This is a genomic window from Vibrio phycocola (assembly GCF_053850235.1).
This window is the reverse complement of record NZ_JBSQDJ010000005.1, coordinates 1-115343: the sequence shown is the minus strand read 5'-3', so window position 1 is coordinate 115343 and position 115343 is coordinate 1. Positions and strand designations below refer to the sequence as shown.

Here is a 115343-nt window from a genome sequence, read left to right as displayed (position 1 = left end):
ATACTGTTTAGTCGGATCGGCTAAATCCATCAAACTAAACGTTGGGACGGGTTGACCAATCAAAACTGATTCCAGCTTTGTAGGATCATCTCCCTGAGTATTTTTTATCAACTGAATAACAAACACGACAGCAAGTAGCATGAACGCAATCAGCGGAATAAAGAGTTTTTTATTCATTGCGAGAGCCTTCTGTATTTAACTTTCTAAAACGATACCGCTTATCGGTCATAGCAATAACACCACCGATTGCCATCAAAATGGCACCAAGCCAAATCCAACGTACAAACGGTTTGTAGTAAATTCTCACCGCCCACGATTGCCCATCATCTAAACGCTCACCCATCGCAATATACAAGTCCCGTGTAACACCGACATCTATCGCTGCTTCAGTCATCATATTTTCTGCAGAAGAATAGTAACGTTTTTCCGCCGTAAGCATCGCCACCAGATCTTGAGATTGTGTTACTTTGAACTCGGCCAAATAAGTCTGATAGTTGGGTCCTTGAGCTTCTCGTACTTCAACAAACTCGAATTCATACCCTGCAACTTCATAGCTCATACCTGGCGCCAAACGAACATCTTTTTCAACACTTAAGTTTTGTACCATCGCAATGCCAATGATAGTGACGGCGATACCTAAGTGGGCCAGTACCATTGCCCAGTGACTGCGCGGTAATACTTTTAACCCAATCACTAAGCTGTGTTTATGAGTCGCGCGTTTCACGATCTCATATCCATGCATTAGGGTTATCCACAAGGCCATTGTCCAGCCAAGCCAAACCATAAAATGGAATTGAGCAGTCGCCAACCAACTCACACCAGCGGCAAGTAAAATAGAGCTGATACCCATAAATAGAATCGGACGTTTTAAATGACTTAAATTATCTCTCTTCCAACGAATTAGAGGCCCGATACCAAGCAGCACAGCAAGTGGAATCATTAACCATGTAAACATCAGATTAAAGAATGGCGCGCCAATAGAGACCGAGCCCAACCCTATCTGCTTATGTACAAGAGGCAGTAATGTACCAATAAGAACCACAACCAATGCGGCCACAATGATGAAGTTATTACTCAGTAACGCATTTTCTCTGGAGATCAGTTGATAATTACCTGCGGCTCGAATCTTTGAACCATTGATGGCAAAAAGAAGCAACGAACCACCAATAATTAGGACTAAGAAACCTAGGATAAAAATCCCACGAGCAGGATCGGATGCAAAAGCATGGACCGAAACCAAAATTCCTGAACGAACTAAAAAAGTACCTAGCAGACTTAACGAAAATGCCGATAACGCCATTAACACTGTCCACGCTTTAAAGGTGCCACGCTTCTCGGTAACCGCTAGAGAGTGAATTAATGCGGTACCCGCCAACCAAGGCATGAGTGACGCATTTTCCACCGGGTCCCAAAACCACCAGCCACCCCAACCTAATTCGTAATAGGCCCACCAAGAGCCTAGCGCAATACCTAGGGTTAAAAACACCCAAGCGGCCATAGTCCAAGGCCTTGACCACTTGGCCCAAGCAGTATCAAGGCGGCCTGCAGTTAAAGAAGCAATAGCGAATGAAAAGGCGACAGAAAACCCTACATATCCCATGTACAACATTGGAGGATGTATGACTAAACCAGGATCTTGAAGTAGTGGATTCAGATCTCGTCCATCAATTGGAAAAAATGGTAACGTCCGAGTAAATGGATTAGACGTTATGACAATAAACAGAATGAACCCTGTAATGATCACACCCATTACCGCAAGCACTCGAGCAACCGAGTCCCTTGGCATGCCACGGCTCCATATGGCAACGGCTACCGCCCAGCCTGCTTGAATAAGCACCCACAGCAATAACGAGCCTTCATGAGCTCCCCACACTGCGGTTAAGCGATAGTACCAAGGTAGCTGGCTGTTTGAGTTTGTCGCGACATAAAGAACCGAAAAATCATTTGAGTAAAATGCCCATAATAAAACGATGAATGAGCAACTTAAAAATAAAAATAAGCCGAAGGAAAGCGACCTAGCGCTATCCATCAACGATAGGTTTCCAGTACGAACGCCAATCGCTGGTAATACCGTAAGTAAAACAGAAAATGCCAACGCAATAAAAAGGGCTACGTGTCCAAGCTCTACTATCATATCTATCAATGTCCTAGGTGTTGTTAGAGCGTTTACTGCGCTATTGCTTCATGATTTGCTTTCATCGCTTCTTCGATCTCTGGAGGCATGTAGTTTTCATCATGCTTGGCAAGAACCTCGAATGCCTCAATCGTTTTACTATCGACTAATACACCTTGAGCAACGATACCTTGTCCTTCCCGAAAAAGATCTGGAAGAATGCCATCGTAAGTTACGGTGATTGAATCGCCGATATCGTTAAGATCGAAACTCACCTTTAACGAGTCACTGTCGCGTTTAACCGATCCCTCAACAACCATCCCACCGACTCTCAATCGTTGTCCAGTTGATGGTTTCTCACCATTTGGTTTCCCGTTTAAGATTTCACTGGGCGTATAAAAAAGATCGATATTCTGATTGAGAGCATACAGAGTTAAACCAACTGTCGCTCCCAAACCCAATACAATAGATAGCACGATTGCTAACCGTTTTTTACGTCTAGGATTCATAGAGTATTCTCCATTGTTTTTGCCGCTTCAATCCTAGCCTGACGCTCCAATTCTTGTTTAACTTGAGCCAAAATTTTATTTTTCTTTCTCATACTACTAATAAGTAACCATAACCCTGAAATAAACGTAATCCCAAATGAGCTCCAAACATATACGGCATAACCACCCATAGCAATAAAGTCACTCATTGAATCAAAATAGAGCATCTATGTCTCTCCATTATTGTTGATAACTAGTGCCTTGACCCAAGGTCGGTGATGTTCACTGGCAAGAATTTCGTTACGCAGTCTAATCATACTAACCAGCGCAAGAAATAACCCAAACGCGACAATATTAATCAAAAGCGGCCACAACATTGAGGATGAAATTGAAGGTTTCGCGAACTTCGTAATAGAAGCACCTTGATGAAGTGTATTCCACCACTCCACTGAAAAATGGATAATCGGTAAGTTAATCACACCAACAATCGCAAGAATACCGGATGCCTTTGCAGCAACTTTACTATCATCAAATGCGTTATATAAGGCAATAACACCAATATAAAGAAACAATAGTATCAACTCAGACGTCAAGCGCGCGTCCCAGACCCACCAAGCTCCCCACATTGGTTTACCCCAAACAGCGCCAGTCACTAACGCTATAAAAGTGAATACCGCACCAATAGGCGCAATCGCGGTCGCGGCCAGGTTCGACATTCTTACCTGCCACACTAAGCCGATAAAAGCACTAATGGCCATCGTCAAATACGCTCCCATCGACCATATTGCCGATGGAACATGGATATACATAATTCTAAAACTATCTCCCTGCTGATAATCCGCAGGTGAGAAAGCAAGCCCCCATATGGTGCCGACAAGCAACAACACGATACACGAGATCATTAAATACGGAATTAATAGTCCACAAAATCGGTACGTTGTTTCTGGTTTTGCTAAGGGGTGAAGCCACTTCCACATTTTACTTCTCTCTATTACTCAACGCTAACTCTGAGCGATAAACCAATCAATATAGGTGTCATTGTCATTGACCCCGTCAGCATTGCGGCTAATACCGCTAATTGTCCAGTGTATGATACGCCAAGTGAAGCTGACTCTATGGCTGAAGTAGCAAAAATTAGCACTGGAATATACAGCGGTAATACTAATAAACTAAGAATAACACTGCCTTTTCTCAATCCAACCGTTAATGCCACTCCAATCGCACCAATAAAACTCAGTGTCGGTGTTCCGACCAACAAGGTTAGCATTAACGCAACCCAACTATCCCATTCAACTGCCAACAAAATAGCGAGTAATGGACTGATAATGAGCAAAGGCAATGCTGTTAATATCCAGTGAGCGATGACTTTAGCCAAGACAATAACAAATAAAGGAGTTGGAGCAAGCAAAAGCTGTTCTAACGCACCATCGTTGAAGTCATCTCGAAACATTCGTTCTAGTGATAATAACGTCGATAGTAATGCCGCAACCCAAACAATCCCAGCAGCAATACGAGTTAATATCCCAGGCTCTGGCCCTAGAGCAAGGGGAAACAAGGTAACAATCAGAACAAAGAACCATAGCGGATTCAACACTTCAGATTGACGTCGATAAGCCAATAGCAACTCGCGTCGAACAATTAACACAAATGTCGTTAACATATTGGGGCTTCACCTAAGTTGATAGACTTCAACCGATTGCTTTCTCGAAACAAATCTTGGTGAGTCGTAAACACCAACATTCCTCCACGCTCGACATGTGAAGTAAATAATGATTCTAAAATTGCGACGCCTTTTTTATCGATCGCCGTTAAAGGTTCATCCAAAACCCATAATTTTTTTTCACTTAACCATAAACGAGCTAGAGCAACACGACGTTGCTGACCTGCAGAAAGATGCATCACTGGGATATCTTCACGTCCGGCCAAACCTACCTTAGCCAAAACCGTATAGATCTTCTCATCAGATTGAGTGTTATTGTGTAGCGATTGATAAAACTGTGCATTTTCCAAAGCTGTTAGTTCTCGTTTAACACCCGTTTGATGTCCAATAAACAATAATTCACTGTTGTATTCATCGCGACATCTCTTGATGGTGGACTGGTTCCAATACACATCGCCTTCGTCAGCGACACCCAACCCGGCAAGAATTCGCAATAATGTCGTTTTGCCACTGCCATTTTGCCCTTCAACTTGAATAAGTTCGCCAGGAAAAACGGAAAATGAAAGGTTGGATATTAGCGGTTTGTTTCCACGGATAACCGAGAGGTTCTTAATGTCTAGCATGATTTAATTCACTGGTCCTTCTTGGGCGCTATCTTAACACATGCGCGCCAAGGTCAAATCAGTAAGTACAATAAACCCCTCAAAATTGGCACTTCATCTACTATTTACACAAATAATGAAAATTAAATAAAAATAAGGGAACCATTTGGTTCCCTTATTTATTCTAACTGCGAGGATTTTTTCGTATCGCTGCATTTGGCTCAGGTATCCCGCTCTTTAATCTTTCTGGAAGACTACTAAGGGGCGGAACCTTTTCTTTGCCCGCTAATTTTTGCTGTAACGAATACATTAATTCAGCTTCAGCTTGAGGTAATTCACATTCACTGATCACCTCGTCGATGTCAGCTCCGAGCTTAACGAGTTTGCTTGCTCGAGAATACAGTCTCGAATCTGTATCTTCTTGTTCGAGTTCAACAAGACGCTCGTTTAACAAGACAAGAAGCTCCTGCTGGTCAGTCACTTTTTGTCCTAAACCAATAACGACAGAACGTAGTTCAAGCAATTGTTTATTGGTTTTAATTAATTGGTTGCTTACTTCTTCACGCTGCACCTTCTCGTGTTCAATTTGCTTCATCGAACTTCTTTTCACTTGTCCGATAATCACAAAAAGAACCAACACAACAACAAGGCATACACCCAATATGATCGGCGTCTCAACCGCTGCAAGATTTACCATTATAAATGAGCCATTTCGTCCCATTCTTCATCTGATAGAAGCTTATTCAAATCAACCAAGATCAATAACTTACCATCTCGATTACTTACACCTTGGATAAACTTAGCGCTTTCATCAGTACCAACACTTGGAGTCGTATCAATTTCTGAAGATTTAAGATATACAACTTCCGCTACACTATCGACTAAGATACCAATAACCTGATGCTCAGATTCAATCACAATAATACGCGTATTGTCCGTTGTTTCGCCTTGAATCAGACCAAAACGAGAGCGTGTATCAATGACCGTTACAACATTACCACGCAGATTAATGATACCTAGTACGTAATCTGGCGCACCAGGAACGGGAGCGATTTCGGTATAGCGTAGAACTTCTCGTACTTGCATTACATTAATGCCGTAGGTTTCTTCCTCAAGTTGAAATGTCACCCACTGAAGTACTTCGTCATTCGAAGACCCATCTTTTCTTAGTTCTACTTCGTTCGCTTCAAACATAACTTTTCCTCTATTAAGCCGTTTCCGACATCAATGTTCTACAATTTTTCAAGTGCGTTTACATCTTGGCCAGCATCTAACATCTGAATTAGCGCCTCGACATGAATTAATGCACACATTTTTTCTTTAACCATTCCTGCAAGCCAAGGCCGCTTTCCTGCGGTTGAACGCCATCGAACTTCATCAGTTTGAATCAGCTCTGTCCCTTTCAATGCTCCACTTGCAAGTCCCCATAAACTTTCACCTAGCATGACAATATAATCATAAGACTCTTTATAAGAATCATCGATTAACTTGTCCGGCATCACCCATTTAGCGGTATCTACGACGTCAAGTTGATTATCTTTATTTGATTGCAGCCCTAAATACCATGAAGGTCGACCAATTAAGTGACTGGTCTCTTCTAAACGATGAATACCGCCTAATTCGTCAAGTGGCACCGCAAATGTCACGCCATAAACATCAAAAAATAGAACTTGAAACGCATGTTCACGCTCAGTTGATGTCCAAGTGGCCTCATTCAAAATAACTTGGTCTTCAACTTGGTGTTCTATTTCTTCTGAAACTTCAACTGATACACTCAGCTCTTCTTCGGAGTCAATTTCTACATCCGACTCTTCCGCCAGCGCTTCGACCTCAACCACCGGCTCGTCTTCAATATCCCATTCTTGAATTTCTTCAATATCGGGTTTATCTACAATATGTAAATTCACCGTATTTTGCGTGATCAGGTCATCAACACCGCTCACGTTTGTTACTGGATCACTGCCTTCGAGGCGATCGAGTAAACGCTGAACATCGACAAGACTAGGTGCTTCAACCTCACCGACTGACCGCATAGGCAAAAGTGGCTCTGCATCCAATTGTAATTGTGGTACAACTTCCAGCGGTTGGTTAATTTTCTGTTCAGTTTGTGCCACTATTTCTTGATCTAGTTCCAATTCTTCCGCAACTTCATCAAGTAATGCAGAAAAATAGTCCTTAAGAGCTTGCTCGCTCGACAATGTTTGATTAGGACTCATCGATCGCCAACCTCTCGAGGTAAATTAATAGCTGTCGATATGCAAAAACTCCCCGACTTCCTTGAGCAAAATAAGATGCAGGTAACCGTTTCAGGCTCGCATCACGAAATTTTGTGTCAATGGGAATAGCGGAACTCCAAACTCGTGTCGCATAGTCCTTTTTAAGCTGAGTTAATGTTTGTAACGATGCCTTCGTTCTTTTGTCGTACATAGTAGGAACGATCGTCACTTTAAAAGACTTCTTACGCGACTTCTGCATAATATCTAACGTTCTTACCATTCGCTCTAAGCCCTTCATTGCTAAGAACTCGGTTTGAACTGGAATCAGTATCCGGTCACTTGCCGCCAGAGCATTCACCATCATGACTCCAAGAATCGGAGGACAATCAATCAAGACATAGTCGTATTCTTGTTTTAATTGAATTAATGTCTTTTTTAAGACTAATCCCATACCGCTTCGATTGCCCATCACTCGATCTAACGTCGCGAGAGACATATGACCTGGGAGCAAATCTAAACCTTCAATGTTACTCTTCATAATTAAAGGTTTGATATTTGGTAAAGTAAGCGATTCAAGTTGAAACAAGTCAAACAGACTGCTCGATAACCCATCACTGTCATACCCCATGTAGGTCGTTAATGATGCATGAGGGTCAGTATCGACAAGCAAAACTCTTTTCCCTTGCTGACTTAATAGGCCAGCAAGAGTGATGGTTGTAGTGGTTTTTCCGACTCCACCTTTTTGATTGGCGATACTCCAAACAATCATGAATATTCCTACCTTAGCCCTAGTTCAACCAGCATTCTTTCTGCTACGCGGTCGAGAGGTAAATCTTCCGACGATATTCCCGCTTTAGCCACAGCTTGAGGCATGCCATAGACGACGCAACTTTCTTCGTCTTGAGCCCAAATTGTAGACCCCGATGCCTGTAGCATCCGAGATCCTTCACGGCCATCTGCTCCCATTCCTGTTAAAATCATCGTGAGGGCTTTGTCTGAAAATGTTTTAGCGATTGAACCAAAAGTAACGTCAACACTTGGCTTATAGTTCATTCGTTCACCGCCATCGAAAACTTTCAACTTAGCGGATCCAGGGCGCCCTTCTACCATCATTTGTAAACCACCAGGTGCGAGATACGCCACTCCAGGACGCAATATGTCGCCATCTTGAGCTTCTTTAACTGAGATTTTACACAGAGTATTTAAACGACTGGCAAATGCATTAGTAAATGTCGCAGGCATGTGCTGTACGAGTAGAATTGGATGTGGATAATTTGCAGGTAACTGGGTCAAAATCTTCTGTAACGCAACCGGTCCACCCGTTGATGTTCCAATCGCGGTTAGTTGGTAACGCTTTCCAGAGGCTTTAAATCGCCCCGCAGCAGAACCAAATGCTTGAGGAGATGTCGTTCTCTCAAGTGGCGATGTTCTTGTCGATGTCACCGGTTTCGCTGATGCCGTCTGACGTGCTAATCCACTCCCACTTTGTGGGCTAATGGATGATGTTGTCGACTTTTTCGCAACAGGTGCGATACGACGAAGAGACGACTTTTTACGAGAAATTTCAATAACTCGTTGCTGAAGCAATGTCACCGCTTCGTCTCTATTTCGGGCAATATCCTCAAACTTTTTAGGTAAAAAGTCTAAAGCTCCGGCATCAAGTGCATCTAGTGTTGCCTTGGCTCCATCATGAGTTAATGAAGAAAACATCAAAATGGGTGTTGGATGGGTCGCCATAATTTCTTTAACAGCAGAAATACCATCAAGTACAGGCATCTCTATATCCATAGTGATCACATCAGGCTTAAGCGTTTTGGCTTTTTCTATCGCTTCTTTGCCGTTTGTTGCGACATCCATCACCTCCATACGCACGTCCGAATTAATGATTTCACTTACCCGACGCCGGAAAAAGCTTGAGTCATCAACCACTAACACTTTAATTGCCATATTTCCCTTACTCCAATTACGTCATTAAATACGAGACACAGATGCGTATCGTTTTAAAAGGTCTGCTATATCAAGAATAAGCGCAATATGACCATCACTCGTAATCGTCGCTCCTGCCATTCCTGGTGTACCTTGTAGCAATTCATCTAAAGGCTTAATAACCACTTCTTCCTGTCCAATAAGAGTATCAACAACAAAACCAACTCGTTGGCTCCCTAGTTGAACAATAACTACGTGACCATGTCCTTTTCTTGGCTCGACAATACCTTTTTGAGGTGCAAGCCAGTTTTGCAAATAAAATAACGGTATCGATTTCTCACGTACAATGATTGTCAACTGACCATCTACGATATTGGTACGGCTTAAATCTAGGTGGAATATTTCATTCACACTAGCTAAGGGAAGAGCATATGGATGATCAGCAACACCAACCATTAACGTTGGTAATATTGCTAACGTTAGTGGAACCTTAATGGAAATCTTCGTTCCTTTACCCATTTCTGAGTCGATGTCAATCGAGCCATTCAGTGTATTGATTGCCGTTTTAACAACGTCCATTCCGACGCCACGGCCTGATACTTCAGAAATCTGATCTTTACTAGAAAACCCAGGAGCAAAGATAAGATTAAAACACTCGCTATTGGTTAATCGAGCCGCCGCATCTTCATCCATAAGGCCGCGTTTCACCGCTATCGATCTAAGTTTATCTGGATCCATCCCTGCGCCATCATCGATGATGCATAGTTCAATGTGATCACCTTCTTGAGACGCAGATAAAATCACTTTACCAGTCTTAGATTTACCGGATTTAACACGGTCAGCTGGCATTTCGATACCATGGTCAACAGAGTTTCGAACCAAGTGAATCAATGGATCTGCAAGTGCTTCTACTAAGTTTTTATCGAGGTCGGTATCTTCACCGCGCATTTCCAAAACAATATCTTTATGCAGTGTACGCGCCAGATCTCGAACCACTCGAGGGAAACGACCAAACACTTTCTTGATTGGTTGCATCCGAGTTTTCATCACCGCACCTTGTAGGTCTGCCGTGACTACATCAAGGTTAGAGACCGCTTTCGACATCTCTTCATCGTTGCGATTCAACCCTAAACTAATCAGCCTGTTTCTAACGAGAACCAATTCCCCAACCATATTCATGATCACATCTAACGTTGATGTATCAACTCGTACCGTTGCCTCTGCTTGAGGTTTCTTAGCCTGAGCCGCTGTCTCTTTTTTCGAAGCGGCTGGTTTTTCAGCAGGAGCTTTTGCCGCAGCAGGTTTCGGCGCTGGTGCTTTGGGTTTCTCAACTTTAGCTTCAGGTTTTGCTGGTGCTGCTGGTGCCGACGGAGCGGCTGGTGCTTGCGCTGGCTCTGCTTGTTCTAAATTTGGACCTTTACCCGAACCATGAAGATCATCGAGTAACTTTTCGAATTCATCATCGGTAATATTATCATCGCTACTTGAAGCAGATTCTTGTGCAGTCGGCTTACTAACCGGTGGCGAGTCATCTGAGGGGCCATGACCAGAGCCATGTAATTCATCGAGTAGTTTTTCAAACTCATCATCGGTAATATCATCGGAAGCTGGAGGCGCTTCAGCGACAGCTGGTGCCTCATCATTGGCGTCATTTGGCGATTGACCTGCCCCATGTAATTCATCCAATAACTTTTCGAATTCGTCTTCTGTTATTTCATCAATAGAACCCTCATCTGCTTCATTGGAAGGAGCGAGTACCACTTCAGGTTCTGGCTCAGGCTCGGGTTCTTCGGCAACAACTGGTTCTACTTCCGGTTCAGCTTCATCTTCTGATTGTGGCTTTGAAAGACGATGAAGTTCTTTCAATAATTCAGGATCGGCTGCCACTAGCGGTTCACTTTCCTGTACTGCCTGGAACTGCTCATTGACGGTATCTAGAGAACGTAGCATCGTATCCATTAAACTGGCGTCAACATCACGTTGTCCGTTACGTAAAGTATCGAACACGTTTTCTGCACCATGACACGTTTCCACTAATTCAGTGAGCGCTAAAAACCCTGCGCCACCTTTCACAGTGTGGAATCCTCTAAATATGGCATTAAGAAGGTCTTTATCGTTCGGGTTATTCTCCAAATCCACCAACTGCTCAGATAACAGTTCTAGGAGTTCACCCGCCTCAACTAAAAAGTCCTGTAGAATTTCTTCGTCTAATTCGTAGCTCATGCAGTACCTCTAAAAACCTAAGCTTGATAACAAGTCATCAACTTCATCTTGAGAAGAGACAGCATCTTCCCGCTCATAAGCGTTAATGATTGGACCTTCTGGGCCCACTGGCTTGCTTACTTCATCTGGTTTATCTTGTAGTTTATCAGTACCAAATACTGTAAGAACGCCAATTAGTTGCTTCTCTACTTCGCCAACTAACTCAATCACGCGTTTTATAATCTGTCCTGTTAAATCTTGGAAATCTTGAGCCATTAGTATTTCAGTCAACTGCCCTTGAAGCTCCGAGCTGTTTCCTTCAATCTGACTTAATAGATCATCTATTCCATGACACAAAACTTTAAACTCACTGATATCTATTCGACCTTGCATGAGCTGATTCCACTGAGGTCTCACTTCAAGCAAGCTCCCATGCAGCTTCTCTGCGATCGGCATACAACGTTCAACGGAATCCATCGTTTTATTCGCAGCAACTTCCGTCTTAGAAATCACGTATTGCAAACGATCTTTGGCGTCTGGAATTTCATCATTCGCAATTTCATTCATCCGTTCATCTAGATGAAATTCTCTTAACGAATCATGTAATTCTCGCGTTAGTGTTCCGATTTGATTAAACATCGGGTTTTCTAACTGACGATTACAGATCTCGCTTAAAAGAGCATTTGCACTATCTTGCTCTTCTTGCTCTAAGTACTGTACGAGTTGTCTCGCTTGTTCTAATGAAATCATCCTGTCTTAGCCTTTCACATGCTATTGGATCAAATAATGAACGATATATATATCCATTCCTCATATCACATAAAGCGTCGAGTTATAATCGTTCAAAAACTTTATCGAGCTTCTCTTTAAGAGTACCCGCGGTGAATGGTTTAACGATGTAACCGTTCACGCCAGCTTGAGCAGCTTCAATAATTTGCTCACGCTTTGCTTCTGCCGTGATCATCAACACTGGTAAATGCTTTAAGTTATCATCTGCTCGGATGTTCTTGAGCAAATCGATACCTTGCATTCCTGGCATATTCCAATCCGTAACCACGAAATCAAAATCACCATTCTTAAGCATTGGTAGTGCGGTCAACCCGTCATCGGCTTCAGAGGTATTATTGAAGCCAAGATCACGAAGTAGGTTCTTTACAATTCTGCGCATCGTTGAAAAGTCATCAACAATCAGGATTTTCATGTTTTTATTCAAAATAGCCTCCACTGAGATAGAGATCAGTGACAAAAATTAATCATCTTGAGTCCAAGAACTCAATTTCGTTCTTAAACGTTGCATAGTTTGGCTCAGTATTTGACTAACACGTGATTCACTCACGCCAAGTACTTCACCAATTTCTTTTAAGTTAAGCTCTTCATCATAGTAGAGCGAAAGGACTAACGCTTCTCGCTCAGGCAGTGATTTGATTGACGTTATAAGTGCATTGCGAAAACTTTCATCGGCAACACCTTTAAACGGAGTATCATCTTCCACCATTTCGATGGGCGATATTGCATCATCGGAAACACCTAGATCTTCGATACCCACCACTCTCGAACAATTAATGTCCTTAACTACAGTATGGTACTGATCTAGAGACATTTCTAAATAATTTGCAATTTCAGTGTCGGTGGGATCACGATTTAGCTCTCCTTCTAGCACTGACGTGGCTTGAGCGATCTCACGACTGTGGCGGTGAACTGACCGTGGAACCCAATCTCCGCGGCGCATATCATCCAACATTGCACCTCGAATACGGATACCAGCATAGGTTTCAAAGCTTGCACCTTTGCTACCATCATAATTTTTTTGCGCTTCAAGCAAGCCGATCAACCCTGCTTGTATTAAATCCTCAACCTGAACACTGGCAGGCAAACGAGCCATCAAATGGTGAGCAATCCGTTTAACTAAAACGGAGTACTTTTCCAAAAATGCATTCTGACCCTGCAAATTACCGCGGTGATCATATGTGAGTGGCTTATTCACTAACTTATTCCTCCGCCGTGTCAGATCGATAAAGTAGGCGTTCAACAAAGAACTCTAAATGCCCACTTGGCGTTTTAGGTATTGGCCACATTAGTGCTTTATTAGCGAGAGAGTTTATCGCCAAAGACGCTGGTGATTTAGGGAACGCTTCGACAACGATTTTCTGTTTTTTAACGGCCTGTCTAACATTATCGTCTAGCGGTATACATGCAACCAGTTCAATAGTGACATTCAAAAAACGTTCAGTAACTAATGTTAGCTTAGCAAACAATTCTCGACCTTCCCGATAACTTCTAACCATATTCGCAACGATTTTGAAGCGCTGAACCTGATGTTCTCGACTAAGTAGCTTAATAAGCGCATAAGCATCAGTTATTGAAGTGGGTTCATCACAAACCACTATTACGACATCTTGAGCAGCTCGAGAAAAACTCACTACCATATCTGAGATACCAGCCGCGGTATCTACTAACAAGACGTCCATCTCTTCATCCAAATTGCCGAACGCGCGAATCAGTCCCACGTGTTGCGCATGAGAAAGCTCTGTCATCGACTGAGTTCCCGATGTGGCTGGGATTATTCGTATTCCAAAAGGCCCCTCTACAATGGCATCACTTAATTCGCACTCACCTGCAAGGACATGGCCTAAATTTTTCTTTGGTCGAATACCAAGCATAATGTCGACATTAGCCAACCCGAGATCAGCATCCAATACCATCACTCGTTTGCCTTGACGTGCCATGCTAATTGCCATGCCAAGTGTTACGTTAGATTTGCCAACACCACCTTTTCCGCCGGTAACCGTAATTACCTTGGTGAGAGAGGGTTTACTTAAACGGCGTAATCCGCTCGCTTGATCTTGTATCATATTGTTCGTCATATCGATTCGCCGCCTAATATCCCTCTGAGTCACTACTCCAGTAGCGAGGCTCATTTTCATCAGAGTCTTCAAGCAATTCATTTGCTTTTGCTACCATGAATTTCGGTTGTGCGAGTACAATATCTTCAGGTACTCGTTGGCCATTTGCGATATACGCCACTGGCAATGCATTCTGTACAATCACACTCACAAATTCACCAAGGCTCAGTGATTCATCTAACTTGGTCATAATGCAACCGGACAAAGGAATCCGCCGAAAGTGATCGATGGTTTCTTGTAATACTTTCCTTTGAGCTGTTGCAGGTAAAACCAAATAGCTATGAATATTCTCTCCACTATTTTGCATTAACGTATCTAATTGCTCTGACAGTCTGACATCTCGTTGTCCCATACCAGCCGTATCAACAAGCACGAGACGCCGATTTCGCAGCTGATGTATAACATCGGCTAAATCGTTGGAATCTTTAGCGACTTTTACAGGGCAACCCATAATTTTTCCATAAATTGCCAATTGTTCATGCGCTCCGATTCTAAAGGTATCTGTGGTGACTAATGCCACACTGTCAGATCCATATTCCATTGCGGCACGCGCGGCCAATTTAGCAATTGTCGTGGTTTTTCCTACTCCAGTGGGACCAAGTAACGCGACAATCCCACCTCGTTTCAAAATATCTTTTTTTGCCACAGGAATTTGGTCTGCTACGAGTCGTAACAGAGCTTTCCACGCTTTTGGCGGTGCAGTATCTTCTGGGATATAGCAAGCAAGTTGATCCGCAAGCTCTGATGAGACTCCCATCCGTTCGAGTCGCTTAATCAGCATTGCTCTTAACGGCTCTCGACGTTCAACCTCCTGCCACATCAATCCCGAAACCTGATGTTCGAGTAATCGCCGAATCGAATTAATATCTTCACGCATTAAGTTCAATTCACCGTCGCTCTCTTCATGAGAGTTAACATTCATATTAGGAGATTTAGACACCCCTCCTCGCCCACCAGCAAGCGAATTTGAAGCCGTTTCGTTTCCTCGGCGGTTTTGCGACGGTTTTCTACTGCTACCTTGATCGCTTTGGCTGCCTTTCGCTTGACGTTTTAACAATGCATCCAAAGAGTCGGCTTGCTCAGAGTTGTCCGCAGATGAATCATCCGTAGAATATTGATTGAGCAAATCTGCAAACCGTTTCGTCATTGGGGCTTCATTCTGACCACCACGACGACCTAGTTGAACCTGATCATCTGCTAGGTTGCGTGTTAACGGAGCAGATCGAGTGACAGGTGCGGGTGTTTTGTGACGCGGTTGACTGTTGTACTGCTGAGCCGATGATTTAGGTAGCGTGTTATCGCCGTCAACCGCTGCGACGATTTCGACACCACCGGCAACTTTTTTGTTAGACATGATGACGGCATCAGACCCAAGTTCTTCTTTGACTTGTAGCAACGCCGCTTTCATATCTTGAGCGAAAAAACGTTTAATTTTCAATGCTAAAATCCACCATCAATCAACTGTACTCTCAAGTTAATTTCCAACTGCTTGAACAATTCGAATCTGTTTTTCATCTGGTATCTCTTGATAAGAAAGGACTCTCAAGTTCGGTATTGTGTTCTTCACAAACTTCGCCAATGTTGAACGAAGTATTCCTGAAGTTAAGAGAACCGCGGCTTCACCTTTAAGCTCTTGATCTTGAGTTGCTTGAGTTAATGCTGATTGAAGACGTTCAGCTAAACCCGGTTCAATGCCAGCAGACTCTCCACCAGACGCCTGCATAGTCTGATGCAATATCTGTTCCAATTCTGGAATTAAAGTAATAACTGGCAGTTCAGGCTCGATACCATTGATTTCTTGAACGATAAGGCGTTTCAAGGCGATGCGTACAGCGGCAGTCAATACGTCAGGTTCTTGACTCTTTCCTGAGTATTCAGCCAGTGTTTGGACGATCGTCCGAATGTCACGAATTGGAATGGCTTCATTAAGTAAATTCTGTAGCACACGAACAACAACGCCTAAAGAAACACGATCTGGAACAAAGCCATCCACCAATTTAGGCGCTGACTTCGCTAGCATATCTAATAGGTTCTGAACCTCTTCATGGCCTATCAATTGTGAAGCATTATTGGTTAATAATTGACTGAGGTGGGTCGCAAGCACTGTTGCAGCATCGACCACGGTATAGCCTAGTGCTTGTGCTGTTTCACGCTGTTCGTCTGATATCCATACCGCTTCTAAGCCAAAAGCAGGATCGAATGTATGTTCACCCTCAATCGCACCATAAACTTGGCCTGGGTTTATCGCCAACTCTTGGTCCGCTTTAATTTCAGCTTCACCTACAGCCACACCCATTAAAGTAATGCGGTAACTATTCGGCGTGAGCTCTAAGTTGTCTCGAATGTGAACGGGTGGGATAAGAAAACCAAAATCTTGTGATAGTTTCTTCCGTACACCTTTCACACGCTCAAGTAACTCGCCGCCTTGATCTTTATCTACCAGCGGGATCAATCGATAACCCACTTCTAATCCTATAATATCAACAGGTTGAACATCATCCCATGACAGTTCTTTATTGATTGGTGCTTCTACAGCTGGTGTATCTGGAAGTTGTTTTTCTTCTTTTTCTTTACCTTGCTTACGATTAATCCAATAAGCACTTCCTCCAGCCAATGATGCTAGAAGTAAAAACGAAAAGTGAGGCATCCCTGGGACAACACCCATAACAGCCAAAATAATCGCAGTGATCATCAGAGCCTTAGGATTATCAACAAGCTGGAAAACAACTTGCTGTCCCATGTCTTCATCAGTATTTTGACGCGTCACCATAATGGCTGCGCCAATCGACAAAAGAAGAGATGGAATCTGTGCGACAAGGCCATCACCAATGGTCAATAAGGTGTATATCTCAATCGCTTCACCAAAACTCAATTCATATTGAGCCATACCAATACTCAACCCACCAATAATGTTGATGAAAAGAATCAAGATACCGGCAATCGCATCACCTTTGACGAATTTAGAAGCACCATCCATCGAACCATAAAAATCTGCTTCCTTTGTCACTTCAAAACGTCGAGTCCGAGCTTGCTCTTGGTCAATCAGCCCTGCATTTAAGTCAGCATCAATTGCCATCTGTTTACCCGGTAAGGCATCCAAGGTAAAACGCGCACTAACTTCTGATATTCTTCCCGCACCCTTGGTTACAACCATAAAGTTAATGATCATCAAGATAAGGAATACAACAAGACCAACAGCGTAGTTCCCGCCAATTACGACATTACCAAATGCTTCTATCACATTACCCGCGGCACCTGCGCCTTCGTGACCTTTTAAGAGAACAACACGGGTAGAAGCTACGTTCAATGCTAAGCGCAGTAAGGTCGCAATTAATAAAACGGTCGGAAAAGCCGCGAATTCCAATGGTCGACGAGTGTAAATCGTCACTAAAAGTACCACCATGGAAAGCGCAATATTGAAAGTGAAAGAGAGGTCGAGCAAAAAGGCAGGGATTGGCAATATAATCATTGCGAGTGTTGCCAATACCATGACTGGTGCGCCTACTGCTGGTAGGCCTCGCTGTGAAACATTGGGAAACTTATTACTGAACGGTAAAGTAAACTTCATAAACCTTTTGCCACTGTTATCTTAAAAAAGAGCTGGATTCACTCGATTAAGATATCAATATGCAATTATCGAACCATAGAAAAGTCAATTTTATGGCTCGAGGTTAAATCGGCTTACTTTATATATTTTTCAAAGAGTTATACTATGGCCGATTCTGCCACAGTAACTCACCTTGTTTTGATGCGACGTCAAATTCTACGCACGCTAGTCCAGATGTTGGAAACATTGGAGCGGATAAATCAGCGACAAATTCAGCGGTTAAATACCCAACCAACGGGAGGTGAGACACGAACATAATAGACTGTAGATTTTCTAACTCAGCCAAGGCACACACATATTCGTATACCTGTTCTGATTGTCCGTAAGGTGTAATGTCATCATATAATTCAACGGATTTTGCATCCAATAAAGGCGCTATTTGTTGCCATGTCTCTTGCGCGCGAACATAAGGACTGACGAAGACCTTATCTATTTTCGCTGGCATTTTATCTAATGACTGGGTAATTGTGGCAAGAGATTCATCTTTCCCACGCTGGGTTAATGTTCTCTCTGCATCACAGGAAGCTAAAAGCCCGGCTTCTCCATGACGCATAATATAAATTTTCATAGTAACGACCTTTTACTCTACACCCCAAGTCCAGACATTCTGTAGTTTGGTTAAAGTTTAAACGCAGCGATATTTATTATTGTGTATATACTCGATATCTTAATGGTTTTATAAGCACGAAAACACTATTTTGCTCATAAAAATAGTCCTAAGACGTTGCGAGTAATCAAATCAACGCCATACTAAATGATTAAACGACGAACGAGAACTAACATTGTGCATATAAGCCCGAATGATTCCAACAACTACCGCTACCTAACTCTATCAAATCAATTAAGAGTTTTATTGATAGAAGATTCGACGACCCAAAAATCGTCTGCAGCACTCGCGGTGAATGTTGGTCACTTCGACGATCCGATAGATCGTGAAGGACTTTCTCATTATCTGGAGCATATGCTTTTCTTAGGGACAAAAACCTACCCTAAAACCAGTGAGTTCCAAAGCTTCATAAATCAACATGGTGGGACTCACAATGCTTGGACTGGCACAGAGCATAGTTGCTTTTTCTTCGATATTAGTCCAAATGCTTTTGAACAAGGCTTAGATCGCTTTGCTCGATTCTTTTTTGAACCATTGTTTAATGAAGAAGCGCTTGATAAGGAACGCCAAGCGGTTGAGTCGGAATACAAACTTAAGTTAAATGATGATACGCGACGCTTATATCAGGTACACAAAGAGACGATCAATCCAGAGCATCCGTTTTCAAAATTCTCTGTTGGTAACTTACACACATTAAACGACAGAAATGAAAAATCGATTCGCGAAGAAATCTTGTCATTCTACCAGCAACAATATTCTGCTGATATCATGACTCTTGCGATAATTAGTGACCAATCCCTTGATGATATGGAAGCACTTGTAACGCCTTTATTTGAACAAGTGACCAACAAATCGTTACGTGGAAAAAAAATAGACATTCCATTTACGACTGAAGAGCAACGTGCGGTTTATATACAGATAGAACCGTTAAAAGAGATTCGTAAGCTCACCTTAAGCTTTCCGCTTCCGTCAATGAATCAATATTACCAAACAAAGCCCCTTTCCTATTTTGCTCATCTTATCGGTCACGAAGGTGAAGGCAGTTTATTATTGGCATTGAAAAATAAAGGTTGGATTACCGGGTTATCTGCAGGTGGTGGCGCGAGTGGGAGTAATTACCGTGAATTTAACATTAGCCTCCAACTGACCAACGACGGCCTAGAATTCATTCAAGAAATAACCCAAGCAACTCTTCAAACTATCGAGTTGATTCGTCAGCAAGGGCTTGAAGAATGGCGATATATCGAAAAGAAAACAGTCATAGAATCAGCATTTCGTTTTCAAGAAAAAGCCAGAGCGTTAGAAACGGTATCGCACCTCGTGATCAATATGCAGCACTATCATCTCGATGACACTATTTTTGGTGACTACATGATGACAGAGTATGACGAGGCGATATTAAGAGAGGTTATCGATCAATTTACGTTAGACAACTTGCGTGTAACATTAGTCGCTTTTGACGGTGAATATGACCAAAAAGCCAACTGGTACTTCACCCCTTATTCAATGAGAAAGCTGAGTGATGAAGAACGAACTCTGTTAGCGACGCCACTGGCCGATCTCGACATCCACCTACCTAAGAAAAATCCGTTTATTCAGGATGTACAAACTCCCAAAACATTAGAACAGTGTCATGATACACCACAGATACTGAAAGAGAGTGAAGGGTATCGTTTATGGCACATGCAAGATAGCCAGTTCAGGGTTCCTAAAGGGGTCATCTATATCGCAATAGACAGCCCTCATGCGGTATCGAGTTCACGAGCGATTGTTATGGTTCGTCTATGTGTTGAAATGTTTCTCGATTCACTTGTTGAGGAAACTTATCAAGCGGAAATCGCAGGTATGAGTTACAATATGTATGCTCATCAAGGTGGAGTAACTCTTTCACTCTCTGGGTTCAACGCCAAACAACTCGAACTCCTCAAGTTAATATTGCACCGGTTTACTCACCGAGAATTCAACCAACCTCGATTTGATACCATTAAAACTCAGCTAGAAAGAAGCTGGCGTAATTCGTCATTAGATCGCCCATTATCCCAACTCTTTAATGCTCTTACAGGATTGTTGCAACCGAATAATCCACCATTTACGCAACTTTTAGAGGCCCTTGAGACAGTTGAGCTTAACGACCTAAAACCTTTTGTTGATCAAATAATGACACTACTGCACATCGAAGTGTTTGTCGTAGGTGACTGGACTCAAGCAGATGCCGTTGAAATCGGTGACACGGTTTATCAAACATTATTGGCACAAGATCAACGTTATGAAGAGTCATTGCGACCTTTAATTATGCTTGGTAATCAAGGATCATTGCAGCATGAAATAAAATGCAACCAAGAAGACTCTGCCGTTGTGGTTTATCATCAGTGTGAAAACATATTGCCACGAAATATCGCACTTTATTCACTGGCGAATCATTTGATGTCAGCAACCTTTTTTAATGAGATCAGAACCAAACAACAATTGGGATATATGGTAGGAACAGGAAATTTACCACTTAACCGCCACCCAGGAATCGTTCTGTATGTCCAATCTCCTCACGCCTCTCCTACTGAGTTAATGAAGTCGATTGATGAATTTCTCAACGCATTCTATATGGTGCTACTGGAGTTAAATGAGTATCAGTGGCAAAGCAGTAAAAAAGGGTTAATTAATCAAATGTCGACACCTGATACGTCGCTTCGCAGTCGAGCTCAGCGATTATGGGTTGCCATCGGAAACAAAGATCTCGAATTTAACCAACGTCAAATAGTCGTTGAAGAGCTAGAGTCTTTAAGCCGTAGCGATATGATTCGATTTGTTGTTAATCAACTAAAACCTAGAACAGCCCATCGTCTCGTTATGCATAGCTTAGGAATCGGTCATATCGACGCAGAAACACTTGATATTGGTCGTGCTATCACTTCGTTAAGCGATCTTCAATCGATGCCAAAAGATTGTCGGCTAGGGTAAATCCGATATCACGTAAATAACGGTGATTGTTCCGACAAGATCACCGTTTTTAACGCATGAGGATGAAGTTTAATCGTTACCCCACTCCACTTAAATGCAATTGTTGGGTTTGGCAATCGTTCACCGCTTGCTTTTGGTTCTGACATTTTGACACTCACTCCCAGTTCAGAAAAGTCATCCCAACAACGGTTCAAACGAGGGAATTGTTGGCGAATAAAAGTAACAAATTCATCGAGTGATTCCGCGCGGCAAGGAACCACAAACTCCACATGTTCCCACCCCTGAATTGGGTATGTTTTCCCCTTTGCTGGGTAAGGAAGTTCTACACAATCGGTTTGCCATTTACCGACAACGATAGGCTGGTTTAATTCAACAACGACGATCGGACGTCCATTGATTTCAGCTCTAGAAATAACCTCTCCCATTTTGGCCCATTCACTCTCGGCCCTTTGTGCTTCGCAGTGTTGATTGATCCTCATTGCAACATGATCCATGTTCAATGACGCCACATCTAACCCAAGGATCTTCATAAAGCTATCAATTTTATTTGAAAACAAAGAGATACCATCAATCATCATCACAGGTGAAAACTCAAAATTAGGTTCATGGTATGTCATCTAGATCATCCTTATCAGTAAGAAACGACAGCATAGTAACAGCCAGATAGGAAAAGTAGAAAATTCCTTAACTCCGCTCTATAAGATATCGAATAAAATTGCTATTATGTGCGCCAATTTTTGAACAAGATCGAGATATAAGTCACCCAATCTGGTGAGTCCAATATGTCTCCTAACATTTCGTTAAATCGAAGGACAAACGTGTGAATATCCAAGCACTCATAAACGATAAAGTATCACAAGCCCTAGAAGCGGCGGGCGCACCAGCAGGTAGCCCAGCAGCCGTACGTCAATCTGCAAAACCACAGTTTGGTGATTACCAAGCGAATGGTGTTATGGGTGTAGCGAAAAAGCTGAAAATGAATCCACGTGAATTCGCTCAAAAAGTGTTAGATGTTCTCGATCTTGACGGCATTGCAAGTAAAACTGAAATAGCAGGCCCAGGTTTCATCAATATCTTTCTTAGTGAAGAGTTTCTCGCTAAACAAGCTGAAATTGCTCTGGCCGACTCTCGGATCGGTGTAGCGAAAGATGCACCATTAACGATTGTTGCTGACTATTCAGCGCCTAACGTTGCTAAAGAGATGCACGTAGGCCACTTACGCTCAACCATCATTGGGGACGCAGTCGTTCGTACCTTAGAGTTTCTAGGTCATAAAGTTATCCGTGCGAACCACATTGGTGACTGGGGAACTCAGTTTGGGATGCTCATCGCCAACTTAGAACGTGTCCAGCAAGCTTCTGGTGAAGTGTCTATGGAGCTTTCTGACTTAGAAGGGTTTTATCGTGAATCGAAAAAGCTCTACGATGAAGATGAGGAATTCGCACTAAAAGCTCGAAACTATGTTGTTAAACTGCAAAGCGGCGATCCTGCTTGTGCAGAGATGTGGAAAAAACTCGTCGATATTACCATGACGCAAAACCAAGGTAACTATGACCGCTTAAATGTCTCACTATCTCGCGATGATGTGATGGGCGAAAGCATGTATAACGACATGCTACCAAGCATCGTATCTGATCTGAAAGCACAGGGTTTAGCGACAGAAGATGATGGTGCTCAAGTTGTATTCTTAGATGAGTACAAGAATAAAGACGGCGATCCTATGGGCGTTATCGTACAAAAACGTGACGGTGGCTTCCTATACACCACAACTGATATCGCATGCGCTAAATACCGTTATGAAACACTTGGTGCAGATCGCGTACTCTACTTTATCGACTCACGCCAACACCAGCACTTGATGCAAGCATGGACTATCGTACGTAAAGCTGGCTATATTCCAGAAAGTGTCTCGCTAGAACATCACGCTTTCGGCATGATGCTAGGTAAAGATGGTCGTCCATTTAAAACCCGCGCGGGTGGCACGGTACGTTTAGCCGATTTACTGGATGAAGCAGAAGAACGCGCAAATGCGTTAATCGAAGCGAAAAACCCAGATCTTACAACAACTGAAAAAGCAAATATCGCCAATACTGTTGCAATGGCTGCGGTTAAATATTCTGACTTATCAAAGCACCGTACGACAGATTACGTATTTGACTGGGATAACATGCTTGCGTTTGAAGGTAATACTGCTCCGTACATGCAATATGCTTATACACGTGTGGCGTCTATTTTCCAAAAAGCATCCATCGAAATGGATAACCTGACTGGCAATATTCAAGTTAGTGAAGAGAAAGAAAAAGCGCTCATTGCAAAGCTTCTCCAATTTGAAGAAGCGGTTCAAAGTGTCGCTCGTGAAGGTCAACCACATATTATGTGTAACTATCTATTCGAGCTTGCAGGCCAATTTTCAAGTTTCTATGAAGCCTGTCCTGTTCTAAACGCTTCTGATCAATCCATTAAAGAAAGTCGTTTAAAACTCTCTGCTCTCACTGCGAAAACTATCAAACAAGGCCTTTCTCTACTTGGGATTGAAACATTAGAAAGAATGTAGATATAGAGTTGATTAAAGAACAAACAAAAGGCCGCACTTCAATTGCGGCCTTTTTCAATTACATAATCACATTCAGTGATAGTGAGTCAGGTTGATGAACCCGATAACGAACCCGCATAACATAACCATCCAAATTAGTATCAACAGTTCGCGAAATAACGCCCTTTTTTAACCATACCGATAGCATTGCGTCGACACCGTCTTCACTCATTTTAAACTGCTTAGCGAGTTGGAGGCGAGTCACTGAACCATGCTGTTCAATGTAGCTTCGCAACTCCTGCAATATCATAATAATTGTGCCTCTATCTGACGTAGTTTATTCCCGTGAGCGGTCAGCCAACGGTAGACAATCATTAACGATACCCCGATGCCAACGATCCACATCAGACTTTGCTGTGGATGTGATGTTAAATTGGTTGCTTGATAAAAAAGTGTTGCAGATAGATAGCCAAGTCCTAATGTCCAGATTCCAATGAAACGAGCAAACTTAACTCCAAATTCACGAACATAAGCTCCCATCGCAGCCACACATGGCGTATATAACAAAATAAAGATCAAATACGAAAATGCTGCGCCACCGGTAACAAATTGATCCTGAATATTCGCGAAAATTGAGACGTTCACTTCTTGCTCTTGTGCAACCGCTTCAGAGTCTGAGAGATCACCCACTTCGATACCAAATGGGTCACTAAAACTTAATCCCGTCAAGTTTTCCGGAATCGAGATAAACGCCGCTTTAATACTCTCTGTTAAATTGAATTCACCTGCATCTTCACTTGCATCGGTGTACAGCGTGTTTAACGTCCCAACCACGGCTTCTTTAGCAAAAATCCCTGTAATGATACCCACCGTTGCTGGCCAATTATCTTTTTCGACACCCATTGGCGAGAATAAAGGCGTAACCGTTTGAGCTGCTTGAGATAATACTGACTTTTGGGTCCCTTCATTACCAAACGTTCCATCAGATCCAACGGAGTTAAGCAAACTAAGGATCGTCACTACAACAACGATAGTTTTCCCTGCACCCCATATAAAGCGATTTAGTTTTTGCCAAGTTTTAATCACGACATTTTGAAGCGTTGGTAATTCGTAATCCGGCAACTCCATAACAAATGAATCACTTGAACCAGGGTATAGTGTTCGCTTTAGTACGATACCCGTAAACACTGCCGCACCGACACCCAACAGATATAAGGCAAAAACAATATTTTGACCATTGCTAGGAAAAAATGCGGCTGCAAATAGGGCATAGACAGGTAAGCGAGCACCACACGACATAAACGGCGCCATCGAAGCAGCCAGTTTACGCTCACGTTCTTGATCCAAAGTACGAGTTGCCATAATTGCAGGAACTGTACAGCCAAACCCTAAAATGAGTGGGACGAACGCTTTACCCGGTAAACCAATACGTTGCATTACTTTATCAAGCACAAATGCCGCACGAGACATATAGCCAGAACTTTCTAGGATAGTCATAAACAGATAAAGACAAGCGATTACCGGAATGAAAGTCGCAACGGTTTGAATACCGCCACCTATCCCATCAGCGAGCACTGTAACCAACCAAACAGGCAAATGCGCATCCAATACATGATGAGCCCCATCAACCAATAATGCTCCAATGGCGATGTCGAAAAAATCGATAAAAGCACTGCCAATGTTTATCGAGAACATAAACATAACGTACATGACAAAGAAGAAAAACGGCACGCCAATCCACTTGTTGAGTACAAATTGATCGAGTTTTTCTGTCACACTATTACTTAATTTTCCTTGAGTACGACGAACGCTAACACACTGCTGATGTAGGTACGTATATTTGGTATCAGCAACATGCAGGTCGATATCAATATTACAGGCATCTTGTTCTTTCTTAACTTTCAAGCGCCCAACGTCATCTAGTTGGTTTATGATTAATCGATCATTTTCAAGTGCTCGAATCGCAAGAGCTCGCGTAGTCACATTTTGCTGCTGCTCAAAAAGAGGAGAAAGAAAGTCTATAGCAGCTTCAAACTGTGGTTCATAGTTTAAAGGTAGTTCTTTTAAAACAATACCTTGGACTAGATGCTTATGTAATTTTTCTTTAAATTTAGTGACTTGGTTTTTATCGTGTGCTGATAAATCTAAAACCGGACAACCTAAAAACTTCTCTAGTAGACCAATATCAAGCGTTTGGCGAACTCGCTTGAGTGCATCCATTTTATTTAGAACCACCACCATAGGGCGTCCTAATTCACGAAGCTGCAACGTCATATATAAACTGCGCTCTAGGCAAGTCACATCAACAACGTTAATAATCAAATCTGCGGGATGAGTCAGTACGGCACGTGAAGCGATAGATTCATCAACACTATTGCTATCGTTACCACTGTCTAACGCATAAATTCCGGGTAAATCTGTCAGTAAAAATTCATCACCAGTATGAGTATAATAGCCCGTCTTCTTTTCGACAGTCACTCCAGCCCAATTACCCACTTGCTGTTTTGAGCCAGTCAATCCATTGAAAAGTGTTGTTTTACCACTATTAGGGTTACCTACGGTGAGAATATGGTACTTCATTGAATTAACTCCACCTCAATAGACGAGGCTATTTTTTCTCGTACAGCAAGAGAAACTCCTCTGACCATAACTTGTAGTGGATCTCCCATTGGGGCTCGGCGTACTAAAGTTACGGAAGTGTTGGGAAGCAAACCCATGACCATCAAGCGTTTGCGCGCTTCACTGTCTAAATTAACAAATGCCAGTATATCTGCACACTGTCCTTCTCTTAGTTCACTCAACTTCATAAACAACACCTTAAAAAACCCAAATGAGAAGAATTATTATTACTAATTGAATGATAACTGAAAATGTGAAATTCAATTTGAGATAAATCAACGTTGGCTAAAACTGCGCTACTAAAAGGTTACGTAAATTCCAACTACCACGATGAAGAAAATAAAAAACCTTCAAATGTATCGAAAATAAGACAGATAAACCCAATATACGGTGCTATATTTAAATGGCTTATCTTAATTACGTCTATATGCGTAAGCGTGTAGACATATTCTTGAGATTAGCCTGTCTACTTATATTTTTGGTCGTTGGGATAAGTTCTCACGACACGAAGCCCAATAAACTGATTACTATCATTTTAAAGGAATTCGATATTGGCGGTTTTCGCCCGTGGTATAGCCTCCCCCGCTATACCACGTAAGTTTTTCTTCTTACTAATAGCATTTACTGCTCTACAGCAAAACAACGCTCAAACTCATCGGCCAACTGTTTTAATAGTTCAAAGTAGCTACCATCTGCAACATCTACATCACTCCCTAGTGGGTCTAATGTTCCAAGCTTAGCTGATGTACCACGCATAACGGTATTGATCACTGCTGGCGAGAATTGAGGCTCTGAGAAAACACAAACCCCTTTTGTCTCTGATAACGTTCGCTTAATGTTCACCAGAGTCTTAGCACCCGGTTTTCTTTCTGGAGATACAGTAAAACGCCCAAGTTTACGAAGTTGATAATCTCGTTCAAAGTAACCATAAGCATCGTGAAAAACATAGTACGGTAACTGATTAAATGGTGACAATTGTGTATTTATAGTCTGGGCCAACGCTTCTATCGCGTTATTAAAGCGCTGTAGATTGCTGCGATATTGCTCAGCATTTTGGCCATCTAAAATGATCAACTTGTCCACAATGGCTTGGGCGGTGCCCAATGTAGCTTCTTTTCCTAACCAAAAATGCGGATCCAATGTTCCATGATTATGCCCATCATCTTCATGATCATCACCATATTGGGATAAACCTACGTGACCAAGCTGACTGACTGTTAAAACACTCTTTTCATCAACACTTTCTAGGATTTTATCCATAAAGGGTTCTAATCCACTTCCAAACCAAACAATTAAATCCGCTGAATGAATTTTCTTTATATCCGATGGACGCAACGCATAATCATGAGGAGACGTATTGTTATCAAGTAGAACTTCTGAATCAGCAACTCCTAGAGTGAGTTCATGGGTAATCATCTGAATGGGCTTAATACTACTAAGTACCGTAATCGCCCATGATGGCATCGCCAACAATAAAGCAACAACCGCTGTAATTACGCGAATTTTTACCACAATATCTTACTCCTGAATGCTAGCCTAAATAAGTGCCGAATGTTACATTATAACATTAACAATTGTAAATGAGTTCCATTCATGTCACCACTAATCGAACTGGATAGCATTTGTGTTTATTTTGGAACACGACGGGTGCTTGATAATGTTTCTTTTGCCCTTGAACGAGGAAAAATAACCACCTTGATCGGTCCAAACGGAGCGGGAAAGTCAACTTTAGTACGCGTTATTCTCGGATTACAGGCTATCGATACAGGTAACATATCGAAACTACCTAAGATACGGCTCGGATATGTCCCTCAAAAACTTAAACTCAATGATTCCTTACCATTAAATGTTTATCGATTTCTTCGGTTAGCCGGAAAATATAGCGAACAAGAAATAATGAATGCATTAAGTTTGGTTGGTGCTGAACATCTCGCTACCAGTAATATGCACACTCTTTCTGGTGGCGAAAGCCAGCGAGTCTTACTTGCCCGTGCGCTTCTCACACGGCCGGATATTCTCGTACTGGACGAACCCGCTCAAGGTGTCGATCTACAGGGCCAGATTGATTTATATGAGTTAATCAATACGCTTCGGGTCCGTTTTAATTGTGCAATATTAATGGTTTCTCACGATCTTCATTTAGTGATGGCAAAAACCGACAATGTTATTTGTTTACACCACCATATATGCTGCTCTGGTACACCTAAGCATATTAGCCAGCACCCAAACTACATTGCACTTTTTGGTCAGACAACCAAAGATAGTCTGGCATTTTATCCTCACCAACACGACCATCACCATCACGATCTATCGGGCGAACCTGTTCACGGCGATGCTGATGTTTGTGGATGCCATCACCACGGACACCATCATGATTGAGTTTTTACTCCCTTCGATATTCGCGGGTATTGGCATTGCTATCCTTTCAGGCCCACTAGGCTCATTTATCGTCTGGCGAAAAATGGCCTACTTTGGCGATACCCTTGCTCATGCTTCTTTAATGGGGTTAGCGCTAGGCTTCTTACTTGACGTTAATATTAATGCGGCACTCATCTGCAGTAGTTTAATTCTATCTGCGGCATTGGTGCTCTTTCAGCGTCAGTCTGTGCTCGCTAATGACACCTTACTTGGCATTCTAGCTCATAGTGCCCTTTCGATTGGTTTAATCGCCGTTAGCTTCCTAGACGATGTTAGAATCGACTTAATGGGATATTTGTTTGGTGACTTGCTTTCAGTTACCCCTGAAGACCTCATTTTTATCTGGCTAGGTGTTTTTGTGGTTCTTGGATTGCTAAAGTTTCTATGGCACCCGTTGCTCTCCTCAAGTGTAAGCGAAGAACTTGCGAGTGTTGAAGGTGTTAATGTTGAATTGATGAAAATGATACTCATGCTGATGATTGGAGCTGTAATTGCAATTGGGATGAAGTTTGTTGGCGCTCTCATTATGACTTCACTGCTAATTATTCCAGCTGCAACGGCACGTCGAATTTCCACATCACCGGAAACGATGGCAATCTATGCTGCTGTTATTGGCTCACTTTCCGTTTTATGTGGTCTGGGATTATCTTGGAATTTTGACACCCCGGCAGGCCCGTCGGTTGTCGTAAGTGCCTCGCTATTCTTTATCTTGAGTCAGTTAACTAAAGTTCGAGCGTAATCCAAGTTCATCGCTTTGCGTAAAACGACTTCCAATAAAAAAGTCCTCCAATCAATTGGAGGACTTTAATTTAAATAGCTTATCACTTATAAGTAAGCGACGTCATAAAGAGCAACTTACCAACCAGTGATCTCACGTAGTGCGCTACCAATATCAGCTAGGCTTTTCACTGTTTTAACACCTGCAGCTTCAAGTGCAGCAAACTTGTCATCAGCGGTACCTTTACCACCAGAGATAATCGCGCCAGCATGCCCCATACGCTTACCTGGAGGAGCTGTCACACCTGCGATATAAGATACAACTGGCTTAGTGACATTGTCTTTAATGAATGCCGCAGCTTCTTCTTCCGCTGTTCCACCGATTTCACCGATCATCACGATTGCTTCAGTTTCAGGATCTTCTTGGAACAACTTAAGAATATCGATGAAGTTAGAACCTGGAATAGGATCCCCACCGATACCAACACAAGTCGACTGTCCAAAGCCTTCGTCTGTCGTTTGCTTCACTGCTTCATAAGTTAGCGTTCCAGAACGAGAAACGATTCCCACTTTACCTTTCTTATGAATGTGACCTGGCATAATGCCGATTTTACATTCATCAGGCGTAATAACACCCGGACAGTTTGGACCAATCATACGAACACCAGATTCATCCAAACGTACTTTTACGTCTAAAAGATCAAGAGTCGGAATACCTTCTGTGATAGTAACGATTAACTTAATACCTGCATCAATCGCTTCAAGAATCGCATCTTTACAGAAAGGAGCTGGGACATAAATAACTGATGCCGTTGCACCTGTTGTTTCAACAGCGTCTCTAACAGTGTTAAATACTGGCAAGCCTAAATGAGTCTGACCGCCTTTTCCTGGCGAAACACCACCAACCATCTGCGTACCGTAATCGATAGCCTGCTCAGAGTGGAACGTACCTTGACCGCCGGTAAACCCTTGACAGATTACCTTAGTATTTTTATCAATTAATACAGACATTATTTGCCCTCCGCAGCTGCAACTACTTTTTCCGCTGCTTCTTTAAGCGAATTCGCGGCAATGATGTTTAATCCACTTTCAGCTAGCTTTTTAGAGCCAAGTGGTGCGTTATTACCTTCAAGTCGAACGACAACTGGCACTTTGACACCAACCTCTTCAACTGCACCGATAATACCGTCGGCAATAAGGTCGCAACGTACAATTCCACCGAAAATATTTACTAATACGGCTTTAACATTATCATCAGAAAGGATGATCTTGAATGCTTCGGTTACACGCTCTTTGGTTGCACCGCCACCAACATCTAAGAAGTTTGCTGGTTGACCACCATGAAGATTAACGATATCCATAGTACCCATCGCAAGACCGGCACCATTCACCATACAACCAATGCTGCCATCAAGAGCAACGTAATTTAGTTCCCATTGAGCTGCGTGTGCTTCACGTTCATCTTCTTGAGACGGATCGTGCATTTCACGTAACTTAGGCTGACGATACATTGCATTTGAATCAATATTAATCTTACCATCTAGACACAATAGGTTACCGTCACCAGTAATCACTAATGGGTTAATTTCTAGAAGCGCTAAGTCGTATTGTGCAAACATATTTGCCAAGCCCATAAAGATCTTGGTGAATTGTTTAATTTGATCGCCTTCTAAACCGAGCTTAAATGCTAGCTCGCGACCTTGATAACCTTGAGGACCGACGAGAGGATCGATAGCTGCTTTATGAATCAGCTCTGGCGTTTCTTCTGCCACTTTTTCAATCTCAACACCACCTTCTGTCGACGCCATAAAGACGATTCGACGAGAAGCACGATCAACTACAGCGCCGAGATATAGCTCGTTAGCAATACTCGATGCTTCTTCAACTAAAATTTTAGTGACTGGCTGTCCATTTGCATCTGTTTGATATGTCACTAAGTTTTTACCTAGCCACTTTTGTGCAAATGCTTTTACGCCATCTTTAGTATCGTGCAGTTCAACACCGCCCGCTTTACCACGTCCACCTGCGTGAACCTGACATTTTACTACTTTTTTCTCGGTGCTAATGCGGCCAGCCGCTTCAAACGCTTCTTGTGCTGTATCACAAGCATAGCCTTCTGGTACTGGCAATCCGAACTCAGCAAATAGCTGTTTCGCTTGATATTCATGCAAATTCATTGTGAGATTCCATTGTTTATTATTATTCCATAGAGCTCAATGCTTTCGGCATATAGCTTTACATCTGTAGGGTACTCATAAAGAGTGGCCAACTACTGCTTTCATCACCAGTTGGCTTGGAAAGACTAGACGTTGAGCAAGTCTAGTCCTTTTTCTTTTAGCCGTCTAGATATCTAAACGCTAATTACCTTATACCGTGTAATTTCTATACATCAAGCAATAGTCGAGCTGGGTCTTCAAGTAACTCTTTAATTGTTACAAGGAAACCAACCGATTCTTTACCATCGATTAAACGGTGATCATAGGACAGAGCCAGGTACATCATTGGCAATATTTCAACTTTGCCATTAACTGCCATAGGGCGGTCCTGAATCTTATGCATTCCAAGAATAGCCGCTTGTGGCGGGTTGATAATTGGTGTTGACATAAGTGACCCAAATACGCCGCCATTAGTGATGGTGAAGTTACCACCCATCAACTCATCTACGGTTAGTTTTCCATCACGTCCTTTAATTGCTAGCTCTTTGATGCCTTTTTCAATATCAGCCATACCAAGCATGTCACAATCTTTCAGTACTGGAGTAACCAACCCGCGAGGAGTAGAAACGGCCATACTAATGTCGAAATAATTGTGATACACGATATCGTCGCCATCAATTGAAGCATTCACTTCAGGGTAACGTTTAAGGGCTTCTGTCACAGCTTTAACGTAGAACGACATAAAGCCTAAACGGATATCATGACGCTTCTCAAATTGCTCTTGATACTGTTTACGAAGATCCATGATAGGTTTCATGTTCACTTCGTTAAACGTTGTTAGCATTGCAGTACTATTTTTTGCTTCCAACAAACGCTTCGCTACCGTCTTGCGCAAACGAGTCATTGGAACGCGCTTCTGACTGCGTGCCGCTGCTGGTACTTCTATTGCTGGAGCTTCACTTCCCGATGCCTTTGTAGCAGAGGCTTTAGCTGCAATGTGAGCATCAATATCTTCACGAGTGATTCGACCACCTACACCACTACCGGTCACATCTGATGGCTCGATATCGTGCTCACCTAACAAGCGACGAACAGCTGGCGTTAGCCAATCGTTAGACTCTTCGGTCAGTGATGCTTTATGGCGCTTATCTGGAGATGGTTCCGTTTTCTCAGTTGAATCTTTCGTTGGCTCACCAGCAACAGCTCCTGGTTTTAACTTCGCCAATAATTGTTTGGAAAGCACTGTTGCACCTTCCAATTCAATAATAGACTCCAACACTCCAGATTCTGGTGCAGGAACTTCAAGAACCACTTTATCGGTTTCAATATCAACCAATACTTCATCACGTTCAACAGCTTCACCTGGCTGCTTATGCCAAGTAGCAACAGTAGCATCAGCAACTGATTCGGGTAAGTCTGGAACCAGAATTTCAATTGTCATATCTGTATTTTCCTTTTACTTCTAGTTCTTAATCAAGCGTCAAAGCATCATTAATCAATGCTTTTTGTTGTTTCATGTGTACGGACATATACCCTACCGCAGGAGAGGCAGATGCTGACCGTCCAGCATATTTAAGATCTGATCCTGCAGGAATCGCAGCGCGGAAATTATGCTGGCTGCTGTACCATGCACCTTGGTTTTGCGGCTCTTCTTGACACCAAACAAAACCCTCTACATTGACATACGGAGCGATCGCGGCTTGTACTTCTTCCATCGGGAACGGATAAAGTTGCTCAATTCGCACAATAGCAACATCGGTCTGTTCATTGTTACGACGCTGTTCAAGCAAATCGTAATAGATTTTACCTGAGCAGAATACGACCCGTTTCACCTCGCTAGGCTCTAAAGTATCAACTTCAGGGATAGCGGCTTGGAACGTACCATTCATTAAATCATCTAACGATGAAACACAAAGTGGATGGCGTAGTAACGATTTAGGCGACATTACTATTAATGGACGACGCATCGGGCGTACAACTTGTCGACGTATCATGTGATAGACCTGAGCAGGAGTCGAAGGCACGACAACTTGCATATTCTGCTCTGCACACATCTGAAGATAGCGCTCTAAACGCGCAGAAGAGTGCTCAGGACCTTGACCTTCATATCCATGTGGAAGCAACATAGTCAGACCACATAAACGTCCCCACTTTTGCTCACCTGATGAAATAAACTGGTCGATAACAACTTGAGCACCATTTGCAAAATCACCAAATTGCGCTTCCCAAATAGTTAACCCACTTGGTTCAGCCGTTGCATATCCATACTCAAAAGCAAGTACCGCTTCTTCAGAAAGAACCGAATCAATCACTTGAAATGGCCCTTGATTCGCATGAAGATTGCGAAGAGGAATATAGGTACTCGCGTCAGCTTGATTATGCAATACAGAATGACGATGGAAGAACGTACCACGGCCTGAATCTTGACCAGATATGCGGATACGATGACCGTCATCAAGTAACGTGCCGTATGCCATAATTTCAGCCATACCCCAATCGACCTGTTTTTCACCTTTCACCATAAGAATACGGTCGTTGTACGCTTTTTGTACTCGACTTTGTAATTTATGGCTTTCAGGGAACTCTGTCACTTTCTTTCCAAGCTCTAAAAAGCGCTCTTCAGGAACCTTGTCATTCCATGCTTCATCCCAGTCATGGGATAAGTAAGGTGACCAATCAACAGAGTGCATTGTCATTGGACGCCATTCTTTAACGACCACTTCACCTTGATCAAGTGCATCTCGATATTCGTTGACTAATTGAGTCGCCGTATCGGTGTCAACATCATTGCGTTCAATTAGCACATCTGCGTAGAGTTTTCTCGGAGTAGGATGTTTTTTGATTTTTTTATACATCAAAGGCTGAGTCGCACTCGGCTCATCCGCTTCGTTATGTCCATGGCGGCGGTAACAAACCAAATCAATAACAACATCAGCTTTGAACGTATTACGATAATCAAGTGCTATTCGAGTGACGAAAGCAACCGCTTCTGGATCATCAGCATTGACATGAAAAATAGGTGCTTGGACCATTTTCGCAATATCAGTACAGTACATAGTCGAGCGAGTATCTCTCGGGTTAGATGTGGTAAAACCGACTTGGTTATTCACAACAATTCGAACTGTACCGCCAACCTTATAACCACGAGCCTGAGACATGTTAAAGGTTTCTGCTACTACTCCCTGACCAGCGATAGCTGAATCACCATGAACGGTAATAGGGAGCACTTTGCTTCCATCTTTATCATCTAGTCGATCTTGACGAGCACGAACCGAACCCATAACAACCGGGTTAACAATTTCCAAATGTGATGGGTTAAACGCTAACACTAAATGAACATCGCCACCCGAAGTCGCGAAGTCTGCCGAGAAGCCTTGGTGGTATTTAACATCACCGGTTCCCCATGATTCATCGTGTTTTCCAGCGAATTCATCAAACAGGTCTTGAGGTCGCTTACCTAACACGTTGACTAACATGTTCAGTCGGCCACGGTGTGCCATACCAACAACAACTTCTCTCATCCCTTGTGAACCCGCTTGACGGATCAACTCTTTTGTCATGGGAATGAGAGCATCACCACCTTCGAGAGAGAAACGTTTTGCACCTGGGAATTTAGCGCCTAAGTAGCGCTCTAACCCTTCGGCTGCGGTAAGTTCATCAAGAAAAGTAACTTTCTCTTCCTGAGTGAAAGATGGTTGGCCAACAACAGATTCTAAACGTTGTTGAATCCAACGTTTTTGTTCTGTGTCGGTCATGTGCATATACTCTGCACCGACAGAACCACAATATATCTTATTAAGAGATTCATAAATATCACTTAACAGCATGGTTTCTTTGCCTATGGCAAGTGAACCTACGTTAAATGAATCCTGCATATCTTTTTCATTAAGATTATGAAATTCTGGAGCTAACTCTGCCACTGGGGCACGTTGCCAAACCTCAAGAGGATCAAGCTTCGCTGCCTCATGACCGCGGAAACGGTATGCGTTAATCAGCTGTAATACTCTTACTTGTTTTGCATCGACATCGGGATCACTAACTTGGACATTGTAATGCTTTGTCTCTTGCGCGAGTCGACGGAAGTAGTCACGGACACGTGAATGCGGCTGATCAGCTACATTATCAGGAGCTGAAAGCCCCTCAAATACACGTTTCCACTCCTCACTTACCAGATCGGGATCACTTAAATAGAGTTCGTATATATCTTCTACATACGTTGCATTGGCGCCAGCCAAGTGTGAAGACTCGAGCCATGCCTTCATCACGCCGTTGTGCATATATTCCCTTTACTAGTAGTTTTAACACGTTGCGACTACCTAAATTAGATGCCGCGCTATCTGTTCAAAAAAAGCAGGCCTAAAGGCCTGCAAATTGTCTAAATCGAACGGTTGACCAGCATAGTTTTAATATGACCAATCGCTTTTGTTGGATTTAACCCTTTAGGACAAACACTTACACAGTTCATGATGCCATGACAACGGAAAACGCTAAATGCATCATCAAGATCAGATAGTCGTTCATCTGTTGCTGTATCTCGGCTATCAATCAACCATCGGTATGCAGCTAATAACCCTGCAGGGCCAATAAATTTATCGGGATTCCACCAAAATGAAGGACATGATGTTGTGCAACACGCACACATAATACAATCATATAACCCATCAAGATGTTCACGCTCTTCTGGTGACTGTAAATTTTCACGAGAAGGAGGTAATTCTTCATCCGCAATTAAGTATGGCTTCACTTTGGCATAATTGTCGTAAAATTGTTTCATATCGACGATCAAGTCACGAATTACAGGTAGACCTGGCAACGGACGAATTACAATCTTGTCACCACTTAATTCTGACAATGGTGTAATACAAGCCAATCCATTTTTACCATTCATGTTCAAACCATCAGAGCCACAGACTCCTTCACGGCACGAGCGTCTAAACGAAATTGATGAATCCTGCTCTTTTAAGAGGATTAAAGCATCAAGTAACATCATGTCTGAGCCTTCTTCTACCTCAAGCACATAATCCTTCATGTATGGTTTTTGGTCCACATCAGGATTATATCGGTACAAAGAGAAATTCATTTTCATAATCAGGTCCTCTCCTTAGTACGTACGAGCTTTAGGTGGGAATGCTTCACGATGCACAGGTTCCATATTTACACTTCGCTTAGACATACTTTCAGTCTCAGGATTGTAAATAGAGTGGCATAACCACTGAGCATCATCACGGTCTGGGAAATCAAAGCGAGCATGTGCTCCTCGACTTTCAGTTCGGAAGTTTGCAGCAACGGCTGTCGCATACGCTGTTTCCATAAGGTTTTCTAACTCAAGGCATTCAATACGTTGAGTATTAAACTCCGTCGACTTATCCGATAAATGCGCATTTTTCAAACGCTCACGAATAACTTTCAGCTCAGCCAAACCTTTTTCCATCGCATCACCTTCACGGAATACGGAGAAATTATTCTGCATACATTGCTGTAAGTCTTTTCGAATTTCAGTTGGGTCTTCACCGTCAGTACTGTTTTCCCAACGATTATAACGTTCTAACGAACGTTGAATATCATCTTCAGTCGCGGGCTTAGCTTCAGCTTGCTTCTTCAACGTTTCACCTAAGTGTAGTCCCGTCGCTCGACCAAATACAACTAAATCAAGTAGAGAGTTACCACCTAAACGGTTTGCGCCGTGCACCGATACTGATGCAATTTCACCACAAGCATATAAACCATGAACATCAACATCTTGACCATTAGCATCTTGCTTGATTGCCTGACCAGAAACCTGAGTTGGTACTCCGCCCATCATATAGTGACAAGTTGGAATTACAGGAATTGGTTCTTTAACAGGATCAACGTGAGCAAAAGTTCGCGACAATTCACAAATACCAGGAAGGCGAGACTCAAGAACTTCCTGACCTAAATGATCAAGCTTAAGTTTTATGTGCGGCCCCCATGGACCATCGCAACCACGACCTTCTCGAATTTCAATCATCATTGAACGAGCAACAACATCACGGCCAGCTAAGTCTTTCGCGTTTGGCGCATAACGCTCCATGAAACGTTCGCCATCTTTATTAAGAAGGTAACCACCTTCTCCACGACAACCTTCTGTTACCAGAACACCAGCACCAGCAATACCAGTTGGGTGGAATTGCCACATTTCAATATCTTGCATAGGAACGCCAGCACGAATAGCCATGCCAACACCATCACCGGTATTAATATGAGCATTGGTTGTTGAAGCGTAAATACGGCCTGCTCCGCCTGTCGCTAGAATAGTCGCCTTCGACTTGAAGTAGCAAACTTCGCCCGTCTCCATGCATAAAGCTGTTGTTCCCAGTATTGCTCCATCTTCATTTTTAACAAGATCAAGCGCATACCATTCTGAGAAAATCGTCGTTTTATGCTTAATGTTTTGTTGATAAAGAGTGTGTAACAGCGCATGACCTGTGCGGTCTGCAGCAGCTGCTGTACGGGCTGCTTGCTCACCACCAAAGTTCTTTGACTGCCCACCGAAAGGACGTTGATAAATGGTACCATTATCAAAACGCGAAAAAGGTAAGCCCATTTTTTCTAATTCAATAACAGATTCAGGTCCATTTTTACACATATACTCAATCGCATCTTGGTCACCGATATAATCGGAACCTTTGACCGTATCGTACATATGTTGCTCCCAATGATCCTCATGCGCGTTACCTAAGGCAACAGTTATACCGCCTTGAGCTGAAACTGTGTGAGAACGAGTTGGGAATACTTTAGATAACAAGGCACATGAAAGACCTTGCTCAGAAACTTGCAGTGCTGCACGCATGCCTGCGCCACCAGCACCAATAACAACGGCATCGAATTCACGAACTGGAATAGTCACTTAAGCACCCCACAAAACAAATAAGCCAGAGAAAAAGTATCCCAAAAGCACAACAATAACAAGCAGTTGCAATAAACCACGAAGTTTTGCACATTTGATATAGTCAGTAAGTACTTGCCACAAACCAATCCATCCGTGTATCAATACACTAGACAGTGCAAGCATTGTAAATACTTTAGTGAAGGTGCCACCAAAAAAGGCTGTCCAATCTGCATAACTTATATCACCAGAAAAGGCGAAAAAGCCAACCAAATACAGTGTGTATAAAGTCATAATAATCGCAGTGGCACGAATTAATATAAAATCGTGTATCCCATTACGACCGACTGAAGAAATATTCTTTACCATACTAAGATTCCTCCGAGAAGCGCTAAGACAATTGTTGCTCCAAAAGCAACTTTTGCAGTTTTAGTACCTGACTCAAAGTCTTCAAAGTAACCAAGGTCCATAATCAGGTGACGAATACCACCGACTATATGATAAGCTAACGCTATTACTATTCCCCACAATATCAATTTAACGAAAAAACTATCGACAATATTCACAGCAGATTGAAAACCTTCTGGAGAAGATAGTGAAATCGATAACAACCATAACAATATCCCTATTGCAACGAACATAATCACACCTGACACTCTGTGGAGGATCGATGCGATAGCTGTAATAGGAAAGTGGACGGTCTGCAAATCGAGATTAACAGGTCTTGACTTTCTTTCTTTCACGGGCTTGCTCACTCAGCTCTATAGAGCATTTATAGTTATAGATGAAGCTTTGGTTACCAAACGACTATTTTTAACAATTAAGTAACATAAAAAGCATAAACTAGTGATTCAGTTATCGAAAATTGTTAAAACTAATAAAGGTATAAATCAATAGAGGGTAACTCTGCTCAATTCCCTTTAAGCATCTGGGTTTCAACCAAAAAAACTCCTTGCCAATATATGGCTTGCAACATTCTAATACAATAACTGTAACAATTTTTGTTACATAGAACATATTTTTAACTTAATTCGCACTAAAAACACAATTGAGTGCACACATCCAATTAGAAACATTGACTTTACTCAACGCAGAGTTAAGAATTTAGCGCACAAACATCCGGGATGGATTAAATAATAAAATATAGGAGATTGTTATGGCCGATAAGAAAGCTACCCTTCACATTGAAGGTAAAGCTCCAATCGAACTGCCGATTATACAAGGTGCTATGGGGCCAGAAGTAGTCGATGTTCGCAAACTTGGTGCTAATGGATATTTCACCTACGACCCTGGTTTTCTAGCCACTGCTTCATGTGAATCTCAAATCACTTACATCGATGGTAACAAAGGAGTGTTGCTACATCGAGGTTATCCAATTGATCAATTAGCAAATAACGCTGATTATTTAGAAGTCTGTTACATCTTGTTGTATGGCAATGTTCCAAATCGCAAAGAATACGAGAAGTTCAAATGGACCATATCTCGTCATACGATGGTTCACGAGCAGATCGCGAGCTTCTTCCATGGTTTCCGTCGTGATGCTCACCCGATGGCAATTATGTGTGGTGTTGTTGGCGCTTTGGCTGCGTTCTATCACGACTCTTTAGATATCAATAACGATACTCACCGAGAGATCGCCGCATATCGTTTACTGTCAAAAATGCCCACTTTAGCTGCCATGTGTTACAAGTACTCAGTAGGTCAGCCATTCATTTATCCACGCAATGATTTGGATTATGCAAGCAACTTCCTACATATGATGTATGCAACACCTTGTGAAGAATACGATGTAAACCCTGTCGTTGCTCGCGCTATGGATAAAATCTTTACCCTTCATGCTGACCACGAACAAAATGCGTCAACGTCTACTGTTCGTTTAGCAGGCTCTTCGGGTGCAAACCCATTTGCTTGTATCGCTGCAGGTATTGCGTCACTTTGGGGACCAGCCCATGGTGGTGCTAATGAAGCATGTCTTCGTATGCTTGAAGAGATTGGTACTGTGGATGCAATTCCTGAGTTTGTACAACGCGCCAAAGATAAAGAAGACCCATTCCGTTTAATGGGCTTTGGTCACCGTGTATACAAAAATTATGACCCACGCGCTACCGTAATGCGTGAAGCATGTCATGAAGTACTGAACGAGTTGAACATCCAAGACCCACTATTAGATGTTGCAATGGAATTAGAACGTATTGCACTATCTGATGAGTACTTCGTTGAGAAAAAACTCTATCCAAATGTCGATTTTTACTCTGGCATTATCTTAAGAGCAATTGGTATTCCGGTATCAATGTTCACAGTAATCTTCGCAATGTCTCGTACTATCGGTTGGATTGCACATTGGAATGAAATGCATAGTGACCCAGAAAGCCGTATTGGCCGCCCTCGTCAGTTATATACTGGTGAAAAATCACGTGAATTTGTTCCTTTAGAAGAACGTGAAAAATAAGACGTAATACTCTATTCACAATACCCAAAGAGCGAGTTTAACTCGCTCTTTCTATTTCTATTACATTCTTACTAATCTGCGCTGTACCTATACCTAAAACGCTTAACGCTCCTTTTTTCACGTTAAACTGGATTGTCGATATCAATAAACGTCACATCAAAACCATGATATTGTGATAGCCATTCTCCAAGCGCTTTGACACCATAACGCTCAGTCGCATGGTGACCTGCAGCAAAATACTCAATCCCTTGCTCACGTGCACTGTATGTTGTTCGCTCCGAAATCTCCCCTGAAATATAACAATCAAGACCTCTTTGCGCGGCCATATCAATGTAATCTTGCCCTCCTCCAGTACACCATCCTACACTTTCAAGTAACTTATCACTGTTTTGAGAAGCGATATGTAAAGGCTTCCTCGCTAATACTTCCTCAAGACGTAACGCGAATTGAGACGCACTAATTGGCGTTTTAAATTGACCATACATCGCAACAGATTGTGCATGGTTCTCTAACCCACCAAGGACCTCTATATCTAATAAATCAGCTAGACGAGCGTTATTACCAAGTTCTGGATGAATATCCAACGGAAGATGATAAGCCAATAAGTTGATATCATTTTGAATCAATTGACGAATTCGTTTTCCTTTCATCCCTCTGATTGCTTCGGGTTCTCCTTTCCAGAAATAGCCATGATGAACCAATATTGCATCGGCTTCTAAGTCTATCGCTCTCTCAATTAATTCAAGTGAAGCAGTAACTCCAGTAACAATTTTATGAACCTCTACTTTACCTTCTACCTGTAACCCATTCGGGCAATAATCCTGAATGAGGTGAGGTGAGAGGTGATCATTTAGCAACGCTTCAAGTTCAATAACATTCATATCTAAGAGCCTTAAGTATAAAGTCGAGTCGATTTTAAAATCAGGCTACAATGACAGCCTTCAATCATCAAGAGCTAGTTATTATGGATCTGACTCAGTTTAGCCATTGGGTGATCAATACCAATAGTTTATTGAAGCCTACACAGGTGATCGCCAACCCTTCCCCTTTTACTCATATGTCGCCATTAAAGGAAAGTAATTATAATGGCAATCATCGTTTGGGCTTCGTTTATCAACATATATGCAGCGAACTGTTTCAATCGTCTCAACACCATGAATTACTGGCCGAGGAGATTCAAATAAATGATAACAAACGTACCTTAGGCGCCATCGACTTTATCATCAATGATCCATTCAGTGGATACCAGCATTGGGAAGTGGCGATCAAGTTTTATCTATTCCATAATGGTTACTGGTATGGTCCAAATGCTCATGATCGCTTGGACAAAAAACTCAACCATATGCTGAAGCATCAACTCAGTATGAGCCAGAATCCAAGCTTTGTTCAGCAATATCCAAACTGGCATCCTATTATGCCAAAAGTACTGCTTCAAGGCCGGTTATATATAAACCCATTTCTCGATCAAACCATTCCTACAAAATGCTTAGACTACGAATTAGAATCGAGTCAAATCAATGGGTTTTGGTGCTACCAATCTCAACTTGAGCTTGTAGAAAGCCCCCTATTTAAACTAGAAAAGCCATATTGGGCTACCGGTCATTCTATCCATCAAGAACTATATCGCCCAGTTTCAGGGCAATTTGAACATTGCCAAGACTCGCGTGGACGATTCTGGTTTGTCGTTCCAGAGCAGTGGCCAGATAACCAATAAGCAATATAAAAAAGAGAGCAACCTAATGGCTGCTCTCTTGGATTGGTATAGAAAACTGTTATAGAAAATTTTCTATAGAATGAATGATGAAACCTTACGCTAATCCAGCGTCAGCAAAGACTTGGTTAACAATCTGCTGTGCTTCAACTTCAATCTGTTTTAAATGATCATCACCACGGAAGCTTTCACAGTATATTTTGTAAACATCCTCGGTACCTGATGGTCTAGCAGCGAACCAACCGAAATCTGTGGTCACTTTCAAACCACCAATCGCTTCGCCATTACCAGGAGCATGAGTTAAACGAGCCGTGATTGGGTCGCCAGCAAGCATCTGAGCAGAGACCATCTCTGGCGACAGTTTCTTCAGCACATCTTTCTGAGGCCCATTCGCGACAGCTTGAATACGGTTGTATTTTGATTCACCGTGTTTCGCAGCGAGTTCTTCATAATAGTCCTGAGGGTTTTTTCCAGTTACGGCGGTAATTTCTGCACCTAGTAGGCACAAAAGAATCCCATCTTTATCAGTAGACCATGGTGTACCATCTTTACGAAGGAACGACGCACCAGCACTCTCTTCACCACCAAAGCCAAAACGACCAGTGAAAAGACCATCAACAAACCACTTAAACCCAACCGGTACTTCGCATAGTTCTCGACCAAGATCAGCAACAACACGATCAATTAATGCGCTCGATACAAGAGTCTTACCCACGGCTACTTCTGCTTTCCACTCACTGCGGTGACGATAAAGATAATCGATACATACCGCAAGGTAATGGTTTGGATTCATTAACCCTTTTGGAGTCACAATACCGTGACGGTCATAATCAGGATCATTGCCAAACGCAAGATCGTAATCATCCTTGAGTGCTAATAAACCCGCCATAGAATAAGGCGACGAACAATCCATTCGAATCGCGCCATCTTTATCTAACGACATAAATTGGAATGTAGGATCAATTGCTTCGTTTACTAACGTGATATCTAAGTCATAAGTTTTAGCAATTTGACGCCAGTACTCAATGCCACTTCCACCTAGAGGATCGACACCAATATGCAACTTAGCCTTTTGAATTGCTTCAATATCGATAACATTCACTAAATCGTCAACATAAGGCGTAACAAGATCGTTCTCTTGATACAATGCTGACTCTTTAGCATCTTCAAAAGACACTCGCTCTACATCGCTCATTCCACTAGCGATAATCTCATTTGCTCTGGCTTCAATTGCCTTAGTTAACGCATCTTCAGCAGGACCACCGTGAGTCGGATTATATTTAATACCACCATCTTGTGGCGGGTTGTGCGACGGCGTAATCACAATACCATCAGCAAGGTTTTCGCTTTTCTTCAGGTTGTGAGTCAAAATGGCATGAGAGACGCCTGGAGTTGGCGTATATCCATTCTCTTGTTGTGCAATGACATTGATGTTATTCGCAATTAATACTTCAATGACACTTGCAAACGCAGGTTCTGATAGAGCATGAGTATCCTTACCAACAAAAATAGGCCCTGTCACTCCATTCGCTTTACGCACTTCTGCTACAGCTTGTGCTATCGCAAGAATGTGTTGCTCATTAAAACTTGATTTATTCGATGTACCACGATGTCCCGATGTACCAAACTCGACTTTATGAGCTGCATTATTCGGTTCTGGTTTAAGTAAATAATAATTTGAAACGAGCGCAGGAATATTATTGAGATCTTCTTGTAACGCTTTTTGTCCTGCACGTGGGTGAATAGCCATAAAACATCCTTTTTAAATCAAAATTATTTATTAACATCCTCACATCAGTATTAAATTAATACGAGGCTTAAAATCCGGAGTGAGAGAACGTTCGAATTAGTTAGATTGCATTTTTAACTTTTTCAACCAACTCAGCAGGGAATTCCATTCTTACCATGACTTGTTCTACCATCTGCTGCTTACGGCTAGTATTGGTGTTAGTAATAACCCAAAATGGAGTACGAGGGATTGCTTTAGGCTTTGTTGTCGTTCCACCATCAAGCAGTGTCTGCTCGTTATCAGCAAAATAAACTCGCTTACGTCCCTTAACTTGAATTGCTTCAGAAAAGTTAACCGAATCAATATTCCATAATGTGCTTAAAACCAGCATAAAACGGTCAATCACTTTTTTCTGTGCTGCAAATTCATCTGATATAAGCAATTCACGTATCGCCTTCACAGTATCAATAGTGACTGTATCGCAAGCCGCTATATCTCCATTGTTTTCATTCTGAGACACATTGGTTTGGGTAGTGCCTGTATCTGAAGATACTGCAGATTGACCATCTATATTTAATAAGCGACGCAATATTTCCGACGCACTTTCACCAATATGACAAGTTTGGCCAGCAATATAGCGGTATAGTTCTTCATCGACCTCAATTGTTTTCATTCGCTTTTCACAATCTCTATGTTTAAACTCCTATAGATTATACCGAGATCTTTGATGATACTCCACGCTAAACCCAACAGTATTAAGAGAAAATGTCGACTTACTTAAATTATAAAATCGAAGGACAGGGTCAACCCATCGTTTTGATCCATGGCTTATTCGGAAATCTAGACAATCTAGGTTTATTGGTTCGGAATCTAAAAGAAGATCATCAAGTGATTAGTTTAGATCTTCGAAATCACGGTTTATCATTTCATGATGAAGAGCATAATTATGCTGTAATGGCTCAAGATGTTGCGAGAACTCTTAAATCCATTGGTGCTGAAAGTGCAACAATTATTGGCCACTCAATGGGTGGAAAAGTGGCGATGAAACTTACAGAAGTATCACCAAATCTTGTGTTACGCCTCATCGTTTTAGATATGGCCCCTGTCGCCTACCCGTCGAGAAGTCACGATCAAGTCTTTTCGGGTCTATTTGCTGTTATCGAGCAAAAACCCACGACACGTCAACAAGCCATGTCCATACTCGCTAAACACATAAAATTAGATGGTGTCCGCCAATTTTTAGGTAAGTCTCTCTACAAAGCAGAAACGCATTTTACTTGGCGCTTTAACGTACAAGAACTGTATCAAAACTATGAACAAATCATTGGCTGGCAGTCGCTTCCAAGTAGTGATATTCCAACCCTGTTTGTCAAAGGTGAAAACTCCGATTACATAACGTCTGAGCATCAATCAACGATTAGAGCACAGTTTCCAAATGCAAAAGCGCATATTATTGCCAATACTGGCCATTGGCTCCATGCAGAAAAGCCCGATGAAGTACTTCGAGTAATTCGAAAATTCTTAAACCAATAGTAAAAATCTTTATTTTGTAGCGAATTGTTGGTTTTTCACCAATTAACTTTGCCTAGTAACAATGGTATAGTTCGCGCAATCATTTTGGGATGAAAGACTCACTATGCTTTACGACTATATGAACCAACTAGAATCTATCGGTCTAGACATACTTTTTGCTGCAATATTTTTCTTTATCGGAATGGCAATCAAAGATGTACTAAAACAAGGTAATGTTCCTGTATTTGGACGCCGCATTGTATGGGGTGTTCTATTTTTGGGCTGTGCGGGTTTTATAGCTAAAGGCTTAATTCAACTAAGCTGGGAAGGCACTGGTTTAGGGTAAATTCATTCTACAAATCAAGACTATAAAAGGTAACAGATATATGGCAAGTGTAGGTATCTTTTTTGGCAGTGATACTGGTAATACAGAAGCTGTAGCGAAGATGATTGAAAAACAGCTAGGATCAAAACTAGTTCAAGTTCAAGATATCGCTAAAAGCAGCAAAGCAGACATTGATAACTTTGATCTTCTTTTATTTGGTATTCCTACTTGGTATTACGGTGAAGCTCAATGCGATTGGGATGACTTTTTCCCTGAGCTAGAAGCTATCGATTTCTCAGGTAAGCTTGTAGCAATGTTCGGCTGTGGTGATCAAGAAGATTATGCTGAATATTTCTGTGATGCTATGGGGACTCTCCGTGACATCGTTGAAGCTCGTGGCGCAACCATCTTAGGCTACTGGCCAGTGGAAGGGTATGAGTTTGAAGCCTCTAAAGCTTTAGTTGATGACGATAATTTCGTTGGTCTATGTATCGATGAAGACCGTCAGCCTGAACTAACAGAAGAGCGCGTAAATAAATGGGTCAAACAAATTTACGATGAAATGTGTTTAGCAGAACTCGCGGGCTAAGCGACAAACTATCGATACTATGCCTTCAACGTATTGAAGGCTTTATTATCAATAAGTTATCGATTTCAACGATACAATAACTCCCAAACACTAATCATGTAACATAACGGAATTTTTTGAAATATCCTTTTACAGTTAGTGGTTTATTATTAGCATATACTAACCTATAATGGGCGGTATATTTTCGTTGCACATCTGCAGAACATTAACAGGAAAGTCTATGTCTGATAACAATCAAGCACTTAAAGATGCAGGTCTAAAGGTTACGTTACCTCGACTTAAAATTTTAGAAGTGTTACAGCAACCAGAGTGCCAACACATCAGTGCTGAAGAGCTATATAAGAAATTAATCGATTTAGATGAAGAGATCGGACTTGCTACAGTTTATCGCGTACTCAATCAATTTGATGATGCTGGAATTGTAACTCGTCACCATTTCGAAGGTGGGAAGTCCGTATTCGAACTTTCTACACAGCACCACCATGATCATCTTGTATGCTTAGACTGCGGTGAAGTAATTGAGTTTTCTGATGATGTGATTGAACAGCGTCAAAAAGAAATCGCAGAGAAATACAATGTATCTCTGACTAACCATAGTTTATACCTATACGGTCGATGCATTGACGGGGCCTGTAAAAACGACCCTAACGCACATAAAGCTCGCTAGTTAATTTACGTTACTTAGTAATATTAAACTAAATAGAATATAAAAAACGCCAGTCACTGACTGGCGTTTTTCTGTTAGCTCAATCTAATATCGGCTTAATCATTCTACAAATTATAGATACTCATCAATAAGCAATTGAGCGATCTGGATTGCATTGATTGCAGATCCTTTACGGACATTATCAGCAACAACCCAAAAGTTTATTCCACTATGGTGGCTAATATCATTGCGGATACGCCCTACCATGACCTCATCTTTACCCGTTGCATCACGTACTGTTGTTGGAAAATCATGTCCGTTAAATACTTGAATACTTGGAGCCTGCTCTAACAACTCAGTAACTTGAGATACATCCACTGGTGTACGCGTTTCAAGGTGTACCGTCGCTGCATGACCATAAAAAACAGGTACAATGACACACGTCGGATTGACCGCAATGGAAGGATCATTAAACACTTTCTGAGTTTCTAAGACCAAGGCCATTTCTTCTCGTGTATATCCATTTTCAGTTAATTGGTCCACTTGTGGAAGGCAATTAAAAGCAATGGTCTGGCTAAAATGGTCTGACTCCGGTGGTAAACCATTTAATAGACGAGCTGTTTGCCCCGCTAATTCATCGACTCCCGCTTTTCCGGCAGCAGAAACCGACTGATAAGTGCTCACATTCACTCTTTCGACACCGAAAGCATCATGAATAGGCTTTAGCGCAACTAACAGTTGAACCGTTGTTGCAGATGGACTCGCGATAACATTTCGATTACGAAATTCTGAAATCGCTTCTGGATTAACCTCAGGGATAACAAGCGGAACATCATAGTCATAACGATAACGCTCTGTGCTGTCGATGACGATAACACCTTCGTCTGCCGCTACTGAAGCCCATTGTTCTGAAGACTCTGAGCTTTCGCAAAAGAAAGCCAAATGAACTTGCGACCAATCGAAATCCGCCACTTCTTGAATATAAAGAGACTTACCATCAACACGATATGACTTTTCTTCATTCGGTTCGCTTGCTAATAGGATTAAGTCTCCCATCGGAAATTCACGTTCCTGAAGCATATCGATAATCGCTTCACCGACAGGCTCTGACGCACCTAACAATGCAATATTAAATTCTTGGCTCATGACTTAACCTCTATTTGAAAACCGAGTTTTTCTAGTGGCGATAAATGACATTGATCATCACCCACTAAGGTAATCGCACTATATTCACGGCGATCCCAATAAGATTTACGCATCGCATCAAATGCACCTGGCTTAACGATTTCTCGTCTAAATACTGCATCATCAACTCGGACATCATAAATCATTTGAATTAAATTATAGAGTGATTGCTCATTCCACCGTCTTGATAACACCATTTTTGGCACCGGGGCAATCGGAAGCAGGTGTTTTGGGTTTGCTCGTAGCTCTTGACCTAAGAACTGACAATAACGATTAAAGATCATCGTTGTTCCACGAGCTTTTCCCTCTAGGCCATATCCGGCAATATGAGGTGTCGCAAACGCAAGCAGTGGTAGTAGCTCAAAATCCACTTCTGGTTCAAACTCAAACACATCTAGGACGGCAGTAAAACCATCTTGCTTCTGCAAACGTTGCTTTAAAGCTTGATTATCAACAATTGGGCCACGCGCGGCATTAATCAAGATTTGATCAGGTCTAAACTGATCAAGAACCGCCTGATCAATTAAATGTTTTGTGGGCCACTCACCAGAATCAACTAGCGGTGTATGAACAGTGACAACATCTGCTTGTTCTAACAATGCTTGAAGGGGTGTAAACTCTCGACTATCACCCGTGGCTTGTTTGGGAGGATCGTTGAGCAGGACTTTAATGCCGATCCCATCTAGGCATTGCGCAAGATAGCTGCCTACCTGTCCAGCACCGATGATCCCAACGGTTTTATCGAAAACCGAGAAACCCTGCTGTTGTGCCAAAATCATTAGCGAGCTGACAATGTACTCGGCAACTCCGACCTTATTACATCCCGGCGCAGCAGTAAAAAAAATGCCTTTTGAGGTCAATAGATTCTGGTCGACATGATCCATTCCAGCTGTGGCAGTACCAACAAACTTTAATTTATTGGCTTTTTCAAGCAATGCGGCATTCACTTTGGTCACCGAGCGAATCATTAATGCATCGACATCAACTAAATCATCAGCCGTTAATGTTCGGCCAGGTTTCAGTATTACTTCGCCCAATTGACTGAAAAGCGTTTCAGCATAAGGCATATTTTCATCAATTAAGATTTTCATTGGCGCGTGATATTAGCTTTAGTAAGAATAGGAAAGAGAAACAAATCGTCTTAATGAAAGTACCCGGCTACTCGAGCCGGGTACTTTGGGGCATAACCTAACACTTTAGTGACTCTAGGTCACCTAAGGTTATTAATTAAGCTTGGTATTTTTTCAAAACCAATGTCGCATTGGTTCCGCCAAAGCCAAAGCTATTCGACATAACGGTGTTTAGAGATTGCTCACGGTATTCCGTTACGATATCCAAACCAGCTGCCGCTTCATCAAGGTTTTCAATATTTACGCTTGGCGCAATGAAACCATGGTGCAACATTAGCGTAGAGTAAATAGCTTCATGAACACCAGCAGCACCTAACGCATGACCAGTCATAGCCTTAGTTGCAGAAATTGCTGGGCTGTTGCCGCCGAAAATTTCTTGAATCGCACCAAGTTCTTTCACATCGCCAACAGGAGTTGAAGTGCCGTGTGTATTTACGTAGTCGATAGAATCAACATCTTGCATTGCCATCTTCATACAACGTGCCGCACCTTCACCAGAAGGAGCTACCATATCGTAGCCATCTGATGTCGCACCATAACCTACGATTTCACCATAGATAGTCGCGCCACGAGCAAGTGCATGTTCTAGCTCTTCAACTACAACCATACCGCCACCACCAGAAATGATGAAACCATCACGGTCTGCATCGTAGGTACGCGATGCTTTTTCAGGGGTATCATTATACTTAGTCGATAATGCGCCCATTGCATCGAACATCATTGTTAATGTCCAATCAAGCTCTTCACCACCACCAGCGAAAACAATGTCTTGTTTACCTAGTTGGATCAATTCAGCCGCATGACCGATACAGTGAGCTGAAGTTGCACACGCAGAACTCATACTGTAGTTAACACCACGAATTTTAAATGGTGTCGCTAAACAAGCTGAAACCGTAGAAGACATGGTACGTGGAACCATATATGGACCGATTCTCTTAACGCCTTTATTACGCAGAGTATCAACCGCAAGTGCCTGGTTCGCTGAAGAAGCTCCGCCCGAACCAGCAACAATACCAGTACGATCGTTGGATACCATCTCTTCAGGTAGTCCTGCGTCTTTAATCGCTTCTTCCATTGATAAGTATGCATACGCAGCCGCATCACCCATAAAGCGCATTTGTTTGCGATCGATGTGCTCAGCTGGATTGATTTTCAAATCACCCCAAACCTGAGAGCGTAAACCCTGCTCTTTAAACTGTTCAGATGCAGTAATACCTGATTTACCTGCTTTTAGAGAGGCTAGCACTTCTTCGACATTGTTACCGATACTGGAAACAATACCCATACCAGTGATTACGACTCGTTTCATATAAGATCCCTATAAATCAACATTCAGCTAGATAATAACGAACAAGGATAACAAAAGTGGTCAGCTTTCCAAGAAATTCGTACAATTCGGTTACAATAATGTGTTTTTCAATAAAGATTTGCGAATTATGACCAAAATTACTCATGCTCACCTCGATTGGAACGACTCAGGAACGCCTGTCTCTGAACAATTCGACGATGTTTATTTCTCTAATGTCAATGGGCTAGAAGAGACTCGCTACGTATTTCTACGCCAAAATCAACTTCCTCAGCGTTGGCTTGAAACCGATGAAAAACGCTTTGTGATCGGTGAAACCGGATTTGGCACTGGTCTTAATTTTTTGGCCACATGGCAATGGTTTGAGCAATTTCGTCAACAGCACCCTGACGCACCACTTCAATCACTCCATTTTATAAGTTTTGAAAAATTCCCACTCAATAAGTCAGACCTAGTTAAAGCGCACCAAGCTTGGCCAGAATTGGCACACTATGCAGAGCAATTACAACAGCACTACCCTATTGCTGCTCCAGAGTGCCATCGCATCGTACTTGCCGATGGAATGGTAACGCTCGATCTCTGGTTTGGGGATATCAAAGAGTGCATGCCTAAGGTTCCAACCCCTGAAACGGGCATTATTGACGCGTGGTTTCTCGATGGATTTGCACCAAGTAAAAATCCCGATATGTGGAGCCAAGAGCTCTTCAACGGTATGGCACAACTAGCAAAGTATCAATGCAGCTGCGCTACCTTTACTGCTGCTGGGTTTGTGCGACGTGGCTTAATCGAAGCTGGTTTCGAAATGAAGAAAGTAAAGGGCTTTGGCACCAAACGAGACATGCTCGCAGGCTCAATGCAAGTTAAAACGCCTTATACCAATATTTCACCTTGCTATGCGATGCCTCCGGTTTCTAACCTTCAAGATGTGGCGATTATCGGCGGAGGTATTGCCAGTGCCAGCTTAGCGAAAGCACTCTCAGATAGAGGTATCTCTGTAACCCTTTATTGTAAAGATGCTCAACCCGCTCAAGGCGCATCAGGAAATCGTCAAGGGGCAATCTATCCACTGATCAATCATTCGCATGACGCCATTTCTCGCTTCTTTACTTCTGCTTTTATTTACTCTCGGCAATTTATTAATCACGCCGCTCAATCACTAAAGTTCGACCATGATTGGTGTGGTGTTACGCAGTTAATGTGGGATGAAAAATCAACGAGAAAGCTTCAACGATTAGGTGATGGTCAATTTCCTTCTGAGTTAGTCACACGTTTTACGTCAGGACAAACGTGCTTGTCGTTAGGTGTCCCGGTATCAAGCCCCAGTATTCACTACCCATTAGGTGGCTGGCTTTGCCCTGCACAATTAACTGAGCAGCTGATTAGTAGGTTAACCCAGAATCAAAAGCTCACCACACATTTTAACTGTGAAATTAATGAGATTACCTGGGACGATAGCGAAAAACATTGGTTATTAACATCGGGTGATCAGCGCTTCACTCATCAAACCGTTGTTATCGCTAATGGTCACTTATTCGATCAATTGTCACCAAGCAGCAAACTACCACTCGGGAAAGTAAAAGGCCAAGTTAGCCATATTCCCACCACTGATGCCCTCAAACAACTGAACAACGTGCTTTGCTATGACGGCTACATGACACCTATTAACCCCAATAATGGCCACCATTGCATTGGTGCGAGTTACGACCGGAGCCAGCTTAACAATGACTTCGATCCCGATGCTCAGCGGATAAACAAACAAAAACTGATCAACTGCGTCAACGACCAAAACTGGCCTAAAGGAGTAAATGTGGAAGATGGGTTGTCACGTCAAGGGGTCCGTTGTGTCAGTCGGGATCACCTTCCATTTGTCGGTAATATCGGTGAGTTGGACATTATTCGACATCAATATAAGGCTTCTAGCGGCTTTAAAGGGTCACCGATTGATGAAGTTCATCACTACCCTAACCTATACGCCTTCTTAGGATTAGGTTCGCGAGGACTAAGCTCTGCACCGCTACTTGGCGAATTGCTCGCATCAATAATATGTAACGATCCTTTGCCACTCCCTGTCGACATATTAGAAAAACTTCACCCAAGCCGCATGTGGGTCAGAAAGCTTCTCAAAGGAAAAGCAGTGTAAGCATTTCAATAAAAAACGAGGCGCTTAAGTAGGGCCTCGTTAATTTGATGTTTTACTAAAATTCTAGCTTATATCGAGAATATCATATCCCGACGGCACTATTTAACTTGCGCAACCAGATCGTCCCATACGCCTTGCACAATAAGTCGATCAGCCGGAGATAACTCAGAACGAGCTTCCTCCAAACTGGCAATAATCCGTTGCTTTAGCTCAGCAACATCATCAATACCTTCTTCTTCGCAGCTAGCGGCAGAAAGTGATACATGACCGCGCAAGTAACCACCTGCGAATAATTCATCATCAGATGCCGTTTCAATTCGTGCATCGATCAATTCTAGTAATTTTTCTTCAAATTCAATAATCATAAATACTCTCGTTATTTCACGATAAACAGTTCTGGCTTTAACTCAGGAGTTTGATAAAAATCTCGAAGCACGTTCGATAGACTCGCCACTCTTTCAGGGATCCCCAGCTCAAATATCTTCATCACCTCTTGATGAACAAGCTGCATAAATTGCATTCGATTAGGTTCAAATTCACCATTTAAATTGTCGCAACTCACATTAAATGGAAAACCAGCACTCACGGAAAGTATCCATTCATAAGCCTGTGGACGAATTTCCACTTTCTCGAATCGAGCTTGGGTTTCTTCGTTTCGTCCATCGGGTTCATACCAATACCCAAAATCTTCCAGCAAACGACGCTCTGGACCTGCAACGCACCAATGAGCTACCTCATGAAGCGCAGAGGCATAAAACCCTCGAGCAAAAATAATTCGATGGTAATTGCAATCTGAATCCGCTGGGCGATAGATTGGTTCATCACTGCCAAGTTCTAACCGAGTGTTATAACTAAGAGAAAACGTACGATTAAATAGAGTGATTAAGTCTTGATACTGATGTTTCATGCCATTACTCAAACAAAATAAAACCCTCGGTGGAGGGTTTTGTATAGCAACTTACGACTTGAGCGTCCAAACCAATTAAATTTTTGGTGTTTCCGTCACAACATTGTAGTTTTGACCACGATGGCGCAAGAGGTGATCCATAACCACAATGGCTAGCATCGCTTCAGCAATCGGAACAGCTCGAATCCCGACACATGGATCATGACGACCTTTAGTAATAAGCTGAGTTGCTTGCCCAGATTTATCAATGGTATCGCCTGGAACCGTAATCGATGACGTAGGCTTAAGCGCAATGTTGGCGACAATATCTTGCCCCGTTGAAATACCGCCCAAAATACCACCAGCATGATTAGACTCAAATCCTTGCGGTGACAAAGCATCACGGTGTTGGCTACCTCGTTGTTCAACGACGCCAAAACCATCGCCAATTTCAACCCCTTTTACCGCATTAATACTCATTAAAGCATGGGCAATATCGGCATCAATTCGGTCAAACACCGGCTCTCCAAGCCCAACAGGGACATTGGTCGCAACCACTTGAATTTTTGCGCCAATAGAATCGCCATCTTTTTTAAGATCACGTATTAGCTGATCAAATTGGTCAACTTTGTCGACATCTGGACAGAAAAATGCATTATTTTCGATTTCATCCCAATCGACTTTATCGATAGAGACATCACCCATTTGAGCCAAGTATGCTCTGATTTCTACGCCAAACTGATCTTTGAGATACTTTTTAGCGATCGCGCCTGCCGCCACTCGCATCGCGGTTTCACGAGCAGATGAACGACCACCACCACGATAATCTCTCACACCATATTTCTGATGGTAAGTATAATCGGCATGACCTGGACGAAATTTATCTTTGATATCTGAATAATCTTTTGAACGCTGATCGGTATTCTCAATCAATAGACCGATAGACGTACCAGTGGTTTTTCCTTCAAACACACCTGAAAGAATTTTCACTTCATCCGCTTCACGACGTTGAGTCGTATAACGGGATGTTCCGGGGCGTCGACGATCCAAATCTACCTGCAAATCAGACTCAGAAATTTCCAAATCTGGAGGACATCCATCCACCACACAGCCTAATGCAATGCCGTGACTTTCCCCGAACGTAGTGACTCGGAAGTGTTGTCCGATACTATTTCCTGCCATGAAATCCTCTACCTTAGTTCCAGCACTTCAAGTATGCCTTCAAGTTTACCCTAAAATTCTTGGCCACATAGTGGCGTTATTGGGGTGAGATGTAAAGCCTCTCACCGGACTTTTCCAATAGGATTCATCTATAAAAAAGAGAACCTATCGTCGATACAAGTTAATCCAAATACGCAGAGAAAAGCGCCGCGCATTCCACCAACTGATCTCTGGTAATCATAAATACGCCGTGACCACCATTCTCAAACTCTATCCATGTAAACGGTACGTCTGGGTATTGTTCCATCATATGAACCATCGAGTTCCCCACTTCACACACCAATATTCCTTTTTCACTGAGGTAGTTAGGCGCATTAGCTAAAATTCGGCGTACTAAATCCAATCCATCAGGCCCAGAGGCTAGTCCAATAACAGGCTCATGTTCGAACTCAACAGGCAACGAGTCCATATCTTCTTGGTCAACATAAGGAGGGTTGGTCACAATCAGGTTATAGTGATCTTGTGCAAGCGCTTTAAATCCATCGGACTGCATTGGGAATACTTGATGCTCGAGACCGTGCTCCTGAACATTGATTTCAGCCACATGCAGGGCATCAGATGAAATATCGACGGCATCGACTTCTGCATCAGGAAAGGCGTGTGCGCAAGCAATAGCAATACAGCCGCTTCCGGTACATAGATCTAGGATTCGTTGCGGTCCCTCTACTAGCCAAGGTTGGAACTCTGCTTGAATCAGTTCACCGATTGGTGATCTCGGCACCAATACTCGTTCGTCAATGAAAAACTCTAAGCCACAAAACCACGCTTTATTAGTGAGATAAGCCACGGGAGTGCGCTCATTGATACGGCGAACGACCAATTCAACGAGTTTGGCTCGTTCACTTGTCGTAAGGCGAGCGTTCATCATATGTGGTGGGGTATCAATCGGAAGGTATAGTGACGGCAAAATCAGTTGAACCGCCTCATCCCAGGCATTATCGGTTCCATGACCATAAAAAAGCTGCGCAGCGTTAAATCGACTCATTGTCCAACGAATCATGTCTTGAAGGGTAACCAGTTCGGAAACGGCCTCTTCCTCAAAAATCTTATCCAAAATTATCTCCAAAAAGCGCTACAATACGACTCATTATTTCAATCAATACGAATTCCTAAGCCATGAGCAATAAAGATAACGACTTAGACGACGATGATTTTTCTCTGTTTAAAGATGCAGTACAAGGCGTAAAAAAGTTGCGACAGGATACCATAATCCAACCGCCAAGCCGAAACATCAAACAAACCGAAAAACGTAAATTTGAGAAAGAAGCGACGAATAGTGGTTTCTACTTCTCTGATGAATTCGTCCCACTACTCAATAGCGATGGACCTACTCGTTATGCTCGCAGTGATGTGTCTAAGTTTGAATTTAAACGGTTACGCCGCGGTGTGTATGTTCCCGATGTATTTTTGGATATGCATGGAATGACGCAAAAAGAGGCCAAAAGAGAGTTGGCAGCAATGCTGGCGTACTGTGTTAAAGAAAGTGTCGCTTGTGCCTGTGTTCAACATGGTATTGGTAAACATATTCTGAAGCAAAAAGTACCTATATGGCTTGCTCAACACCCGGATGTTATGGCTTATCACCAAGCCCCTCTTGAATATGGTGGCGCGGGAGCATTATTGGTTTTACTCTCAATTCCTGAGCGTTAATTATTCAAAGTGTTAATCGTTCATCACATTAATAATTCATATCGCTCGGAATATTCATTGCTGCCTCATCAAGAACAGGGCGCTGACCGCCACGTCGACGATATTGTTTTAATTGGAATACATAAGCGAGTACTTGCGCTACCGCGACAAACAATCCATCGGGAATCTCTTGCTCTAGCTCGGTTGTATGATACAGCGCCCGAGCTAAAGGTGGAGCCGCGATAATAGCAATGTCATGTTCTCGAGCCACTTCTCGAATCTTCATTGCCATATGATCAATACCTTTAGCTACGACAATGGGGGCTTTATCTGACTCTTGTTTATAGCGCAATGCCACCGAAAAGTGCTCCGGGTTGGTGACGATAACATCGGCTTGGGGGACATCCGCCATCATTCGACGTTGCGCAGCTTCTCGTTGCAACATCCGAATGCGCCCTTTTACTTCCGGCTTACCTTCGGTTTCTTTATATTCGTCTTTGACTTCTTGCTTAGTCATTTTTAATTGATTGCTGTGTTGCCAAATCTGAAACGGGATATCAATGGCAACGACAATGAGCAATGAGCAACTGATAAGGAATATGAAATTCAGTAGAATATCGAGAGCGTGAAAAATATTTTGCGGAAAAACATCAAACGATAATTGAAACAGATCCACTTTCGAAGCATTCACCAGATACATCGCCATTCCAGCGACTAATGACACCTTCAGTATAGACTTCAGTAGTTCAACCCAACTTTGCATACCAAACATTCGCTTAAAGCCACTCAGTGGATTTAGCTTAGATGCTTTTGGCATCGCCGCTTCCGCAGAAAAACGAACACCGCCCACGCCAGCAGCTCCAATCAACGCCGCCAAGAACAAAATAATAAGAATTAGAAATAAAGGAAATATCAGATTACCCAATCCATTCAAGGTAATATCAAACAATCGGCCATGGTCATAAATCTCTGCCCGGCTCAGATTAAACATTCTAGCCATAATTGCCGCCAAAGCTTTAGCTAAACTCTCACCAAACCACATAAGCGAAACAGAACCAATGACTAAAACCGACACCGACGCAAGCTCTTTTGAACGGGCAACCTGCCCTTTCTCCCGAGCTTGCTCTTGCCTTCGGGTGGTGGCGTCTTCGGTGCGTTCTTGACCGTCTGATTCTGCCATATCAGCCTCCTAGCAACTCGTTCGAATGAGTCGGCAAATTTGCGCTTCGCCTTCAAGCCAATAAAGCTCATACTGGCTGTACAACCCACTGACAATATACCAACACAATAACAAGCCAACCATAAGTGCGAACGCGAAACCCAATGAGAATATATTTAACTGAGGCGCAGCACGAGTCATAACACCAAACGATAGGTTAACCGTAAGTAGGGCTATAATGCCGGATAGTGATAACGTTAATGCAACTTTAAAAATGGTCCCAAACCATAATGCTAATTCACGATAATCCACACTACGCAGCCCACCAGTGCCAATCGGCAAAGTCTTGAAACTAAAAACCACCATGTGAATGAGTTTTAAATGACCATCTGTTGCCAAAAAAAACATCGTCGCAAGAAACATGAAAAACTGACCAAGTACGGGGGTATTTTGACCATTCGCAGGATCGACCATCGACGCAAAACCTAAGCTCGACTGCATACCAATAATTTGCCCTAACATCACAAACGTTTGGAGAATAAACTGAGTCACGATCCCAATGCCGATTCCAATGGTCAGCTGTTCAAACGTCGTTAGATAACCTTGGATGGAAAAGAGCTCTATATCGGTCGGGACTGGAGGAATAACTGACATGACAGCGAACGTAATTACGAGAGAAAGATAGAACCTGACACGAGTAGGGACAAAACGAGCACCAGTTACCGTCATCACCATCAACATTGTTGAGATACGCGTAAACGGCCAAAAGAAGTTAGCCATCCAATCAAGTATAATGTGAGTCGGATACTCCATATCTGCCTCAGTCAGTACAGTACTTGAGGCATACGCTCAATCATAGAAAAAAAGAAGTCCATTAGCATCTGAGACATCCAATGCGCAAAGGCCATTAAAGTCAACAAGGTAACAATTAGACGAGGAAGAAAACTCAGTGTTTGTTCGTTTATCGAGGTTGCCGCTTGAAAAATTGCTACAACCAAACCGATTAGAAGACTCGGAATGATAACCGCACACACCATTATTAAAACGATCCATAAGGCATCTCGAAACAGCTCAACAAACATTTCAGGTGTCATAGATATACTCCCCTAAAGCGCAAAACTGCCCGCCAGTGTCGAAAGAATCAAATTCCACCCATCAACCAAGACAAACAACATCAATTTAAAAGGTAAGGACACGATCATTGGCGAAAGCATCATCATACCCATCGCCATCAATATCGATGCGACAACTAAATCGATAACCAAAAATGGCAAGAAAAGCATAAAGCCAATTTGGAAGGCGGTTTTTAGCTCAGAAGTGACAAATGAAGGAATTAAAATTGATAATGGAACATTATTCGGGTCATCCACTTCAACGCCTGCAATTTCCACAAAGCTCTCTAGATCTTTCATTCGTGTTTGCTTAAGCATAAAAGTTCTAATTGGCCCTTGAGCAGTATCAAATGCCTCACGAGCCGAGATTTGTTCATTTAAGTAAGGTTGAACCGACTTATCGTTTATTTCATTCAATACTGGCGACATGATAAAAAAAGTAAGGAAAAGTGAGATACCGATGATAATTTGATTTGAAGGCGTCTGCTGTAATCCCATAGCTTGACGTAAAATAGACATCACGATAATGATTCGAGTAAACGACGTCATTAAAATCACCATGGCAGGCAAGAAGCCCATCACAGTCATCAAAGCTAAAATCTGCAAATTAATGGAGTAATCTTCCCCACCATTCGGATTTGTCGTCATCGTCAAAGCAGGAATGCCTTGATTCCCCAGACCTAGCACTGTATTCGATGTCGAGGTGGTTGATTGACTAATTGCATTATCAACAACCGATACAGCCGACGTTGGATCGTCAGCGGCCATAACCATTGTCGTAAGAAGGAGCATAAGTACTAATGCTTTAGTTATGACCAGTACGTTAGCTTCAAGCCAATGCTTTCCAAACAAATTCGAATAACTCTGATTACTTATCATGGCGTTTAATCACCTGATTCAGTTGCTGGGCGAAAGAGGACTTGGGCGCATCACCTTTCTCTTTTGTCGTTGAAATAGGTGTCTCTAACTTAGAAATTAGTTGAATTGATTGCGTCGTCACACCGACTAAAAATTGCTCTTCACCGGCTTGGATTACCATAACTCTCTCTTTGGTTCCAACCGGCAACTGACGAACAACACTCAAGTCACTTTGAGCACCAAGCATTGGCAAGCGCATTTTTTTAAGCATCCAAGCCAAAAACAAAATAAAGACAATGACTAAAATCAACGCCCCAAAGCTTGCCGCAATATCAAATTGTGGCGCTGTAGACGCTGCCATCGCCGGTAGCGGTAATAGCCCTATGATCATCCATTTCATGAACGTTACCCTAGTTTTTGATTACCTGAGTTTTTTAATACGCTCAGTTTGACTAATGACATCGGTTAATCGAATACCAAACTTATCGTTGACCACGACCACTTCACCATGGGCGATAAGTGTTCCATTAACGAGAACATCCAGTGACTCTCCCGCAATACGATCAAGCTCTACGACTGAACCTTGGTTAAGTTGCAATAAATTACGAATATTGATTTTTGAGCGTCCCACTTCCATTGAAATGGTCACAGGAATATCCAAGATGGTATCTAGCTTACGCATTTCATCTTGCGAGATGGCTGGAGAGGTATCTTCCAACTCATCTAATGGCGCAGCCAAGATTTCATCGACATCGATGTCTGAGGAGGCATTAGGATCTTCACTCAGCGCTGCTGCCCATTCATCCGCTAGCTTTTGGTCTTCAGATTCAGACATAGTTATTTACCTACTTCCATTAAAAATTGTTTATTCTTCAGGTGCATCTTCATTCTCAAGATCCGTTAAGATATTTTCGCTTAAAAACGACAAATCACTTTTGACCACTTCAGGGCGCTGAATTTTCTCTGATACTTTCACCGCGACTTTATCTTTAGAACGACCTAACTTAACGCGAAATGTGGGTAAATCTTCAATATACATCAACGCATGCTCAGGCATATTTATCGGAATAATATCATCGGTTTGTAATTCCATAAGATCGCGTAATGACAGTTCTTTTTCTGCAAGATCGATGCGAAAATTAACCGGTACATCCATAATTTCTTCACGTAGTGCAGAACTCCAACGAACATCCGCTTCCATCTTATCGGACTGGACACCCGCATCGAGCAATTCACGAATCGGTTCGATCATTGAATATGGAAGAACGACATGGAAATCTCCACCACCACCATCCACTTCAATATGAAATGAACTCACAACAATCACTTCGGTGGGCCCCACGATGTTGGCCATAGCAGGGTTTACTTCCGAGTCGAGGTATTCGAGTTCGGTTCCCATCACGGGTGCCCAAGCTTCTTTATAGTCTGAAATTAAAATTTTCAGCAGAAGTTGAACGACACGTCTCTCTGTAGGTGTAAATTCACGCCCTTCGATACGAGCGTGAAAACGGCCATCGCCGCCAAAAAAGTTCTCTACAAGGATAAACACTAAGCGTGCTTCTAGAGTCACTAAGCCCGTCCCTTTGAGAGGGCGAAGTCGAACCATATTTAAGCTTGTCGGAACGTAGAGCGTATTTTGGTATTCACCAAACTTCATCATCTGTACGCCGTTAATCGATAGCTCTGCTGGTTTTCTGAGCATGTTAAACAAACTCACCCGCATGTGTCGTGCAAAACGCTCGTTAATCAATTCCAGCGTTGGCATACGACCGCGCACAATGCGATCCTGTGACGAGAAGTCAAACGAACTGCTCGTGCTTTCCTGAGCACCAGCTTCTTGTTCCTCATCTTCCTCTACAGAATCGACACCATGCAGCAGTGCATCAATTTCGTCTTGGCTTAATAAATCGGTCACTCTACACCTACTATTGCATTACGAAATCGGTAAACAACACCCGTTCAATAACGGGATTTCCTACCGCTCTATTTAACGCTGAACGTATATCTTCTGTTGCCTTATCACGCAGTTCAATTCGCCCTGTGGGACTGCGCAATTGATCCACCGTCGCCGACGCAAAAGTCGACAACAAGGAGCTTTCTATAAGAGGCGTATGATAACGAGCGAGCTCATCATTCTCAGAACCTCGAACCATCAATTGAATTTTTATCTGTACTAAACGATCTCGCTTATCCCCTGTCACATTAAAAACAAAGGGTTGCGGAATACTTACATATTGCACCGGATCAGCAGGCTCTTGTGTAACCTGTTGTTGTGCTTCAGCGCCACCTTCCGCAGCATCTTCACTTGAGCCCATAAGAAAGAATGCTGCACCACCGCCACCGCCAAGTAACACAACGACTGCAATAATAATGATCAGCAGTTTGCTTTTTCCTTTCGGAGCCTCTTCTTTAACTTCGTCGTCAGCCATATTATTCTCTTATAATTAGTTATATTGATTTAGGCGTAGTAGCTTATCCCATCAGGCTTTGCGCCAAGATTTACATCAAGTTTTACATCAGTTGGAAAACTTTCGTCTCCAGCCATCTGTTCGTTACCGTGATTCGAATCAGATTGAGACTGACCTCTTTCTCCAGACGCGTAACCTTGCTGTTGCTGAGCGTTTTGCTGTTGAACACCCGTTTCACCTAGTTGAACACCTTGCTGTGCCAGCATGTCACGTAGACGTGGCATTGCCCCTTCAAGTGCATCTCTAGCGTGTTGATTCGCCACCGTAAAATGAACGGTTGCCGAGTCACCATTCATATTCATCCTAATTTGCATTCGACCCAACTCTGGTGGATCAAGTCGGATATCAATATTCTTTAAGTTTTTAGATAACATCATCTGAACCCGCTCAGATAGCTGGTCTGCCGCGACTTCTTTGTTAACCATGACAGGAACTTGAGCTGGCATTGCTTCCATTTTATTGAGTGGTGACGACATTTGGCCGCTTAATCCACTTACCGAGGAAAGTTGCTGAGCAAGTGAACTCTCTTTTCCAGTTTCTGTTCGAGTGCTTTCAAGAGCCTGAAGGCCATTTTGTTCAATATGCTCTGCCGACCACTTCGCTTTAGTATCTGTTCCCGCAAGTACCGACATACCACCTAGTGCTGCCGCGGCTGATGGCATAGCATTCGCCGCTGTCGTAGCATTTAGCGCTACTTCTGATGAAACGGGAGCACTACTGTTAACACCAACTTGTGGAGCCATTCGTTCTTGCACCGCTGCACTTAAATTTGATTGAATAACCTGAGGCTGGCGAACCAACTTGGCTTCTTTAGCGCTGCCCTCTGCTTCAACTACCACACTTTTGCCTTGCAGTGATATTTCTTCCACATCACTATTCATTGTGGCTGACTCTAAAACAGGTTTCCCTGTTTGACTCTGGTTAGATTGTTCTGCCGAAACCATACCAGGTGTGGCGACTTGTACATTGTTTACCGTTCGAGTTGCTGATACATCTTTAGATGCAGCGAGTGTCACTTCTGTTTGTTTCGCGATATTTTGGCTAGATTCATCAACCGCTTCGTCTGGTTTAGCCGCCAATCCAGAGTTAATTCGCTCCAAATCAATCAGTTCTGGTTCTTTCGATTCTACTGCGCCATCATCAACCGACTCTGCATTTAGTGTTTCCTGCTTTGTTTCGAAAAACGTTGCTGCTGCCATGGCCATTTGTTGTAAGTCTTCTTCAGTATTTTCTGATTTGGCAACGGCCTCATTATCAACAAGCGCCTGTTTAACCTCAGCCTGATTTTCCACAGCAGCCAAATCGGCTTTCAGTAATATGTCATCGACGTCACTGTCCTTAGCTTCTTCAATTGAGTCAGTTTGTGTTTCTGACATCGCTGCCAAAGCTTCCGCTTTATTTAGCTTAGGTTCGTCCAATAATTGTGTTTGATCTGGCAAGGCTTTGCCGTCGTCTGACAAGGATGGGTCTTGCTTAGTTTGATTAGATTGAGATAACACACTGTTAGCTTGTTTGAGTTTGTCCAAAATTTTGTCGCCAGACTCCATCACTTTTTCAGTATCAAGTGATGCGGCTTTAGCGTCGGATTTCAGCTCTTCAGTATTCTCTCTATTTGCCTTTTTCGTATCTGCTGCAGCGGTGTCATCACTTTCTTCGACGTCATCTAACTGAGCAGCCTCACCTTCCAATTCCGCGAGCTCATCTACTGCTTGGCCTTCAGCGACATCAAGCTCGGAAGCCACTTTTTTGACGTCGACATCGGCATTTATCTCATCACTATTATCCACATCAAGAGAATCACCCTCGGATTTAACTTCACTCTTAGCTTCACCTTTAAATAAAGCGGATAACTTGGCGAAAAAACCTTCGCCGCTTTCTTCGGTAGCTTCATCGGTGGATACTAACTCTGCATCACTGTTTGATGCTGCCACATTGGGCGATGACTTTGCTGACGGGATGAAATCGATATTCATAACAATACTCTCGTAGACTTATTCATACGTAGGTACGCAAATGGCAATAGCGCGCCGCTTATTTCAGTCTTTTTGGAAGTTTCCTTCTCAGAAAGGCCGATTTGCTCTAGTAAGACGTCGATATGAACTCAGTTAACGTCAATAAAGCACTTAATATTCTCTTATTAACCTGCTAATAAAAGATCGATTGCAAGAAGTGCGCCAGTTTCATATACGGTACTCAATTACGTTTGCGCTCCTTTACGACGAGCAAATTGTAATGTGGTGAACTCATCAAGCTCTTTTTGTTCCCGTATACTTGCCAATCTTTCACGTTCAACCCGCTTTTTATCTAACATCCATTCATAAGAGCGACGCTGCTTACGAACCTCGTGCCAATGCTCCTCGCTAGTTTCGACTTGCTGCTTAAACTGTGATTCTGCTTCTTTCTGTTTATCCAATGTCGCATCTAACTGAGTTAAAAAACGATTGAGATGACCATATTCGCTCGCGGTTAAACCACTCATTCCGCGTTCAACCAATTGATTACAATAATCCAACCTATATTGTTCTATTTGACTAATCTGCTGATAATATTCGTCAAGTTCTCGACGCGCCTGACTCAATGCCATGACCGCTTTATCTTCTTTATCTATCATCTGCTCAAGCAGAAGTACTAAAGCATTCGTCATAATTAACCTTCAACTTGCAATAAACTTTTCAGCATATTCACACTCATATCAAACGGGACTGATTCCTTCATTCCTTGTTGCAAAAACTGATCAATCATTGGTTTTAATGTAAACGATTGATCCACTGCCGGGTCACTTCCTGCTTTGTAAGCACCAATCGCGACTAAGTCTTGATTTTTTCTGCATACAGAAAGAATTTGTCTAACCGCACGAGCCATCAACATATGCTGATCGGTTGTTACCTGAGGCATAACGCGGCTAACCGACTTCTCGACATCAATCGCAGGATAATGACCTGCATCCGCCATTTCACGCGATAATACAATGTGTCCATCCAATATGGCTCGAGATGCATCAGCAATCGGATCTTGCAAATCGTCCCCTTCAGTTAAGACCGTGAAAAATGCAGTAATGGATCCTTTTCCTTCAGCACCATTACCCGCTCGTTCAACTAACGCAGGTAACTTTGCGAACACAGACGGCGGATAGCCTTTTGTCGCTGGAGGCTCACCAACCGAGAGAGCAATTTCACGTTGTGCCTGAGCAAAACGCGTTAATGAATCCAACAACAGCAGCACATCTAACCCTTGATCACGAAAATACTCTGCAATGGTTAATGCCGTTTGACAGCCTTTAAGACGCATAAGAGGCGATGAGTCTGCCGGAGCGGCAACCACAACAGATCGTTGACGTCCATCGACACCTAAAATTTCTTCTATAAATTCTTTTACTTCTCGACCACGTTCACCAATCAAACCGACCACAACAACTTGTGCTGTTGTACCTAAGGTCATCATTCCTAAGGTCACAGATTTACCCACACCAGAACCAGCAAATAGACCAATACGCTGACCTTTACCGACAGTGAGAAGTCCATTAATCGCTTTAAGCCCTACATCAAGCGGCTCGGAAATCGGTTTTCTCGCTAATGGGTTGATTGCAGGAACATCAAAGCTTGCGTAATTTTCGGTGTAAATTTCGCCTTGTCCATCTAATGGATTTCCAACACCATCAATCACACGACCAAGTAACTCCATCCCTACCGGAATACCAGTGTTCTCAGCCAATGGTGTCACTTTCGCACCTGGCAAAATGCCGTTAACTTGCTCACTCGGCATCAAAAATAATCGGTCACCTGAAAACCCAACAACTTCGGCTTCTATGTCACCGGACATCGTTTCAACTCGGCATGTCGTTCCAATTGGAGCGCGACAACCAATAGCTTCAAGTGTTAACCCAACCACACGAATCAATCGCCCAGATGCCACTGGGCGAGTTGATAAGCCTGTGGTTTTATAGCTGGATAATCGTTCCGCTAGTGCGAGCATTACTCACCTCCAACATGTCGATTAGAGGAGCAAAAATTTTGCAATACAGAACGCACTCGATCTTCCATACGGTATGAAACACTCGATTCGCCCGCGACGATTTGTACATCTCCACGAGTCAAAGAAGGTTCGCTACTTAAACTCCAATTTCGCTGCTCGAGATCTTCCTCACCATAGGCTTGTCGAACTAACTCCACATCTTCAGGATTGAGTTTTAACTCGATGGTGTGATTTGCTACTGGGAGTGATTCAACCGATTCTTTAACGGTATCTAGAAGAATCTGTGGGTTGGTCGTTACTTCTAAATGCACCACTTCTTTCACCAAGGTGAGAACCATATCAACTAATTGCCGCTCAACCTGGCTATTCATAAGTTCAAGAGGGCTTGCAAATTGAGATGCGAGTTCGACAAAGCTGGTAATATGTTCATCTACGGTTTGTTGAGAGCTTTCAAGCCCTTCTGCTTTGCCAAGTTCAAGGCCTTCAATATGACCGGCTTCAATCCCCTCTGTTTTTCCTTTTTCGTAACCCTGTTTAAACCCAGCTTCCTTACCTTCAAATAATCCTTCTTGGTACGCATCTTGGCGGATATTTTCGAGTTCTTCTTGCGTGAAAGGACGCAGTTCATGTTGCTCGGTTTCTTCGAAATCTGGCGACCAGCTCGGATCATAATTTAACGCTGTCTCTTTCGCTGATTCTCCTTCAGCATAATCGGGCAACCCCCACGCTTGAGGTTGAATTGACTCGGAGTCTTGAGTTGATTCAGGGCGTAAAAACCCTCTTTTTCTATCTATTGACATACACTACCAGCCTTATGGGTGACACCATTCTTTGGCCGTTATCCATGATTATCTAAGTTATACGAAATCATCACCGCCACCACCAAGCATAATGTCACCAGCATCCGCTAAGCGACGAGCCACAACCAGCACCTCTTTCTGCGCTGCTTCAACATCCGAGACCTTGATTGGTGCCATCGCCTCTATGTCATCACGCATCATATCGGCAGCACGTTTAGACATGTTCTTGAAGATCTTCTCTTTTAGGCCTTCATCAGCCCCTTTAAGTGCTTTCTGAAGTATATCTTGTGGTACATCACGCAGTAGTTTTTGAATACCTTGGTCATCAACCTCAGCCAAGTTTTCAAAGACAAACATAAGGTCTTGAATTTGCGTGGCCAAATCTTCATCTTTGTCACGCATTTGATCGATCAAGATACCTTCAACATTGTTATCCATGAAGTTCATGATTTCAGCGGCGGCTTTTAGGCCACCAATTTTCGCGGCTTGAGCACCAGCTTGACCGGCAAACTGTTTCTCCATAATTTCATTGAGTTCTGCCAAGGCGTTTGGCTGGACTTCTTCGAGGTGAGCAATTCTCATCATTAAATCGAGACGATCACGTTCAGCAAACTGTGACAAAATCTCTGCTGATTGATCCGGTTCCAAATAGGAGAGTACGATTGTTTGAATCTGAGGGTGTTCATTAATAATAATCGTTGCAACCTGACGAGGATCCATCCATTTAAGAGAATCCAAACCTTTAGAACCGGTACCAAGTAGAATTTGGTCAACCAAGTTATTGGCCTTGTCTTCACCCAATGCCGCTACGAGAGCATTACGCATAAAGTTCTCGCTACCCATCCCAATGTTAGTGTATTTCTGAATATCATCTAGAAATGCTCGATGAACCGCCCCGACCTTTTCTTGGCTCAAGTCGCTTGCACGCGCCATTGCAGCACCGACTCGTTGAACTTGTTTCGGTTCTAAATTACGAATGATGTTAGCTGCATCTTCTTCATTTAAGCTAAGAAGTAAAATAGATGCTTTCTCATCACCCATCATTGAGCTTACGTCAAAATCAGTGGTTGCAACCTCAGTACCAGGAGCTTGGTTTTCTTCATCCGGCATATTATTCTTCCAAATTCATCCAGTTTTTCACAACTTGAGCTGCAAGTTCTGGCTCATTAGCCACAAGTGCTCTAACAGCTTTCAGCACGTCTTCGTCTTTGTGTAAATTAGGTAAGTCGATTGTCGAACCAAATTCAAACAGATCGCCTCCCTCTAAGTCATTACCAATCAGGCTAGTTTCACCATCTTCCCCAATCGGTAGACCATCAGGTCCATACATTCCTTCTTGGTCATCGGACACAGGATTAATAAGTTTTTTCATTGCTGGTCGAACAAGAACCAATACGATAACGATAATAACGAGTGCACTTGCGGCCCAGCGTATCCAATCATTGAAATTCGGGTTCTCCCAAATCGGCGGTTCTACCATTTCTGCTACTTCAGGGACCGCAAATTGCACACTAAGAACATTGAGCAAGTCTCCTCGTCCCTCATTAAACCCTACTGCACCAACCAAAATCTGACGAATGGTATTCAGCTCACTTTCCGTAAGAGGTGTATAGGTCGTTTCGTTGGTTTCTGGATTTACAACCGCTCGCTGTTTAACCGCAACCGAAACGGTTTGACGACTCACAGAACCTGTTTGCTTACGTTCATGACTAATGGTGGTATCAATTTCATAGTTACGTGTTGCTTCTTTACGTACAGATCCTTGACCAATAAGCGAACCGTTCTTCATTTGAGCGACATCTTCAGGAATAGATGCGTCTGCTGGAGGTTGATTACTCAATGCTCCCGGGACTCCGGCAACGGTATTGCTATTGTTATAATCTTCTACGGTATATTCACTGCGTGGTGATGCATTGCTTGGATCAAACACTTTGCGAGTCTGCTCTACCGCATTAAAGTCCAGTACAATATCTACCTGAGCGGTATAATTGCCCAGACCTAGAATCGGAATAAGAATTGAATCAATTTTTTCACGTAATGTTTGTTCTTTCTTATATTCAAGCTCCTGCTCTTTACGTCTCGATGCCGTAAGCGCATCTTCTGAGCCAGAATTAAGCAGTCGACCATGCTGGTCCGTGACCGTGATTCGTGTTGATTTCATGCCTGGTACGGCACTTGCGACCATTCCCACAATCGCATCAACTTCATCTTGTTTTAGGTTTGCTCCGCTACGAAGCGTAAGAAATACCGACGCTGATGCTTCTTGATTTTGACGAACAAACACACTTTGCTTTGGCATTGCCAACAACACACGTGCTTTTCGTACCTGAGTCATCTCTTCGATTGCTTTGGATATTTGACGCTCTCTGCTGAGTTTGAGGCGTTCGATTTCGAGGCGCTGAGAGACACCAAACCCCATATCTTGGAGTAAGATGTTGTCGCCATCGTCTGCTTGTTTATTTATTCCTGCTCGCGCGAGTTCAAGTTTTAGGTTGTTGTATTCACTAGCAGGAACCAAAATGGTATTCCCGTCGAGCTTGTAGGTTTTTTTGCTTTGATCAAAATAATCGAGGACCGAAATTAACTCGTCCGTTTCATAAACACCCAGTGGGCGCATTTCAGGTTCTTTAACCCAGAAAAAGAGCATGATGATAAGCGCGACACAAATTGAAATCGACAAGACTAAGACAATCTGACGAATCATGTCTAAATCGCCCACCGCAAAATCAAATCTCGATGAGCTTTTTTCACCTAAATCAGGGTTTTGATTCTCTAAGGTCATCTCACCGCCAGATAGGCTTACATCGTTACTATCTGCGAGAGCGAGATCGGTAGATTGCTTATCTTCTGCCACAATACGTCACCTACTACTTAAACTGGCATGTTCATAAGTTCTTTGTACGCATCAACCATTTTGTTTCGCACTTGAATGGTTGCGTCAAATGAGACACTCGCTTTATTACGAGCAATCATCACATCAGAAAGAGAAACATCTGCATCTCCTTGGTCGAACCGAGTCTGGAGAGACGATGAGGTTTTTTGTAATCCATTAACGCTGTTTATCGCTTTCCCCAAAAGATCACCAAAATCGCTGCCTGATGTATTGATGGTTGGTTGCGACTGATTATTTGACGCTTGAGCCATCATTGCTTGCATTTCGCTTTGTAACCCGTCTAATCTCATACTGCCCTCGATTGCCAATTCTTTGACTTATAATTTGTCTTACTAACAAAAGAGCAAGTAGCGTGCCATAAATAAGATCGAGCTATCCTGGCACATCAATTCCAGCGTCTCGCATCTTGGCGAGCTTATAGCGCAAGGTCCTCGGGCTGATACCCAACTTTTCGGCCATTTCTTTTCTGCGTCCATGGCAAGCTACTAGTGTTTCCATAATGATGGCAAACTCTTGGTCTCTGAGCTCTCCCCCCAAGCCTGCACTTGTGGAATTCAAAGAACCAGACTCCGTTGATCCCCCCATCGCTGGAGTCTGGTTAGATGAACTCTGTAAATTTTCGGCTTCAGCCTTCGGATACACATTGGGTTCCACAACTTCGGATAACTCTGCAGCTTTTCCATTGGTCGCGACCATATCTTGCAACCCACTTGCATCCTGCCAATCGACACCTTCAAGGAGAATATGCTCCCCCGTAATCTGACCTTTTTCAGATAAGATCAACGAACGCTGAACCACATTGTCTAACTCGCGTACATTGCCTGGCCAGGTATAACGGAGTAATTTGTCCAACGCACTTTTTTGTAAACTTGGGACAGGCTCTCCCATTTTTTGACAATGGCGCTCAATCAAGTGAAGTGCCAAGGGTTCAATGTCCCCTTTACGATCAGATAACGCTGGCCAAATAATTGGGAAAACGTTCAAACGATAGTATAAATCTTCACGAAAATGTCCTTCTTGAACATACTGCTTTAAGTCACGGTTACTGGTTGCCAATACTCGAACATCTAACTGAATACTCTTACGGCTACCAAGGCGTTCGACTTCCCGCTCTTGGAGAACTCGAAGCAACTTAGCTTGAAGGCTTAATTCCATCTCACTAATTTCATCAAGTAAAATCGTGCCACCTTGGGCTTGTTCGAACTTACCTGGGCAAGCTTGTACAGCACCCGTAAATGCACCTTTCTCATATCCAAATAATGTCGCTTCGAGCATGTTATCTGGAATTGCGGCGCAGTTAATCGCAACAAAAGGACCATTTTTTCGATTAGACGCATTATGGATATATCGAGACATGACTTCTTTGCCCGAACCACTCGGCCCCAATACCATGACATTGGCATCGGTCTTAGCGACTTTATCGGCTAATGTCAGTAATCGTTTGCTTTTTTCATCGGCAACAATTGCATCGCCGTTATCGTCGGACTTTACTGGAGCATAGCGACTCACCATATTTAGCAAGACTTCCGGTGCAAAAGGCTTGGCCATATAATCAATCGCACCTTCTTTCATCGCCGCAACTGCGTCCTCAATATTGGCGTAGGCTGTCATCAGAAGTACTGGCAAATTAGGCCAGTTTTGTTTGATATTTCGCAATAAAGCGAGTCCGCCCATCCCAGCCATTTGTACATCAGATACAACGATATCAATCGATTCTGCTTTCAACTTTATGAGTGCTTCTTCTGCACAATCGGCTTCAATCCAGTCATATCCCGCAAGCGCTAAGGTATCAACCAACGCCTCGCGTAAACCTTCGTCGTCTTCGACAATCAGTACTTTACTTTGAGCCATTAGTTATCTCCTTGTTGAGCATTTATTTCTGTATTCGCACGTTCTATAGGCAAGCACATGGTGAAACACGCGCCATCTCCCTGCTGAGATTCAAGTTCCAGTCGACCGTTATGCGCACGACAGACCATCTGCACGACCGCTAAACCAAGCCCTGTTCCCTGAGAACGAGTGGTAAAAAAAGGTTCCATAATTTTGTTTTGAATATCTTCGGCTACTCCGGGACCATTATCTTGAACCGAGATTTTAAGTTCACCGTTGACGGGTCGAAAGAAAAGATCGATCTGAGCTTGCTTACCCACGATCTGAATGGCATTCATAACGAGATTACTGAGCGCTGACGCCACAGCATTAACATTCCCAAGTAACACCACCTCTGGTTGCTCAACCTCTTCACCATAATCAACTTGATGGCTCTTGATGGCCGTTTCTATCATCGGATGAAATTCGTTAATCAGATCTTGCAACGTAAATGGATGAATAACCTTGTTGTCGCCACCTTTGGCAAACAGCAACATATCGCTAACTTGCTTATCTAAGTCTTGCAATCTGTCCGTTAATTTCGTTTGAAAACGCTCGCGCGTGGCTGGTGGTAGGTTTGGCGCACCAAGGTTTGAGGCATATAGCATTGCGCTCGACAATGGGGTTCTAACTTGATGTGCAAGTGACGCAACCATTCGGCCAAGAGAAGACAAACGCTGGAGATCACCAACACGGGATTGCAGTAATCGGGTCTCTGTTAGATCCGTTATCAGCATTAATTGACCGGTGGAAGAAGCGGTAATCGCTAAACGAACCTTACGTCCATTACGCAATGAGATTTCATGTCCATCATCCTCACGAGGTGCAAATGCATTTTGAATCACTTCATACCAACGCTGATTTAGCAGTGGCACTTCAAGAAGACGCATCGCTTCTGGGTTTGCTTCGCGAATGATCCCTTGAGTATCGAGTAAAATGACCCCCGCAGGCATCACTTCTAAAACCTGCTTATAGCGTTCAACCTGATTCTCTAGGGAATCTAAATGAGACTGGCCTTGTTCTGTCGATAAATCTTGCATGTCGTTATTAGCCCAATACAGCGGTCAAACAAAAAATAATAAAGGCTTGGAAGCAAGAAGCATTCCAAGCCTAATAGTTATTTATATTCAACAACTTAAAACTGGCAATAATAACCTGACAATATATTGACTCAATGACGAGTTAACGTTGCATGTTATATTTTTTCATTTTCTCTACCAAGGTAGTACGACGCATACCTAGCATATCGGCAGCTCTTGCCACAACACCATCTTGCGCGTCCAAGGCCTGATTAATCAGATTTACTTCTAATTCAGCCAATAACTCTTTTAAGTTAACCCCTTCTGGCGGCAGCTCTTGGTTTCCATTGTTAGCGTTAACAATTTCATCCACGGCAGCAAGATTAAAGTCTTCAGAGAAAATATTTGATAGTGCTTCGCGCTCTTGCTCTTCAATACTGCTCTGTAAACCACCACCGGGTTGGAACTCAGGAATGTCACTATAACGATATTTGGTAGGCAAATGATTCACATCAATCAAGCTATTCGGATACAGAATAATCATACGCTCAACCAAGTTCGCTAGCTCACGTACGTTACCTGGCCAGTTGTGCTCCATCAGAGAATTGATTGCACGAGGCGAGAAGTAGATCGGCTGTGCGCCTTCTGCTTGCATACGCGTTAATAGCTCTTGAAGTAACAAAGGAATATCATCCTTACGTTCTTTAAGAGCAGGCATCTCAATAGGAAAAACGTTCAAGCGATAATATAAATCTTCCCGAAATGATTCATTCTCAATCATGGTTTCAAGATGACGGTGGGTCGCCGCAACAACTCGTACATTCACCTTGATCGTCGTATTTCCGCCGACGCGTTCAAAACAACGCTCTTGCAAGACTCGTAATAACTTAACTTGCATAGACATCGGCATATCACCGATTTCATCGAGGAATAACGTACCACCATCGGCAAGTTCAAAACGCCCTTTTCTTGCGGTCAGCGCGCCAGTAAACGCCCCTTTCTCATGGCCGAATAGCTCACTTTCAAGCAAATCTCCCGGGATTGCGCCACAGTTGATGGGTACGAAAGGTCCACCGCGTCGAGTCGAATGGTAATGTATATTTCGAGCAACCACTTCTTTACCCGTACCGGACTCACCCAATATGAGAACGTTTGCTTCACTAGGGGAAACTTGCTCAATTAAGTGACGAACCTCTTGAACGCCAATGCTTTGACCAACCAAGCTACGAAATAACGTATTTTTGCGTGCTGATGCAACGACAGAAACACCTTGTCGACCAAGAAATTCTTTACTGTGTCGCAGCGCTTCGCTGACTTGAGCAAAGTTCAAAGGAAAATCAAGCTCACCGACAAAGTTGGGGAACTCATCTATCGAATAGGGCTGCTGATTCGCAACAAGTAGAGGGATGTGATTTGCCTTAGACAAATGCTCTCTAAGCTCTGTACTTATCGTTCCGTATTCCATAGAACCTAAAATGCAACCCGCCCATGGTAAGGACCAATCAATTTTATCTATTTTTGAAGACGTAACGACATCACAGAGTTCACCGACGAATTCCAATATAATTGACAAATGCTGGCGTGTTGTTGGGTCGTCTTCAATGACAAGAAGTTTTGCTAAACCTTGCATGGATACCTGTTTATGCCTTTAAACTAAAATAACTATCGCTATATTGATATTCAAATATAACCTATCTCTATAAACAATAGACAATTTTTTATATTCAGCAACTAAAAAAAGCCACTCGCGCATAGAGTGGCTTCTATTCTAGGGAATAAATAAAAATTGGCAACCAACGGCTAATCAGATGTGATGTTGGTTTAAACTAATTAACTATATTCAGACATCCCCAACAGTTAGGTTATGAAATTCTGTTGGTATTTGGTCCCATGCTGACTTTATCTCGCGAATAATTTCAATCACATCATCAATGGGATTTGGATCATTGGTTTGGTTTGCTGTGGTGATTTGCGTTATTAGAAATTCATATAATTGATCCAAATTCTCGGCAATATCACCACCGTCTTCCATCGATAAACAGCTACGCAAGCTAATAATAATATCCAATGCTTTACCTAAGCGTTCGCCTTTAACTGGAATATTCCCCTGCTCCATCGCAACTTTACCTTGGATTAGACGTTCAATAGCTCCAGCCATCAGCATTTGCACAACTTTATGCGGTGAAGCCGCACTTAATTGGCTGTCTACTGAGACCTTTTTGTAAGCCTGTAAAGAACCGCGCATTAGAATCCCTCTTATTAATACTTTTGATACAGCTGAACTGATTTTTGCCCAATGCGGAACTTTCGCAAATCCTCGCCAACTTTCATAGTTTGCGAATTCATTAACTCAACCAATTTTTGTGTTGAACTAATGGCATCTGCCCACATTGTTGATTTTGCAAATCGTTCATTTTTTGACGCATAGTCTATTAATTGCTGCAATATCTGATCCCTTTTATCGACCAAACGCGTAATTTCTTCACTATCAAGGACAACATTCGTCAACTCTTGATTCAAAATGCGATCAATATCACTTAATTGATTAATTTCATTTTCCATATTATTAACCTAATGCATTCATCATACCGGAAAGTTGACTTTGCATTTTTCCAGTCGCATCTTGCATCGCAGAGAATTTTGCCTGAGTTCGCTTTTCCAATTCCTGCATTCTTCGGTCTAACGTCGCCTGATCATCACCTAAACGATAATTTTGCTCGGTTAAAGTACGCTCACGTGTCCGTATCGATCCTGTAACACCTGTCAAACTTTGAATCGAATCTTCAACACGTTTAGCAAACCCATCACGACCACCAAAAAATTCACCTAACTTAGAAAAATTATTGTTGATTTGCTTAGTCAGCATATCTGAATTAATTTCAAGTGTTCCCTGCCGCGTTGTTGTCACACCAAACTCCGTAAGACTACGAATTTCAGCAGGAGCACTTTCGATTTGAGTACTGAATACCCTTTTAAGTCGAGAGTCAGCACTACGGACGACGCTATCTCCAGCCAACGGCCCAGCTTCTCCCGTTTGAGGGTCGACACTCGATAATGATTTAGTCGTTCGGTAGAATTGATTATAAGAGTCGACAAATTGCTCAATGTAATTCCGGACAGTTTCACGGTCATATTCGATGTTAATTTCAGCGGGTTTACCTTCGCTTGGTGATAAGCCAGCTAACTCAAGATCGACACCATCGATCGCATCTTCAATGATATTGTTATCGCTTGATAACCTTGCAACCCCATCAAGCAGCACTTCGGCATTTTGCGCGGTTTCGACCTCTTTCATCCCTTGATAACCTTCAAAGGATTGTTGCGCTTTCTCTAGTCTAGCTTGGACCAGCTCGACTTTATTAATGTATTCTTTTTCTTCTGGCGAAAGCTTTGAGCGCTCTAACTCTTTCGCTTCTTGTTCAGTCATGCCGCCGTTTGCCACAGCCTGATCAATAGCGTGCTGTTCTTTCTTCAACTCGGCTTCAAGTTTACTTTGCGCTTCTTCTGGCGTGACATAAGAATCGAATAACGTACCGGAAGCACTATTACTTGCCCCTGGAATCTCTTGAAGTTTCTCGATTGCGGCAGGATCTAAATCAGGTTCAAGCTCTCGGTACGAATCAAGTAATGTACCAGAAGCGGTTTCTGACCAACCGGGGATTCTATCTTCTGGACGAACATACTCATTTGGATCGGTGACGTCACTAGACTGGGATTGAAGAGCCGCCGCAACGTTCGCTTCATCATTGGGTGTAACAGCACCGGTGTTCGCGTCTTGTTCCATTGCCGCTGCAGTCGTTTCAGGCGCTTTCGCTCCTGACTCACCTGCCGCTTGTTTGATTTGCGCCGCAACATCCTCATCAACGAGTCGAGCCGCAGATTCCATTTTCTCAGCCACTTTCTTAGCAATTTTCTGCTCGTCTGGGCTAAGTGGTGCGATTAATTGCTGTGCTTCGGAACGAGCCGCCTCGATGTCTTTTACTCGTTCTTCTAACGTTTTATATTCGAGTTGTTTAAGTGGATTTCCTCTTACCGCTTCAGCTCGAATAGAGATTTTATTGTCTTCACCAGTCTTATCAGATGCGACAATTAGACGAGGACCTTCTTTATCATTAATAATCGATGCTCTGACACCAGGGTTGCCTTTTGAGCGGTTAATACCTGCCACCACTTCTTGCAATTTAGTGCCGCTTTGAACATCAACAGTATAATTTGACTTGCCTAACGATATCTGCAACTTACCCGGCCCAAATCTCACATCTTCATCTAATACATGAGATGCAACTTTATGACTTTGGGCAAGCTGCAGTACATCGACAGCATACCTACCAGCAATAGCTTTTGTCGACGCGACTGCGTTGACAACGTTTTCATCTGAACTACCAACTTTACGTGTAGCAAAAGCCTCGTCCTGACGAAAACCCGCCATTAAGTTTTTCATTGTATCTAGCGATTCTCTGAGGTGCCCATAAGCACTGATACTGGCATTATTTTCCATGCGCGTATTGTCGATACGTTGCTGCTTAGGAACGCGCTCTGAATCGACAATTTTGCTGACCAAGGAATTTATATCCATGCCAGAACTCATCCCTATTGGGCCCATACTCATTAAATCACCTTTAAAGTTACACTTTACACCTTAGTCATAACCAGACCAGTATGATGATCTTGCTCTTTCGCAAGGCGCCGCAGTACTTCTAACATTTCTTCTTCTGGTATTTGACGAATCACGTCGCCCGTTTCGGCTTCGTAAATCGTCATCACTTCTCGACCAGACTCAGTATCTACACTGAACGACAAGTCTTTATTGATGGACGATACAAATTCTTGCATCTGCTCCCTCGTTTTTACTCGCTGTTCTTCCGTAGATCGCTCGTGTTGTTTAGCAAGTTTTATTGCTTCTTCCACTGAATCGGTTGTTTTTTCAACCGTCCTCTCTTGCGCATCGTCTGCACGATTCACTTGTTGAGGAGTTAAAATGCTTTTTGCAGTTTCACTCTCAGAAGCAAATTTGGTGCCACTTTTCGAGCCATAAGACTGGATGTTCGATGTATAGGATGTAATGTCCATAACTATCTCCCTCTCCATCTCATTGGATGAATAAACATAAATGGAATTGAGTAAACTCAATCCACTTCGCTATTAGCCCAATAAACTTAGAGCCGCTGATGGCGACTGTTTTGCTTGCGCTAAAACAGACGTACTCGCTTGTTGCAGAATCTGAGACTTAGTCATCTGCACGGTTTCTTTCGCATAATCAGTATCTTTGATTCGACTGCGTGATGCGTTTACATTTTCGTTAATGTTATCCAAGTTATTGATCGCATGATCAAAACGGTTTTGGAATGCACCAAGTTCTGCACGCTGGCTATCTACTGCTTGCAATGCGCCATCAATCACTGAAACCGCTAACTGAGAACCACCAACAGATGAAACGTTAATATCACCCACTGTGACCTTCTCTGCCGCTCCAAAACCAATTTCAGCACCTAGTCCACCACCGACAGTAACCTCACTCGAAACCTTCTGGTTTGAAGCAAATATCTGCATTTTACCGTCTTCATCAACCGATGCAGAAAGATCACTATTTTGACCATTGATGTAAGTCGCAAGCTCTTCTAAATCGTCGCCTTGCTTCGCATTCACTGTCACTTCTTGTGCTTCACCATCACTATCAGTGTAGCTCAATGTCATATCTGTCGCGCTACCAACCGTCCAGCTAGAGTCTTTGCCTTCGGTAGCAACATACGCATTCCCACCCATTGTATCGGTGTCTGAACGCATGTTCCCCATAGATAACATCACAGCTTCACCAGACGATGAGCCGATCTGAAAGGACTTATTCCCGAACGTACCATTTAGTAATTTGTTGCCACCGAACGAGGTTGATTCTGCAATACGATTTAGTTCGTCGTTCAGTGCCGTCACTTCTTGGTTAATCGCTTGACGATCTGATTTCGTATTTGAACCATTCGAAGATTGCAAAGAAAGATCGCGCATACGCTGTAAAATCGTTGTTGTTTCATTCATCGCACCTTCAGCAGTCTGCGCCATAGATATACCATCGTTCGCATTACGAACAGCGACATCTAGACCACGGCTTTGCGATGTTAATCGATTTGATATTTGCAATCCCGCCGCATCATCTTTTGCACTATTTATTTTATAGCCCGATGATAGACGTTCCATAGACTTCTGCGAGACTTCCGATGCATTGTTCAAATAACGCTGAGCGGTCATCGCTGAAACATTTGAGTTAACAGTTATAGACATATAGATCTCCTTTAGGACTTATGTACCGCGACGACTCTCACCTCATCTTGGTACATTTTCATTTCTCTCATTTCCTTTAACGGCGAGATGAATACATCCTTTAGGTTTTTTTTGATCTTTTTGATAAAAAAGTTGTATTGAATAGGAAAGTATGATTCTTTTTGGCAAGGATTGTGAATTAACCTTTTGATATTACAGAAAAACTTCAATCTAAAATTTAGGCAAAAAAAATCCAGCCCGAAGGCTGGATTTGGTTCGCTTCACAATTAACCAAGAAGGCTAAGAGCGGCATTAGGAGCCTGTTTAGCTTGCGCCAAGATAGAGCTCGACGCTTGCGCCAATATTTGTGATTTAGTGAGGTTGGTTGTTTCTTTCGCAAAATCAGTATCTTTAATTCGACTTTTCGAAGCACTCACATTTTCGTTAATGTTGTCTAAGTTGTTAATCGCGTGGTCGAAGCGATTTTGGAATGCACCAAGTTGTGCTCGGTTACTGTCAACATACTTTAGAGCTGAATCAATAATCGCAACCGCTTGTTGTGCGCCACCAATCGATCTTACGTTAATTTCATCGACCGTCTCTGCTTTACCCGCTCCCATCGAAAGCTCGCCAGCTAATCCGCCAGAAAACGATACAGGGCCTGAAACGGTATCGGTTCCCGCAAAGATTTGTAGCTCTCCATCTTCGTTCACCGACGCTTTGACCAAATCATTTTGACCATTAATGTAAGTCGCTAGCTCCTCAATATCGTCGCCTGCTTTTGCATTGATTGATATTGTTTGCTCAACCCCATCACCATCAGTCAGCGAAATTTGCAGATCATTCGCGCCTTCAGGAACAGTCCAATCTTTGTCTTTACCATTTGCCGCAACATAAGACATGCCACCCATACTTGCGTTATCACTGCGCATGTCATTTATTGTTAGCATAACGGCTTCACCGTTATCAGCACCAATCTGCATTGATTTGGTCGCGAATGTGCCGTTAAGTAATTTATTACCACCAAATGATGTGGTTTCAGCAATACGATTTAACTCATCATTCAGTGCAGTCATCTCTTCCTGGATTGCACCACGGTCATCATCGGTATTCGCACCATTCGCTGATTGTAGGGACAAGTCACGCATTCTTTGTAAAATGCTCGTGGTCTCGTTCATTGCGCCTTCGGCGGTTTGTGCCATTGAAATACCATCATTGGCATTTCGGACTGCAACGTCTAGACCGCGACTCTGAACATTTAAGCGGTTTGAAATTTGTAATCCCGCTGCGTCATCTTTTGCACTGTTAATTTTAAAGCCAGAAGATAGACGTTCCATTGATGTATTTTGTGCTTGAGTTGCGCTGTTTAAAAAACGTTGCGCTGTCATTGCTGATACATTTGTATTTACGTTAACTGCCATGATGATTCTCCAATTGATTTTCCGATATTCAGGTTTTCGACGTCTCGAAAAACCAAGTAGTTCTCTCAAAGTTACTTTTTATAACGGCACTGGTTTGGGATTCTTGAGGAAAAAAGTGATTTTTTTTTAAATTTATTTTTTGCCGATAACTTAAGTGTTCTAGGTGTCAAACTTTTCAAAAAAAGTGCTAAAGTTTTTCGCATTCAATACGATATAACAAAATTTTTTTTTTGTTAATTACTCAATAAGGTAATCGCGAGATTGGGCTGTTTCTTTGCTTGAGCTAACAATGACATGCCAACCTGTTGCAATATCTGATGCTTAAGAAGCTGAGTGGTTTCTTTTGCGTAATCTGCATCTTTTATACGACTATTCGATGCTGCAAGATTTTCATGGACGTTCTCAAGGTTAGTAATTGCATGACCAAATCGATTTTGCAATGCCCCCACTTCTGAGCGGTGTTGATCAACAAACTCAAGAGCAGTATCTAGAATTGCGACAGCCCGCTGTGAGCCTCCGACATCGGTAATATCTATATTATCGACGGCTTCATAACCTAACGCCCCTATTTGCAGTTCAGAGGCTAAGCCACCGGAAAACGATAAGGTTCCTTGAGTTTCCTTCCCTGCCATATAAATCTGAAGTTGACCATCTTGATTCACAGACGCTGAAACAGAATCCGTTTGGCCATTGATATAGGTCGCCAACTCTTCAATATCATCACCTACTTTTGCATCAATGGAAATATCTTGCTGATTTCCTTGGCGATCTAGGTAACTTATAGTCAAATTTCTATTTGCGGCAGAAACTTGCCATGTTGAATCAGCCTTTGCAGAAGCTTGGTAGCTAAAGCCTCCCATATTGATACTGTCACTGCGCATATTCTGGAGTGACACTTGAACCGCCTCCCCTGAACTCGCACCAATTTGGAATGCGGCTTTAGAATATTGACCATTGAGCAGTTTATTGCCACCAAATGACGTCGTTTCTGCGATACGATTGATTTCATCATTTAACGCGGACATCTCTTGCTGTAATGCCCGTCGATCATCTTGGCTATTTGCACCATTACTCGACTGAAGCGCAAGATCTCGCATCCGTTGCAGCAATTGCGTACTCTCTTGCATACTGCCTTCTGCGGTTTGCAAGATAGAGATACCATCGTTAGCATTTCGCACCGCGACATCTAAACCACTCATTTGTGATTGAAGTCGATTTGAGATCTGTAACCCTGCCGCATCATCCTTCGCGCTGTTAATCCGATTTCCAGACGACAAACGTTCAAGCGCTTGATTTAACATCTCGCTTGAATTCGTTAACTGTCTTTGAATCGTCAACGCAGGCACGTTGGTATTAACGGTGATAGTCATAATCTACCTTACAATTGTTCTCAACAAGGGTATCGGTCGACATCAGAAAAACTTAAGCACTTTCGGTATTGAAAGGATCACACGTCGATCAGCGTCAATTAGTACCTTTCTTTTATTCGTAAAAATATGTAAATCCATGCAAAGAATGCGTCTACTCACTACTATTTACCCCAATTTTGCTTATTATTACGCCATTCCATCGCCCATCAATTTTATACAGTGAGCTATTATGTTTCGAATAACTATCATCCTCTTTTTACTCTGGCTGCCCTCCCTTCTGGTTGGCTACGATCAGTTTGGTGAATTTATCTTCTGGAGACATCAATTAACAATGCTCACAGGTATGTTGGGCTTTAGCTATATGTGTACTGCCGTTTTGATAGCTTCTCGATTTCAGTGGGTTGAATCCATCGTTCGCGGATTGGATAAAGGCTACGCCATACATAAACAATTAGGTATTGGTGCCCTAGTCGCCCTTATTTTACATTGGGCAACGATAGAGAGTGCTCATTGGCTTACAGATCTAGGTTTCCTTTCACCTCCAAATCGAGGTGATCGTCCAACTATTGAAGGAATTAATTGGCATGGTGTCGCTGAACAAGTTGGTGATATTTCATTCAAGGTCTTTGTTATCTTCTGTGTCATTAGCTTGGTTCAAGCCATCAGCTACAAAAAATTCAAATTCACCCATAAATTGGGTGGTATCCTTGTGATTGCCGGAGCATTTCATTCAGCATTGCTACTCGACTGGACCACAGCGTCTACGCCTTTCAATATCGCCATTACGCTGTTTTCTATTGTAGGAGTTTGGTGCTCATACTTATCTCTCTCAAGGAAAATTGGACAAGCTAATAAATCAGAAGGAACTGTGTCGAGCGTTGAAAAGTTTGGTGCTGGTGACAACGAAAATGCCATTGTTCGCTTTAGCGTAAAGCTTGACTCTCCAATTCAATATAAAGAGGGACAATTTGCCTATCTAAATTTTCATGATGGTGAAGCGCCTCATCCATTTTCTATTTTGAATTATGATGACCAATCAAAACAGGTTGAATTTGGTATTAAAGCATTGGGTGACTATACCACTGTGTTGGTCAATAAATTAGAAGTTGGTCAACAGGTAACAATTGAAGGTAGCTATGGTCATTTTCAAATTCCTCAAGCAGAGAATCAGGTTTGGATTGGGGCTGGAATTGGGATTGTACCTTTCGTTTCTCGCCTTTACTGGTTACAAAATCAAAAGAACAACCAACCCAATCGCTACACGAAAATAGACCTATTCTATTGCGTTAACTCCAAAAAAGAGGCGTATTTCGAGAAAGAAATGCTCGCTATCCTTAATAAGATTAAATTTGTTGAGTTACACCTGTTCGATGCTGAAAACAATCAGATTTTAGATGGCAGTAAAATAGAGCAAACCATGGCAGGTAAAACGTTCGATGTTTGCTTCTGTGGGCCTGAAGGTTTTGGGCAGCAGCTGCAAACCTATTTTGAAAAATCAGGACTTCCAAAGCAGCAATTTCATAAAGAGATATTCAAAATGCGATAATGCGTTGCAGTAAATGACTCTAAGCAATAAAAATGGCGCGTCCTACTAAGACGCGCCATTTTTTATTCTATTAATTCTAAATCGTCACCAATGTTATCACGACTATCGTTAACATTATGATGCTAAACCTATTTAAGAGTCAGAGCCTGAAGCATTTCTTGAGATGGTGCAAAAGCAAAAACGCCAGTTACGGCTTTAGTGAAGCGCAACATACTGTCGGTTTTCCCGTCGGTCATGCCGTACATACTGTGCAGCATATCTTGGAAATTCGATAACGTATTGCAGTAAGCAATAAACACCAAGCCATGATCGCCACTCACCGATCCGTACGGCAAACTATGACGAACAATCTTTAGTGCCACACCTTCTTTTTTAATGTCCACACGACCAACATGCGAGTTCGCAGGGACATTATCCAATTCGATTGAGTCAGGCTTTGTCCGACCAATGACTTTTTCTTGGGCCGAAATATTAAGGCGCTCCCAAGCAGGTAAATTGTGAACGAAACGCTGCAACATGACGTAGCTACCACCAGAAAATTCACCGTCTGGAATAATCGCAACATCTTTACGTTCTTCATTTTCTGGGTTCTCGGTACCATCAATAAAGCCGTTGGTGTCGCGAGCATCTAAATATCGGAAACCATAGCTTTCATCAACAAACTCAATATGGCTTTCTACTTCACATACGAATTTACGTAAGAAGTAGAATAGTAAATCATGACGAGCACTGTGAGCATGAATAATAAAATCAACATCGGTCGCAGGAGCATAGATATCACCTTCACCTAAAGGCTGAAACTCAACCAATTCAGTTGGCATCGCCACGTCACACTGAGCCCAGAATTGAGAAGTAAAGGCTATCGATAAGGTAAGCTTCGCGCCTGGTTGAGCTTGATTTAATTCATCGACAATTTTTGGTAATTTTTTTAAATGCTCTAAAACCAAGTTCGGTTCACTCTTGATCTTAAACAGCGTATAGAGCGCAAAAGGTTCCGCTTCCGGTAAAATGGCACTTTGACACAACATTATAAATCCTCTATCCACTTTGAAATCGGTAGGTATTTTTCCTACTTACTTTTATTTCTAACTCAATTTGATTACTTAATATACTAGGCTAGTTGTCACCGACAAAAACCAAGTAAAATGAAAACTATATACACATTACACTATCATTATTACGTAATTTACAGGTGCCCACCTAAACCAATATGGTAAAGTGTTAGATAACCTCTGAAAACAGTATAATCCGCGATGAATAAAAAAACAGTGTCACCACAAACTCAGCAAGAGGCCTTAAAGCTAGCCAAAGCAACTCAAAAACCAGGGCAAACCAAAGATCAAACGAAATTGATTGCTCAGGGTATTGAACATGGCATTGCACTATACAAAAAGCAACAAAAAGAAAAACAACGCCAGGCTGATAAGGAAAGAAAGAAACAACAAAAAGAGAAGATTAGTAAATCATCTTCTCTTCCCGAGCAAAATCACCTGCCAACACCTGAACCACAAACATCACCAAAGCTACCTTGGGTATTGTTGTTAATCAGTTGGATTGGTTTTATTGCGTTTATTTACGTAAAATAGTGGGTGTATCAACCGTCAGTTTTGGACGTAAATTCAATGTAAGAAATCAACGTCCTAAACTGGATGCAATATCATTTTGCTTATCTAATACCCATTGGCTGTCGAATGGTCCCCAATCAGACAATTGATAATAACCATCATTATGGCGACGCCCATCTTGAATGAACATTAATTCGATACCAATTCCCGGAAGTGCTTTTAATACATCCTGAATAGTTCTACGTGGCCACCCCGTAATTTCTATCAATTTGGGAACATTAGGGCGTTCAATATGTTCAACCAAATACGCAAGATACAATCGCCTTGCGAAAACAGGACTTAGTTCCATCGATACCTCCTAATTCTATATCGATTTATTATTTATGTTTTGGCATTTTGTGTGTTGCGTTTGATCAAGAGATCAATAACTCGCACCAACTTAGTTATGAATTACCAAGTTAGATTACCGAAAGCTCTCACCATTCCTGTTTTGTCCTCATCTCTCGTTCCTGATAGGATTCATAGTTTTCATCAATCGAACACAAGAGACCATCATAATGAGCACAGTCCTATACGGTATCCCAAACTGCGATACGATTAAGAAAGCCAAGAAGTGGCTTGATGAACATCAGGTTGATTACACTTTTCACAACTTTCGTAAAGATGGAATTGATAATGAATTAGTTGTGCAATTTTGCCAGCAATTAGGGTGGGAAAATGTGCTTAATAAACGTGGCACAACCTATCGTCAATTAAGTGATGAACAAAAAGAGTCAATAAATGACACCACAATAATCGATCTTCTAGTAGAATACCCAGCCATGATAAAGCGCCCAGTGCTAGCAACTAAAGGCGCATTAAACATAGGGTTTAAAGCTGAACAATACGCTGCAATTTTTAGCTCTTAGCTTTTAACTTTTTAGTTAATATAGAATCGAAAAAGAATATAGGATTAAATAATGACAGACAGTCCCGTACTGGCACTTGCAAAGGATTTGATTAGCCGTCAATCGGTCACTCCAGAAGACGCTGGCTGCCAAGAAGTAATGATCGAACGTCTCAAAGCATTAGGTTTTGAAATTGAAGTGATGGTGTTTGAAGATACGACCAACTTCTGGGCTCGTCGTGGTACAGAAGCGCCTTTATTTACCTTCGCGGGACATACTGATGTTGTCCCTGCCGGCCGATTAGAACAGTGGCACACTCCACCTTTCGAACCAACGGTTATCGATGGTCACCTTCACGGCCGTGGCGCAGCGGATATGAAAGGTTCATTGGCTTGTATGCTGGTTGCCGTAGAGCGATTTGTTGAACTGCATCCCGACCATAAAGGTTCGATCTCATTCTTAATTACCTCTGATGAAGAAGGCCCATTTATCAACGGTACGACTCGTGTTGTTGATACACTAATGGCCAGAGACGAAATTATTGACATGTGTATTGTGGGTGAACCATCAAGTACAAATGCTGTCGGTGATGTGGTTAAAAATGGTCGTCGCGGATCATTAACCGGTGATCTTCACGTTAAAGGCATTCAAGGACACGTTGCTTACCCACACTTAGCAAGAAACCCGGTTCACCAAGCTATGCCTGCGTTATCTGAACTTGCAGCAACGAAATGGGATGACGGTAATGCTTTCTTCCCACCAACAAGCTTTCAAATCCCAAATATGAATAGTGGCACTGGTGCTTCGAATGTCATTCCTGGGGAGCTCGATGTTCAGTTTAATTTCCGGTTTAGCACTGAGCTAACCCATGAAGAGATTCAACGTCGTGTTCATTCAACATTAGATGCGCATGGTCTAGATTACGATCTAAAGTGGACAATCAACGGTCAACCATTCTTAACGGATGCAGGAAGTCTACTTGACGCTGTTGTGAACGCAGTAACTGATGTTAACCACAAAGCCCCAGAACTGCTTACAACAGGCGGGACATCAGATGGGCGTTTCATTGCTCAAATGGGGTCTCAAGTTGTTGAATTAGGGCCGGTTAATGCAACGATCCATAAAGTCAATGAGTGCGTAAATGTCGCTGATCTTGAGAAGCTAACCGATATGTACCAAAATGTACTAAAACATTTACTGGTTTAAACCATGACTCCAGAACAGCTTAGTGGCCTAATCGATTCACATCTTGCGCCGATGCAAATAGGCACAAGTTCAATGTTAGTTCACCCAGATGTTCATCAAGATCTCGGCCGTTTAATTCATGCGGCCGATAAAGCTGGATTTAACTGTTCTATTGCTAGTGGCTTTCGAGATTTTGGGCGCCAAGCGTCGATTTGGAATCGAAAGTGCACTGGCGAACTCCCTGTATTAGATAAGCAAAGCCGCCCGTTAGACATCTCTTTACTTTCTCAGCATCAATTAGTCGACGCAATCTTACGATGGTCGGCGTTACCTGGTGCCACTCGTCATCATTGGGGCACCGATTTTGATGTCTATTGTAAAACCTCTTTAGGTACTCATAATTTAAAACTAGAGCCCTGGGAGTATCAAACCGGACATCAAGCTAAGTTTTTTGTATGGCTCGAATGTAATTTAGAGCAATTTGGTTTCTTTTTGCCTTATCGAAAAGAGTTAGGTGGGGTGAGTATCGAGCCTTGGCATATCAGCCATCGAAAAACAGCCACTAATTGCCTTAATCAGTTTTCTATCGATACTCTAGATAAAACTCTCGCTCAGCAACACGTTTTGGCAAAAGATATCGTGAGACAAAAACTAGAAAGTATATACAATCAATATATTCTCAATATTTCATTGTAGTTGGGCAATATGGACTTTCTTACCTCTCCTTGGGTCATCATAACGATCATCATGTGTTTTTTAATCGGTAATATTGCGGCTTTTCGTTATTTTACCCCAAAAAATCTCGACAAATTTAAACCCAAAAACAATGACGAACTCAACCGTTTAATTGAATTAGATAAAAAGCACCAGGAAACATTGCATAACCACAGCGATAAAACGACCAAAAAAAAGGACGAGTAATCACTCGTCCTTTTCACTTTTATCAGTGTATCAATTTGTGCTGTTTGATGTCGCACTAAGCATTGGAATAAACTCACTTAACTGCTCTTCAGTAAGAAGCTTTCCATCGGTGTCGGTAATATTAATTGAAGTTCTATTCCCTAAGTCACCAAATAATAAATGATACTTACCGCGATCGATCGTCAGTGGTTCAATTTTATGGCTATCCCAAACTTCTTGATCAGCTGGACGATAAAATACCGTTAGCTCTCCTTGCGACTGGCTTTTACCCGTGACGGTAAAACCAAACTGCTCAATCATAGTTGGAACTCGATGCCAAGCGATATCAAACGGTGTACGAGCAACGATAATTGGCAATGCATTTCTATCTGTCCCCATAGTAAAGACAATATTTTGCCCTAAACGTAGTGCTTGGCGTTTAGTTTCAGCGCGCAATTGTGCATCGTAATTTGTTGTTAGCAAGTTGGCCATAGCCGCTGCATAGCGATCGAGCAAAAAGTCTTGGCTTGGTAAATTCAAATCATTCGTTAGCTGAGTGATCTCAATTCGAACACCAGAGCGACGACCGAAATTAATACGTGTAAATTGATAATCGGCGATAGCTTGGCCTTCTTCATTACCAATAACCCAAGTCACATTTTTACCAATCAAGTCTCGATCAGAATTATCAACTAGCGTTGCATTGTGTTTATTGAGCTCGCTCTTCAATATGGCCCACAGCTGATCCGATTGTTCTGGCCTTGCTGTCCATAGCGTAACCGCACGAGGTTCTTCATCCACAATCATTCCCGGTACTAATTCTAATACCTGAAGAGGGGGACGAATATCAAGATCGCCTCCAACTTCACCAGAGAAATTTCCACGTGGGATAATAAATTGACGATAAGATTGAGCGACCGCATCATCACTTGTCTGCCACTGAGTAAATTCTGGTGTATTTAGATACTCAAAATCATCTTTCGCTTGATTGCGCTCAAGTGGAGATTTAGTACACGCCGTTAGTAGCAATGCAGCAATGGATATCCCCATTAGCTGATAAGAAAATTTCATTCATACTCCCAAATAAAAACCGAGGGATGAACCCTCGGAAAATGAACTATCAGCAGAGATATTTATTCAATACCAGCAAGTTTAAGTGCTTCAGCAACGATAGGTTGAGATGACTCTGTTAATGGCATTAGTGGTAAACGTAAATCACTGCATTCGATCAGACCAAGTTGATGTGCCGCCCATTTAACTGGGGTTGGGCTAGATTCAACAAATAAGTTTTTGTGAAGAGTTTCCAGGCGCTGATTAATAGCTTCCGCTTCAGCAAACTGACCACTTAATGCTAAACGCATCATATCGGCCATATCTTTGGCAGCAATATTATTGGTCACAGAAATGACACCATTTCCGCCCTGCTTGACAAATTCAAGCCCTGTAAGGTCATCACCACTAAATAGGACAAAATCATCACGACAAAGTTCACGATGTATTTTCACTCGGCTTACATCACCCGTTGCATCTTTGATTCCTACGATAACCGGTATTTCAGACAAACGAGCAACGGTTTCAGGTAACAAATCTACCGCGGTTCTACCAGGAACATTGTAAAGAATCTGAGGAATATCCGTTTCATTAGCAATGGCTTTATAGTGCTGAAACATTCCTTCTTGAGTAGGTTTATTATAATAAGGCGTTACAGTCAGACACCCTTTAATACCCGTGTTATTAAATAGACGAGTAAAAGTAATCGCTTCATGGGTGGCATTAGCCCCTGTTCCCGCGATCACAGGAATACGATCATCGGCAAATTCAACTGTCTTCGATACGACTTTGACATGTTCTTCATTGCTCAGCGTTGCAGATTCGCCAGTTGTCCCAACAGAAACAATCGCGTCAGTTCCTGCTTCAACATGATAATCGACGAGTTTTTTGAGATTTGCGTAATCTACTTCGCCATCACTATCAAAAGGTGTTATTAATGCAACAATACTTCCAGAAAACATGTCTTTCTCCCAAGGTTGATACTCCCTGCATGGTACTGTAAGCAAGTCAAAAAAAACAAGCGAAACCGTCTGCTTATTTGACTTATTTGGCTGAATTTTTATCGTCGAGCCCGATATGATGTAAATCCTTACACTTTTCCGTTTTATTTTGTACAAATCTAACTGATGGAACAATCCGACATATCAACCAACAACATTCCCTCGATTTGGGTTTAAGCATAGTATTGGCGATGAATATCGTTACAGAATCGTACTAAATTACTATGTTGCTTGGTAAGCTCAACCAAAGGCGAAGGTAAAGGCGTTAGCAATATCTGAGCAAGTACTGAATAAGCGGTAATGTCAATTAAGCTCAATTTATCATTATAAAAATATGCCTTATCTCCAATGAACTCATTCAATGCCGATAGCTGTGTCTCAGCTATTTGTAATATTTCCTCTTGTGAATGTCGTCCTATCCCCTGCCCATAAAGTGCTTTCATAGTTCCTTTCTTGGCCACTGCGGGAATAATTTTGTTCATAGGAAATGGCATATCTGAAAAAAAGTGTCTTTGATTACTCGCCAATTACTTTCATAACCCCAACGAAAATAAACCACACACCAATATAAACGATCTTCTAATGCACTACACATTAGAGCAGATGCCATACTTTGTTCATCAGTTAAATGAGCATTGATATCAAATTTCCGTTCTTCTCGAAGGTAACGTTCGATAAAAAAACTGTCGGCAATAATTTTTCCATTATCTTCGATAAAAGGAAGCTTTCCTTTAGGGGCTTTTTGAAGGTACTTAGTTCCAGTTTTTACGTCAAATTCAAGTTTGGATTCCTTAAGTAAAAAATGCGTTTTTAATACAAAAGGACTCGGGTCTATGATATTTAGATTAGGGCCAAAACCGTATAACGTTATCATTATTTTATCCTTAAAGACGTAAAGTTAAAGTGCTCTTAATACACCACACAGCGCAAAAACACAGAGTAATAACGTTGGTACTAGACTCAACATAAATCCGATTCCTCGTGATGCTGGAGCTTTAACATAAGCCTGCCAATAAATAAATCGCCCCACGATGTAAAAACTTCCGAGAACCGCCATCCAAATGGGATCTTGATGCTTTCCTGCGATAAATAAAGCAGGAAGAAATGCCACCAATAACTCTAATGTATTCATTTGTACGCGATACATCCGTTCAAACTCAGGCGCACCGATAATCGCAGGGGCTAATAAGCCCGTCTTTTTTCGGGCACGGCCTGTCATCGCACCAAAAAATAAAAATTGGCAAACTGCTAATATGGCAACAAGTTCAACATAAGGCATAGCAAAACCCCTGAAATATGGACGAATTTAGTCATGGACTAATAAAATAATGAAACAAGCTTTCCTAAGCCGAAATAGCGTCTATCGGTAATGCATAATAGACGATTGAATTATCTGACTGATATTGGAATTCTGGACCGTAAGTTTCTACATCTGGTCCATATGTGTGTTTCATGTTTGAACGCAAAAGCCAACTAGAATAGATGTAGCTTATGGTTTGGTTAAAATGCTCGGTGTTGACCTGACCTTTGTGCTTAAACTCAGCATATCTTTGCTCAGGTAACGTAAGACTAATCATCCCCTCTGGCAAAGATGCGATTTCTGATACTTCAACACAAGAGGTATAGAACAATTTCTGCTCTCCCTCTTTGTTTTCTTCTACGCTAATAATTCCGTAGCAAGTTCCTTCAATTTGATTCTCGATCTCAGCTAGTCTCGGAATAAAACTCTGCCATAGACTCGGAAGTTTCTCGGCTATATTCGTTTTTTCAGACTCGATTCCAATAACTTCAATCTTAGTGCCAACAAGTTGCTTCAACTGAGACGTGTAAATTCTAGGTTCTAAGGTTAAATTTTGGTTTAGGTTTTTAAGATATTCGTTATCAAAGCGTGCCTTCTTCATAATCAATGATTGGCTCGAACGTTCACGATATTCACTCGGTGAATAGCCAAATAATTTTTTAAATGCTCGGGTATAAGCCTCATGAGACTCAAAACCAGATGCGATGGCCACATCCAAGATCGACAAGTTTTTGTTATATAAACTGTCCATCGAGTTTGCAATGCGCCTTGAGCGCACATACGATTTTAATGTTTCATTCGTCAAGCCTTTAAAAATACGTTGAAAATGCCAGTGACTCATATTGGCATGCGCTGAAACAGACTTTAGGTCGAGAGGCTTGTCTAAGTTATCCTCAATGTAATCAACGCCTTTCTGAATTTTGCTTAAGTACTTCATATCTCTTCCCTGTTGTCGTTTCCGATATATTAAACCAAGCCATACTGCACTCATTTGATTGTTTGTGCTTTTTAAACATAAATATTCCCTTATCCCATCTGAAACTCTCGGCTCAAGCTGTGATAAGATTAATCAGAAATAAAGAAGAGCAACTAGCTCAATTGAGTTATTAAAAAGGAAGCCAAAATGAACACCTTAACCGCTGGGGCTGCTTGCCCAAATTTTTCCCTATTAGATCAAGATGGCAATACCGTCAGTTTATCTGACTTTCAAGGAAAAAAGGTCGTGTTTTACTTTTACCCTAAGGCCATGACACCGGGATGTACGGTGCAAGCTCAAGGAATGAGAGATGTTAAACAGCAACTAGACGATAAAAATGTCGTTGTCCTTGGTGTCAGCATTGATCCTGTAAAGCGTTTGGGTAAATTTATTGAACGCGACAACCTTAATTTCACACTACTTTCAGATGAAGATCACCAAGTTGCCGAAGCCTTTGGCGTTTGGGGCGAGAAGAAATTTATGGGAAAAGTCTACGATGGTTTACATAGAATCAGCTTTTTAATTGATGAAAATGGCATGATTGAACATGTATTTAACAAGTTTAAAACCAAAGACCATCATCAAGTGGTGTTGGATTATTTAAATCAATAATCCCTGTTACGCGTTCCACCACCACGATTCATGGAAAAGAAATAATAAAAAACGCCAAGACTGGCGTTTTTTAGTTTAGGCATAACCCCACACTTAGGATGATATATCAAAGGCGAACAATCATCACACAACAAAGGTGTTGAGTAATTTTTCTTGCTCGCGAACTTGATTTACCTGAGATTGAATAGCTTGAGCAACATCATTGGCTTGAACACTCACTTGAGTACCAATATCTTTTATCTTCACTGTGTTTGCGTTAATTTCTTCGGCCACAGCATTTTGTTCTTCTGCTGCTGACGCAATTTGAATATTCATATCACTGATTTGACTAATTGACTCACGAATGCTCACAAGAGCTCGATCGGCCTCGGCAGAGTGTTCGACCGCTTCTGAAACTGTGGTTTGACTATCCAACATAGCTAACGATACCGCTGACGATCCCTGTTGTAGCTGTTCGATCATCGATTTAATTTCCGTCGTAGATTCCTGAGTTCGGGAAGCTAACGTCCGTACTTCGTCTGCTACCACAGCAAAGCCTCGTCCAGATTCACCTGCTCGCGCCGCTTCTATCGCAGCATTCAGTGCTAATAAGTTGGTTTGATCGGCAATATCATTAATCACCTTTAGCACAGTTTCTATGTCTGTCGTTGCACTTTCCAAACCTTTAACCTGTTGTACTGCTTGTTCGATTCGCTCTGATAAAGTCGAGATTGAGTTGGTCGTTGTCTCTACCATTTTCTCGCCTTCAATCGTCGCATCATCCGCTAATTTAGCAGCATCAGCAGCTTGTTGAGCATGCCCCGCGACTTCCGAAGCCGTGACCGACATTTCATTCATTGCGGTCGCCAACTGCTCTAGCTCATACATTTGAGAGTCCACCGCTTTAGCCGATGTTTCTGAGCTATCTAAAATGGTATCGGCTCCGATATGCAGCTCTCCACTAATTTCTTTTGATTGACGAATTCGTCCTTGTAGTGATTGAGTAAATTCATTGAATGCCTGAGCCAACTCCGAAAACTCTTGATCTGTATTGGTGTCTAAACGTTTGGTTAAATCACCCTCACCCGATGCCACATCTTTGATTGCCCGATTTAATGCGCCTAAAGGTTTCATTAGAACATTCAGCAAAAACATTAGCGCAATCACACTTAATACAAAGCCAACTAAAGTGTAGATGATAGAACTGGTTTTCAACGCGTCCAACGTACTGAACGCTACTGATTCATTCACAACCGCAGCAACATACCAACCTTCACTCGAGGCCAAAGTGATATCTACAAGATAGGTCTCCCCATCGACTTCGACCGTCTGCATGCCTTCTTTTATTTGCAATTGTGGTAAATAGCTCGACAACTCTTGCCCATTTTTTTCTTGGTCAGGGTGAGCAATTGTGATGCCATTTTTAGTAACAATAAACAAGTAACTCGAATCAAACATCGTGGTTGAGTTAACGAGTTCAGATAAACTTGAAAGGTCCATATCGAAGAACATTACACCAGTAAAAGAACCTTTATCACTCACTGGTACACCAATGGACGTAATCATCTGATTTGAGGCAGCATCCATATAAGGCTGAGTCAGCATTATGCTACCTTTCTGCTTAGCATCAATATACCAAGGGCGCTGACGAGGATCGTAATCATCTCCAGGAGTCCAGTTATCAAAGTTTTCAACCACTCGACCATCAGATTGATAGCCCAACCCGGCTCCAAGGAAACTGCTCTTAATTTGAGGGGTTTCTAATATGTTACTTACATATTCTCGGTCATTCGGTGCGAGAGCTAATGTATCCGCAACAGATTGAGCAAGGGATTTTTTACTGTCGATGCTGGCTGTCATGGTCCTTGATATACCAACAACCATTTCTTCGACGTTACTATTAACCATCGACTCAATTTCATTTTTAACGGTATATTGTTGCTGGAATGACAATAGCGCAACTGTGGTAAACAATAGAACGGAAGACGCGGCAACGATTTTGTGACTAAATTTCATACGACCTCTTAAAACACCAAATGTGGAAAAATTCACACAATAAAATGACCTTTTAAGATATCGGCAATATTGCCAATAACTTTAAGCCTATATATACAATATAGACTTAAATTTCGTAGTTTATAAATTAATCAATAGGATTTTAGGCCGTTTCAGGCTCGTCGTCATTACTTGGAATAACAGTCCAGACGGCTTTGACTAATGTCGCTAATGGAATAGCAAAGAACACACCTAAAAATCCCCACATGCCGCCAAAGACCAATACCGCGACAATAATAGCAACTGGATGAAGATTAACCGCTTCGGAAAACAACACGGGCACTAATACGTTACCATCAAGGGCTTGAATAATTCCGTATGCAATTAAGAGCCAATAAAAGTCTGGCGTAATGCCCCACTGAAATAACCCGACGATAGCAACAGGAACCGTAACTACTGCCGCGCCAATGTATGGAATCAGCACTGAAAATCCAACCGCAACTGCTAAAAGTACTGAATATCGCAAATCAAGAATGGCAAACGTAATGTAGCTAACGCCACCTACAATCAATATTTCCAACACTTTTCCGTTAATATAATTGGAAATCTGCTGATTCATTTCAACTAAGACTTTATCAGCAAGCTTTCGATTTTTTGGCATAACGTTACTGACTGACTTCATCATCTGCCGTTTGTCCTTCAAAAGGAAGAACATCAGCAGTGGAACCAGTATTAAGTAAATGGATAGAGTCGCAATACTAACAAGGGAAGCAAGAGATCCTTTAACCACACTTTCTCCCATAGAGATCAGCTGGTTTTTCGCGTTTGTCATGATTGATTCAACAATCTGAAGATTCGCAAGTTCAGGGTACTTTTCAGGAAGAACAACGATTTTAGCTTGTAACTCGCTATACATACTCGGTATATCGTTAATCAAGTTTCCAACCTGCTGCCAAATCGTAGGCACGAGGCCGAATATGGCAATTAACATAACGCCAGTAAAGATTAACATCACGATTAATACAGCTAACGTTCTCGGAACCTGAAAAGACACCATCTTCGCGACAGGACGTTCAAGCAGGTAAGCTAAGACAATTGCAACCAAGAGAGGTGCTATCAAGCTACCGAAGAAATAAATAGTAAAGAAACCAACAAACAGGATGGCAAATAAACTCACAGCATGGGGATCAGAAAAGCGCCGTTTGTACCACCGAACTAGCATTTCGAACATTTAATTCACTTCCTTTGTTACGTCAATTTGAAAGCCATCACTTACCACTCTACTACGTGTAGAATCATAGTCACGTTGAAGATACCTTTGAATATCACGAAATGACGCTTCATCACAAATCAAAATACGTAAACTCTCTCCCTCTGGTATCATCTTCAACTCCCTTTTTACGAGCAAAAGAGATAATGGGCAACGTTGTTCTCGTAAATCAAGGGTTACCGGCTTCATGCAGTCTCTTTGAGTTGAATATTTGAGTATTGTATATCGTTTTAATCTGCACGCCACACATTATCGATATTGCAGCTATGATTAAACAGAATTTCATTTATCACTTTGTAACAATCGATTATCGTAAACCAAACGTAAGAAAATGAAACCATTAATGATTCCCTCTGTCTGACTAGCGTTAGTCTCAAACCATCTTTTAAGGTCAATGATGAAGCTGAAACATTCGGTCTGTTCAATGTTAGTTGCAGCGAGTTTACTTCAACCACTCCATGCATCAAATGATATAGACTTACCTGATATTGGAACCGTCGCCAGTTCGACACTGACGATCGATCAAGAACGCTTATACGGTGATGCCTATATGAGAGTTCTACGTGGCAATCAACCACTAATAGAAGATCCGGTTCTATCTGAATATATATCAACACTTGGCCATAAGTTGGTGGCTAATGCAGACGATGTCAAAACGCCATTCACATTTATCTTGGTTCGAAACAACGAGCTTAACGCTTATGCTTTCTTTGGCGGTTACGTCGCACTGCATACTGGACTGTTTCGCTATACGCGTTCAGAGAGTGAACTCGCCTCGGTGATGGCTCACGAAATCGCACACGTCACTCAACGTCACCTTGCTCGGAGTATGGAAAGCCAAGCTAACCGTTCTGCAACAACTATGGCTGCTCTTGCAGGGTCTTTGTTACTCGCTATTGCCGCTCCACAGGTCGGTGTTGCCGCGCTTACTGCCACTACAGCAGGCTCAATGCAAAGTGCTATCAACTATACCAGAGCAAATGAAAAAGAAGCGGATCGCTTTGGGATAGACACACTTGCAAAAGCCGGATTTTCTCCTCAAGCAATGCCAACCTTCTTTGGACGGTTATCCGATGAATACCGCTACTCAAGTACGTTACCGGCAATGTTGCTGACACACCCCTTGCCGGACTCTCGCATCACCGATAGCCGATCAAGATCGGCGAATTATCCGCAAACAAATCCACCGCTGTCCCTGCAATTTCAGTTGGCTCGAGCCCGTGTAGTCGTGCGATATTCAGGGTTAAACACAACGAACGCCTTAGATTGGCTCGCTAGGCAGAAAAAAAAGAATCAAGCACAGTTATCAACCGCATCGGCCTACGGTGAAGCCTTGGTCTATCTCAATACAAAAAAAACCGAACAAGCAGAAGCAATATTAAAAAAACTGCTTAGTAACGACCCAAGCAATCATTTTTACCTTGATGCCATCAGCGATGTATACATTGCTGAAGAAAAATACGACCAAGCCATTCAAATGCTTAATCGAGCCCTACTTCAATCACCAAAAAATAACGTCTTGACAGTAAATTTAGCTAACGTGTTGATGCAAAAGAAAAACTACAAAGAAGCCGCTAAACTATTACAACGCTACACCCACGATGACCCTAATAGCACAATCGGATGGCAACTTTTGGCTGAAGCCAATAACCATTTAGGAAATGAAAAAGAAGAGTTGGCCTCTCGCGCTGAACTTTTTGCACTAAAAGCTGATTGGAATAAAGCGATACAGTATTATACTAAGGCGAGTCAGTTGACCGAACTAGGTAGTCTAACTCAAGCACGTTACGATGCTCGAATAGACCAACTATTAATCCAACGTGAACACTATTCTACGTTGAAGAATTAACCACTAATAATGAACAATACGATAAGAGGCAATATCTATGTCCGTGACTATTTATCATAACCCAAGATGTTCAAAGAGCCGTGAAACCTTAACGTTATTGCAAGCCCGAGACATTGCACCGGAAATCATCACTTATCTTGATACTCCGTTAACGGTTGAGCAACTTCAGACTATTTATCAACAACTTGGATTAACTCAAGTTCGAGATATGATGAGAACCAAAGAAAAAGAATATCAGGAACTTAATTTAAAAGATTCCACAATTAGTGATGCCGATCTATTCAACGCAATGGTGTCACATCCAAGGTTAATTGAGCGACCTATCGTTGTCAGTCAGGGACAAGCTCGTATTGGCCGACCGCCTGAAAGTGTTCTAGAGATTTTATGAGTCACACCATATTAGTGGTCTACTTTAGCCGCCACGGTTCCACGCGCCAACTGGCTCGTCACATTGCTCGAGGAATCGAGTCTGTTGAGGGGTGTCGCGCGGCACTTAGAACCGTTGCGGATATTGACTCAAATGGAAAGGATGAGTTTGATCCACCGGCCACACTCGATGAGCTAAAAAACTGTTCTGGGTTGGCAATGGGTAGCCCTGTTTGGTTTGGTAATATGGCTGCACCGATGAAGCACTTTTGGGATAGCACATCATCTCTTTGGCTTAGTGGCGATCTCATTGATAAACCTGCCGCTGTGTTTACATCGTCCTCTTCCTTACATGGTGGGCAAGAGAGTTGCTTGCTTAGTATGCAATTGCCACTTCTACACCATGGTATGATCATACTCGGCATTCCATACAGTGAACCAAGTCTTCATTTAACCCAAACCGGTGGTACACCTTATGGGGCAAGTAGTTTAGACAATGGTAACGAAAGTTTAGATCAACATGAGCGAAACTTAGCTCAACAACTAGGGAAACGTTTGGCCAACATAACCCTAAAATTACAGGGAAGTACATAGTGATACCGATGTCAGATAAAACCAAAGCATGGCGGATACTCGCGTTAACATCCTATTTAGGATTAACACTATGGGTCATTTTATGGCACTTATGGTTAGCCCCACATCAACAAATATCGCCATGGGGTATCGCAATCGCATGGTTGATTCCTTTACTATTTCCTTTAATCGGAATAATTAAAGGTAAGCCTTATACACACGCATGGGCAAATTTTGTATTAATGCTCTATTTTCTCCACGCCTTAAGTATGATTTACCTCGATGAAGGCGAACGTCTACTGGCATTTGTAGAATTACTTCTAACGTCATTAAGTTTTGTCGCGAATATCTATTATGCACGCCATCGAGGAAGAGAATTGGGATTAAAACTCACCAAGCTGTCTCAGGTCGAGAAAAATGAGAAGGCTTTGTTCACTAACAAACCCTAGACGACTCGACGTAATAACAGACATCATTCATTAAAATAGCGGACTCTAGTTCAAATTTAATTTTTGAGTTATTACGCTAACCATATAATTCTACTATAGTTAATGGTATTACTTATATGGCTATTGTTTCAGCCATATACCAATACGTTTAGATTAGGGTTGTTATTTAATGCTGTCACTTTTAACCCAAGGTCAAAAAGTGGTCGATCGTCTTGTTGCACGGTGTAATTGTGCCAGTACGAACGACAAGCTTCGCCTAAACCACTATATATGGCTGATTGTATTATCGACGCCTATTACTGTTGGTTTCATCATCAAAAACGTATTAATAGACAATGTGCATATTGCCACAGTGTCTGGTATTTTTGCATTTTGTATGATTGTCAGCATCATCGGCATCATAAGAAAACTAAATCTAACCTACATTTATCACTTTAATAATTTCTTATATTTATTAATGCTCTTTCTCATCACTGTTTGGAGTGATTTGAGCCAAGGGCAAATTTTATGGTGCTACACATACCCTTTAATAAGTATTTTTCTATTTGGAAATCGAGTTGGAGTTCGTTGGAGTCTGCTACTGCTAGCCTCTATTCTCATTGGTGTGCTATTAGATAAGGATATTGATTCCGCTGCTTCTGTGAATTTTGAAATAAGATTTGCCGCAAGTTATCTCACCATACTATTGATCACTTGTTGGCTTGAATACTATCGAGCTCGATACACGGAGAAATTTAATCGACAAAATATGGAGCTTATCAACGAACGAGCTTATCTTGAGCAAGAAATTGCTCGTCGAGTGGATCTGGAGAATAAACTCAACCAGTTAGCCAATGAAGATGGCTTAACCGGTTTGTATAACCGACGCTATTTCTTATCTTCTACTCAAGGTGAAATCGTTCGAGCAAAACAAAATAATACTCAGTTGTTTATGGCTCTAATAGATCTAGACCACTTTAAAAGCATCAACGATAAATACGGCCATCCAATTGGGGATAGAATACTGAAAAACGTTGCTGAGAAATGCTCTGATTATTTTAAGGCTCCTAATTTAGTAGGGCGTATGGGCGGCGAAGAGTTTTCAATCTTAATGACAAATATTTCAATGGAAGACGCTATCAATGCTCTAAATGAGCTCCGATTAGCCATCAGCCAGCATACTTTTATTTTCGATGGCATCGAAATTAAGCTCACCATTAGTATTGGTCTTTCTAAACTCACCAACAAGAATTCAACCGTCGATCTACTGTACTCATCTTCAGATCAAGCATTATATAAAGCTAAACATAATGGCCGAAATAGACTAGAAACCGCAAACAAATAGAACAACTTCGCTCCTTCGCCATATCATGTATGTCATTTCCCTCATTCAATTCGTAAAATATTTGAGACAGAATAATAGAAGCCCTTAAAAGTAATGATACTATTCGTGAAATTTGCTTACTTGGGGAAAATAATGAAAAACACTCTCATGGGATTTCAGATGCTATTTGTTGCATTTGGTTCCTTAGTTCTCGTTCCATTACTGACAGGTCTTGATCCTAATGTCGCTCTATTCGGCGCCGGTTTAGGTACTCTCTTATTTCAATTTATAACGCGTCGCACGGTTCCCATTTTTTTAGCATCCTCATTCGCTTTTATCGCTCCCATTATGTACGGAACACAAACTTGGGGTGTTGCCGCCACAATGGGAGGCTTAGTTGCCGCTGGCCTTATATATGTCGTTCTTGGTGGCATGATTAAATTAAAAGGTGAAGGATTTATCCACAAACTATTGCCTCCAGTTGTTGTGGGGCCAATCATCATGGTCATCGGTTTAGGGTTAGCACCCGTTGCAGTAAATATGGCATTAGGTAAAACGAGTGATGGGTCGGTTCAACTCGTTGAAGGCGACATCGCTTTGTGGATTTCTGTTGTTTCTCTCTTAACCACAATATTTATTAGTATATTTGCCAAAGGCATGTTGAGGTTACTTCCTATTTGCGGCGGTATTGTCGCAGGTTACCTTTTAAGTTTAGTTTTCGGTGTGGTTAATTTTGAGCCTGTTACGCAAGCAGCTTGGTTTGCAATTCCAAACTTTACTTTCCCAGAATTTAACATCAATGCCATTCTGTTTATGATTCCAGTCGCTATTGCACCTGCTGTCGAACACGTCGGAGATATTCTGTCGATTTCGAATGTAACCGGTAAAAATTACCTGAAAAAACCTGGCTTACACCGCACTATTGCTGGCGACGGTGTTGCAACAATGGCTGCCGCTTTTCTCGGTGCGCCACCGAATACGACATACAGTGAAGTAACGGGTGCCGTAATGCTAACTAAAGCCTTTAACCCTGTCATTATGACTTGGGCTGCTATCTGTGCCATCGTCCTAGCGTTAGTGGGTAAACTAGGAGCAATATTGCAAACAGTACCAACACCAGTAATGGGTGGGATTATGATTTTGCTATTCGGTTCTATTGCCGCAGTCGGTCTCAACTCACTGATCAAAAATAATGTCGACCTGCACAAATCTCGTAACTTAGTAATTGTTGCTGTGACATTGGTGTTTGGTATCGGTGGGATGGCGTTTGGAGTCGGTGACTTCAACCTACAAGGTGTGAGTTTATGCGGTATCGTTGCGATTGTTCTAAATCTTGTGCTACCTGATGATATCGGTGAAAACCACGTTGTTGATAATGCTCAAATTGAAGAGTAACGCTCTGTAATTAGAGTAATAACCAGAAATAATTTATTTTTATGATGGCCCTTAACGTTAAGGGCCTTTTTTGGTCTTACTAAAGGCACAGATCGACAAAAGATCCTTGAACCAAGGTCGCTAAGTCATTTGCCGAAAGCTCAATTTCTAAACCCCGTTTACCCGCACTAACACAAATACTCTCAAATTCAGTGGCCGTTGAATGAATGAACGTCGGCAAACGCTTCTTCTGTCCGAGCGGGCTAATACCACCAAGCACATAGCCGGTGACGCTCTGAGCAATGATTGGGTCAGCCATCTCCGCTTTTTTGCCACCTGCAGCTTTTGCCGCAAGTTTAAGGTTGAGTTTTTGCTCGACGGGAATAATGGCCACAGCCAAGCGCTTTGGCTCACCATTTAGTGCAAATAGTAAGGTTTTAAATACCCTTTTTGGATCAAGCCCCAACACCTCAGCAGCCTCCAAACCATAACTTGAATGCTTGGGGTCATGGTTATATTGAAGAACATTGAATGCTATTTTCTTCTTTTTCGCGAGATTAATTGCGGGGGTCATGATGTGCTCCTATAAAAAATCAGAGTGGGACTTTCGCCACCACTCTGAACTCTCTTACTCTAACTATTTACCTTACCAGTTGTAAGTCATCTCACCTTGAGGCTCGTAATCAGAAACTTGAATTGGAGAGTGTGACTCGAGGTATTGTTTCAGCACTTCTGCGTCGACAAACCCAGTATTAACATAACCAGCGTGCGAGGTTAGCTTAGGATAACCATCACCTCCGGCTGCGTTAAAGCTAGGAATCGAGAAGCGGTACTGTTTAGTCAAGTCTAGCGGCTCGCCTTGAACCTTAACATCACTAACGCCAGTAGCTGTAACCGTCATACCAATGCCATAAAATTGAGGATATGCTCCGGTGTCGACAGGTTTAATGGCAACGACATTAAGATAATCGAGAACCTCTTGTCCACTCATATCAACGTAAGTAATTTGGTTAGCAAACGGCTGAACCTTAAGGACATCTTTATACGTCACATCCCCTTCTTCAATCGAATCACGCACTCCACCAGAGTTCATTACACCGAAATCGGCTTTCGATCTTTCCTGCTGAGCACGAGCAATTAAGCGACCTAAATTGGTTTGAGAGAAGCGAACAACATTACGATCGCCCTCCAATTTTCCATCTATTTCAGCAACTTTATTCCCAAGTTCAGCTTGCCCTTTTTCTTGATACGGCGTTAAAAATCCAAGTAATTCTAAGTCTTGCTCAATTTCGTCTTGAATAAGAACGCGTTTAGACTCACCGTCAACTTTGATTTTCTTCTTCAAGTTGACCGGAATTAGGTCGTAATTGACCAAAGACAGCTCGCCATTGCGGAATTCATAATCTGCACGGCCGACATACTTACCCCATTCGTGGGCTTGAACGATGTAGGTTCCATTTTGCATATCAGGAACACAAGTTTGTCCCGCCTTAAAATTTGGATCAGCAACGTTTTCACTTGCCATACACACTGGGTCTTGAGAGTGACCGCCAACAATCATATCCAATGCACCGTTTGGCAACGAGCGAGCAAGAGTCACATCACCCGGAGCGTTTACACCAAATTGACCATTTTGGTAGTGTCCCATATGGGTTACTGCAAAAATAAGATCTGGCTTTTCATTCGCTTCAAGTTCTTCAATAACTTCTTTAGCTGCTACTTTAGGATCGCGAAACTCTAAGCCACTAATAAATTCAGGGTTACCAATTTTAGCCGTGTCTTCCGTCGTCAACCCAATAACGGCAATTTTAACCCCTTGCTTGTCGAATATCTCATAAGGCTTAAACAAGCGTTCGCCGGTTGCCTTGTCATAGATATTGGCAGATAACATTGGGAAGTTTGCCCACGAACGTTGTTTTTCTAATACTGATAATGGGTTATCAAATTCGTGATTACCTAACGCCATTGCGTCATACCCAATCAGACTCATACCTTTAAAATCAGGTTCGGCATCTTGAAGATCGGATTCAGGAACACCGGTGTTAATATCGCCACCAGAAAACAACAAGACACTGCCACCCGCCGCTTCAACTTCTGATCTAACTTGATCGATCAATGTCTTACGAGCTGCCATACCGTACTCGCCATGGCGGTTCTGCCAAAAGCGGCCATGATGGTCATTAGTATGCAGAACTGTTAGTTGATAGGTAGTATCAGGCTCCCACATATGTTCTGGAGTACTAGTACATCCTGTAATTGCTGATGCGAGTAACGCCGTGATCGCACTTATTTTGAATACCTTATTCATGCAACTTCCTTTTCCTTACGCCGACATTTTAGCGCTATAATTAAATGAGAGTAATTACTTTAATAAACCAGTGTAAGCAACTCTATTTGCTGTGAAAAGCACTTTATGAAAATTCTATTCAGAAAAAAGCACAGATGAGTCACCTCAGTCTGTGCTTTTAAATTCGATAAGAAATTTAATTATCTGATATCAAATCAATTATTGGATATCGATAGGCTTAAAGCTTTTAATTAAATCATCCAACGATTTCATTTGTACTAAGAACGGTTCAAGTTTGTCGAGTGGTAACGCTGAAGGCCCATCGCATTTCGCATTATCAGGGTCTGGGTGAGCTTCAATAAATAACCCTGCTATCCCCGTCGCCAAGCCTGCTTTAGCCAGTTCAACTGTCTGCTCACGACGTCCGCCTGATGCAGCTCCAGAAGGATCTCGCATCTGAAGAGAATGGGTCACATCAAAAATAATCGGTGAACCTTGAGATGATTTTTTCATTACACCAAAACCAAGCATATCGACAACAAGGTTATCGTAGCCATGACATGTGCCGCGCTCACATAAAATAATGTTATCATTACCGCATTCCGCAAACTTCTCAATAATATTTCCCACTTGATCTGGGCTCATAAATTGAGGTTTCTTCACATTAATGACCGCACCGGTTTTTGCCATTGCTTCAACCAAATCAGTCTGACGCGCAAGAAACGCAGGAAGTTGAATCACATCAACCACTTCAGAAACTGGCTGAGCTTGGGCTTCGGTATGAACATCTGTAATGATCTTTACGCCAAATTCTTTCTTAAGTTCTTCAAAAATACGCATCCCTTCATCAAGGCCAGGACCACGATAAGAATGGACAGAACTTCGATTCGCTTTATCGAACGAAGCCTTAAAAACATACGGAATGCAGAGTTTAGTTGTCACTTCAACGTAATACTCACAAATTCGCATGGCTAAATCACGAGATTCCAATACATTCATACCGGCAAATAACGTAAAAGGCTTGTCGTTTGCTACCGGAATTCCATCAACCGAAACTATTTTCTGTTCCATCTTAAGCTCTCTTTCTCGAATTAATTAATGTAGCGTAACCTGACTATTGCTTAGTACGCTAATCTGGTTTTTAAGTAGTTCTGCGCCTGGATCATCAGGGCAATTCTCAACAAAATAACGGTAATCGGTCAAAGCAACATGGTGACACTCTAACTGCTGATAAATATAACCACGATCTCGAATTTCATGTGGATCATAAGGAACAAATGAAAGCGCAATATCAGTGCAACGCAAAGCCAATAAAAAGCGCTCTTCTCGCAATAAAGAACTTTTTAGCAATGCCAACCAGCGACCAATAATGGTCGGATGATCAGCGATTTGCGTATCTTCATTTTTCAGCTTAGTTAACGGCCCCTTATGACCCGTTAACCATGCTTGTAATGTGTGTTTTGAAACGTATTCTCCAGAAAATGGGTTGATAAACATTGGCGGTTGATCAGCGCAGTCCACTCGAACCAAAAACTGAGTCGGAAACATGACCGGAGAAAATGGAAGCCCTAAATTACGTCCAAAGAACAATAATAGTGAGCCTAAAGAAAGAGGAATCCCTCTTTTTTCTTCTAACACTTTATCGATAAAACCATTACTTGAATGGAAAAAAGCATCTTGATCACCATGAAACTTCCATTGGTGATAAAACAAACGCAGAAAAGCATCGACTCTAGATTGAGTGTGAGTTTCATGGGCTAACTCTTGCTCAGCTTCTGCCAATAGCCGGTCAAGTTCCCGTTTACTCCATTCAACATCCGTTTCTGGATCGACCGCATGATTCAGAATCAGCGCACCGTCCACCAACTCCATGGCATCAAAATCTTCATCAAATAACTCAAGCATATTTATCATCACTCACTGTTATTGAATAAAAATAGGAAGTTTTACTACCGCGAGGTAACCCGCTGTCGCAATCCAACCTAATGCCCCAATAAAGGCAAACGTACGTACCGTTTTATTTTGTCCATATTTCAATGCAAAAGCACCTAAAATAATGTACACCACCACACACACTAGCTTCTCAGTAAGCCATGGCGCGGCAGCGGTAAACGGAATAAAACGAGTTAAGTGAATTAAATAAAGTCCCGATGCAAGCAATAGTGTATCAATAATATGAGGAACCACCTTTAGCCACTTACGTTGAAGTAAGGGTGAGTCAAATAACATCAAAGCAAAACGAAAACATAACAACAAAACACTAATGGTGACACTCACCATATGAAAATTTTTAACAACTAAATACATACTTTCAATTAACCTTATACTGCCCCAATGTCACTCGATCTAACCCTGAATAATCAGTTTCGGTTGTAACATTGTCAAAATTTAACTCTAAAAGAATATCTCGCACTGCGCAGCCCTGTTCAAAACCATGTTCAAACAACAACCAGCCACCCTCAAGCAAAAACTGACTCGATTGCTTCGCTATGAATACAATGTCCGCTAACCCATTCTGTTCAGCAACCAGTGCCGAGGCTGGCTCAAATCTCACATCGCCTTGCGATAGATGAGGATCTCCAGCATCAATATAGGGTGGATTAGAAACTATGACAGCAAACTTCATACCAGATTCTATTCCGCCAAACCAATCACCTTGAACGAATTCACAATTTTTAATATTCAACTGCTCACCATTAGCTTTCGCTAGTGCGACCGCCTCTGGTTGATAATCGACACCGACGACCTGACGAAATGGTAATTCAGAAGCGAGGGCTAAAGCTATGGCCCCAGTGCCTGTTCCTAAATCCAGCAACGAGCCTTCTGTTTGCGTCGCTTTTTCCAACGCCAGTTCGACCAAGCGTTCTGTATCAGGCCGTGGAATGAGTGTTGAAGGTGACACTTGTAGTGGCAAAGACCAAAACTCTCTGCTGCCCACAATGTATGCAATCGGCTCTCCCTGCTCACGACGATGAACTAAAGCTTGGTAGCTCTCGAGCTGACCGTCTTCGATACATCGTTCCGGCCAGGTAAAAAGATACGAACGAGGTTTATCGATAACGTGACAAAGCAAGACTTCAGCATCGAGCTGGGGAGAATTGCTGCCGCTTTTAGTAAAGCGCTCTTCGGCTTGACTAATTAGCGACTCAATCGAATCCGTTATCAACATTACCTTAATTTTGCTCCGACAGAGCGGCAAGTTGGTCTGCTTGGAACTCCTGAATAATCGGATCAACTAACGACTGGAGATCGCCTTCCATCACTTCAGACAGGCGGTACAAGGTTAAGTTAATTCGGTGGTCAGACACTCGACCTTGTGGGTAGTTATACGTTCGAATACGGTCACTGCGATCGCCCGACCCCAACAAATTACGGCGCGCATCCGACACTTCAGCAGCGCGCTTAGCAATTTCAGCCTGAGCAATTCGAGCAGCAAGCACCGACATCGCTTTTGCTTTATTTTTATGTTGTGAACGTTCATCTTGACACTCGACCACTGTGCCCGTAGGAAGGTGAGTAATTCGAATAGCAGAATCCGTGGTGTTTACGTGCTGCCCACCTGCTCCTGATGAACGAAATGTGTCAATTTTCAAATCACTTGCTTTAATATCAGGAATTTCTGCTTCTGGTAATTCAGCCATGATTGCAACGGTACATGCCGAAGTATGGACACGGCCCTGAGACTCAGTTTCAGGAACACGTTGCACACGATGCCCACCTGACTCAAATTTCAGTACGCCATAAGCACCATCACCACTGACTTTTGCAATCATCTCTTTGTAGCCACCTTGCTCAGAAATGTTGCTCGACATGACTTCTATGCGCCATCCTTTCTTCTCAGCAAATCGGCTATACATGCGGAACAAGTCTCCCGCAAAGATTCCAGCTTCATCTCCACCCGCACCGGCTCTAATCTCAAGAAAACAGTTGCGGTCATCATTGGGATCTTTCGGTAGTAATAGAATCTGAAGCTCATCAGTAAGACGCTCAATGGTCTCCTTTGCTTCAACGATTTCTTCTTGCGCCATCTCACGCATTTCAGCGTCATCTTCTTTCATCATCTCTTCAGCAGATTCTAAATCTTCGTTAGCTTGCTGATAAGATTGAAAACATTTAGTGACTTCTTCGAGCTGAGCATATTCTTTCGATAAAGCTCGGAACTTATTTTGATCGCCAATAACATCAGGATCACCTAATAAGTGTTGCACTTCTTCATAACGCTCAACCAGCGTTTCAAGCTTTGTAATAATCGACGCTTTCATAGATTCTTCTTTTTACTCAATAAATGTATTTAAGATAGATCTTCTAGACCTAAACTTTGCCGAATAACGGCTAATTTGGCAGGTTCGCCTTGTTCTGCAGCAACTTGCATCGCTTTCGTTGGGGCATGAATCAGCTTATTCATCAGCTTATTACTGAGCTCATTCATAATTTTATCGGCATCACCACCTGAAGCCAGAGCTTGTAGACTCTTCGCCAACAATTCCTCACGCAATTCGTTCGATTGTTCGCGATACTCTCTTATACTGTCTACCGCTTGCAAAGATCGCATCCAACTCATAAAAGCGGTACTTTCTTCAGTAATGATCGCCTCGGCTTGAACCGCTTCCACCTTACGTTGCTCCAAGTTGCTATCAATAATCGACTGCAAATCATCGACTGTGTATAAATAGACATCAGGTAATTCACCCACCTGAGCCTCAATATCTCTAGGTACGGCAATATCTACAAATAACATAGGTTGATGACGACGAGCTTTGATCGCACTTTCAACCATGCCTTTTCCAATGATAGGCAAAGGGCTCGCCGTAGAACTAATTACGATATCCGCTCTGGCTAAATGCTCTGGAATTTCTTGTAAACTGATCACTTCCGCCGAAAACTCTTGCGCCATACCCAACGCTCGCTCTCGCGTCCTATTTGCCACAATCATGTCGGTGCACCCATTCGAAGTTAAGTGTTTTGCCACCAACTCTATGGTTTCTCCAGCACCAACCAACAGCACTGTCGATTGTTCCAAAGACTCAAAAATATGCTTCGCAAGCGTGCAAGCGGCATAGGCAACAGAAACTGCACTACCACCGATTTCGGTTTCAGTTCTTACTCTCTTAGCAACAGAGAACGTCTTTTGAAACAATTTATCCATGGTAGAATCGACAGCATTGACCTCGCGCGATTCAGAAAACGCTTGTTTCACTTGTCCCAAGATTTGAGGCTCACCTAATACCAATGAATCTAAACCACAGGCAACTCGCATCAAATGATGAATGGCGGCCTGTTCTTCATATTCATAAATACTCGGGCGCAAAAGGGTCGCATCAACCTGATGAAACTCCGACAACCAATCAATAATCTGATTTTTGGTACAACGTTTTGCCGTACAATAAAGCTCGGTGCGGTTACAAGTCGATACAATAACACTGCCATTCACCGATTCTCTTGCACACAATTCCAAAAGTGCTTTACGTAACTTATCGGGCCCAAATGCTACCTTTTCTCGAAGCTCGAGTGGGGCAGTATTATGGTTGATTCCAATAACAAGCAAAGACATGGTGTGAGGATACTCTGGTAACAAGGTTAGAATTAAAGCGGGAATTTTACTGTATGCCCCTAGTGATTGAAAGCACTGAAAGGATTTGTTTTCCTTAGTTCGTGATTTGGATGGTATAGTTAGTCGCGTTTTACACCCATTCTCTCATACCTAAAATTGATAAAAGAGAACTAAAATTGATGTTTATTAGTACTGTTAAGTTACCGCTAAAACGTTATGTTCTTATTGTTATTACAACAATTCTCCTGTTTGGCTGTGCTCAACTTCCAGACGATTCGACCAATGTTGAATGGCAGCAGCACCAACAACGTTTAACCAATCTAAAACATTACAAGGCCACAGGGAAATTAGGGTTTATATCTCCCGAAGAACGGCGTTCAATGACCTTTTTTTGGCAACAAGAAGAAGAGAGAACCCAGCTTAGACTGACCTCTTTATTTGGCCAAACCTTATTAAAACTTACAATGACACCTGAAGAGACCAGCATTGAAACCTATTTAGGCGATCAATTTCAGGCGGCAGATGGCGCTAGCCTACTTTATCAACTGACTGGTTTGGTTGTCCCCCTTGAACAACTGCCACAATGGTTAAAAGGCGCAGTAACGATAGACATCGAAAACAACTACACATTACTAGAAACCAATACGCTCGCCAGTCAAACCACGAGTGTTGCTGAGCGTACCTGGCAGGTGGACTATCTACGTTACTCTGATATTACCGATGGCGACAGTAAACTTCCGTTGCCAAGTTTGCTAAAGCTTACCCAAGACGACATTAAAATTAATCTCCAAATTACAAAATGGACAATTGAATAAATGCAATCATCCACAACCCAATGGCCATCACCCGCTAAACTGAATCTATTCCTCTATATTACGGCGCAAAGAGATGACGGTTATCACGAATTACAAACCTTGTTTCAATTCCTCGATTACAGCGACCAGCTTTTCATCACCCCCACTCAACGTAATGAAGTTACAATCACCCCTGAGTTAGAAGGCGTTGCAACGCAAGACAACTTGATTTGGCGCGCTGCAATGGCATTAAAAGAGAAAACGGGATGCTCGCTAGGGGCAAACATTAATATCGAAAAAAAGCTGCCGATGGGCGGTGGTATCGGTGGTGGATCGTCGAATGCCGCAACGACATTGGTGGCGTTGAACCACTTATGGCAGACGAACTTAAATGATGAAGAATTGGCGAAAATAGGCTTAACTCTTGGAGCCGACGTTCCAATTTTCATTCATGGGAATGCCGCTTTTGCTGAAGGTGTCGGTGAAAAGCTTTCCTTCATCACCCCTGAGGAGCCCTGGTATCTTGTTATTCGACCCAATGTAAGTATTTCGACTGCCGAGATTTTTTCTCACCCTCAATTAACTAGAAACACGCCCAAGCGTGAGTTGGCAGAGCTTCTCAATACTCCCTATGAAAACGATTGCGAAAAAATAGTACAATTACTGTATCCAGAGGTTGATAAGCAACTTTCTTGGCTGCTACAATACGGCCCGTCAAGATTGACGGGAACAGGCTCTTGTATCTTTGCTGAATTCGATAGCCAAGAGAAAGCCAATAACATTCTCGCCAAATTACCTGACGGAGTCACAGCATTTGTAGCCCAAGGGCGAAATACATCTCCGCTGAAAAAGACTCTGGTGACACAATGAATTGCCACCACACAACCACACTAAAAACTGGACGCAACCCCGAGGTTTCCACCGTGCCTGATATGAAGCTATTTGCTGGTAACGCAACGCCTGAACTAGCCAAACGTATTGCTGAACGCCTGTATATTTCACTTGGTGATGCTACTGTTAATCGTTTCTCTGATGGAGAAATAGCAGTGCAAATCAATGAAAATGTACGTGGCAGTGATGTATTCATCATTCAATCTACTTGTGCCCCAACCAACGACAACTTAATTGAGCTCGTTGTAATGATTGATGCGATGCGCCGAGCTTCCGCAGGTCGTATTACTGCTGTTATCCCTTACTTTGGCTATGCTCGTCAGGATCGCCGTGTGCGTTCTGCTCGTGTACCCATTACTGCAAAAGTCGTCGCTGACTTTTTGTCAAACGTTGGTGTAGACCGCGTTTTAACCATTGATTTGCACGCTGAGCAAATTCAAGGTTTCTTTGACGTACCCGTTGATAACATCTTCGGTACACCTGTTCTACTTGAAGATATGAAAGTACGTGGTCTAGAAGATCCTGTTGTTGTATCGCCTGACTTAGGTGGTGTTGTTCGCGCTAGAGCAACCGCAAAAGCCTTGGATGATGTTGATATTGCAATTGTAGACAAGCGCCGTCCACGCGCTAATGTATCAGAAGTAATGAACCTTATTGGTGATGTTAAAGGCCGAGACTGTGTAATTGTTGACGATATGATCGACACCGGTGGAACATTATGTAAGGCCGCTGAAGCCCTAAAAGAGCGCGGCGCGAAGCGAGTTTACGCTTATGCAACACACGCTGTTTTCTCTGGTAATGCGGCGAAAAATATCGGTGAATCTGTTTTGGATCAGGTTATTGTAACTGACTCCATTCCTGTATCAGCAGAAATGCTAGCAACAGGTAAAGTAACCCAACTAACACTATCTACAATGCTTGCTGAAGCGATTCGTCGTATTAGCAATGAAGAATCTATCTCGGCAATGTTCAATTAATTTGCCACTTTGATATTTGGAAGGCGCATAAGGGAAACCTTTATGCGCCTTTTTCTTTGCTCTCTATATCCAAAACAGACACTCCCCTACTCGTTACATTCTGTGATATCATACCGCGCTTTTTAAATTGTTAGAGACCGAACGGTGAGTCAAAAAATCAAACTGCTTGTAGGATTAGCCAACCCTGGCCAAGAATACGCACGTACGCGGCATAATGCGGGTGCATGGGTGGTAGAAGAGTTAGCTAGGGTGCACAACACCCCATTAAAACTTGAACCCAAATTTTTTGGTGCAACTGGACGATTGATTATCAATGGTGAAGAATTACGTTTATTGATTCCAACCACTTTTATGAACCTGTCGGGAAAGTCCGTTGGCACTCTCGCAACGTTTTATAAAATCAAACCAGAAGAAATCATGATCGCTCACGATGAGTTAGATCTCCCTCCTGGTGTGGCAAAGTTTAAAAAAGGCGGCGGTCACGGTGGTCATAACGGCCTCAAGGATACGATTAGCCGGCTTGCGAATAACAAAGACTTTTATCGTCTCAGAATTGGCATTGGCCATCCGGGGCATAAAGATAGAGTCGCAGGCTACGTACTTGGTAAAGCACCAACCAAAGAACAAGAGTGTCTTGATGCTGTGGTTGACGAAGCAGTACGTTGCTTAGATATTTTATTAAAAGATGGGCTTTCCAAAGCTCAAAATCGTTTACATACGTTCAAAGCGGAATAAGGTTTACTGTCATGGGTTTCAAATGCGGCATCGTAGGATTGCCAAATGTGGGCAAGTCCACACTTTTCAATGCGTTAACTAAAGCCGGTATCGAAGCGGCAAACTTTCCCTTCTGTACTATCGAGCCAAATACAGGGATCGTTCCTGTGCCTGACTTACGTCTCGATGCATTAGCGGAAATTGTTAATCCTCAGCGCATACTTCCGACCACAATGGAATTTGTTGATATTGCTGGTCTCGTTGCTGGTGCCTCTAAAGGCGAAGGTTTGGGTAATAAATTTCTTGCCAACATCCGCGAAACGGATGCGATTGGTCATGTTGTGCGTTGTTTCGAGAATGAAAACATCGTCCATGTATCAGGAAAAGTCTCTCCATTAGACGATATTGAAGTGATTAACCTTGAACTTGCATTAGCCGATCTTGACTCATGTGAACGTGCTATTCAACGCCAAGCGAAACGCGCAAAAGGTGGCGATAAAGACGCAAAATTTGAAATCACCGTGCTAGAGAAATTGCTTCCAGTACTTACTGAAGGCGGTTCGGCTCGTACCGTTGAGTTAGCGAAAGAAGAAAAAGCAGCCGTTGCCTATCTTAACTTTTTAACGCTAAAACCTACCATGTACATTGCCAATGTGAATGAAGATGGTTTCGATGATAACCCTCATCTTGATGCTGTTCGTGAATACGCAGAAAAAGAGAACAACGTCGTTGTACCGGTTTGTGCGGCAATTGAAGCTGAAATGTCAGAGCTTGACGATGAAGATCGTGACGAATTCCTGGCAGATCTAGGCATTGAAGAGCCAGGCCTTAACCGTGTAATTCGCTCTGGTTACGAGTTACTAACTCTTCACACTTACTTTACGGCTGGTGTAAAAGAAGTGAGAGCTTGGACCATCCCAGTTGGCGCGACTGCTCCTCAAGCTGCGGGTAAGATTCATACCGACTTCGAACGTGGATTTATTCGTGCAGAAGTGGTGGGCTATGATGACTTTATCCAATACCGTGGTGAATCTGGCGCGAAAGAAGCCGGTAAATGGCGCTTAGAAGGTAAAGACTACATAGTAAAAGATGGCGATGTAGTGCACTTCCGCTTCAACGTCTAAACCAAACAAGTGGTAATTTAAGGCCAATCATTTTTGATTGGCCTTTTTTCTATGCTCTATTTTACCCACTTAAAAACAAGAACTCTGGGTGATTTGAGACACGCTTTCATTTAGAAATAGCTCGCTTTGTTTAAAAAAAACACGAACAGCCAATTTCAGCCAATATATTCAAAAAAACTATTGACGCTGTAAGGCCATATCCGCATAATGCGCTCCGTTCTTGAAAATAAGCGTTTCGCTTTTCATAGAATATTATGGCTACGTAGCTCAGTTGGTTAGAGCACATCACTCATAATGATGGGGTCACAGGTTCGAATCCCGTCGTAGCCACCATTTTCTAAGTGCTTTTTTGAAAGTATTTAGAAAATAAAATGCGGGAGTGGCAAAATTGGTTTATATTGTTGCGCTCCTTCAGTGGCTACGTAGCTCAGTTGGTTAGAGCACATCACTCATAATGATGGGGTCACAGGTTCGAATCCCGTCGTAGCCACCATTTATTTAGTATTAAATCTATAATATGATTTGATACGAGCGCAAGCTCAACACAATTTGTATGCGGGAGTGGCGAAATTGGTAGACGCACCAGATTTAGGTTCTGGCGCCGC

At 42.4% G+C, this 115343-nt stretch carries 116 protein-coding genes and 2 tRNA genes (1 of these 118 running past the window's edge); 31 read left to right on the top strand and 87 right to left on the bottom strand.

Annotated features, from left to right (window positions below):
• The 20 genes from ACWU4D_RS08120 to sixA form a co-directional block, all read right to left on the bottom strand.
• A protein-coding gene (locus tag ACWU4D_RS08120) for a DsbE family thiol:disulfide interchange protein (RefSeq protein ID WP_456050905.1) crosses the window boundary here: on the bottom strand, positions 1-177 show its 5' portion. Its footprint begins 372 nt before the window's first position; 177 of the gene's 549 nt are visible here — the first part of the coding sequence; its start codon is at positions 175-177; its stop codon lies off the left edge, out of view.
• On the bottom strand, positions 170-2134 hold the full coding sequence (locus ACWU4D_RS08115; protein WP_456050904.1) for a heme lyase CcmF/NrfE family subunit: 1965 nt from the start codon (positions 2132-2134) through the stop codon (positions 170-172). The genes ACWU4D_RS08120 and ACWU4D_RS08115 overlap by 8 nt, the downstream gene beginning before the upstream one ends.
• A gap of 32 nt (positions 2135-2166) precedes the next feature.
• Positions 2167-2622: a cytochrome c maturation protein CcmE gene (gene ccmE, locus ACWU4D_RS08110; protein ID WP_456050903.1), complete on the bottom strand. Its 456-nt coding sequence runs from the start codon at positions 2620-2622 to the stop codon at positions 2167-2169.
• Positions 2619-2828 (bottom strand): heme exporter protein CcmD, encoded by a 210-nt coding sequence (gene ccmD / locus ACWU4D_RS08105; RefSeq protein ID WP_456050902.1) that lies wholly within the window; start codon positions 2826-2828, stop codon positions 2619-2621. The genes ccmE and ccmD overlap by 4 nt, the downstream gene beginning before the upstream one ends.
• On the bottom strand, positions 2829-3578 hold the full coding sequence (locus ACWU4D_RS08100) for a heme ABC transporter permease (RefSeq protein WP_456050901.1): 750 nt from the start codon (positions 3576-3578) through the stop codon (positions 2829-2831).
• Positions 3579-3592: 14 nt separating this feature from the next.
• A complete protein-coding gene (gene ccmB, locus ACWU4D_RS08095) occupies positions 3593-4261 on the bottom strand; it encodes a heme exporter protein CcmB (RefSeq protein WP_456050900.1) in 669 nt (222 codons plus the stop codon).
• On the bottom strand, positions 4255-4884 hold the full coding sequence (gene ccmA, locus ACWU4D_RS08090; RefSeq protein ID WP_456050899.1) for a cytochrome c biogenesis heme-transporting ATPase CcmA: 630 nt from the start codon (positions 4882-4884) through the stop codon (positions 4255-4257). The genes ccmB and ccmA overlap by 7 nt, the downstream gene beginning before the upstream one ends.
• Positions 4885-5047: 163 nt before the next feature.
• Complete coding sequence (locus ACWU4D_RS08085) at positions 5048-5560, bottom strand: DUF2802 domain-containing protein (protein WP_456050898.1); 513 nt, start codon at positions 5558-5560, stop codon at positions 5048-5050.
• A complete protein-coding gene (locus ACWU4D_RS08080; protein WP_456050897.1) occupies positions 5560-6057 on the bottom strand; it encodes a chemotaxis protein CheW in 498 nt (165 codons plus the stop codon). The genes ACWU4D_RS08085 and ACWU4D_RS08080 overlap by 1 nt, the downstream gene beginning before the upstream one ends.
• A gap of 38 nt (positions 6058-6095) precedes the next feature.
• Positions 6096-7079 carry a chemotaxis protein CheW gene (locus tag ACWU4D_RS08075; RefSeq protein WP_456050896.1) on the bottom strand — a complete coding sequence of 328 codons (984 nt, stop codon included), beginning with the start codon at positions 7077-7079 and terminating at the stop codon, positions 6096-6098.
• The gene (locus ACWU4D_RS08070) at positions 7069-7848 is read right to left on the bottom strand and encodes a ParA family protein (RefSeq protein ID WP_456050895.1); all 780 of its coding nucleotides are present in this window, start codon (positions 7846-7848) and stop codon (positions 7069-7071) included. The genes ACWU4D_RS08075 and ACWU4D_RS08070 overlap by 11 nt, the downstream gene beginning before the upstream one ends.
• Positions 7849-7856: 8 nt before the next feature.
• Entirely contained in the window at positions 7857-9026 is a 1170-nt protein-coding gene (locus ACWU4D_RS08065; protein WP_456050894.1) for a protein-glutamate methylesterase/protein-glutamine glutaminase, read from the bottom strand.
• 24 nt (positions 9027-9050) lie between these two features.
• Positions 9051-11228 (bottom strand): chemotaxis protein CheA, encoded by a 2178-nt coding sequence (locus tag ACWU4D_RS08060; RefSeq protein ID WP_456050893.1) that lies wholly within the window; start codon positions 11226-11228, stop codon positions 9051-9053.
• 9 nt (positions 11229-11237) lie between these two features.
• Positions 11238-11957: a protein phosphatase CheZ gene (locus tag ACWU4D_RS08055; RefSeq protein ID WP_456050892.1), complete on the bottom strand. Its 720-nt coding sequence runs from the start codon at positions 11955-11957 to the stop codon at positions 11238-11240.
• Positions 11958-12039: 82 nt separating this feature from the next.
• The gene (gene cheY, locus ACWU4D_RS08050) at positions 12040-12408 is read right to left on the bottom strand and encodes a chemotaxis response regulator CheY (protein WP_456051063.1); all 369 of its coding nucleotides are present in this window, start codon (positions 12406-12408) and stop codon (positions 12040-12042) included.
• A gap of 48 nt (positions 12409-12456) precedes the next feature.
• Positions 12457-13191 carry an RNA polymerase sigma factor FliA gene (locus ACWU4D_RS08045; RefSeq protein WP_456050891.1) on the bottom strand — a complete coding sequence of 245 codons (735 nt, stop codon included), beginning with the start codon at positions 13189-13191 and terminating at the stop codon, positions 12457-12459.
• Positions 13192-13195: 4 nt separating this feature from the next.
• Positions 13196-14071 (bottom strand): MinD/ParA family protein, encoded by an 876-nt coding sequence (locus ACWU4D_RS08040; protein WP_456050890.1) that lies wholly within the window; start codon positions 14069-14071, stop codon positions 13196-13198.
• A gap of 13 nt (positions 14072-14084) precedes the next feature.
• Positions 14085-15518, bottom strand: coding sequence for a flagellar biosynthesis protein FlhF (flhF, locus tag ACWU4D_RS08035; RefSeq protein WP_456051062.1), 1434 nt, complete (start codon positions 15516-15518; stop codon positions 14085-14087).
• Positions 15519-15584: 66 nt separating this feature from the next.
• Positions 15585-17678 (bottom strand): flagellar biosynthesis protein FlhA, encoded by a 2094-nt coding sequence (gene flhA, locus ACWU4D_RS08030; protein WP_456050889.1) that lies wholly within the window; start codon positions 17676-17678, stop codon positions 15585-15587.
• A gap of 142 nt (positions 17679-17820) precedes the next feature.
• Positions 17821-18285, bottom strand: coding sequence for a phosphohistidine phosphatase SixA (sixA, locus tag ACWU4D_RS08025; protein WP_456050888.1), 465 nt, complete (start codon positions 18283-18285; stop codon positions 17821-17823).
• Between the two features lie 216 nt (positions 18286-18501).
• On the opposite strand from sixA, the gene ACWU4D_RS08020 reads away from it, so the two are divergent.
• On the top strand, positions 18502-21279 hold the full coding sequence (locus ACWU4D_RS08020) for an insulinase family protein (protein WP_456051061.1): 2778 nt from the start codon (positions 18502-18504) through the stop codon (positions 21277-21279).
• Positions 21280-21287: 8 nt separating this feature from the next.
• On the opposite strand, the gene ACWU4D_RS08015 is transcribed toward ACWU4D_RS08020, so the two are convergent.
• The gene (locus tag ACWU4D_RS08015) at positions 21288-21896 is read right to left on the bottom strand and encodes a VOC family protein (protein WP_456050887.1); all 609 of its coding nucleotides are present in this window, start codon (positions 21894-21896) and stop codon (positions 21288-21290) included.
• A gap of 203 nt (positions 21897-22099) precedes the next feature.
• Between ACWU4D_RS08015 and argS the strand changes: the two genes are divergently transcribed.
• Positions 22100-23833 carry an arginine--tRNA ligase gene (gene argS / locus ACWU4D_RS08010; protein ID WP_456050886.1) on the top strand — a complete coding sequence of 578 codons (1734 nt, stop codon included), beginning with the start codon at positions 22100-22102 and terminating at the stop codon, positions 23831-23833.
• Between the two features lie 58 nt (positions 23834-23891).
• On the opposite strand, the gene ACWU4D_RS08005 is transcribed toward argS, so the two are convergent.
• From ACWU4D_RS08005 to ACWU4D_RS07990, 4 genes are all read right to left on the bottom strand, one after another.
• On the bottom strand, positions 23892-24122 hold the full coding sequence (locus tag ACWU4D_RS08005) for a FeoC-like transcriptional regulator (protein WP_456050885.1): 231 nt from the start codon (positions 24120-24122) through the stop codon (positions 23892-23894).
• The gene (feoB, locus tag ACWU4D_RS08000; protein WP_456050884.1) at positions 24119-26392 is read right to left on the bottom strand and encodes a Fe(2+) transporter permease subunit FeoB; all 2274 of its coding nucleotides are present in this window, start codon (positions 26390-26392) and stop codon (positions 24119-24121) included. The genes ACWU4D_RS08005 and feoB overlap by 4 nt, the downstream gene beginning before the upstream one ends.
• Entirely contained in the window at positions 26389-26619 is a 231-nt protein-coding gene (locus ACWU4D_RS07995; RefSeq protein WP_456050883.1) for a FeoA family protein, read from the bottom strand. Before ACWU4D_RS07995 ends, feoB begins: the two co-directional genes overlap by 4 nt.
• A 433-nt stretch (positions 26620-27052) precedes the next feature.
• Positions 27053-27895, bottom strand: a complete 843-nt coding sequence (locus ACWU4D_RS07990; protein WP_456051060.1) for a zinc ABC transporter substrate-binding protein — start codon at positions 27893-27895, stop codon at positions 27053-27055.
• A 129-nt stretch (positions 27896-28024) separates the two neighbouring features.
• On the opposite strand from ACWU4D_RS07990, the gene znuC reads away from it, so the two are divergent.
• On the top strand, positions 28025-28810 hold the full coding sequence (gene znuC, locus ACWU4D_RS07985; protein ID WP_456050882.1) for a zinc ABC transporter ATP-binding protein ZnuC: 786 nt from the start codon (positions 28025-28027) through the stop codon (positions 28808-28810).
• Positions 28803-29588 carry a zinc ABC transporter permease subunit ZnuB gene (gene znuB, locus ACWU4D_RS07980; RefSeq protein ID WP_456050881.1) on the top strand — a complete coding sequence of 262 codons (786 nt, stop codon included), beginning with the start codon at positions 28803-28805 and terminating at the stop codon, positions 29586-29588. Before znuC ends, znuB begins: the two co-directional genes overlap by 8 nt.
• A gap of 116 nt (positions 29589-29704) precedes the next feature.
• Here the strand turns inward: znuB and sucD are convergent, their stop codons facing one another.
• The 8 genes from sucD to sdhC all read right to left on the bottom strand — a co-directional run bounded on the left by sucD (position 29705) and on the right by sdhC (position 39324).
• Positions 29705-30577, bottom strand: a complete 873-nt coding sequence (sucD, locus tag ACWU4D_RS07975; RefSeq protein WP_456050880.1) for a succinate--CoA ligase subunit alpha — start codon at positions 30575-30577, stop codon at positions 29705-29707.
• Complete coding sequence (sucC, locus tag ACWU4D_RS07970) at positions 30577-31743, bottom strand: ADP-forming succinate--CoA ligase subunit beta (protein ID WP_456050879.1); 1167 nt, start codon at positions 31741-31743, stop codon at positions 30577-30579. The genes sucD and sucC overlap by 1 nt, the downstream gene beginning before the upstream one ends.
• 205 nt (positions 31744-31948) lie before the next feature.
• Positions 31949-33163 (bottom strand): 2-oxoglutarate dehydrogenase complex dihydrolipoyllysine-residue succinyltransferase, encoded by a 1215-nt coding sequence (gene odhB / locus ACWU4D_RS07965; protein WP_456050878.1) that lies wholly within the window; start codon positions 33161-33163, stop codon positions 31949-31951.
• 28 nt (positions 33164-33191) lie between these two features.
• A complete protein-coding gene (gene sucA, locus ACWU4D_RS07960; RefSeq protein WP_456050877.1) occupies positions 33192-35999 on the bottom strand; it encodes a 2-oxoglutarate dehydrogenase E1 component in 2808 nt (935 codons plus the stop codon).
• Between the two features lie 98 nt (positions 36000-36097).
• Positions 36098-36808 (bottom strand): succinate dehydrogenase iron-sulfur subunit, encoded by a 711-nt coding sequence (locus tag ACWU4D_RS07955; RefSeq protein WP_456050876.1) that lies wholly within the window; start codon positions 36806-36808, stop codon positions 36098-36100.
• 15 nt (positions 36809-36823) lie between these two features.
• Positions 36824-38590: a succinate dehydrogenase flavoprotein subunit gene (gene sdhA, locus ACWU4D_RS07950; RefSeq protein ID WP_456050875.1), complete on the bottom strand. Its 1767-nt coding sequence runs from the start codon at positions 38588-38590 to the stop codon at positions 36824-36826.
• Positions 38591-38938, bottom strand: a complete 348-nt coding sequence (gene sdhD / locus ACWU4D_RS07945) for a succinate dehydrogenase, hydrophobic membrane anchor protein (RefSeq protein ID WP_456050874.1) — start codon at positions 38936-38938, stop codon at positions 38591-38593.
• Positions 38932-39324, bottom strand: coding sequence for a succinate dehydrogenase cytochrome b556 subunit (sdhC, locus tag ACWU4D_RS07940; protein ID WP_456050873.1), 393 nt, complete (start codon positions 39322-39324; stop codon positions 38932-38934). Before sdhC ends, sdhD begins: the two co-directional genes overlap by 7 nt.
• A gap of 401 nt (positions 39325-39725) precedes the next feature.
• Between sdhC and ACWU4D_RS07935 the strand changes: the two genes are divergently transcribed.
• Positions 39726-41018 carry a citrate synthase gene (locus tag ACWU4D_RS07935; protein ID WP_456050872.1) on the top strand — a complete coding sequence of 431 codons (1293 nt, stop codon included), beginning with the start codon at positions 39726-39728 and terminating at the stop codon, positions 41016-41018.
• A gap of 122 nt (positions 41019-41140) precedes the next feature.
• Here ACWU4D_RS07935 and ACWU4D_RS07930 read toward each other — a convergent pair whose 3' ends face one another.
• On the bottom strand, positions 41141-41899 hold the full coding sequence (locus ACWU4D_RS07930; protein ID WP_456050871.1) for a Nif3-like dinuclear metal center hexameric protein: 759 nt from the start codon (positions 41897-41899) through the stop codon (positions 41141-41143).
• Between the two features lie 83 nt (positions 41900-41982).
• Between ACWU4D_RS07930 and ACWU4D_RS07925 the strand changes: the two genes are divergently transcribed.
• On the top strand, positions 41983-42732 hold the full coding sequence (locus ACWU4D_RS07925) for a DUF1853 family protein (protein WP_456050870.1): 750 nt from the start codon (positions 41983-41985) through the stop codon (positions 42730-42732).
• A 94-nt stretch (positions 42733-42826) separates the two neighbouring features.
• Here ACWU4D_RS07925 and pgm read toward each other — a convergent pair whose 3' ends face one another.
• Both pgm and seqA read right to left on the bottom strand, forming a co-directional pair.
• The gene (gene pgm, locus ACWU4D_RS07920; protein WP_456050869.1) at positions 42827-44479 is read right to left on the bottom strand and encodes a phosphoglucomutase (alpha-D-glucose-1,6-bisphosphate-dependent); all 1653 of its coding nucleotides are present in this window, start codon (positions 44477-44479) and stop codon (positions 42827-42829) included.
• A gap of 100 nt (positions 44480-44579) precedes the next feature.
• Positions 44580-45131: a replication initiation negative regulator SeqA gene (seqA, locus tag ACWU4D_RS07915; RefSeq protein ID WP_456050868.1), complete on the bottom strand. Its 552-nt coding sequence runs from the start codon at positions 45129-45131 to the stop codon at positions 44580-44582.
• A 92-nt stretch (positions 45132-45223) separates the two neighbouring features.
• Here seqA and ACWU4D_RS07910 point away from each other — a divergent pair, with 92 nt between their 5' ends.
• From ACWU4D_RS07910 to fcrX, 4 genes are all read left to right on the top strand, one after another.
• Positions 45224-45991, top strand: coding sequence for an alpha/beta fold hydrolase (locus ACWU4D_RS07910; protein WP_456050867.1), 768 nt, complete (start codon positions 45224-45226; stop codon positions 45989-45991).
• Positions 45992-46094: 103 nt separating this feature from the next.
• Positions 46095-46316, top strand: a complete 222-nt coding sequence (locus tag ACWU4D_RS07905; RefSeq protein ID WP_456050866.1) for a DUF2788 domain-containing protein — start codon at positions 46095-46097, stop codon at positions 46314-46316.
• A gap of 40 nt (positions 46317-46356) precedes the next feature.
• Positions 46357-46884, top strand: a complete 528-nt coding sequence (fldA, locus tag ACWU4D_RS07900) for a flavodoxin FldA (protein ID WP_456050865.1) — start codon at positions 46357-46359, stop codon at positions 46882-46884.
• A 220-nt stretch (positions 46885-47104) separates the two neighbouring features.
• Complete coding sequence (gene fcrX / locus ACWU4D_RS07895) at positions 47105-47551, top strand: ferric iron uptake transcriptional regulator FcrX (RefSeq protein WP_456050864.1); 447 nt, start codon at positions 47105-47107, stop codon at positions 47549-47551.
• 111 nt (positions 47552-47662) lie between these two features.
• Here the strand turns inward: fcrX and ACWU4D_RS07890 are convergent, their stop codons facing one another.
• The 3 genes from ACWU4D_RS07890 to fabB form a co-directional block, all read right to left on the bottom strand.
• Positions 47663-48676, bottom strand: coding sequence for an aspartate-semialdehyde dehydrogenase (locus ACWU4D_RS07890; protein ID WP_456050863.1), 1014 nt, complete (start codon positions 48674-48676; stop codon positions 47663-47665).
• Positions 48673-49806 carry a 4-phosphoerythronate dehydrogenase gene (locus tag ACWU4D_RS07885; protein WP_456050862.1) on the bottom strand — a complete coding sequence of 378 codons (1134 nt, stop codon included), beginning with the start codon at positions 49804-49806 and terminating at the stop codon, positions 48673-48675. The genes ACWU4D_RS07890 and ACWU4D_RS07885 overlap by 4 nt, the downstream gene beginning before the upstream one ends.
• A 136-nt stretch (positions 49807-49942) precedes the next feature.
• Positions 49943-51154 carry a beta-ketoacyl-ACP synthase I gene (fabB, locus tag ACWU4D_RS07880; protein ID WP_456050861.1) on the bottom strand — a complete coding sequence of 404 codons (1212 nt, stop codon included), beginning with the start codon at positions 51152-51154 and terminating at the stop codon, positions 49943-49945.
• Between the two features lie 127 nt (positions 51155-51281).
• Here fabB and mnmC point away from each other — a divergent pair, with 127 nt between their 5' ends.
• Positions 51282-53291, top strand: coding sequence for a bifunctional tRNA (5-methylaminomethyl-2-thiouridine)(34)-methyltransferase MnmD/FAD-dependent 5-carboxymethylaminomethyl-2-thiouridine(34) oxidoreductase MnmC (gene mnmC, locus ACWU4D_RS07875; RefSeq protein WP_456050860.1), 2010 nt, complete (start codon positions 51282-51284; stop codon positions 53289-53291).
• 98 nt (positions 53292-53389) lie between these two features.
• Here the strand turns inward: mnmC and ACWU4D_RS07870 are convergent, their stop codons facing one another.
• The 4 genes from ACWU4D_RS07870 to prmB form a co-directional block, all read right to left on the bottom strand.
• The gene (locus ACWU4D_RS07870) at positions 53390-53656 is read right to left on the bottom strand and encodes a YfcL family protein (RefSeq protein WP_456050859.1); all 267 of its coding nucleotides are present in this window, start codon (positions 53654-53656) and stop codon (positions 53390-53392) included.
• An 11-nt stretch (positions 53657-53667) separates the two neighbouring features.
• Positions 53668-54198 carry an elongation factor P hydroxylase gene (locus tag ACWU4D_RS07865; protein ID WP_456050858.1) on the bottom strand — a complete coding sequence of 177 codons (531 nt, stop codon included), beginning with the start codon at positions 54196-54198 and terminating at the stop codon, positions 53668-53670.
• Positions 54199-54273: 75 nt separating this feature from the next.
• Positions 54274-55359, bottom strand: a complete 1086-nt coding sequence (aroC, locus tag ACWU4D_RS07860; RefSeq protein WP_456050857.1) for a chorismate synthase — start codon at positions 55357-55359, stop codon at positions 54274-54276.
• Positions 55360-55519: 160 nt separating this feature from the next.
• Entirely contained in the window at positions 55520-56452 is a 933-nt protein-coding gene (prmB, locus tag ACWU4D_RS07855) for a 50S ribosomal protein L3 N(5)-glutamine methyltransferase (protein ID WP_456050856.1), read from the bottom strand.
• Between the two features lie 62 nt (positions 56453-56514).
• On the opposite strand from prmB, the gene smrB reads away from it, so the two are divergent.
• Positions 56515-57048: an endonuclease SmrB gene (smrB, locus tag ACWU4D_RS07850; protein WP_456050855.1), complete on the top strand. Its 534-nt coding sequence runs from the start codon at positions 56515-56517 to the stop codon at positions 57046-57048.
• A gap of 28 nt (positions 57049-57076) precedes the next feature.
• Here smrB and flhB read toward each other — a convergent pair whose 3' ends face one another.
• From flhB to ACWU4D_RS07725, 25 genes are all read right to left on the bottom strand, one after another.
• Positions 57077-58207: a flagellar biosynthesis protein FlhB gene (gene flhB, locus ACWU4D_RS07845; RefSeq protein WP_456050854.1), complete on the bottom strand. Its 1131-nt coding sequence runs from the start codon at positions 58205-58207 to the stop codon at positions 57077-57079.
• A 9-nt stretch (positions 58208-58216) separates the two neighbouring features.
• The gene (gene fliR / locus ACWU4D_RS07840; RefSeq protein WP_456050853.1) at positions 58217-58999 is read right to left on the bottom strand and encodes a flagellar biosynthetic protein FliR; all 783 of its coding nucleotides are present in this window, start codon (positions 58997-58999) and stop codon (positions 58217-58219) included.
• An 11-nt stretch (positions 59000-59010) separates the two neighbouring features.
• Entirely contained in the window at positions 59011-59280 is a 270-nt protein-coding gene (gene fliQ, locus ACWU4D_RS07835; protein ID WP_456050852.1) for a flagellar biosynthesis protein FliQ, read from the bottom strand.
• Between the two features lie 12 nt (positions 59281-59292).
• Positions 59293-60177, bottom strand: a complete 885-nt coding sequence (gene fliP / locus ACWU4D_RS07830) for a flagellar type III secretion system pore protein FliP (RefSeq protein WP_456050851.1) — start codon at positions 60175-60177, stop codon at positions 59293-59295.
• Positions 60167-60556 (bottom strand): flagellar biosynthetic protein FliO, encoded by a 390-nt coding sequence (gene fliO / locus ACWU4D_RS07825; protein ID WP_456050850.1) that lies wholly within the window; start codon positions 60554-60556, stop codon positions 60167-60169. Before fliO ends, fliP begins: the two co-directional genes overlap by 11 nt.
• Before the next feature lie 21 nt (positions 60557-60577).
• Positions 60578-60991, bottom strand: coding sequence for a flagellar motor switch protein FliN (gene fliN / locus ACWU4D_RS07820; RefSeq protein ID WP_456050849.1), 414 nt, complete (start codon positions 60989-60991; stop codon positions 60578-60580).
• Between the two features lie 30 nt (positions 60992-61021).
• Entirely contained in the window at positions 61022-62071 is a 1050-nt protein-coding gene (fliM, locus tag ACWU4D_RS07815; protein WP_456050848.1) for a flagellar motor switch protein FliM, read from the bottom strand.
• A 10-nt stretch (positions 62072-62081) separates the two neighbouring features.
• Positions 62082-62585, bottom strand: coding sequence for a flagellar basal body-associated protein FliL (gene fliL / locus ACWU4D_RS07810; RefSeq protein ID WP_456050847.1), 504 nt, complete (start codon positions 62583-62585; stop codon positions 62082-62084).
• A 29-nt stretch (positions 62586-62614) separates the two neighbouring features.
• Positions 62615-64597, bottom strand: a complete 1983-nt coding sequence (locus tag ACWU4D_RS07805; RefSeq protein ID WP_456050846.1) for a flagellar hook-length control protein FliK — start codon at positions 64595-64597, stop codon at positions 62615-62617.
• A 224-nt stretch (positions 64598-64821) separates the two neighbouring features.
• Positions 64822-65268: a flagellar export protein FliJ gene (gene fliJ, locus ACWU4D_RS07800; RefSeq protein ID WP_456050845.1), complete on the bottom strand. Its 447-nt coding sequence runs from the start codon at positions 65266-65268 to the stop codon at positions 64822-64824.
• 2 nt (positions 65269-65270) lie between these two features.
• Positions 65271-66596: a flagellar protein export ATPase FliI gene (gene fliI, locus ACWU4D_RS07795; protein ID WP_456050844.1), complete on the bottom strand. Its 1326-nt coding sequence runs from the start codon at positions 66594-66596 to the stop codon at positions 65271-65273.
• On the bottom strand, positions 66596-67396 hold the full coding sequence (gene fliH / locus ACWU4D_RS07790; RefSeq protein ID WP_456050843.1) for a flagellar assembly protein FliH: 801 nt from the start codon (positions 67394-67396) through the stop codon (positions 66596-66598). The genes fliI and fliH overlap by 1 nt, the downstream gene beginning before the upstream one ends.
• Positions 67397-67453: 57 nt before the next feature.
• A complete protein-coding gene (fliG, locus tag ACWU4D_RS07785) occupies positions 67454-68506 on the bottom strand; it encodes a flagellar motor switch protein FliG (RefSeq protein WP_456050842.1) in 1053 nt (350 codons plus the stop codon).
• Position 68507: 1 nt separating this feature from the next.
• Positions 68508-70250, bottom strand: a complete 1743-nt coding sequence (gene fliF, locus ACWU4D_RS07780) for a flagellar basal-body MS-ring/collar protein FliF (RefSeq protein WP_456050841.1) — start codon at positions 70248-70250, stop codon at positions 68508-68510.
• A 17-nt stretch (positions 70251-70267) separates the two neighbouring features.
• Positions 70268-70579, bottom strand: coding sequence for a flagellar hook-basal body complex protein FliE (gene fliE, locus ACWU4D_RS07775; RefSeq protein ID WP_456050840.1), 312 nt, complete (start codon positions 70577-70579; stop codon positions 70268-70270).
• Positions 70580-70661: 82 nt separating this feature from the next.
• Positions 70662-72140, bottom strand: coding sequence for a sigma-54-dependent transcriptional regulator (locus ACWU4D_RS07770; protein WP_456050839.1), 1479 nt, complete (start codon positions 72138-72140; stop codon positions 70662-70664).
• Positions 72140-73198: a sensor histidine kinase gene (locus ACWU4D_RS07765; protein WP_456050838.1), complete on the bottom strand. Its 1059-nt coding sequence runs from the start codon at positions 73196-73198 to the stop codon at positions 72140-72142. Before ACWU4D_RS07765 ends, ACWU4D_RS07770 begins: the two co-directional genes overlap by 1 nt.
• A 142-nt stretch (positions 73199-73340) precedes the next feature.
• Positions 73341-74807 carry a sigma-54 dependent transcriptional regulator gene (locus ACWU4D_RS07760; RefSeq protein ID WP_456050837.1) on the bottom strand — a complete coding sequence of 489 codons (1467 nt, stop codon included), beginning with the start codon at positions 74805-74807 and terminating at the stop codon, positions 73341-73343.
• A 210-nt stretch (positions 74808-75017) separates the two neighbouring features.
• Positions 75018-75422 carry a flagellar export chaperone FliS gene (gene fliS, locus ACWU4D_RS07755; RefSeq protein WP_456050836.1) on the bottom strand — a complete coding sequence of 135 codons (405 nt, stop codon included), beginning with the start codon at positions 75420-75422 and terminating at the stop codon, positions 75018-75020.
• A 14-nt stretch (positions 75423-75436) separates the two neighbouring features.
• On the bottom strand, positions 75437-75739 hold the full coding sequence (locus tag ACWU4D_RS07750; RefSeq protein ID WP_456050835.1) for a flagellar protein FliT: 303 nt from the start codon (positions 75737-75739) through the stop codon (positions 75437-75439).
• Positions 75740-75743: 4 nt separating this feature from the next.
• On the bottom strand, positions 75744-77786 hold the full coding sequence (gene fliD, locus ACWU4D_RS07745; RefSeq protein WP_456050834.1) for a flagellar filament capping protein FliD: 2043 nt from the start codon (positions 77784-77786) through the stop codon (positions 75744-75746).
• A gap of 23 nt (positions 77787-77809) precedes the next feature.
• The gene (flaG, locus tag ACWU4D_RS07740; protein ID WP_456050833.1) at positions 77810-78247 is read right to left on the bottom strand and encodes a flagellar protein FlaG; all 438 of its coding nucleotides are present in this window, start codon (positions 78245-78247) and stop codon (positions 77810-77812) included.
• Positions 78248-78319: 72 nt separating this feature from the next.
• Positions 78320-79450: a flagellin gene (locus ACWU4D_RS07735; protein WP_456050832.1), complete on the bottom strand. Its 1131-nt coding sequence runs from the start codon at positions 79448-79450 to the stop codon at positions 78320-78322.
• 266 nt (positions 79451-79716) lie between these two features.
• Positions 79717-80850: a flagellin gene (locus ACWU4D_RS07730; protein WP_456050831.1), complete on the bottom strand. Its 1134-nt coding sequence runs from the start codon at positions 80848-80850 to the stop codon at positions 79717-79719.
• 233 nt (positions 80851-81083) lie between these two features.
• On the bottom strand, positions 81084-82220 hold the full coding sequence (locus ACWU4D_RS07725) for a flagellin (RefSeq protein ID WP_456050830.1): 1137 nt from the start codon (positions 82218-82220) through the stop codon (positions 81084-81086).
• A 229-nt stretch (positions 82221-82449) separates the two neighbouring features.
• Between ACWU4D_RS07725 and ACWU4D_RS07720 the strand changes: the two genes are divergently transcribed.
• On the top strand, positions 82450-83766 hold the full coding sequence (locus tag ACWU4D_RS07720) for a ferredoxin reductase family protein (protein ID WP_456050829.1): 1317 nt from the start codon (positions 82450-82452) through the stop codon (positions 83764-83766).
• A gap of 128 nt (positions 83767-83894) precedes the next feature.
• Here ACWU4D_RS07720 and ACWU4D_RS07715 read toward each other — a convergent pair whose 3' ends face one another.
• Positions 83895-84797, bottom strand: coding sequence for a Dyp-type peroxidase (locus ACWU4D_RS07715; protein WP_456051059.1), 903 nt, complete (start codon positions 84795-84797; stop codon positions 83895-83897).
• Between the two features lie 222 nt (positions 84798-85019).
• Between ACWU4D_RS07715 and ACWU4D_RS07710 the strand changes: the two genes are divergently transcribed.
• A complete protein-coding gene (locus tag ACWU4D_RS07710; protein WP_456050828.1) occupies positions 85020-85352 on the top strand; it encodes a DUF2956 domain-containing protein in 333 nt (110 codons plus the stop codon).
• 46 nt (positions 85353-85398) lie between these two features.
• Here ACWU4D_RS07710 and ACWU4D_RS07705 read toward each other — a convergent pair whose 3' ends face one another.
• Positions 85399-85680, bottom strand: a complete 282-nt coding sequence (locus tag ACWU4D_RS07705; RefSeq protein WP_456050827.1) for a winged helix-turn-helix domain-containing protein — start codon at positions 85678-85680, stop codon at positions 85399-85401.
• A gap of 208 nt (positions 85681-85888) precedes the next feature.
• On the opposite strand from ACWU4D_RS07705, the gene ACWU4D_RS07700 reads away from it, so the two are divergent.
• From ACWU4D_RS07700 to ACWU4D_RS07690, 3 genes are read left to right on the top strand one after another with little or no spacing between them, the layout of a single operon-like run.
• Entirely contained in the window at positions 85889-86239 is a 351-nt protein-coding gene (locus ACWU4D_RS07700) for an ArsC family reductase (protein ID WP_456050826.1), read from the top strand.
• A 51-nt stretch (positions 86240-86290) separates the two neighbouring features.
• A complete protein-coding gene (gene dapE, locus ACWU4D_RS07695; RefSeq protein WP_456050825.1) occupies positions 86291-87424 on the top strand; it encodes a succinyl-diaminopimelate desuccinylase in 1134 nt (377 codons plus the stop codon).
• Positions 87425-87427: 3 nt separating this feature from the next.
• A complete protein-coding gene (locus ACWU4D_RS07690; protein ID WP_456050824.1) occupies positions 87428-88099 on the top strand; it encodes a M15 family metallopeptidase in 672 nt (223 codons plus the stop codon).
• 255 nt (positions 88100-88354) lie between these two features.
• Here ACWU4D_RS07690 and bamC read toward each other — a convergent pair whose 3' ends face one another.
• The 6 genes from bamC to ACWU4D_RS07660 all read right to left on the bottom strand — a co-directional run bounded on the left by bamC (position 88355) and on the right by ACWU4D_RS07660 (position 92591).
• Complete coding sequence (bamC, locus tag ACWU4D_RS07685; protein ID WP_456050823.1) at positions 88355-89374, bottom strand: outer membrane protein assembly factor BamC; 1020 nt, start codon at positions 89372-89374, stop codon at positions 88355-88357.
• 62 nt (positions 89375-89436) lie between these two features.
• On the bottom strand, positions 89437-90315 hold the full coding sequence (dapA, locus tag ACWU4D_RS07680) for a 4-hydroxy-tetrahydrodipicolinate synthase (protein WP_456050822.1): 879 nt from the start codon (positions 90313-90315) through the stop codon (positions 89437-89439).
• Positions 90316-90527: 212 nt separating this feature from the next.
• Positions 90528-90836: a glutathione S-transferase C-terminal domain-containing protein gene (locus ACWU4D_RS07675; RefSeq protein WP_456050821.1), complete on the bottom strand. Its 309-nt coding sequence runs from the start codon at positions 90834-90836 to the stop codon at positions 90528-90530.
• The gene (locus ACWU4D_RS07670; protein ID WP_456050820.1) at positions 90833-91228 is read right to left on the bottom strand and encodes a Tom37 metaxin N-terminal-like domain-containing protein; all 396 of its coding nucleotides are present in this window, start codon (positions 91226-91228) and stop codon (positions 90833-90835) included. Before ACWU4D_RS07670 ends, ACWU4D_RS07675 begins: the two co-directional genes overlap by 4 nt.
• A 24-nt stretch (positions 91229-91252) precedes the next feature.
• Entirely contained in the window at positions 91253-91633 is a 381-nt protein-coding gene (locus tag ACWU4D_RS07665; RefSeq protein ID WP_456050819.1) for an MAPEG family protein, read from the bottom strand.
• Between the two features lie 64 nt (positions 91634-91697).
• Positions 91698-92591, bottom strand: coding sequence for an AraC family transcriptional regulator (locus ACWU4D_RS07660; protein ID WP_456050818.1), 894 nt, complete (start codon positions 92589-92591; stop codon positions 91698-91700).
• A 186-nt stretch (positions 92592-92777) separates the two neighbouring features.
• Here ACWU4D_RS07660 and bcp point away from each other — a divergent pair, with 186 nt between their 5' ends.
• Entirely contained in the window at positions 92778-93242 is a 465-nt protein-coding gene (gene bcp / locus ACWU4D_RS07655) for a thioredoxin-dependent thiol peroxidase (RefSeq protein WP_456050817.1), read from the top strand.
• Between the two features lie 123 nt (positions 93243-93365).
• On the opposite strand, the gene ACWU4D_RS07650 is transcribed toward bcp, so the two are convergent.
• The 3 genes from ACWU4D_RS07650 to ACWU4D_RS07640 form a co-directional block, all read right to left on the bottom strand.
• Positions 93366-95237, bottom strand: coding sequence for a methyl-accepting chemotaxis protein (locus ACWU4D_RS07650; RefSeq protein WP_456050816.1), 1872 nt, complete (start codon positions 95235-95237; stop codon positions 93366-93368).
• 142 nt (positions 95238-95379) lie between these two features.
• On the bottom strand, positions 95380-96447 hold the full coding sequence (locus ACWU4D_RS07645; protein ID WP_456050815.1) for an AI-2E family transporter: 1068 nt from the start codon (positions 96445-96447) through the stop codon (positions 95380-95382).
• The gene (locus ACWU4D_RS07640; protein ID WP_456050814.1) at positions 96448-96675 is read right to left on the bottom strand and encodes a sulfurtransferase TusA family protein; all 228 of its coding nucleotides are present in this window, start codon (positions 96673-96675) and stop codon (positions 96448-96450) included.
• A 205-nt stretch (positions 96676-96880) separates the two neighbouring features.
• Between ACWU4D_RS07640 and bepA the strand changes: the two genes are divergently transcribed.
• From bepA to ACWU4D_RS07610, 6 genes are all read left to right on the top strand, one after another.
• A complete protein-coding gene (gene bepA / locus ACWU4D_RS07635) occupies positions 96881-98335 on the top strand; it encodes a beta-barrel assembly-enhancing protease (protein WP_456050813.1) in 1455 nt (484 codons plus the stop codon).
• Positions 98336-98372: 37 nt separating this feature from the next.
• A complete protein-coding gene (gene arsC, locus ACWU4D_RS07630) occupies positions 98373-98723 on the top strand; it encodes an arsenate reductase (glutaredoxin) (RefSeq protein WP_456050812.1) in 351 nt (116 codons plus the stop codon).
• Positions 98720-99295: an NAD(P)H:quinone oxidoreductase gene (wrbA, locus tag ACWU4D_RS07625; RefSeq protein WP_456050811.1), complete on the top strand. Its 576-nt coding sequence runs from the start codon at positions 98720-98722 to the stop codon at positions 99293-99295. Before arsC ends, wrbA begins: the two co-directional genes overlap by 4 nt.
• 8 nt (positions 99296-99303) lie before the next feature.
• Complete coding sequence (locus tag ACWU4D_RS07620; protein ID WP_456050810.1) at positions 99304-99723, top strand: DUF2069 domain-containing protein; 420 nt, start codon at positions 99304-99306, stop codon at positions 99721-99723.
• Positions 99724-99892: 169 nt separating this feature from the next.
• On the top strand, positions 99893-101047 hold the full coding sequence (locus ACWU4D_RS07615) for a GGDEF domain-containing protein (RefSeq protein WP_456050809.1): 1155 nt from the start codon (positions 99893-99895) through the stop codon (positions 101045-101047).
• Between the two features lie 132 nt (positions 101048-101179).
• Positions 101180-102421 carry a uracil-xanthine permease family protein gene (locus ACWU4D_RS07610; RefSeq protein ID WP_456050808.1) on the top strand — a complete coding sequence of 414 codons (1242 nt, stop codon included), beginning with the start codon at positions 101180-101182 and terminating at the stop codon, positions 102419-102421.
• 79 nt (positions 102422-102500) lie between these two features.
• Here the strand turns inward: ACWU4D_RS07610 and ybaK are convergent, their stop codons facing one another.
• From ybaK to hemA, 8 genes are all read right to left on the bottom strand, one after another.
• Positions 102501-102974: a Cys-tRNA(Pro) deacylase gene (gene ybaK / locus ACWU4D_RS07605; protein ID WP_456050807.1), complete on the bottom strand. Its 474-nt coding sequence runs from the start codon at positions 102972-102974 to the stop codon at positions 102501-102503.
• Between the two features lie 72 nt (positions 102975-103046).
• On the bottom strand, positions 103047-104708 hold the full coding sequence (gene ushA / locus ACWU4D_RS07600) for a bifunctional UDP-sugar hydrolase/5'-nucleotidase UshA (protein WP_456050806.1): 1662 nt from the start codon (positions 104706-104708) through the stop codon (positions 103047-103049).
• A gap of 198 nt (positions 104709-104906) precedes the next feature.
• The gene (gene kdsA, locus ACWU4D_RS07595) at positions 104907-105758 is read right to left on the bottom strand and encodes a 3-deoxy-8-phosphooctulonate synthase (protein WP_456050805.1); all 852 of its coding nucleotides are present in this window, start codon (positions 105756-105758) and stop codon (positions 104907-104909) included.
• A 24-nt stretch (positions 105759-105782) separates the two neighbouring features.
• Positions 105783-106592, bottom strand: coding sequence for a SirB1 family protein (locus ACWU4D_RS07590; RefSeq protein WP_456050804.1), 810 nt, complete (start codon positions 106590-106592; stop codon positions 105783-105785).
• Between the two features lie 18 nt (positions 106593-106610).
• Complete coding sequence (locus tag ACWU4D_RS07585) at positions 106611-106994, bottom strand: SirB2 family protein (RefSeq protein ID WP_456050803.1); 384 nt, start codon at positions 106992-106994, stop codon at positions 106611-106613.
• Between the two features lie 4 nt (positions 106995-106998).
• The gene (gene prmC / locus ACWU4D_RS07580) at positions 106999-107850 is read right to left on the bottom strand and encodes a peptide chain release factor N(5)-glutamine methyltransferase (RefSeq protein WP_456051058.1); all 852 of its coding nucleotides are present in this window, start codon (positions 107848-107850) and stop codon (positions 106999-107001) included.
• A 10-nt stretch (positions 107851-107860) separates the two neighbouring features.
• Positions 107861-108949, bottom strand: a complete 1089-nt coding sequence (prfA, locus tag ACWU4D_RS07575) for a peptide chain release factor 1 (RefSeq protein ID WP_456050802.1) — start codon at positions 108947-108949, stop codon at positions 107861-107863.
• Positions 108950-108978: 29 nt separating this feature from the next.
• Entirely contained in the window at positions 108979-110238 is a 1260-nt protein-coding gene (gene hemA, locus ACWU4D_RS07570; protein ID WP_456050801.1) for a glutamyl-tRNA reductase, read from the bottom strand.
• A 179-nt stretch (positions 110239-110417) separates the two neighbouring features.
• Here hemA and lolB point away from each other — a divergent pair, with 179 nt between their 5' ends.
• The 7 genes from lolB (at position 110418) to ACWU4D_RS07535 (ending at position 115231) form a co-directional block, all read left to right on the top strand.
• Positions 110418-111053, top strand: coding sequence for a lipoprotein insertase outer membrane protein LolB (lolB, locus tag ACWU4D_RS07565; RefSeq protein ID WP_456050800.1), 636 nt, complete (start codon positions 110418-110420; stop codon positions 111051-111053).
• Positions 111054-111902, top strand: coding sequence for a 4-(cytidine 5'-diphospho)-2-C-methyl-D-erythritol kinase (gene ispE, locus ACWU4D_RS07560; RefSeq protein ID WP_456050799.1), 849 nt, complete (start codon positions 111054-111056; stop codon positions 111900-111902).
• Positions 111903-111955: 53 nt separating this feature from the next.
• A complete protein-coding gene (locus ACWU4D_RS07555) occupies positions 111956-112900 on the top strand; it encodes a ribose-phosphate pyrophosphokinase (protein ID WP_456051057.1) in 945 nt (314 codons plus the stop codon).
• A 144-nt stretch (positions 112901-113044) separates the two neighbouring features.
• Positions 113045-113635, top strand: coding sequence for an aminoacyl-tRNA hydrolase (gene pth / locus ACWU4D_RS07550; protein WP_456050798.1), 591 nt, complete (start codon positions 113045-113047; stop codon positions 113633-113635).
• Between the two features lie 11 nt (positions 113636-113646).
• The gene (gene ychF / locus ACWU4D_RS07545; RefSeq protein WP_456050797.1) at positions 113647-114738 is read left to right on the top strand and encodes a redox-regulated ATPase YchF; all 1092 of its coding nucleotides are present in this window, start codon (positions 113647-113649) and stop codon (positions 114736-114738) included.
• A 256-nt stretch (positions 114739-114994) separates the two neighbouring features.
• Positions 114995-115071: transfer RNA gene (locus ACWU4D_RS07540), tRNA-Met, on the top strand.
• Between the two features lie 83 nt (positions 115072-115154).
• Positions 115155-115231 (top strand) — tRNA-Met (locus ACWU4D_RS07535).
• The last annotated feature ends 112 nt before the right edge of the window (positions 115232-115343 follow it).

What these genes read in the sequence shown, in the direction of transcription:
- ACWU4D_RS08115 (WP_456050904.1), bottom strand. Translation starts at nt 2,134, where the DNA reads ATGATAGTAGAGCTTGGACACGTAGCCCTTTTTATTGCGTTGGCATTT.
- ccmE (WP_456050903.1), bottom strand. Translation starts at nt 2,622, where the DNA reads ATGAATCCTAGACGTAAAAAACGGTTAGCAATCGTGCTATCTATTGTA.
- ccmD (WP_456050902.1), bottom strand. Translation starts at nt 2,828, where the DNA reads ATGCTCTATTTTGATTCAATGAGTGACTTTATTGCTATGGGTGGTTAT.
- ACWU4D_RS08100 (WP_456050901.1), bottom strand. Translation starts at nt 3,578, where the DNA reads ATGTGGAAGTGGCTTCACCCCTTAGCAAAACCAGAAACAACGTACCGA.
- ccmB (WP_456050900.1), bottom strand. Translation starts at nt 4,261, where the DNA reads ATGTTAACGACATTTGTGTTAATTGTTCGACGCGAGTTGCTATTGGCT.
- ccmA (WP_456050899.1), bottom strand. Translation starts at nt 4,884, where the DNA reads ATGCTAGACATTAAGAACCTCTCGGTTATCCGTGGAAACAAACCGCTA.
- ACWU4D_RS08085 (WP_456050898.1), bottom strand. Translation starts at nt 5,560, where the DNA reads ATGGTAAATCTTGCAGCGGTTGAGACGCCGATCATATTGGGTGTATGC.
- ACWU4D_RS08080 (WP_456050897.1), bottom strand. Translation starts at nt 6,057, where the DNA reads ATGTTTGAAGCGAACGAAGTAGAACTAAGAAAAGATGGGTCTTCGAAT.
- ACWU4D_RS08075 (WP_456050896.1), bottom strand. Translation starts at nt 7,079, where the DNA reads ATGAGTCCTAATCAAACATTGTCGAGCGAGCAAGCTCTTAAGGACTAT.
- ACWU4D_RS08070 (WP_456050895.1), bottom strand. Translation starts at nt 7,848, where the DNA reads ATGATTGTTTGGAGTATCGCCAATCAAAAAGGTGGAGTCGGAAAAACC.
- ACWU4D_RS08065 (WP_456050894.1), bottom strand. Translation starts at nt 9,026, where the DNA reads ATGGCAATTAAAGTGTTAGTGGTTGATGACTCAAGCTTTTTCCGGCGT.
- ACWU4D_RS08060 (WP_456050893.1), bottom strand. Translation starts at nt 11,228, where the DNA reads ATGAGCTACGAATTAGACGAAGAAATTCTACAGGACTTTTTAGTTGAG.
- ACWU4D_RS08055 (WP_456050892.1), bottom strand. Translation starts at nt 11,957, where the DNA reads ATGATTTCATTAGAACAAGCGAGACAACTCGTACAGTACTTAGAGCAA.
- cheY (WP_456051063.1), bottom strand. Translation starts at nt 12,408, where the DNA reads ATGAAAATCCTGATTGTTGATGACTTTTCAACGATGCGCAGAATTGTA.
- ACWU4D_RS08040 (WP_456050890.1), bottom strand. Translation starts at nt 14,071, where the DNA reads ATGACGAACAATATGATACAAGATCAAGCGAGCGGATTACGCCGTTTA.
- flhF (WP_456051062.1), bottom strand. Translation starts at nt 15,518, where the DNA reads ATGAAAGCGGCGTTGCTACAAGTCAAAGAAGAACTTGGGTCTGATGCC.
- flhA (WP_456050889.1), bottom strand. Translation starts at nt 17,678, where the DNA reads ATGAAGTTTACTTTACCGTTCAGTAATAAGTTTCCCAATGTTTCACAG.
- sixA (WP_456050888.1), bottom strand. Translation starts at nt 18,285, where the DNA reads ATGAAAATTTATATTATGCGTCATGGAGAAGCCGGGCTTTTAGCTTCC.
- ACWU4D_RS08015 (WP_456050887.1), bottom strand. Translation starts at nt 21,896, where the DNA reads ATGACATACCATGAACCTAATTTTGAGTTTTCACCTGTGATGATGATT.
- ACWU4D_RS08005 (WP_456050885.1), bottom strand. Translation starts at nt 24,122, where the DNA reads ATGATATTGCAGGAGTTGCGAAGCTACATTGAACAGCATGGTTCAGTG.
- feoB (WP_456050884.1), bottom strand. Translation starts at nt 26,392, where the DNA reads ATGAAGTACCATATTCTCACCGTAGGTAACCCTAATAGTGGTAAAACA.
- ACWU4D_RS07995 (WP_456050883.1), bottom strand. Translation starts at nt 26,619, where the DNA reads ATGAAGTTGAGTGAACTAAGAGAAGGACAGTGTGCAGATATACTGGCA.
- ACWU4D_RS07990 (WP_456051060.1), bottom strand. Translation starts at nt 27,895, where the DNA reads ATGCCATCATGGGCGATTACGGTACTTAGTAGTATTAAGCCCATTCAG.
- znuC (WP_456050882.1), top strand. Translation starts at nt 28,025, where the DNA reads ATGTCACCACTAATCGAACTGGATAGCATTTGTGTTTATTTTGGAACA.
- znuB (WP_456050881.1), top strand. Translation starts at nt 28,803, where the DNA reads ATGATTGAGTTTTTACTCCCTTCGATATTCGCGGGTATTGGCATTGCT.
- sucD (WP_456050880.1), bottom strand. Translation starts at nt 30,577, where the DNA reads ATGTCTGTATTAATTGATAAAAATACTAAGGTAATCTGTCAAGGGTTT.
- sucC (WP_456050879.1), bottom strand. Translation starts at nt 31,743, where the DNA reads ATGAATTTGCATGAATATCAAGCGAAACAGCTATTTGCTGAGTTCGGA.
- odhB (WP_456050878.1), bottom strand. Translation starts at nt 33,163, where the DNA reads ATGACAATTGAAATTCTGGTTCCAGACTTACCCGAATCAGTTGCTGAT.
- sucA (WP_456050877.1), bottom strand. Translation starts at nt 35,999, where the DNA reads ATGCACAACGGCGTGATGAAGGCATGGCTCGAGTCTTCACACTTGGCT.
- ACWU4D_RS07955 (WP_456050876.1), bottom strand. Translation starts at nt 36,808, where the DNA reads ATGAAAATGAATTTCTCTTTGTACCGATATAATCCTGATGTGGACCAA.
- sdhD (WP_456050874.1), bottom strand. Translation starts at nt 38,938, where the DNA reads ATGGTAAAGAATATTTCTTCAGTCGGTCGTAATGGGATACACGATTTT.
- ACWU4D_RS07935 (WP_456050872.1), top strand. Translation starts at nt 39,726, where the DNA reads ATGGCCGATAAGAAAGCTACCCTTCACATTGAAGGTAAAGCTCCAATC.
- ACWU4D_RS07930 (WP_456050871.1), bottom strand. Translation starts at nt 41,899, where the DNA reads ATGAATGTTATTGAACTTGAAGCGTTGCTAAATGATCACCTCTCACCT.
- ACWU4D_RS07925 (WP_456050870.1), top strand. Translation starts at nt 41,983, where the DNA reads ATGGATCTGACTCAGTTTAGCCATTGGGTGATCAATACCAATAGTTTA.
- pgm (WP_456050869.1), bottom strand. Translation starts at nt 44,479, where the DNA reads ATGGCTATTCACCCACGTGCAGGACAAAAAGCGTTACAAGAAGATCTC.
- seqA (WP_456050868.1), bottom strand. Translation starts at nt 45,131, where the DNA reads ATGAAAACAATTGAGGTCGATGAAGAACTATACCGCTATATTGCTGGC.
- ACWU4D_RS07910 (WP_456050867.1), top strand. Translation starts at nt 45,224, where the DNA reads ATGTCGACTTACTTAAATTATAAAATCGAAGGACAGGGTCAACCCATC.
- ACWU4D_RS07905 (WP_456050866.1), top strand. Translation starts at nt 46,095, where the DNA reads ATGCTTTACGACTATATGAACCAACTAGAATCTATCGGTCTAGACATA.
- fldA (WP_456050865.1), top strand. Translation starts at nt 46,357, where the DNA reads ATGGCAAGTGTAGGTATCTTTTTTGGCAGTGATACTGGTAATACAGAA.
- fcrX (WP_456050864.1), top strand. Translation starts at nt 47,105, where the DNA reads ATGTCTGATAACAATCAAGCACTTAAAGATGCAGGTCTAAAGGTTACG.
- ACWU4D_RS07890 (WP_456050863.1), bottom strand. Translation starts at nt 48,676, where the DNA reads ATGAGCCAAGAATTTAATATTGCATTGTTAGGTGCGTCAGAGCCTGTC.
- ACWU4D_RS07885 (WP_456050862.1), bottom strand. Translation starts at nt 49,806, where the DNA reads ATGAAAATCTTAATTGATGAAAATATGCCTTATGCTGAAACGCTTTTC.
- fabB (WP_456050861.1), bottom strand. Translation starts at nt 51,154, where the DNA reads ATGAAACGAGTCGTAATCACTGGTATGGGTATTGTTTCCAGTATCGGT.
- mnmC (WP_456050860.1), top strand. Translation starts at nt 51,282, where the DNA reads ATGACCAAAATTACTCATGCTCACCTCGATTGGAACGACTCAGGAACG.
- ACWU4D_RS07870 (WP_456050859.1), bottom strand. Translation starts at nt 53,656, where the DNA reads ATGATTATTGAATTTGAAGAAAAATTACTAGAATTGATCGATGCACGA.
- ACWU4D_RS07865 (WP_456050858.1), bottom strand. Translation starts at nt 54,198, where the DNA reads ATGAAACATCAGTATCAAGACTTAATCACTCTATTTAATCGTACGTTT.
- aroC (WP_456050857.1), bottom strand. Translation starts at nt 55,359, where the DNA reads ATGGCAGGAAATAGTATCGGACAACACTTCCGAGTCACTACGTTCGGG.
- smrB (WP_456050855.1), top strand. Translation starts at nt 56,515, where the DNA reads ATGAGCAATAAAGATAACGACTTAGACGACGATGATTTTTCTCTGTTT.
- flhB (WP_456050854.1), bottom strand. Translation starts at nt 58,207, where the DNA reads ATGGCAGAATCAGACGGTCAAGAACGCACCGAAGACGCCACCACCCGA.
- fliR (WP_456050853.1), bottom strand. Translation starts at nt 58,999, where the DNA reads ATGGAGTATCCGACTCACATTATACTTGATTGGATGGCTAACTTCTTT.
- fliQ (WP_456050852.1), bottom strand. Translation starts at nt 59,280, where the DNA reads ATGACACCTGAAATGTTTGTTGAGCTGTTTCGAGATGCCTTATGGATC.
- fliP (WP_456050851.1), bottom strand. Translation starts at nt 60,177, where the DNA reads ATGATAAGTAATCAGAGTTATTCGAATTTGTTTGGAAAGCATTGGCTT.
- fliO (WP_456050850.1), bottom strand. Translation starts at nt 60,556, where the DNA reads ATGAAATGGATGATCATAGGGCTATTACCGCTACCGGCGATGGCAGCG.
- fliN (WP_456050849.1), bottom strand. Translation starts at nt 60,991, where the DNA reads ATGTCTGAATCTGAAGACCAAAAGCTAGCGGATGAATGGGCAGCAGCG.
- fliL (WP_456050847.1), bottom strand. Translation starts at nt 62,585, where the DNA reads ATGGCTGACGACGAAGTTAAAGAAGAGGCTCCGAAAGGAAAAAGCAAA.
- ACWU4D_RS07805 (WP_456050846.1), bottom strand. Translation starts at nt 64,597, where the DNA reads ATGAATATCGATTTCATCCCGTCAGCAAAGTCATCGCCCAATGTGGCA.
- fliJ (WP_456050845.1), bottom strand. Translation starts at nt 65,268, where the DNA reads ATGACGAATGCTTTAGTACTTCTGCTTGAGCAGATGATAGATAAAGAA.
- fliI (WP_456050844.1), bottom strand. Translation starts at nt 66,596, where the DNA reads ATGCTCGCACTAGCGGAACGATTATCCAGCTATAAAACCACAGGCTTA.
- fliH (WP_456050843.1), bottom strand. Translation starts at nt 67,396, where the DNA reads ATGTCAATAGATAGAAAAAGAGGGTTTTTACGCCCTGAATCAACTCAA.
- fliG (WP_456050842.1), bottom strand. Translation starts at nt 68,506, where the DNA reads ATGCCGGATGAAGAAAACCAAGCTCCTGGTACTGAGGTTGCAACCACT.
- fliE (WP_456050840.1), bottom strand. Translation starts at nt 70,579, where the DNA reads ATGAGATTAGACGGGTTACAAAGCGAAATGCAAGCAATGATGGCTCAA.
- ACWU4D_RS07770 (WP_456050839.1), bottom strand. Translation starts at nt 72,140, where the DNA reads ATGGCTCAAAGTAAAGTACTGATTGTCGAAGACGACGAAGGTTTACGC.
- ACWU4D_RS07765 (WP_456050838.1), bottom strand. Translation starts at nt 73,198, where the DNA reads ATGCAAGATTTATCGACAGAACAAGGCCAGTCTCATTTAGATTCCCTA.
- ACWU4D_RS07760 (WP_456050837.1), bottom strand. Translation starts at nt 74,807, where the DNA reads ATGCAAGGTTTAGCAAAACTTCTTGTCATTGAAGACGACCCAACAACA.
- fliS (WP_456050836.1), bottom strand. Translation starts at nt 75,422, where the DNA reads ATGCGCGGTTCTTTACAGGCTTACAAAAAGGTCTCAGTAGACAGCCAA.
- ACWU4D_RS07750 (WP_456050835.1), bottom strand. Translation starts at nt 75,739, where the DNA reads ATGGAAAATGAAATTAATCAATTAAGTGATATTGATCGCATTTTGAAT.
- fliD (WP_456050834.1), bottom strand. Translation starts at nt 77,786, where the DNA reads ATGAGTATGGGCCCAATAGGGATGAGTTCTGGCATGGATATAAATTCC.
- flaG (WP_456050833.1), bottom strand. Translation starts at nt 78,247, where the DNA reads ATGGACATTACATCCTATACATCGAACATCCAGTCTTATGGCTCGAAA.
- ACWU4D_RS07735 (WP_456050832.1), bottom strand. Translation starts at nt 79,450, where the DNA reads ATGTCTATAACTGTTAACTCAAATGTTTCAGCGATGACCGCTCAGCGT.
- ACWU4D_RS07730 (WP_456050831.1), bottom strand. Translation starts at nt 80,850, where the DNA reads ATGGCAGTTAACGTAAATACAAATGTATCAGCAATGACAGCGCAACGT.
- ACWU4D_RS07725 (WP_456050830.1), bottom strand. Translation starts at nt 82,220, where the DNA reads ATGACTATCACCGTTAATACCAACGTGCCTGCGTTGACGATTCAAAGA.
- ACWU4D_RS07720 (WP_456050829.1), top strand. Translation starts at nt 82,450, where the DNA reads ATGTTTCGAATAACTATCATCCTCTTTTTACTCTGGCTGCCCTCCCTT.
- ACWU4D_RS07710 (WP_456050828.1), top strand. Translation starts at nt 85,020, where the DNA reads ATGAATAAAAAAACAGTGTCACCACAAACTCAGCAAGAGGCCTTAAAG.
- ACWU4D_RS07705 (WP_456050827.1), bottom strand. Translation starts at nt 85,680, where the DNA reads ATGGAACTAAGTCCTGTTTTCGCAAGGCGATTGTATCTTGCGTATTTG.
- ACWU4D_RS07700 (WP_456050826.1), top strand. Translation starts at nt 85,889, where the DNA reads ATGAGCACAGTCCTATACGGTATCCCAAACTGCGATACGATTAAGAAA.
- dapE (WP_456050825.1), top strand. Translation starts at nt 86,291, where the DNA reads ATGACAGACAGTCCCGTACTGGCACTTGCAAAGGATTTGATTAGCCGT.
- ACWU4D_RS07690 (WP_456050824.1), top strand. Translation starts at nt 87,428, where the DNA reads ATGACTCCAGAACAGCTTAGTGGCCTAATCGATTCACATCTTGCGCCG.
- bamC (WP_456050823.1), bottom strand. Translation starts at nt 89,374, where the DNA reads ATGAAATTTTCTTATCAGCTAATGGGGATATCCATTGCTGCATTGCTA.
- dapA (WP_456050822.1), bottom strand. Translation starts at nt 90,315, where the DNA reads ATGTTTTCTGGAAGTATTGTTGCATTAATAACACCTTTTGATAGTGAT.
- ACWU4D_RS07675 (WP_456050821.1), bottom strand. Translation starts at nt 90,836, where the DNA reads ATGAACAAAATTATTCCCGCAGTGGCCAAGAAAGGAACTATGAAAGCA.
- ACWU4D_RS07670 (WP_456050820.1), bottom strand. Translation starts at nt 91,228, where the DNA reads ATGATAACGTTATACGGTTTTGGCCCTAATCTAAATATCATAGACCCG.
- ACWU4D_RS07665 (WP_456050819.1), bottom strand. Translation starts at nt 91,633, where the DNA reads ATGCCTTATGTTGAACTTGTTGCCATATTAGCAGTTTGCCAATTTTTA.
- ACWU4D_RS07660 (WP_456050818.1), bottom strand. Translation starts at nt 92,591, where the DNA reads ATGAAGTACTTAAGCAAAATTCAGAAAGGCGTTGATTACATTGAGGAT.
- bcp (WP_456050817.1), top strand. Translation starts at nt 92,778, where the DNA reads ATGAACACCTTAACCGCTGGGGCTGCTTGCCCAAATTTTTCCCTATTA.
- ACWU4D_RS07650 (WP_456050816.1), bottom strand. Translation starts at nt 95,237, where the DNA reads ATGAAATTTAGTCACAAAATCGTTGCCGCGTCTTCCGTTCTATTGTTT.
- ACWU4D_RS07645 (WP_456050815.1), bottom strand. Translation starts at nt 96,447, where the DNA reads ATGTTCGAAATGCTAGTTCGGTGGTACAAACGGCGCTTTTCTGATCCC.
- ACWU4D_RS07640 (WP_456050814.1), bottom strand. Translation starts at nt 96,675, where the DNA reads ATGAAGCCGGTAACCCTTGATTTACGAGAACAACGTTGCCCATTATCT.
- bepA (WP_456050813.1), top strand. Translation starts at nt 96,881, where the DNA reads ATGATGAAGCTGAAACATTCGGTCTGTTCAATGTTAGTTGCAGCGAGT.
- arsC (WP_456050812.1), top strand. Translation starts at nt 98,373, where the DNA reads ATGTCCGTGACTATTTATCATAACCCAAGATGTTCAAAGAGCCGTGAA.
- wrbA (WP_456050811.1), top strand. Translation starts at nt 98,720, where the DNA reads ATGAGTCACACCATATTAGTGGTCTACTTTAGCCGCCACGGTTCCACG.
- ACWU4D_RS07620 (WP_456050810.1), top strand. Translation starts at nt 99,304, where the DNA reads ATGTCAGATAAAACCAAAGCATGGCGGATACTCGCGTTAACATCCTAT.
- ACWU4D_RS07615 (WP_456050809.1), top strand. Translation starts at nt 99,893, where the DNA reads ATGCTGTCACTTTTAACCCAAGGTCAAAAAGTGGTCGATCGTCTTGTT.
- ACWU4D_RS07610 (WP_456050808.1), top strand. Translation starts at nt 101,180, where the DNA reads ATGAAAAACACTCTCATGGGATTTCAGATGCTATTTGTTGCATTTGGT.
- ybaK (WP_456050807.1), bottom strand. Translation starts at nt 102,974, where the DNA reads ATGACCCCCGCAATTAATCTCGCGAAAAAGAAGAAAATAGCATTCAAT.
- ushA (WP_456050806.1), bottom strand. Translation starts at nt 104,708, where the DNA reads ATGAATAAGGTATTCAAAATAAGTGCGATCACGGCGTTACTCGCATCA.
- kdsA (WP_456050805.1), bottom strand. Translation starts at nt 105,758, where the DNA reads ATGGAACAGAAAATAGTTTCGGTTGATGGAATTCCGGTAGCAAACGAC.
- ACWU4D_RS07590 (WP_456050804.1), bottom strand. Translation starts at nt 106,592, where the DNA reads ATGCTTGAGTTATTTGATGAAGATTTTGATGCCATGGAGTTGGTGGAC.
- ACWU4D_RS07585 (WP_456050803.1), bottom strand. Translation starts at nt 106,994, where the DNA reads ATGTATTTAGTTGTTAAAAATTTTCATATGGTGAGTGTCACCATTAGT.
- prfA (WP_456050802.1), bottom strand. Translation starts at nt 108,949, where the DNA reads ATGAAAGCGTCGATTATTACAAAGCTTGAAACGCTGGTTGAGCGTTAT.
- hemA (WP_456050801.1), bottom strand. Translation starts at nt 110,238, where the DNA reads ATGTCTTTGCTTGTTATTGGAATCAACCATAATACTGCCCCACTCGAG.
- lolB (WP_456050800.1), top strand. Translation starts at nt 110,418, where the DNA reads ATGTTTATTAGTACTGTTAAGTTACCGCTAAAACGTTATGTTCTTATT.
- ispE (WP_456050799.1), top strand. Translation starts at nt 111,054, where the DNA reads ATGCAATCATCCACAACCCAATGGCCATCACCCGCTAAACTGAATCTA.
- ychF (WP_456050797.1), top strand. Translation starts at nt 113,647, where the DNA reads ATGGGTTTCAAATGCGGCATCGTAGGATTGCCAAATGTGGGCAAGTCC.